Source organism: Paenibacillus sp. 1781tsa1 (assembly GCF_024159265.1).
In the GTDB taxonomy this organism is placed as follows: Bacteria; Bacillota; Bacilli; order Paenibacillales; family Paenibacillaceae; genus Paenibacillus.
This window is the reverse complement of the sequence record NZ_JAMYWY010000001.1, coordinates 2,595,212-2,710,554: the sequence shown is the minus strand read 5'-3', so window position 1 is coordinate 2,710,554 and position 115,343 is coordinate 2,595,212. Positions and strand designations below refer to the sequence as shown.

123 protein-coding genes and 1 pseudogene (2 of these 124 running past the window's edge) are annotated in these 115,343 nt (G+C 44.4%); 12 read left to right on the top strand and 112 right to left on the bottom strand.

The annotated features are described in order from the left end of the window. Together NKT06_RS12305 and NKT06_RS12300 are read right to left on the bottom strand one after the other, a co-directional pair. Positions 1-729 carry the 5' portion of an NADH-dependent flavin oxidoreductase gene (locus NKT06_RS12305; RefSeq protein WP_253434314.1) on the bottom strand. Its footprint begins 402 nt before the window's first position, so the window shows 729 of its 1,131 coding nt (coding positions 1-729); its start codon is at positions 727-729; the stop codon falls past the left edge of the window. 205 nt (positions 730-934) lie between these two features. Further along, positions 935-1,612: an SOS response-associated peptidase gene (locus NKT06_RS12300; RefSeq protein ID WP_253434311.1), complete on the bottom strand. Its 678-nt coding sequence runs from the start codon at positions 1,610-1,612 to the stop codon at positions 935-937. A 228-nt stretch (positions 1,613-1,840) separates the two neighbouring features. Here NKT06_RS12300 and NKT06_RS12295 point away from each other — a divergent pair, with 228 nt between their 5' ends. Further along, positions 1,841-2,362 (top strand): zinc metalloprotease, encoded by a 522-nt coding sequence (locus NKT06_RS12295; RefSeq protein WP_253434308.1) that lies wholly within the window; start codon positions 1,841-1,843, stop codon positions 2,360-2,362. Positions 2,363-2,406: 44 nt separating this feature from the next. Then, positions 2,407-3,078, top strand: a complete 672-nt coding sequence (locus NKT06_RS12290; RefSeq protein WP_253434305.1) for a hypothetical protein — start codon at positions 2,407-2,409, stop codon at positions 3,076-3,078. Between the two features lie 139 nt (positions 3,079-3,217). Here the strand turns inward: NKT06_RS12290 and NKT06_RS12285 are convergent, their stop codons facing one another. Beyond that, positions 3,218-4,081, bottom strand: coding sequence for a helix-turn-helix transcriptional regulator (locus NKT06_RS12285; protein ID WP_253434302.1), 864 nt, complete (start codon positions 4,079-4,081; stop codon positions 3,218-3,220). Positions 4,082-4,251: 170 nt separating this feature from the next. On the opposite strand from NKT06_RS12285, the gene NKT06_RS12280 reads away from it, so the two are divergent. Further along, a complete protein-coding gene (locus tag NKT06_RS12280; protein WP_253434299.1) occupies positions 4,252-6,246 on the top strand; it encodes a beta-galactosidase in 1,995 nt (664 codons plus the stop codon). 271 nt (positions 6,247-6,517) lie between these two features. Here NKT06_RS12280 and NKT06_RS12275 read toward each other — a convergent pair whose 3' ends face one another. The 6 genes from NKT06_RS12275 to NKT06_RS12250 all read right to left on the bottom strand — a co-directional run bounded on the left by NKT06_RS12275 (position 6,518) and on the right by NKT06_RS12250 (position 13,961). Further along, the gene (locus NKT06_RS12275; protein ID WP_253434296.1) at positions 6,518-7,558 is read right to left on the bottom strand and encodes a HAMP domain-containing sensor histidine kinase; all 1,041 of its coding nucleotides are present in this window, start codon (positions 7,556-7,558) and stop codon (positions 6,518-6,520) included. Further along, positions 7,555-8,259 carry a response regulator transcription factor gene (locus tag NKT06_RS12270; protein ID WP_253434293.1) on the bottom strand — a complete coding sequence of 235 codons (705 nt, stop codon included), beginning with the start codon at positions 8,257-8,259 and terminating at the stop codon, positions 7,555-7,557. The genes NKT06_RS12275 and NKT06_RS12270 overlap by 4 nt, the downstream gene beginning before the upstream one ends. A gap of 77 nt (positions 8,260-8,336) precedes the next feature. After that, positions 8,337-8,831 carry a stalk domain-containing protein gene (locus NKT06_RS12265; protein WP_253434290.1) on the bottom strand — a complete coding sequence of 165 codons (495 nt, stop codon included), beginning with the start codon at positions 8,829-8,831 and terminating at the stop codon, positions 8,337-8,339. A 170-nt stretch (positions 8,832-9,001) separates the two neighbouring features. Next, a complete protein-coding gene (locus tag NKT06_RS12260; RefSeq protein WP_253434287.1) occupies positions 9,002-11,545 on the bottom strand; it encodes a beta-mannosidase in 2,544 nt (847 codons plus the stop codon). A gap of 247 nt (positions 11,546-11,792) precedes the next feature. Continuing rightward, complete coding sequence (locus tag NKT06_RS12255) at positions 11,793-12,824, bottom strand: LacI family DNA-binding transcriptional regulator (RefSeq protein WP_253434283.1); 1,032 nt, start codon at positions 12,822-12,824, stop codon at positions 11,793-11,795. A gap of 189 nt (positions 12,825-13,013) precedes the next feature. Further along, complete coding sequence (locus NKT06_RS12250) at positions 13,014-13,961, bottom strand: DMT family transporter (RefSeq protein WP_253434280.1); 948 nt, start codon at positions 13,959-13,961, stop codon at positions 13,014-13,016. A gap of 165 nt (positions 13,962-14,126) precedes the next feature. Between NKT06_RS12250 and NKT06_RS12245 the strand changes: the two genes are divergently transcribed. Next, positions 14,127-15,002 carry a LysR family transcriptional regulator gene (locus tag NKT06_RS12245; protein WP_253434277.1) on the top strand — a complete coding sequence of 292 codons (876 nt, stop codon included), beginning with the start codon at positions 14,127-14,129 and terminating at the stop codon, positions 15,000-15,002. A 40-nt stretch (positions 15,003-15,042) separates the two neighbouring features. Here NKT06_RS12245 and NKT06_RS12240 read toward each other — a convergent pair whose 3' ends face one another. The 5 genes from NKT06_RS12240 to NKT06_RS12220 form a co-directional block, all read right to left on the bottom strand. Next, positions 15,043-15,249, bottom strand: a complete 207-nt coding sequence (locus tag NKT06_RS12240) for a hypothetical protein (protein ID WP_253434273.1) — start codon at positions 15,247-15,249, stop codon at positions 15,043-15,045. Positions 15,250-15,278: 29 nt separating this feature from the next. Next, on the bottom strand, positions 15,279-15,761 hold the full coding sequence (locus tag NKT06_RS12235) for a tetratricopeptide repeat protein (protein WP_253434270.1): 483 nt from the start codon (positions 15,759-15,761) through the stop codon (positions 15,279-15,281). 189 nt (positions 15,762-15,950) lie between these two features. After that, a complete protein-coding gene (cyoE, locus tag NKT06_RS12230; protein ID WP_253434267.1) occupies positions 15,951-16,808 on the bottom strand; it encodes a heme o synthase in 858 nt (285 codons plus the stop codon). A gap of 157 nt (positions 16,809-16,965) precedes the next feature. Beyond that, a complete protein-coding gene (locus tag NKT06_RS12225) occupies positions 16,966-17,532 on the bottom strand; it encodes a hypothetical protein (protein WP_253434265.1) in 567 nt (188 codons plus the stop codon). Between the two features lie 647 nt (positions 17,533-18,179). Further along, positions 18,180-18,533, bottom strand: a complete 354-nt coding sequence (locus NKT06_RS12220; RefSeq protein WP_253434262.1) for a DUF3243 domain-containing protein — start codon at positions 18,531-18,533, stop codon at positions 18,180-18,182. A 268-nt stretch (positions 18,534-18,801) separates the two neighbouring features. Between NKT06_RS12220 and NKT06_RS12215 the strand changes: the two genes are divergently transcribed. After that, positions 18,802-19,011 (top strand): hypothetical protein, encoded by a 210-nt coding sequence (locus NKT06_RS12215; protein ID WP_253434259.1) that lies wholly within the window; start codon positions 18,802-18,804, stop codon positions 19,009-19,011. 136 nt (positions 19,012-19,147) lie between these two features. Here NKT06_RS12215 and NKT06_RS12210 read toward each other — a convergent pair whose 3' ends face one another. From NKT06_RS12210 to NKT06_RS12155, 12 genes are all read right to left on the bottom strand, one after another. Then, the gene (locus tag NKT06_RS12210) at positions 19,148-20,059 is read right to left on the bottom strand and encodes an NAD(P)/FAD-dependent oxidoreductase (protein ID WP_253434256.1); all 912 of its coding nucleotides are present in this window, start codon (positions 20,057-20,059) and stop codon (positions 19,148-19,150) included. 381 nt (positions 20,060-20,440) lie between these two features. Further along, positions 20,441-22,072 carry an S-layer homology domain-containing protein gene (locus NKT06_RS12205; RefSeq protein ID WP_253434253.1) on the bottom strand — a complete coding sequence of 544 codons (1,632 nt, stop codon included), beginning with the start codon at positions 22,070-22,072 and terminating at the stop codon, positions 20,441-20,443. Positions 22,073-22,166: 94 nt separating this feature from the next. Then, positions 22,167-22,766 (bottom strand): nitroreductase family protein, encoded by a 600-nt coding sequence (locus NKT06_RS12200; RefSeq protein WP_253434250.1) that lies wholly within the window; start codon positions 22,764-22,766, stop codon positions 22,167-22,169. A gap of 152 nt (positions 22,767-22,918) precedes the next feature. Next, the gene (locus NKT06_RS12195; protein ID WP_253434247.1) at positions 22,919-23,167 is read right to left on the bottom strand and encodes a hypothetical protein; all 249 of its coding nucleotides are present in this window, start codon (positions 23,165-23,167) and stop codon (positions 22,919-22,921) included. 134 nt (positions 23,168-23,301) lie between these two features. Further along, positions 23,302-24,165 carry an AraC family transcriptional regulator gene (locus NKT06_RS12190; protein WP_253434244.1) on the bottom strand — a complete coding sequence of 288 codons (864 nt, stop codon included), beginning with the start codon at positions 24,163-24,165 and terminating at the stop codon, positions 23,302-23,304. Between the two features lie 65 nt (positions 24,166-24,230). After that, on the bottom strand, positions 24,231-24,779 hold the full coding sequence (locus tag NKT06_RS12185) for a glutathione peroxidase (protein ID WP_253434241.1): 549 nt from the start codon (positions 24,777-24,779) through the stop codon (positions 24,231-24,233). Positions 24,780-24,965: 186 nt separating this feature from the next. Then, positions 24,966-25,862, bottom strand: a complete 897-nt coding sequence (locus tag NKT06_RS12180; RefSeq protein ID WP_253434238.1) for a carbohydrate ABC transporter permease — start codon at positions 25,860-25,862, stop codon at positions 24,966-24,968. A gap of 17 nt (positions 25,863-25,879) precedes the next feature. Then, entirely contained in the window at positions 25,880-26,761 is an 882-nt protein-coding gene (locus NKT06_RS12175; RefSeq protein ID WP_253434236.1) for a carbohydrate ABC transporter permease, read from the bottom strand. A gap of 281 nt (positions 26,762-27,042) precedes the next feature. Continuing rightward, the gene (locus NKT06_RS12170; protein WP_253434233.1) at positions 27,043-28,359 is read right to left on the bottom strand and encodes an ABC transporter substrate-binding protein; all 1,317 of its coding nucleotides are present in this window, start codon (positions 28,357-28,359) and stop codon (positions 27,043-27,045) included. Positions 28,360-28,529: 170 nt separating this feature from the next. Next, positions 28,530-29,384 (bottom strand): response regulator transcription factor, encoded by an 855-nt coding sequence (locus NKT06_RS12165; protein ID WP_253434229.1) that lies wholly within the window; start codon positions 29,382-29,384, stop codon positions 28,530-28,532. A 23-nt stretch (positions 29,385-29,407) separates the two neighbouring features. After that, positions 29,408-31,228 carry a sensor histidine kinase gene (locus tag NKT06_RS12160; RefSeq protein ID WP_253434226.1) on the bottom strand — a complete coding sequence of 607 codons (1,821 nt, stop codon included), beginning with the start codon at positions 31,226-31,228 and terminating at the stop codon, positions 29,408-29,410. A 198-nt stretch (positions 31,229-31,426) separates the two neighbouring features. Then, a complete protein-coding gene (locus NKT06_RS12155; protein WP_253434223.1) occupies positions 31,427-32,194 on the bottom strand; it encodes a helix-turn-helix domain-containing protein in 768 nt (255 codons plus the stop codon). A gap of 152 nt (positions 32,195-32,346) precedes the next feature. Between NKT06_RS12155 and NKT06_RS12150 the strand changes: the two genes are divergently transcribed. Then, positions 32,347-34,623: an FAD-dependent oxidoreductase gene (locus NKT06_RS12150; RefSeq protein ID WP_253434219.1), complete on the top strand. Its 2,277-nt coding sequence runs from the start codon at positions 32,347-32,349 to the stop codon at positions 34,621-34,623. Positions 34,624-34,796: 173 nt separating this feature from the next. On the opposite strand, the gene bglB is transcribed toward NKT06_RS12150, so the two are convergent. From bglB to NKT06_RS11990, 32 genes and pseudogenes are all read right to left on the bottom strand, one after another. Then, positions 34,797-35,867 (bottom strand): beta-galactosidase BglB, encoded by a 1,071-nt coding sequence (gene bglB / locus NKT06_RS12145; RefSeq protein WP_253434216.1) that lies wholly within the window; start codon positions 35,865-35,867, stop codon positions 34,797-34,799. Between the two features lie 34 nt (positions 35,868-35,901). Next, complete coding sequence (locus NKT06_RS12140) at positions 35,902-38,457, bottom strand: hypothetical protein (protein WP_253434213.1); 2,556 nt, start codon at positions 38,455-38,457, stop codon at positions 35,902-35,904. Between the two features lie 5 nt (positions 38,458-38,462). Further along, positions 38,463-39,281 (bottom strand): carbohydrate ABC transporter permease, encoded by an 819-nt coding sequence (locus NKT06_RS12135; RefSeq protein WP_442031573.1) that lies wholly within the window; start codon positions 39,279-39,281, stop codon positions 38,463-38,465. Between the two features lie 5 nt (positions 39,282-39,286). After that, positions 39,287-40,192 (bottom strand): carbohydrate ABC transporter permease, encoded by a 906-nt coding sequence (locus NKT06_RS12130; protein ID WP_253434207.1) that lies wholly within the window; start codon positions 40,190-40,192, stop codon positions 39,287-39,289. A gap of 89 nt (positions 40,193-40,281) precedes the next feature. Further along, on the bottom strand, positions 40,282-41,553 hold the full coding sequence (locus NKT06_RS12125; protein WP_253434204.1) for an ABC transporter substrate-binding protein: 1,272 nt from the start codon (positions 41,551-41,553) through the stop codon (positions 40,282-40,284). A gap of 22 nt (positions 41,554-41,575) precedes the next feature. Then, complete coding sequence (locus NKT06_RS12120; RefSeq protein WP_253434202.1) at positions 41,576-42,457, bottom strand: AraC family transcriptional regulator; 882 nt, start codon at positions 42,455-42,457, stop codon at positions 41,576-41,578. Positions 42,458-42,760: 303 nt separating this feature from the next. After that, a complete protein-coding gene (locus tag NKT06_RS12115; protein ID WP_253434200.1) occupies positions 42,761-43,567 on the bottom strand; it encodes an aminoglycoside phosphotransferase family protein in 807 nt (268 codons plus the stop codon). Between the two features lie 11 nt (positions 43,568-43,578). Continuing rightward, on the bottom strand, positions 43,579-43,854 hold the full coding sequence (locus tag NKT06_RS12110) for a hypothetical protein (protein ID WP_253434198.1): 276 nt from the start codon (positions 43,852-43,854) through the stop codon (positions 43,579-43,581). Positions 43,855-44,031: 177 nt separating this feature from the next. Continuing rightward, positions 44,032-44,571 carry a GNAT family N-acetyltransferase gene (locus NKT06_RS12105; protein ID WP_253434196.1) on the bottom strand — a complete coding sequence of 180 codons (540 nt, stop codon included), beginning with the start codon at positions 44,569-44,571 and terminating at the stop codon, positions 44,032-44,034. Positions 44,572-44,776: 205 nt separating this feature from the next. After that, complete coding sequence (locus tag NKT06_RS12100) at positions 44,777-45,964, bottom strand: glycoside hydrolase family 5 protein (RefSeq protein WP_253434194.1); 1,188 nt, start codon at positions 45,962-45,964, stop codon at positions 44,777-44,779. Positions 45,965-46,171: 207 nt separating this feature from the next. Next, positions 46,172-46,588, bottom strand: a complete 417-nt coding sequence (locus tag NKT06_RS12095) for a hypothetical protein (RefSeq protein ID WP_253434192.1) — start codon at positions 46,586-46,588, stop codon at positions 46,172-46,174. Between the two features lie 26 nt (positions 46,589-46,614). After that, positions 46,615-47,642 (bottom strand): annotated as a pseudogene (locus NKT06_RS12090) (alpha/beta fold hydrolase). 49 nt (positions 47,643-47,691) lie between these two features. Continuing rightward, positions 47,692-48,330 carry a hypothetical protein gene (locus NKT06_RS12085; RefSeq protein ID WP_253434189.1) on the bottom strand — a complete coding sequence of 213 codons (639 nt, stop codon included), beginning with the start codon at positions 48,328-48,330 and terminating at the stop codon, positions 47,692-47,694. Next, positions 48,327-48,860, bottom strand: a complete 534-nt coding sequence (locus NKT06_RS12080) for a GNAT family N-acetyltransferase (protein ID WP_253434186.1) — start codon at positions 48,858-48,860, stop codon at positions 48,327-48,329. The genes NKT06_RS12085 and NKT06_RS12080 overlap by 4 nt, the downstream gene beginning before the upstream one ends. Positions 48,861-48,911: 51 nt before the next feature. Beyond that, complete coding sequence (locus NKT06_RS12075) at positions 48,912-49,379, bottom strand: NUDIX domain-containing protein (RefSeq protein WP_253434183.1); 468 nt, start codon at positions 49,377-49,379, stop codon at positions 48,912-48,914. Positions 49,380-49,400: 21 nt separating this feature from the next. Next, a complete protein-coding gene (locus NKT06_RS12070; RefSeq protein WP_253434179.1) occupies positions 49,401-49,736 on the bottom strand; it encodes a serine hydrolase domain-containing protein in 336 nt (111 codons plus the stop codon). Positions 49,737-49,751: 15 nt separating this feature from the next. Next, positions 49,752-50,195: a GNAT family N-acetyltransferase gene (locus NKT06_RS12065; protein ID WP_253434176.1), complete on the bottom strand. Its 444-nt coding sequence runs from the start codon at positions 50,193-50,195 to the stop codon at positions 49,752-49,754. A gap of 59 nt (positions 50,196-50,254) precedes the next feature. Beyond that, positions 50,255-50,713: a GNAT family N-acetyltransferase gene (locus tag NKT06_RS12060; RefSeq protein ID WP_253434173.1), complete on the bottom strand. Its 459-nt coding sequence runs from the start codon at positions 50,711-50,713 to the stop codon at positions 50,255-50,257. Then, on the bottom strand, positions 50,704-51,279 hold the full coding sequence (locus NKT06_RS12055) for a P-loop NTPase family protein (protein WP_253434169.1): 576 nt from the start codon (positions 51,277-51,279) through the stop codon (positions 50,704-50,706). The genes NKT06_RS12060 and NKT06_RS12055 overlap by 10 nt, the downstream gene beginning before the upstream one ends. Next, positions 51,276-51,818, bottom strand: coding sequence for a GNAT family N-acetyltransferase (locus NKT06_RS12050; RefSeq protein ID WP_253434165.1), 543 nt, complete (start codon positions 51,816-51,818; stop codon positions 51,276-51,278). Before NKT06_RS12050 ends, NKT06_RS12055 begins: the two co-directional genes overlap by 4 nt. Then, a complete protein-coding gene (locus NKT06_RS12045; RefSeq protein WP_253434160.1) occupies positions 51,815-52,321 on the bottom strand; it encodes a GNAT family N-acetyltransferase in 507 nt (168 codons plus the stop codon). The genes NKT06_RS12050 and NKT06_RS12045 overlap by 4 nt, the downstream gene beginning before the upstream one ends. Positions 52,322-52,346: 25 nt before the next feature. Continuing rightward, positions 52,347-52,703, bottom strand: a complete 357-nt coding sequence (locus tag NKT06_RS12040) for an NIPSNAP family protein (RefSeq protein WP_483311619.1) — start codon at positions 52,701-52,703, stop codon at positions 52,347-52,349. A 37-nt stretch (positions 52,704-52,740) separates the two neighbouring features. Beyond that, the gene (locus NKT06_RS12035; RefSeq protein ID WP_253434154.1) at positions 52,741-53,619 is read right to left on the bottom strand and encodes a class I SAM-dependent methyltransferase; all 879 of its coding nucleotides are present in this window, start codon (positions 53,617-53,619) and stop codon (positions 52,741-52,743) included. A 488-nt stretch (positions 53,620-54,107) separates the two neighbouring features. Then, positions 54,108-54,638, bottom strand: coding sequence for a P-loop nucleotide/nucleoside kinase family protein (locus NKT06_RS12030; RefSeq protein WP_253434151.1), 531 nt, complete (start codon positions 54,636-54,638; stop codon positions 54,108-54,110). Positions 54,639-54,650: 12 nt separating this feature from the next. Then, positions 54,651-55,136: a GNAT family N-acetyltransferase gene (locus tag NKT06_RS12025; protein WP_253442512.1), complete on the bottom strand. Its 486-nt coding sequence runs from the start codon at positions 55,134-55,136 to the stop codon at positions 54,651-54,653. Positions 55,137-55,500: 364 nt separating this feature from the next. Beyond that, on the bottom strand, positions 55,501-55,728 hold the full coding sequence (locus tag NKT06_RS12020; protein ID WP_253434149.1) for a DEAD/DEAH box helicase family protein: 228 nt from the start codon (positions 55,726-55,728) through the stop codon (positions 55,501-55,503). Between the two features lie 187 nt (positions 55,729-55,915). Next, complete coding sequence (locus tag NKT06_RS12015; protein ID WP_253434146.1) at positions 55,916-56,980, bottom strand: polysaccharide deacetylase family protein; 1,065 nt, start codon at positions 56,978-56,980, stop codon at positions 55,916-55,918. A 218-nt stretch (positions 56,981-57,198) separates the two neighbouring features. Further along, entirely contained in the window at positions 57,199-58,254 is a 1,056-nt protein-coding gene (locus NKT06_RS12010) for an ABC transporter substrate-binding protein (RefSeq protein WP_253434141.1), read from the bottom strand. Positions 58,255-58,361: 107 nt separating this feature from the next. Then, on the bottom strand, positions 58,362-59,336 hold the full coding sequence (yjfF, locus tag NKT06_RS12005; RefSeq protein WP_253434138.1) for a galactofuranose ABC transporter, permease protein YjfF: 975 nt from the start codon (positions 59,334-59,336) through the stop codon (positions 58,362-58,364). Further along, positions 59,326-60,369: an ABC transporter permease gene (locus NKT06_RS12000; RefSeq protein WP_253434135.1), complete on the bottom strand. Its 1,044-nt coding sequence runs from the start codon at positions 60,367-60,369 to the stop codon at positions 59,326-59,328. The genes yjfF and NKT06_RS12000 overlap by 11 nt, the downstream gene beginning before the upstream one ends. A 4-nt stretch (positions 60,370-60,373) precedes the next feature. Beyond that, complete coding sequence (locus NKT06_RS11995; RefSeq protein ID WP_253434132.1) at positions 60,374-61,885, bottom strand: sugar ABC transporter ATP-binding protein; 1,512 nt, start codon at positions 61,883-61,885, stop codon at positions 60,374-60,376. An 85-nt stretch (positions 61,886-61,970) separates the two neighbouring features. Further along, the gene (locus tag NKT06_RS11990; RefSeq protein ID WP_253434129.1) at positions 61,971-62,993 is read right to left on the bottom strand and encodes an ABC transporter substrate-binding protein; all 1,023 of its coding nucleotides are present in this window, start codon (positions 62,991-62,993) and stop codon (positions 61,971-61,973) included. 242 nt (positions 62,994-63,235) lie between these two features. Between NKT06_RS11990 and NKT06_RS11985 the strand changes: the two genes are divergently transcribed. From NKT06_RS11985 to NKT06_RS11975, 3 genes are read left to right on the top strand one after another with little or no spacing between them, the layout of a single operon-like run. Further along, a complete protein-coding gene (locus NKT06_RS11985) occupies positions 63,236-65,047 on the top strand; it encodes a cache domain-containing sensor histidine kinase (protein WP_253434126.1) in 1,812 nt (603 codons plus the stop codon). A 5-nt stretch (positions 65,048-65,052) separates the two neighbouring features. Then, a complete protein-coding gene (locus NKT06_RS11980) occupies positions 65,053-66,642 on the top strand; it encodes a response regulator (RefSeq protein ID WP_253442510.1) in 1,590 nt (529 codons plus the stop codon). Next, positions 66,635-67,600, top strand: a complete 966-nt coding sequence (locus tag NKT06_RS11975) for a sugar ABC transporter substrate-binding protein (RefSeq protein WP_253434123.1) — start codon at positions 66,635-66,637, stop codon at positions 67,598-67,600. The genes NKT06_RS11980 and NKT06_RS11975 overlap by 8 nt, the downstream gene beginning before the upstream one ends. A 449-nt stretch (positions 67,601-68,049) precedes the next feature. Here the strand turns inward: NKT06_RS11975 and NKT06_RS11970 are convergent, their stop codons facing one another. The 7 genes from NKT06_RS11970 to NKT06_RS11940 all read right to left on the bottom strand — a co-directional run bounded on the left by NKT06_RS11970 (position 68,050) and on the right by NKT06_RS11940 (position 73,126). Further along, complete coding sequence (locus tag NKT06_RS11970; RefSeq protein WP_253434120.1) at positions 68,050-68,574, bottom strand: GNAT family N-acetyltransferase; 525 nt, start codon at positions 68,572-68,574, stop codon at positions 68,050-68,052. 61 nt (positions 68,575-68,635) lie between these two features. Next, positions 68,636-68,935: a hypothetical protein gene (locus NKT06_RS11965; RefSeq protein ID WP_253434117.1), complete on the bottom strand. Its 300-nt coding sequence runs from the start codon at positions 68,933-68,935 to the stop codon at positions 68,636-68,638. A gap of 45 nt (positions 68,936-68,980) precedes the next feature. Continuing rightward, the gene (locus NKT06_RS11960) at positions 68,981-69,427 is read right to left on the bottom strand and encodes a GNAT family N-acetyltransferase (RefSeq protein WP_253434114.1); all 447 of its coding nucleotides are present in this window, start codon (positions 69,425-69,427) and stop codon (positions 68,981-68,983) included. A 180-nt stretch (positions 69,428-69,607) separates the two neighbouring features. Next, positions 69,608-70,450, bottom strand: coding sequence for a phosphotransferase family protein (locus NKT06_RS11955; RefSeq protein ID WP_253434111.1), 843 nt, complete (start codon positions 70,448-70,450; stop codon positions 69,608-69,610). Positions 70,451-70,510: 60 nt separating this feature from the next. Next, complete coding sequence (locus NKT06_RS11950; RefSeq protein ID WP_253434108.1) at positions 70,511-71,443, bottom strand: hypothetical protein; 933 nt, start codon at positions 71,441-71,443, stop codon at positions 70,511-70,513. Positions 71,444-71,477: 34 nt separating this feature from the next. Further along, positions 71,478-72,305 (bottom strand): methyltransferase domain-containing protein, encoded by an 828-nt coding sequence (locus NKT06_RS11945; RefSeq protein WP_253434105.1) that lies wholly within the window; start codon positions 72,303-72,305, stop codon positions 71,478-71,480. 44 nt (positions 72,306-72,349) lie between these two features. Then, the gene (locus NKT06_RS11940) at positions 72,350-73,126 is read right to left on the bottom strand and encodes a class I SAM-dependent methyltransferase (RefSeq protein ID WP_253434102.1); all 777 of its coding nucleotides are present in this window, start codon (positions 73,124-73,126) and stop codon (positions 72,350-72,352) included. Between the two features lie 157 nt (positions 73,127-73,283). Between NKT06_RS11940 and NKT06_RS11935 the strand changes: the two genes are divergently transcribed. Next, positions 73,284-73,733: a DUF1569 domain-containing protein gene (locus NKT06_RS11935; RefSeq protein ID WP_253434099.1), complete on the top strand. Its 450-nt coding sequence runs from the start codon at positions 73,284-73,286 to the stop codon at positions 73,731-73,733. Positions 73,734-73,747: 14 nt separating this feature from the next. On the opposite strand, the gene NKT06_RS11930 is transcribed toward NKT06_RS11935, so the two are convergent. From NKT06_RS11930 to NKT06_RS11775, 32 genes are all read right to left on the bottom strand, one after another. Then, entirely contained in the window at positions 73,748-74,329 is a 582-nt protein-coding gene (locus NKT06_RS11930) for an HAD-IA family hydrolase (protein ID WP_253434095.1), read from the bottom strand. A 48-nt stretch (positions 74,330-74,377) separates the two neighbouring features. Beyond that, positions 74,378-75,313, bottom strand: coding sequence for an acetamidase/formamidase family protein (locus tag NKT06_RS11925; RefSeq protein ID WP_253434091.1), 936 nt, complete (start codon positions 75,311-75,313; stop codon positions 74,378-74,380). A gap of 87 nt (positions 75,314-75,400) precedes the next feature. Then, entirely contained in the window at positions 75,401-75,880 is a 480-nt protein-coding gene (locus NKT06_RS11920; protein WP_253434088.1) for a DinB family protein, read from the bottom strand. Positions 75,881-75,915: 35 nt separating this feature from the next. Further along, a complete protein-coding gene (locus NKT06_RS11915) occupies positions 75,916-76,713 on the bottom strand; it encodes an AAC(3) family N-acetyltransferase (RefSeq protein WP_253434085.1) in 798 nt (265 codons plus the stop codon). 85 nt (positions 76,714-76,798) lie between these two features. Next, complete coding sequence (locus tag NKT06_RS11910; RefSeq protein ID WP_253434082.1) at positions 76,799-77,338, bottom strand: phosphotransferase-like protein; 540 nt, start codon at positions 77,336-77,338, stop codon at positions 76,799-76,801. A gap of 54 nt (positions 77,339-77,392) precedes the next feature. Continuing rightward, positions 77,393-77,875, bottom strand: coding sequence for a DinB family protein (locus tag NKT06_RS11905; RefSeq protein ID WP_253434079.1), 483 nt, complete (start codon positions 77,873-77,875; stop codon positions 77,393-77,395). Further along, positions 77,872-78,600 carry a metallophosphoesterase gene (locus NKT06_RS11900; protein ID WP_253434075.1) on the bottom strand — a complete coding sequence of 243 codons (729 nt, stop codon included), beginning with the start codon at positions 78,598-78,600 and terminating at the stop codon, positions 77,872-77,874. Before NKT06_RS11900 ends, NKT06_RS11905 begins: the two co-directional genes overlap by 4 nt. 36 nt (positions 78,601-78,636) lie before the next feature. Continuing rightward, positions 78,637-79,290, bottom strand: a complete 654-nt coding sequence (locus tag NKT06_RS11895) for a DUF4367 domain-containing protein (protein WP_253434072.1) — start codon at positions 79,288-79,290, stop codon at positions 78,637-78,639. Positions 79,291-79,344: 54 nt separating this feature from the next. After that, positions 79,345-79,890, bottom strand: coding sequence for a helicase (locus tag NKT06_RS11890; RefSeq protein WP_253434069.1), 546 nt, complete (start codon positions 79,888-79,890; stop codon positions 79,345-79,347). 73 nt (positions 79,891-79,963) lie between these two features. Continuing rightward, complete coding sequence (locus NKT06_RS11885) at positions 79,964-80,359, bottom strand: VOC family protein (RefSeq protein WP_253434066.1); 396 nt, start codon at positions 80,357-80,359, stop codon at positions 79,964-79,966. Between the two features lie 34 nt (positions 80,360-80,393). Next, on the bottom strand, positions 80,394-80,921 hold the full coding sequence (locus NKT06_RS11880; RefSeq protein WP_253434063.1) for a YfiT family bacillithiol transferase: 528 nt from the start codon (positions 80,919-80,921) through the stop codon (positions 80,394-80,396). 297 nt (positions 80,922-81,218) lie between these two features. After that, on the bottom strand, positions 81,219-81,620 hold the full coding sequence (locus NKT06_RS11875) for an NUDIX hydrolase (RefSeq protein ID WP_301289893.1): 402 nt from the start codon (positions 81,618-81,620) through the stop codon (positions 81,219-81,221). Positions 81,621-81,740: 120 nt separating this feature from the next. Next, the gene (locus tag NKT06_RS11870) at positions 81,741-82,142 is read right to left on the bottom strand and encodes a GNAT family N-acetyltransferase (RefSeq protein WP_253434060.1); all 402 of its coding nucleotides are present in this window, start codon (positions 82,140-82,142) and stop codon (positions 81,741-81,743) included. A gap of 85 nt (positions 82,143-82,227) precedes the next feature. After that, a complete protein-coding gene (locus tag NKT06_RS11865; protein ID WP_253434058.1) occupies positions 82,228-82,728 on the bottom strand; it encodes a DUF7674 family protein in 501 nt (166 codons plus the stop codon). A 199-nt stretch (positions 82,729-82,927) separates the two neighbouring features. Beyond that, on the bottom strand, positions 82,928-83,251 hold the full coding sequence (locus NKT06_RS11860) for a hypothetical protein (RefSeq protein ID WP_253434056.1): 324 nt from the start codon (positions 83,249-83,251) through the stop codon (positions 82,928-82,930). 273 nt (positions 83,252-83,524) lie between these two features. Then, positions 83,525-84,283, bottom strand: coding sequence for a nucleotidyltransferase domain-containing protein (locus NKT06_RS11855; RefSeq protein ID WP_253434054.1), 759 nt, complete (start codon positions 84,281-84,283; stop codon positions 83,525-83,527). A gap of 213 nt (positions 84,284-84,496) precedes the next feature. Beyond that, positions 84,497-85,123 carry a Type 1 glutamine amidotransferase-like domain-containing protein gene (locus NKT06_RS11850; protein ID WP_253434052.1) on the bottom strand — a complete coding sequence of 209 codons (627 nt, stop codon included), beginning with the start codon at positions 85,121-85,123 and terminating at the stop codon, positions 84,497-84,499. A gap of 285 nt (positions 85,124-85,408) precedes the next feature. After that, positions 85,409-85,963, bottom strand: a complete 555-nt coding sequence (locus NKT06_RS11845) for a hypothetical protein (RefSeq protein WP_253434050.1) — start codon at positions 85,961-85,963, stop codon at positions 85,409-85,411. 177 nt (positions 85,964-86,140) lie between these two features. Beyond that, positions 86,141-86,740, bottom strand: a complete 600-nt coding sequence (locus NKT06_RS11840) for a GNAT family N-acetyltransferase (RefSeq protein ID WP_253434048.1) — start codon at positions 86,738-86,740, stop codon at positions 86,141-86,143. Positions 86,741-86,886: 146 nt separating this feature from the next. Further along, the gene (locus NKT06_RS11835; RefSeq protein WP_253434046.1) at positions 86,887-87,930 is read right to left on the bottom strand and encodes a serine hydrolase domain-containing protein; all 1,044 of its coding nucleotides are present in this window, start codon (positions 87,928-87,930) and stop codon (positions 86,887-86,889) included. A 156-nt stretch (positions 87,931-88,086) separates the two neighbouring features. Beyond that, entirely contained in the window at positions 88,087-88,644 is a 558-nt protein-coding gene (locus tag NKT06_RS11830) for an AAA family ATPase (protein ID WP_253442505.1), read from the bottom strand. Positions 88,645-88,726: 82 nt separating this feature from the next. After that, on the bottom strand, positions 88,727-88,870 hold the full coding sequence (locus NKT06_RS11825) for a hypothetical protein (protein WP_253434044.1): 144 nt from the start codon (positions 88,868-88,870) through the stop codon (positions 88,727-88,729). Positions 88,871-88,904: 34 nt separating this feature from the next. Continuing rightward, positions 88,905-89,312, bottom strand: coding sequence for a hypothetical protein (locus NKT06_RS11820; protein ID WP_253434040.1), 408 nt, complete (start codon positions 89,310-89,312; stop codon positions 88,905-88,907). A gap of 608 nt (positions 89,313-89,920) precedes the next feature. Continuing rightward, positions 89,921-90,361 carry a hypothetical protein gene (locus tag NKT06_RS11815; protein WP_253434037.1) on the bottom strand — a complete coding sequence of 147 codons (441 nt, stop codon included), beginning with the start codon at positions 90,359-90,361 and terminating at the stop codon, positions 89,921-89,923. A gap of 399 nt (positions 90,362-90,760) precedes the next feature. After that, entirely contained in the window at positions 90,761-91,072 is a 312-nt protein-coding gene (locus NKT06_RS11810) for a hypothetical protein (RefSeq protein ID WP_253434034.1), read from the bottom strand. Between the two features lie 200 nt (positions 91,073-91,272). Further along, positions 91,273-91,959 (bottom strand): hypothetical protein, encoded by a 687-nt coding sequence (locus tag NKT06_RS11805; RefSeq protein ID WP_253434031.1) that lies wholly within the window; start codon positions 91,957-91,959, stop codon positions 91,273-91,275. A 288-nt stretch (positions 91,960-92,247) separates the two neighbouring features. Beyond that, positions 92,248-93,345, bottom strand: coding sequence for a Gfo/Idh/MocA family protein (locus NKT06_RS11800; protein WP_253434029.1), 1,098 nt, complete (start codon positions 93,343-93,345; stop codon positions 92,248-92,250). A 247-nt stretch (positions 93,346-93,592) separates the two neighbouring features. Further along, the gene (locus NKT06_RS11795; RefSeq protein WP_150367624.1) at positions 93,593-94,765 is read right to left on the bottom strand and encodes a Gfo/Idh/MocA family protein; all 1,173 of its coding nucleotides are present in this window, start codon (positions 94,763-94,765) and stop codon (positions 93,593-93,595) included. Beyond that, positions 94,762-95,676: a sugar phosphate isomerase/epimerase family protein gene (locus NKT06_RS11790; protein ID WP_253442503.1), complete on the bottom strand. Its 915-nt coding sequence runs from the start codon at positions 95,674-95,676 to the stop codon at positions 94,762-94,764. The genes NKT06_RS11795 and NKT06_RS11790 overlap by 4 nt, the downstream gene beginning before the upstream one ends. Before the next feature lie 348 nt (positions 95,677-96,024). Beyond that, on the bottom strand, positions 96,025-96,522 hold the full coding sequence (locus NKT06_RS11785; protein WP_253434026.1) for a metallophosphoesterase family protein: 498 nt from the start codon (positions 96,520-96,522) through the stop codon (positions 96,025-96,027). Positions 96,523-96,558: 36 nt separating this feature from the next. Next, positions 96,559-96,993: an Rrf2 family transcriptional regulator gene (locus NKT06_RS11780; protein WP_149846528.1), complete on the bottom strand. Its 435-nt coding sequence runs from the start codon at positions 96,991-96,993 to the stop codon at positions 96,559-96,561. A 42-nt stretch (positions 96,994-97,035) separates the two neighbouring features. Then, positions 97,036-97,413, bottom strand: a complete 378-nt coding sequence (locus NKT06_RS11775; RefSeq protein ID WP_253434023.1) for a DivIVA domain-containing protein — start codon at positions 97,411-97,413, stop codon at positions 97,036-97,038. Positions 97,414-97,614: 201 nt separating this feature from the next. On the opposite strand from NKT06_RS11775, the gene NKT06_RS11770 reads away from it, so the two are divergent. Beyond that, positions 97,615-98,181, top strand: coding sequence for a TraR/DksA C4-type zinc finger protein (locus NKT06_RS11770; RefSeq protein WP_253434019.1), 567 nt, complete (start codon positions 97,615-97,617; stop codon positions 98,179-98,181). A 215-nt stretch (positions 98,182-98,396) separates the two neighbouring features. Here the strand turns inward: NKT06_RS11770 and NKT06_RS11765 are convergent, their stop codons facing one another. From NKT06_RS11765 to NKT06_RS11735, 7 genes are all read right to left on the bottom strand, one after another. Next, on the bottom strand, positions 98,397-99,095 hold the full coding sequence (locus NKT06_RS11765) for an ArsR/SmtB family transcription factor (protein WP_253434016.1): 699 nt from the start codon (positions 99,093-99,095) through the stop codon (positions 98,397-98,399). Positions 99,096-99,230: 135 nt separating this feature from the next. Then, complete coding sequence (locus NKT06_RS11760; RefSeq protein WP_253434013.1) at positions 99,231-100,520, bottom strand: MFS transporter; 1,290 nt, start codon at positions 100,518-100,520, stop codon at positions 99,231-99,233. Positions 100,521-100,769: 249 nt separating this feature from the next. Then, on the bottom strand, positions 100,770-101,045 hold the full coding sequence (locus NKT06_RS11755) for a barstar family protein (protein WP_253434011.1): 276 nt from the start codon (positions 101,043-101,045) through the stop codon (positions 100,770-100,772). 14 nt (positions 101,046-101,059) lie between these two features. Next, positions 101,060-101,500, bottom strand: a complete 441-nt coding sequence (locus tag NKT06_RS11750; RefSeq protein WP_253434009.1) for a ribonuclease — start codon at positions 101,498-101,500, stop codon at positions 101,060-101,062. Positions 101,501-101,749: 249 nt separating this feature from the next. Beyond that, complete coding sequence (locus tag NKT06_RS11745) at positions 101,750-102,772, bottom strand: Gfo/Idh/MocA family protein (protein ID WP_253434006.1); 1,023 nt, start codon at positions 102,770-102,772, stop codon at positions 101,750-101,752. Positions 102,773-102,774: 2 nt separating this feature from the next. Continuing rightward, positions 102,775-103,149, bottom strand: coding sequence for a replication termination protein (locus NKT06_RS11740; RefSeq protein WP_036609188.1), 375 nt, complete (start codon positions 103,147-103,149; stop codon positions 102,775-102,777). A 451-nt stretch (positions 103,150-103,600) separates the two neighbouring features. Continuing rightward, a complete protein-coding gene (locus NKT06_RS11735) occupies positions 103,601-104,749 on the bottom strand; it encodes an acyltransferase (RefSeq protein WP_253434003.1) in 1,149 nt (382 codons plus the stop codon). Positions 104,750-104,821: 72 nt separating this feature from the next. Here NKT06_RS11735 and NKT06_RS11730 point away from each other — a divergent pair, with 72 nt between their 5' ends. Further along, on the top strand, positions 104,822-105,214 hold the full coding sequence (locus NKT06_RS11730) for a YidH family protein (protein ID WP_253434001.1): 393 nt from the start codon (positions 104,822-104,824) through the stop codon (positions 105,212-105,214). Positions 105,215-105,387: 173 nt separating this feature from the next. Here the strand turns inward: NKT06_RS11730 and NKT06_RS11725 are convergent, their stop codons facing one another. The 8 genes from NKT06_RS11725 to NKT06_RS11690 all read right to left on the bottom strand — a co-directional run. Beyond that, complete coding sequence (locus NKT06_RS11725) at positions 105,388-105,990, bottom strand: general stress protein (protein WP_253433998.1); 603 nt, start codon at positions 105,988-105,990, stop codon at positions 105,388-105,390. A gap of 983 nt (positions 105,991-106,973) precedes the next feature. Then, positions 106,974-109,493, bottom strand: a complete 2,520-nt coding sequence (gene hrpB / locus NKT06_RS11720; RefSeq protein WP_253433995.1) for an ATP-dependent helicase HrpB — start codon at positions 109,491-109,493, stop codon at positions 106,974-106,976. 153 nt (positions 109,494-109,646) lie between these two features. Beyond that, positions 109,647-110,453, bottom strand: a complete 807-nt coding sequence (locus NKT06_RS11715; protein ID WP_253433993.1) for an SDR family oxidoreductase — start codon at positions 110,451-110,453, stop codon at positions 109,647-109,649. Positions 110,454-110,639: 186 nt separating this feature from the next. Then, positions 110,640-111,482: a hypothetical protein gene (locus tag NKT06_RS11710; RefSeq protein ID WP_253433991.1), complete on the bottom strand. Its 843-nt coding sequence runs from the start codon at positions 111,480-111,482 to the stop codon at positions 110,640-110,642. 10 nt (positions 111,483-111,492) lie between these two features. Further along, on the bottom strand, positions 111,493-112,245 hold the full coding sequence (locus tag NKT06_RS11705; protein WP_076330724.1) for a vWA domain-containing protein: 753 nt from the start codon (positions 112,243-112,245) through the stop codon (positions 111,493-111,495). 35 nt (positions 112,246-112,280) lie between these two features. Further along, positions 112,281-114,356: a protein kinase family protein gene (locus NKT06_RS11700; RefSeq protein WP_253433989.1), complete on the bottom strand. Its 2,076-nt coding sequence runs from the start codon at positions 114,354-114,356 to the stop codon at positions 112,281-112,283. 158 nt (positions 114,357-114,514) lie between these two features. Beyond that, the gene (locus NKT06_RS11695) at positions 114,515-114,790 is read right to left on the bottom strand and encodes a WXG100 family type VII secretion target (protein WP_017689071.1); all 276 of its coding nucleotides are present in this window, start codon (positions 114,788-114,790) and stop codon (positions 114,515-114,517) included. A 186-nt stretch (positions 114,791-114,976) separates the two neighbouring features. Beyond that, positions 114,977-115,343, bottom strand: partial view of a WXG100 family type VII secretion target gene (locus tag NKT06_RS11690; RefSeq protein WP_017689072.1) — the 3' portion only. The gene runs 182 nt beyond the window's last position; 367 of the gene's 549 nt are visible here — the last part of the coding sequence; the start codon falls outside the window, past its right edge; the stop codon is at positions 114,977-114,979.

Genomic DNA, 115,343 nt, shown 5'->3' with positions numbered 1-115,343 from the left:
ATCTTCCATTGTGAGTCCCGGTGTTTCCGGTTCTTCCGGAGAGAAACGGTAACCAATGATAAACGGCAGTTTGGTATGTTCAGCAACCACTTTCTGAATCTCATCCACGACAGCAAGCGGGAATGTCAGACGTTTCTGTGTACTTCCACCCCAACGGTCTTCACGTCGGTTGGAATGCGGGGAGAAGAATTGCTGGATCAGATAACCATTAGCACCGTGAATCTCAACACCATCAAATCCGGCTTCGATTGCACGACGTGTCGCTTCACCAAAGTCTTTGATAATGGAAGTAATCTCGGCATCCGTCAATTCTCTTGGTTCAGGCGATCCTGGACGCTCACTCGCAACCGCACTAGGAGCAACCACTTGACCCGCAGGTACAGCTTGTTCAGGCGTCAGACGGCCCGCATGGAAAATTTGCAATATGGCAACGGAGCCCTGTTGTTTCATGGTCTCAGCCAATTTTTTCAGACCAGGAATGAAGCGATCATCATAGACACCAAATTGAGCGGGGAAACCAATGCCATACTCGGTTACATGCCCTACAGCCGTAATCGACATGCCAGCCCCACCGGTGCGTCGTGCATAATAAGCGAGTTCAGCGTCGGATATGGTACCATCCGCATTCGAGGACATATGAGTCATGGGAGCGAGCACGATACGGTTTTTGAGTGTAATACCAGTCGGCAGTGAAACTTGTTCAAACATCTGGTTAAACTTTGGATTCATTCGTGGTTCCCTCCTGATTATAAATATCTCTTTTAATAGATATATGAATATATGCGTTCACTTACTGTAATGATTATAGTTACGTTTCTTTGCAATTGCAACTCTTCATTTTCAGAAAGGAAAAAAAGAGCAGAGTGTCTCCAGACTCTCAGCCCCTTCATCTTCTTCATTCTATCCCAAGTCCTTCATTCTATCCAATGGATGTTCAGAAACTCCGAACGTAGGCCAGCTTCTGATCCATCTCTTCTACGCACTCGTAACAGTCGTGTTCATCGTTGGCGACCATTGGGGTGACTGGATACAGATTCATCTCTGTACTATTATACGATTTCAATAGCGGTAACAATTGAGTCACCCGTGTATTGGCCGGGTCAAGCCAAGTGTTGATCTCTTCTTCGGAGAGAATGGCTGGCATTTTGCTGCCAAATTCGCGTGTAACCATGTTCGCGCCTGTCATAAGCATCGTGCAGGTCCGAAGCGGCTCTTTCCGTGTGTCTTTCCATACTTCATATAAACCAGCAATGCCAAACAAGCCACGATCTGGCATAACAACACGAACCGCATAACTTTTTTTGCCCTCTTGCCGCCAGTAATACAATCCGTTGCACGGAATAACGCAGCGCTTGGTCTCTACCAGTTTGTAATAGGAAGGATTCTCATGCACCGTCATGAGATTTGCGTTAACGGCATCACGACCCCAGAATGGAATGAACCCCCACCGGAACTCATCTAATACACGCTCACCATCCTGATGCAAAATAATCGGCGTATGCTGGGTTGGGCTGATATTGTATCGGTTTTTGTAATAATACATCACTCGCTGAATCTTGAAATGATCTCTGACTTCGTCCAAATCGGCTGCCAATGAAAAACGGTTGCACATATTCAAGCACTACCTTTCCCTGTGAGAAGTTGAACGTATTGTTTGTTATTTCAGGGAAATTATGCATGCTTATCGAACAGAAAATGACTTATTTTGACACCATTAGGGTCTGATCTAGATATATTTCATGTTTTTCACGACAAAAACAATGACCTCGGACTCATTTCAACTCAACTATTCCTTGTTACTATAATAGAGATTAAAATACATTTATTGGAGGTTTTAAGTATGAAAAGGAAGTTTTTGATGAGCATCATGTTGTTCTCGGCAATTGCGATGTTCGGCAGTACCATCTATGCAGCGACCTTTCTGACCTACGGTTATCCCAGCACGACCATCCCCATTCGCACGTATAATTACACCTCTGCATGGCAGACCCCTATGGATGCTTCCCTCGCTAACTGGAACAATGCCGGTGCCAAAGTTCAATTCACCAAAACAAGCAATTCACCTAACACCATCACCGTAGGAAACTTCAATAATACAGCATATGGTGTCAACTACGCCTCCGTATCCGGCAGTCAAGTCGTAAGCTTCCGCATCGAACTCAATGCATCCACAATCACCCCTGACGCAACCAACTTATCCAACTTCATTCAAAGCGTATTTGTCCACGAACTCGGTCACTCCATCTGGCTCGGTGACAACCCGACTACAAGCAGTCCTTCCATTATGTCTTACTCCCGCAACCGCAATTCCATGACCCAACCCCAAACTTTTGATATCAATAACGTAAGATCCAAGTACTAATCCGCTACGAACTTATCCCAAAAATCCAAGGAGGATTCCTATCCATGAACAAAAATCGAGTATTAACGCTGCTTCTCTCTTCCATTTTCATTTTATCTGCTGTTGGATGTTCTTCTGTCACACCTACCGCGTCCCCATCCGATGCACCCATGACCATTATTGCTTCTGAAGATTACCCGAGTTATGCAAGCATTGGCGACCTGTCCGAGAGAGCAAATACAATTGTGAAAGGTAGTGTTGTTGAGACTCGTGTGGAAGCTTTAAACGATATTGTACAAGTTACTGATGCTGCAAATGAAAACGAGTTAAACCCCGCGTCCGATCCGGGCGGAGAGCCGTCTTCTTTTGAGAAAATCTATACGATCCACACGATTCAGGTCGCTGAATCCTATAAAGGCGGTTACACTGCCGGGGAAAAAATTGAAGTGAAGCAACTTGGCGGACAATTGGGCAACACCGAGATTATTAATGATGACAACCTCAAGCTGATCCCTGCCAAAGACTATGTACTCTTCCTGGAAACGTATGAAGACACTCCTGCCAGCCTGCTTAACTCCGTTCAGAGTCTCTACGTGATCAAACCTGCCGGCAAGTCGAATCAACCCGGCCAGCAACAATCTCAGTCAGAAGTCATTGTGAGTGCCAACCCCGAGAATGACCTTTCACTACAACTTACGGATCTGCAAGAAATTCAGAATGAACAAAAGAACCAATAACTCCCTTATACGGCAAACACACCGCTATTTCATCTGCGTATAGGCAGCTAATCCCCTCTACTGTTCAGTCATACATAAGCATATGAGAACCGTGCTGCTCAGCATACTGGGCAGCACGGTTTTTGAGTTTAATGTGGATTCAATCCTCTGTTGATATGGAGTCTGCCTCTCCACTACTTGAGCTATAGAGCAGCCTGAATTGCTGCGGCGTCATTCCGATGTAAGTCCGAAACATGCGAATAAAATAACTGCTGTGCGTAAAACCGCATTGGGAAGCAATCTGCTTCACAGTCAGATCTGAATCTGCCAGACTTTTCTTCGCCGCCAGCACACGGCAATCCAGCAGATAACGGCCTGGGGGAACCCCCATGATGCTTTTGAACATGCGATTAAAATAATACATGCTGTATCCCGCTGTATTTGCCATGTCGGCAAGACTCAGCGGTTGCGTACAATGACGACGGATGTAATCGGCGGTTGAACGAATCGTATCCTGATGACTAAGTAAAGACGTGCCCGCCAGCGACTCGGAGTTCCTCGTAAGTTCCGCCAGTAACTCATATAGCACGGCAGACAATCTGGGTTCATGTACACTCTCATAATGTCTACCAAGCTGGCATAATTGTTCATGCAGCGCCTCGAAGCGTTCGAATCCCGAATATGTAAACAGCCAAACCTTATCGGGACTGCGGAGGTCCAGCAACCGCTCCAGGTCATAGGCTTGTAAATGAATCCATCTGACATCCCAAGGGTTGGAGGGATCAGCATAGTAATGTTGAGCCTGTCCTGGTGCATATAGAAAACCTTGCCCAGCCACCAACCGCACGTTTCCTTGTTCTGTTCTGACATATCCCTGTCCACTGAAAATCAGATGTAAATTGTATTCCCGTATCCCGTCTGGACGATGCTCCCCATGCTCTGGATCAATATATCTTCCATAGGCCAGCGGATAACAGGTGTACCCGGCGAATCCCGGCTCAGGCATAAACCAATGTGTTCGCATATGTCCAACCTCCTGTTTACGTATAGGATATGGAGATGCTGAATAGCAAGATCATGATATCCTGTCGCAACATGTTGTTATATTCCCTTGTTATTATCCAGTATACAATGAAATAGATTCGTGCAAAATTCACAAGATCATGATGCCTATACTAAAGGAGAACAACCGACATGAATACATACCGTCCCGTGCAAATGGGCGTCGATTATTATCCAGAACATTGGGACCCTTCCCTGTGGGAACAGGATGCCCGTTTAATGGCTGACAGCGGAGTGCGCATTGTGCGTGTAGGTGAGTTCGCCTGGAGCCGAATGGAGCCCACAGATGGACAATTTGAATGGGCATGGCTTGATCAAGCGATCGATACCTTACATCGTCATGGACTGCAAATTGTAATCGGTACACCCACCATGACACCGCCACGCTGGCTTACGGAAAAATGTCCTGATGTCCTGCCTGTGCTTCCAAATGGTCAACCGTATCACGAAGGCATTCGGGGTCATCGCTGTTATAACAGTCCCAGTATGCGAACGTACAGTGCAAGAATTGTGCATAAACTGACTGAGCGCTATGCCGAACATGCGGCAATCATCGGCTGGCAGACCGACAACGAATTCAGCTTCACGGATTGTCAGTGCGCCGCTTGTGCGGATGCTTTTCTCGACTGGGTTCGTGCTCGTTACCACACCCTGGATCAGATCAACAAAGCCTGGGGGACTGTGGTCTGGAGTGGTGAATATAGCGATTGGGAACAGGTTACGCCGCCGTATGGAGGCTCCTCGTTCCAGAACCCTTCATTCCTGCTGGACTACTCCCGTTTTCAATCGGATTCCATTGTAGATTTTCAACATATTCAGGTTGAGATTATTCGCCGCAATTGTCCTACGCATTTTGTCACCCATAATTTTCACAGTTATCCGCAAAAAGCGGATCAGTATAAAATCGGTCAGGAGCTGGACTTCGCTTCTTTTGATTATTATCCGAACCCTTCACCGAACAAAACAGATACCGCGCCTTACAGCGGCGCACTCTCTTTGGATCTGACACGCGGCATTAAACGCCGCAACTTCTGGATCATGGAGCAGCTGAGCGGCCCTCCGGGATGCTGGTTCCCGATGTGGCGTACACCGCAGCCCGGCTTCCTGCGTGCTTACGCTTGGCAGACGATTGCTCGTGGAGCAGATGCGGTTGTGCATTTCCGCTGGCGGAGTGCAACTGTGGGAGCAGAACAGTTCTGGCATGGGCTGATTGATCACAGCAACGTTCCAGGGAGACGTTTCAAGGAGTTTCAACAGCTATGTAACGAAGTGAACAGACTCAGTGAGCGACTGCACGGTTCAACATTGCATAATGAAGTCGCCATTCTGCATTCGCATGATCAATTGAACGCCCTTCGGATTCAGCCGCAAGCCGAAGGACTGGAATATTACGAAAATATAAAGGTCTGGCATCGCGCGTTGACCAAATTGGGCATCAGTACGGATGTTATACACACTTTGGAGCCACTGGATGGCTATAAAATCATCATTGCTCCGCACCTGTACCTGCTGGATGAGACCACAGCAGAACGTTTGCAAGCTTTTGCAGCAGCTGGGGGCATCTTGGTCTTAACCCATCGCACGGGTGTCAAGAATGACAATAATGTCTGTGTCATGGCACCGCTCCCAGGTCTGTTATCTGCCTGTAGTGGTGTGCGGGTTACCGAGTATGATCCCGTCGGCGGGGATACCGTTCAGATTCGTGACGAACAAGGCCGTCTATATAACGCTTCCCAATGGGTGGATGTACTGGAACTGGACACGGCACAGCCGGTCGCTGTGTATGCCGATCAATTTTATGCCGAAAGTGTCGCTGTCACCCGGAATCACTGGGGTAAAGGTGAGGTCTATTATGTGGCAACCCAGCCGGAAGAAGCGTACTTGAGCCAGTTATTGCGAAGCATCGCAAAACGCTGTAACCTTTCCGGAATTCAGACTTTGCCACATGGTGTACAGGTGACCACCCGCTCTGGTCCGAATGGAACGTTCCGTTTTATTCTCAATCTGAGCCCGGAACCTGCCCCCATTGAACTCCATGCTTCATATACCAGTGCATTGGACGGGAAACCGAAAGGTCCTCATCTGGAACTGGATGGTTATGCACTCGAGATCTTGGAAATTCAATAACGATAACGATAAGCTAAGGATAAGCATCACAATCCCGCTAAATAGTATTAAAAAAGAAAGGCCCGCTGGCATTTGCGATGCACTCGGGCCTTTGACTATGGACGGGAATCAATGCTATGGAGAGTTCGTGACAGGCACCCATCGGGATTAGCGGCAGAGTACATGGTGCATAAACGATAACAAACCTGCACCAAAAACACCGAAAAGGAATACCACATCACTGGTCAGGTCATTCACCACCTGAAGAAATACTACGCAGGATAAACCAAGGTTAGCGATTGACATAGATCGGAAGCGTGAACCAGAAACAGCTTCCTTCACCTTTCGTACTCTGAACCCCGATCTCGCCTCCATGGAGTTCCACAATCGATTGAGCGATGGCCAGGCCGAGCCCGGCACCTCCATTGCTTTTGCTGCGTGATTTGTCAATTCGATAAAAGCGTTCAAATATACGCGAAGTTTCCTCCGCTTCGATTCCTTCTCCTTCATCCGTAACTGAAATTCGTACAAACGGCCCCTTCTCTTCAGCAGCCAGAATGATTTTTCCTTCTATAGGAGAGTATTGAATGGCATTTTGCAGCAAATTGGAAAGGACCCGTTTCATTTGTGCAGGCATCATGAGTACGGCTGGTAATTTATCAGGCACATCAATTTCGACGTGAAGTGTTTTCTCCGCGAGATGAAACGAGAAGCTCTCTAACGTACTGAGCAACAACTCATCGACGTGACAAGGCTGAGGGTCAAACACCTCTCCTTGCGCTTCCAGGCTGGATAATTCAAACAAGTCTTGAATAAGTCCTCCCAAACGCTTCGTTTCAAGTCGTATCGTGTTCAGGTAACGTTGAAAGGTTTCTTTATCCTTAATAACATCATCTTCCAACGCTTCGACGAATGACTGAATGGATGCCAAAGGAGTCCGCAAATCATGGGAAACATTGGCGACCAACTCTCGTCTGGCGTTTTCTGAAAGATGCAGATGGTCAAAGCTTTCCTGCAACTTGGAACTCATCTCATTAAATTGCTGTGCCAGAAGCTTAAATTCCTGTGGACCGATGAGAGGGACTTCCGTATGGAAATCCCCTTCAGCAATTCTCATCGTCTTCTCTGTAATTCTCGCAATCGATTTCTCTAATGGCTTGGTCAGCAAATATTGAAGAATAAACGAAAGCAAGCCTACCCCTGCCGTTATAGCCGATAACCAGTACAGTTGTTCAATCGTAAGCAGCATTTTGGAATAACTGATAAACAAACAAATTAATAATACGCCAATGCCTGTGAGACTGGACAACACCAAGTATGTGCGAAGTTTCATGAACTGCCACCCGCAAACTTATACCCTATACCCCAAACTGTTTTAATATATTTTGGATCAGAAGGATTCTGTTCGATCTTCTCTCGTAGTCTCCGAACATGTACAGTCACCGTTGTTGTATCTCCCTCATAACTAAAATCCCAAATCTTGCTTAACATCTGGTTACGGGAGAACACCTGACCCGGGTGACTTGCCAGCAAATACAACATCTCAAACTCTGTAACGGTCAATTCAATGGCCTGCCCGCTGATGTGCACTTCACGCTTGGTGGTATCTATGGTAAGCCCTTCATAATTGATCGTATATTCAGATGTTGTAACAGGTGATGCCTGCGCAATTCGCATTCTCCGCAGAATTGCCTTCACACGTAAGACGAGTTCTCTCGGACTAAAAGGTTTGGTCAGATAATCATCCGCCCCCATCGTCAGTCCCATCAGACGGTCCTGTTCCTCACCTCGGGCCGTCAGCATTACAATGGGCACATCCTCAGTTTGCCGAATCTCGTTGCAGACTTCCCATCCATTCTTATGTGGCATCATCAGGTCGAGCACAATCAAGCTTGGCGTTTGGCTGTGCCACAGCTGAATAGCCTCCAAGCCATCCTTAGCCGTCACGACAAGATAACCTTCCCGTTCAAGATACCTGCGGCAAACGTCCGTAATATTTGTATCATCATCAGCAACAAGTACACATTCATTCAAACAAACCCACCCCATATTCCAGAAAATACATTTGAGCCAATCATATCATATGGTGATGGCGATGCTTAGCCCTTAAATTACTTCATTCCCATGGCTGGCATCATGTATTGTTGAATTACTGACTCAGCCGCATACGTATTCCCATCATGGATGACAGGCATCGATTTCAAATTAACTTGCATACCATCTACCATGATTTTCTTCGATCCAATCCACAATTTAATCGTTTTTCCCGCAGGCATCATCGTGTCTTCCATCATCATGTCATCATTCATCATTTTGTCGTCTTCCATCATTTTGTCATCTTTCATCTTCATGTCATCTTCCATCATCTTATCGTCTTTCATCATGCCGTCCATTTTGCCCATATACATCAAAGTCACAGATCTATCCTTGCCGTCCCACATAATGCTGTAATCATACATTTTCGCCGCCTGTCTCAATTGAACAAGTTCCATGCCATCCTTTTTAATCGTTTTCATATCTGCAGCACTTGCCAATCCAGAAAAGGCCATAGACATCATCAAAACCGCTGCTACCAACACTTTTTTGCTCTTATTCGTTTTCTTCATTCTGATCACTCTCCATTCGTTTATTACTTACATGGATTACAATAAGCAAGACAGCTTACGATTCTCTAAGCGAAGTATTACGAAACCATTACGATATATAAATGGAGTCAGGTTTCAATAAAAAAACGGTTGAATCTCTCTTACGAGAGAATCCAACCGTTTCTTCTAGGTTAACGAATAAAATTAATCATGGACTGCACCTTGATTGGTCCCGGATTCGATATCACATCATTAGACTGCAATCCTTCTCTGGACGTAAAGTGTACCTTTACCGGCAGGCCGGGAATCAGGTCAAAGAAGTTATCCGAGAATATACCCTCCACATCCGAAGATAGCCATACCTGTTTAGCAAGCACGTCACTTTCCAGTATCAGATGAACGCCGTTCTCATCCGTTCCCCCGCTTATACTGATGTTTGCATGCTGTAGGGTAAGATCTTTGGAAGGTACAAAATAGTGTTCCTGTACGATATTCGCCGCACCTTCCTGTCTCAGGTCCAGTCGCAGGAGCATGTTGGCTGAATCACGGCCTTCAAGCCACTCCGCGTTACGTAATGACAGCACGCGTTCTCCTGCATTTGGTGCCAAGGTCACGTCATGCATTTCATCACGGTATACCGTACCGTCGAACCCGATCAAACGAATCTGTAACTGACCTTTTACAGGTTGTAATTGATCCGAGATTACATATATATCTGTCGTATCTTCCTTGGTTCCGTCTACGGATACCAACACATCGCTGAAGCTGCGCTTTGCATAATATTGCAATGCTTTCCAACGACCAAGGTAGTCCATTCCTGCCCATGAAGCCACCGGCCAACAGTCATTCATTTGCCAGTAAAGTGTGCCCATACAGAATGGTTTGCGGCGACGGTGCGCTTCAATCGCTGTCTTCATCGCTTCCGCTTGAAGTACCTGGCTCATATACAGGAACGATGGGAAATCCTTCGATTCATGCATGTACATATCCATGTATTGTTTGATCAGACGATTGCCTGCCCCATTCTTCTGATGGGCGAGCATGACTTCCGATTCCAGTGCCAGATCCTCTTCTTCCGCGTACGTACGGACTGATTTGTACTCCGGGAAAGACTGGAATCCGTATTCGCTCATGAACCGACCCACATGCACATTGTAGTTTTCGAAAGGTTCTACATTGTGCCATACGCCCCAATAGTGAATATCACCTTCGGCTGTGGACGGGTGAGCATGCTGCTTCTCATCCCCTGACAGGGATACAAGTGGTGAAGAAGGCCAGTAATCCACACCTGGAGCATACGCTTCAACGACTTCTGGCAGCAGATCATGGAAGATGGCTTCGTAATCGGCCCAGATGCGTTCACGCTGCTCAGGAGTGAAATCCTTCTTCCAACCCCAGCCACCATTCTCAACATAGTGAGCCCAAGCCGAATCAATCTCGTTGTTCCCGCACCAGAGCGCAATACTTGGATGGTTGCGCAGACGTTTCACATTATCAATGGCTTCATGTCTCACACTGTTCAGGAACGCTTCGTCTCCCGGGTACATGCTGCATGCAAACATGAAGTCTTGCCATACCAGAATGCCGTATTCATCACACAGTTCATAGAATTCATCTTGCTCATAGATCCCGCCACCCCACACACGAAGCATATTCATATTGGACTCGGCAGCTGAGATAATCTCATGTCGATAACGTTCACGGGTAATTTCGGTGATGAAACTATCATTCGGAATATGGTTTGCCCCTTTGGCAAAGACCGCAACGCCGTTTAATTCAAAATAAAAGGATGCTCCCGCTTCATCTTTGTCACGTACCAAACGAATGGAACGAAGCCCTGTCTTCACTGTAGATTCAGCAACAGCCCGTTCACCTTGAAGCACTTCGGTAAGGAAAGTATACAGATGCGGATCACCAAGCCCACGGCTCCACCACAATTTTGGTTCATTAATGGAGATTGGAATCTCCACAGTTTGAGTTCCGGGTTGCAGCGATACTGATCGTTCCCATCTCTGACCGTCTGCACCGATACGAATGACTGTATCTACCGCTTGTGATGTCTCGACTTCCACAACAGCTGTTAATGAAGCTGAGGTAGCGCTTACTTCATTTTGCTGGACGTACACATCATTGATTCGTACTTGTGTCCAACCTTCAAGACGTGCTTCACGCCAGATTCCACTCGTTACAAAACGCGGACCCCAATCCCAACCATAGTGATACGGCGCTTTACGGGCAAAAATACTTACTCTTTTATCGCCAAGTCCGCCAACATCGGACTGATCATTGGATGCAGGCAACGCATATCCGAGCTTCTCCAGCTTCGGCAGGTCTTCCTGAATCGGAGACCGAAAACGTATTCGAAGAATATTGCCGTTCTCCTTTAATACAGCCTTTACATCTGCCTTCCATACCCGGAACATATTATCTGCGGATAATACATGCACCTCATTCACGTACACATCCGCATATGTATCCAGTCCATCAAACACCAGTTCCAGATGTTCCTGGGAGAACAACGCATCGGCCACGTCAAATTCCGTCTGATATTCCCAATCTATCTTATCAATCCATTGGACTTCCTTCTCGTTTGTTCCATAAAAAGGATCTGGAATCTTGCCCAGTTTCAGCAAATCTGTATGCACACAGCCGGGTACCTGAGCCGGCATCCACTCTTGATCTTCGCAAGCCTTGAACGTCCAATTCTGAAAAACCTGTGATTGTTTTGTGCTCATGACAGCCTCCATTGTTGTTAGAGTTGGTAATTAATATTTTGTTAGGTTTTGTTATTATAAAAACAAATAACTTACAAAACAAAATTAACACGATATGCTTCTTATAGTCAATCTGTTTTGTAATTTAATTTGTTAAACAATTGCTGCATATCAAAAAGACATGAAGCTCTAATTGCTCCATGTCTTTTAACTTAACTTATTTACCAGGATACTTGTCGTCACCATGATCCAATACGTTCCTACCATATCACTCTAAACTGGCGTTATATTCATCTCGAATAATTAATTCCGAATAGATCAACTTGCGTTCATAAGGTTCATCCGGATGCTGAATCCGCCACAACAATTGATCTACCGCTCTCGTACCCAGATTATCTTTGTTAATGTGCACCGAAGCAAGAATGGGCTCATCCGTCTGCGTATTGTCAAACCCGGTTACGGCACAGCGTTCAGGTACCTGAATGCCTCGGTTTCGAAGTGCTTCAAGCACGATAACAGCCGTATGATCATTCGCACACACAATGACTTCAGGGATGTCCTCCAGCTTCATTTCGGCAATGGATCTCCGAATCTGTTCGTACTCCGCTCCCAGCAAACCTTCTTGCTGTTCCCCTGCCAGCTGCTTCTCTTCCAGCACCGTACGATATCCAAGCCAGCGTTCTCGAAAACTTGCCGCGTCAGGCAGTTGCCCAGCAAACTGGAACCTTCTGTAGCCTTTTCCAACAAGCATGAGAACGAGTTCTTTCATGCATTTCATATTATCCGTAAAAACCGAGTCTGCGTATACGGCGGCGTCTTCATGATCTACCATGACCAGTGAAATACGTAGTCTGTAAATTTCCAGCAATACCGATGTCGAGATGGTGCCCACGGTAATGACTCCACTGATTGCTTCGGGATTAAGAACCGAGAACATTCGATCTGAAGAGGGTTCCGTCAGCGTTAAAATATCCATTCCCTTCTCATTCAACCTCTCAGAAATCCCGTCAAACACAGGCCCCCAGTACAAGGAGGATCGATTCTGAGAACGAATGTTGGGAAACAAAATCAATATGGTGCCTTGCCGCTTCGCTTCTGGCTTCATCTCCAATGACATCTGTGTCTCCAGCGCATAACGCTTCGGTTCGGTTCTAAAATATCCAAGCTGTCCCGCCGTTCTGACAATCATCTCGCGTGTATGCTCACTCACACCAGGCTTGCCCGTCAGTGCACGGGAAACTGCGAATTTGGACACCCCCGCAGCATCCGCAATTTGCTGCATGGTAACTCTTTTGGCCATCCTACTCACCCGTTTTCCCTGATTTTCCATTCAGTGTAGCATAAAAAACAAAAATCAACAAAACAAGGTTATGTTATTCTGATTTTGTTAGGTAGTCGATTATCTCTGTTACACTAGCTGTACGACATAACCAAAAAAGGCCCTTTCCCCACCTTCCATAGAAGATGACGAAAGGGCCTTGTCCCCTGATTATACGCCTGGTGCTCCCTGATCGCCGAGTTCCGACTGTAAAACAGGGCGTTTTCTGCGCCAGAAAATAGGCTGTGGAAGTTTGATCTCTGTGATCAGAACACCGACCAACATCAGCGCTGCTCCTGCATATCCTTGCACCGTTAGCGATTCCCCTTGAAAGGTAAATGCAAAGGCCGCTGCAAACAGTGGTTCGAGTGAAAAAATCAGACTTGTTCTTGTGGGAGAAGCATGCCGCTGTGCGAGCGTCTGCAAAATGTACCCCAAGCCACTACATAATACACCTAAGCCAAGAATCGCCGCCCAGGATTCAGCCGTATCGGGCATACGTGGCGTCTCCAGCATGAATGCAGCTGCAATTCCCCACATCGCTGCAACGCCCAATTGGACGGTTCCCAACGTTAACGGATCATGCTTCGGTGTGTACTTGCCAGCAATCATAATATAGATGGCATACACCAGTGCTGCAAGTATACACAGAATATCTCCCGTGTGCAGACTCAGCTCATGTTGAAGCGTCAGCAAGCCAAGCCCGGTAACTGCCACGAGGATGCTGAGCGTCAATCGTTTGTCCGGCATACGGCGATGCTGGATCGTTGTCAGAATAGGCACAAAAATAACCGCCAAACTAATGAGGAATCCCGCTTGGGATGTCGTTGTACGTTGTACACCATAGGTGATAAATACAAATGCAGCGAATAACGCTGTCCCCATAACGGCCCCTGCCACAAGTGTGCCACGATTCATATTATACAACCGCCGATGAAACAGAAGCCCTGCCGCAATAAAGGCAATTCCAAAACGGAATGCGACCAGATTCAGTTCTTGCATGGACTCCAGGCCCGATTTCATAAACAGATAGGATGATCCCCAAATGACCGTTGCGAGCAGCATCTGGATGTCCGCTCTTCTCGTTGCCTGACCTTGATTAACCTGTACACCATTCATCTTGCTTCAACCTTCATTCTATGTATTCTGAGCTGTGTGATCGTGCGTCAAACTAACTCGCCTTGGCAAGTATATACGATCTCTTTGCATTATAAAAATGAATATTTATAATAGATTATATGAAATAAACTCATGTATCCAAAATGGGAAGGAACGGAACTATTCATGTCACTCATCAAATATGAAATATTGAATACGGTCGTGGAATATGGCAGTCTCACCAAAGCGGCAGAAGCGCTGAATGTCACCCAATCCGCAGTCAGCCATGCCATCGCAAGTCTCGAGACTGAATGTGGTTTTTCACTCCTCCATCGCAGCCGCTCCGGCGTACGGGTTACCGCTGAAGGTGAACGCATTCTGGGATATACACGTGAGATTCTGCGCTGGACGGAACTGATGAACCAGGAGATATCCCTCATTCGCGGCGCCGAGATTGGTACTGTGCGGATCGGCACCTTCGCAAGTGTCTCCACGCAATGGTTGCCAGGCATCCTGAAACAATTTCGCCTGCGTCATCCAGGAATAGAGATCAAGCTGTGGGAGGGCGATTATGCTGAGATTGAGGGTTGGCTGGCTGGAGGTGCCATCGACCTTGGATTCCTGTCTCTCGGTGATTCATCGCCTTTTGAGACCATTCCATTACAAAAAGACAGGATGATGTGCATCCTGCCCCTGGATCATCCTCTCGCCTCAGAGGAGTCTGTTTCGTTTGATATTCTACTGAATCAGCCCTTTATATTGCCCAAATGGGGCGGAGACAATGAGATTGAACGACTGATCCGGCAGCATGCAGCCAAACTCAATGTCGTCTATGAAGTCGCCGAAGATCAAGCTATCATGGCGATGGTCCGGAATGGTCTCGGAATCAGTTTGCTGCCGGAAATGGTACTTCAAAATCATGCTGATGCACTCGCGCTCGTGCCACTAACTGGAGATCCTTATCGTACGATTGGCATGGCCTGCCCGTCTTTGGTTAATCTATCGCCAGCTACGCGGCGTTTCATTGAAGAGGTGCAACAATGGCTCGGCCCGGCTATGTAACTTTGGAGAACTCACTACCTGTCGTCATGATCGACTTTTTCTATCCGTTACTCACGTTACTCACAAATTGTATAACACCAAGAGTCAGCATCAGTACAAATATAACCGCAATCGTGATGCCAAAACCAATCAGGAAGCGCACGCCAGGTGAGCGTTTGTTCTGCTGGCTGCCTCCCAGGTTATCCAATTTCCGCTCAATTTGATCCAATCTTTCATTTACCTGTTTCAGATCTTGATTGGAGTTCATTCATCCATCTCCTTTTCTGTGTATTCGATCTATTCCCACATCCGATCCAGTTGATCTGCATAGTAACGGATTGCTCGGTTATAGTCATTGATTCTCTTATCACTGGATGTATCCGCAAGTTGCGTCAGCAATCGTTGCATCGCTTCTGCATGTTCCCCCAGATTGTAGAGCACCATCGCATAGAACACCTCAAATTCCCGGTACAATGGGAATTCTTGCAGCCCTTTTTCAAACCAAACTTTAGCCTGCCCATACTCTCCAAGCGTTCGATATGTACTGCCTAGTCCGAGTATTGCACCCGCTCTATCCTCACCAGAAAGCCCAAGACTCAGTGCCTTCTCATAATGAGGAACAGCCTCCCGCTCCAATCCAAGCGAATCATGTGCCCACGCTAACTGATACCAGACATTTGCATTCTCGGGTTCCTGGACTGTAATCTCTTGCAGAAGCTCAATCGCTTCCTGCACCTTGCCTTCTTGTCTCCATCGTACGGCCTGTTCCAAATCACTCATGCTGTCACTTCCCAACTTGCATTATAATTTCCACATATATGATTCAATTGTTTTATTATACCAAAAAAGCACACTGAAGAATATGTTTCAACAACTGAAGGTTGTCCAAACCCTATTCCATCGTGTGCTTTTTCATCCGGTGCAGGCTGTTAAAGCAGCCTCTCCCAAAATATTCTGTTCAGCACCTGATTATGACCATGTCGTATTAGCAACCATCACAATAAATACAAGCATGAGATAGTTCACCGAGATTAGAAAGTTCACTTTTGCCCACTTCTCATCATCCTGTGTCTTCAGTCCGCTAAGTGTATGCACGAACCAGATCAGTCCACCGAGCAGAGATACAATCAGAAATACCAGACCCACGTAGTCGTAGTAATACAACAGGAATACAGCAGGAAGCAGCAGAAAAACATAAGGAATCATCTGAAACTTGGTGCGTTTTACCCCTTTAACCACAGGCAACAAGGGGAACCCGGCAGCACGATATTCCTCTACCCGGCGAATACCCAATGACCAGAAATGTGGTGGTTGCCAGAGGAACAATAGCGCGAACAGCAACCAGGCTCCCGCATCAATTTCATTGGTTACAGATGTATAACCAATGACAGGCGGCATCGCTCCCGCAATTCCACCGAGCGACGTGCTCCACGTTGAACTGCGTTTCAACCACATCGTGTAAATCACGATGTAAGCGAACCATCCAAGCAATGCCATCCATCCTGATAACGGATTCACCAGGAGATACAGTACTGCTAGTCCCACAACACCAAGGATAATGCCATAGCCAAGTACAAACCCTGGCTTCAGATGGTTAATGTAATCCATCCTTTTTTTGGTGCGCTCCATCTTTTGGTCCAATTCACGGTCCCAATAATTGTTGATTACACAAGCTGAAGCAATAATTAAGGTTGATCCAATCACGACCAAGAGCAGAGTTAACCATGCGATATCCCATTTTGAAGCTACCCAGAACCCTACCGCCACCGCAAACACATTTAGCCGTAGAAGTCCGGGTTTAGTTAATGCAATCATGTCTTTAAGCATGAGGCTCCTCCTGAACTATGTAAAAACGCCATTCCAATAATGATACATGTACCTACCATTAATTACAATCGCTTTCATGAATTTGTCATAACCAAAAAGCATCCCTCACCGTTCCAATGAACCGGAGGAATGCTTGAATGATGAATTTCTTCTTATTTTATGGGATGTACTGCTGCACAATTTTGGTCACTTTTCCGTCCTGTACCGTCAGATGATATGGGAATACGGACAGGTCAAGAATACGGGTATTCTCATACAACGATTCGAACTTGGATAATGTCACAGGTTCATTCCACTGAATGTCTGCACCCTGCATCGTACCATCTCGATCATACAACTGCATCAACACTTCAGCATTGGCACTAACCTCAACCTGTTCCTGCTCTTTGCTGTCATTAACAATATAGTAACCATCTGGAGCACCGTCTATACCGGCTTCTGGATTGCGCTGTGCAAAAATCGCATCGGCTTCTTCACCCTGATACCAACCAATCTTGTCCACTGTCATAAACAATTTGCCGTCTTCCTTGTGCATACCTTCAACATAGGCTGTAAACATCTCGGAATTTGCAACCTGTGCTTCTTTGGCAGAAGGCTGTTGGGCATCCGCACTTTCTTGAGCATTCGCAGGGGTAAGCAAATATGTAGTCAGCACAATCATGCCAAGTAAAGCAACAACTGCACCGATCATTCGTAGTTTCCATTGTTTTGCCGCGTTCTTCATAGGTAACATCTCTCCTTAATATGAACGTTACTATTCCTTAACCGGAAGTCTTCCTTATCAAACGCTCAGGTGAACTATTAATTTCAACGTTCTCTCTTTTCCTATCATACTTGGAACAGCGAATATAAAAGTATCAGCCAGATTAAAAATAGTTACAATGAACGTCATTACTCCTGTCTGTCGTTTCCGTAAATGACAAGAACCCCTGAAAATCTCTCATTCAGGGGTTCTTGACTAGGATGTGTCTTTTAAACTCAGGCAAGTGATGGGTTGAAATATGGCCGTCTCCAACAATCGTGAAGGGTAAGCTGCCTATTCCTGACAAATGGTCCTGATGACTAAGGAACCGAGGACGTCTTATTCGGCCTTCTGGCGCTTCTTTTATTTTGTAAGGAACATGAGACACTTTATTATCCGAAATTTCCTGAAAATACGCTGTCAACGGCTGTTTCTAGCCATATAGCGTGTGTCAGATTCCTTAGATTGCTGCGAGACTCTCAAATCCCTGAATAAGGCGTCACAGGTTCGTTAGGCTCCCGCTCCCCGCTTCTCTCTGCCCTGCTCCAGACACGTTCACAGTTACGCTACGGTTTTTGGCAGATTTGAAGAAAAACGATAGTATTCTTTATGCTTACGCATAGAGTTAATTAATGATTGGTTGTGGAGCTCTGTGCCAAACGAACGAGCATATGAGCCAGCATGTGACGTTCATCTTCCTTGCCGACATTCCACAGTTCCTGAAGCAACTTTTCTTCACGGTTACGAGGCTCTTCGTTCGCAGCCAGATGGTCAGCTACTTTCTGGGCAATTTTAGCCATCTGCTCTTCGCTTAATCCGATTGACTCACCCATCGCAATTCGTTTACCCAGGTATTCTTTGAATGCATCAAAGTTCTGTAAAATCTGTTCTCTCTCTTCCGGTGCAATTTTCTCGATTGCATTGTCCACCTTGTCCGTTGAAACCTGACCATCTTTATGGATTACATGATTTTGTTCATTCATCTGAATAACCTCCTGTATATTAGTTGTTTATTGGTTTTAACCTTTAGACTTAATAATCAATTGGTTATCTATAATATAAACGTATTGCAGAAGTTTAATCAGCACGTTCAATTCTGTATATATCTTCTATGGTATGAGCAAGTACGCGTTTCAAAAGAACTACAGCGGTTAATCGTTTACATATGTGTAACGGTGTTTGGATATGTTAATGAACACCTTACACCTTACACCTTACACCTTATACAATACGAACCAGGAGGGATTTCCCATGCGTGATAAAACCAAACCTGAGAAGACAAAGGATGAACTTGAACCAGGCGTGAATACCGTGATCCATCCAGACAAACATAATCCCGGACCAACCGACATGATCGAAGGCGTGGTTGGCGATATCGTGGAAAATATCCGGAAGGATTTCTCCCATGACTCGAAGCACAAAAATTCTTCTTCTCATTCGTCCGAGTCATCGGATAAATGATTGTCCTTTTTCCAGAGGAAGTTAGCCCAAAAAGACCTCCCGTCATATTCATGGCTTGGGAGGTCTTTTTGGATCAACGAAAAATAGTATTCTAATTGTTCAAACTGAAATTTTATTTTGATGATGAACTCCACATTTAATCCTTTGTCATCTGCTGTAACGCCTTATGAATCCAGATCGCAGCAATGGAACCCTCACCCATCGCAACGGTTGCTTGTTCTGCGTGTAATCCCAGATCCCCGGCTATCCATACATTCGTCGCTGCCTGCAAGCTGCGCGAATCAGCCTCTACATGTTTATTATCTGCGATCACAGCTCCAAGCTGCTCTGCCAGTTCATAGTGTACCCGATTGCCTCCAAAAGCGATAAAACCTCGCTCAGACTCAAAGATCTGTCCATCTTCGGTCAGAATACCGGTGATATGGCCATCCTCAATCTGTTGCACTTCCTGAACAGCTGCTTCCAGATAACGAACGCCCGCCTCTTTCATGCTGCGGTGAAGCTCTGCAGAGATGGGGGCCTGCTCATGATTGATATATAACAGATCATTCGTACGCTGAATTAAAATCATCGCCATATTGGCACCTGCTTCGCCAGATCCCAATAGTACCGTACGTTGATCCTGAATCTCATAACCATCACAATCGGGGCAAACATAGACTGTTCGGCCAAGCGTCGGGGTTAATCCCGGAATATCTGGAACTCGATCCGTTAAACCCGTTGCCAATAACACAGTTTTGCTCCTATATTCAACTCCGGAAGTACCGAACAATTGAATCTTCTCTCCATGACGGCCTGCTTGCACAATACGGTCTTTCTCAAAAGATACACCCGTCCGCTCTGCCTGCATCCTGCCTCGGGCTCGGAGCTCTTCACCGGATACCCCATCGGGGAACCCGAGGATATTATGATACGTCCGGCACAGGGTTGATCTGCCTTCTCCCGCGTCGATGACCAACACCTGATGAGCTGAATAACGCCCAAGCTGAATGGCTGCCTGAAGCCCTGCGAGCCCTCCACCTACAATTATGCAATCAACCTCTCGCATGCTCCTTCTCCTCCTAAACTATAATATCGAACTAACAAGTATTTACACTGGTCACTCCGATGACAGAACAACCTTCCGATCGCTGTAATCCCCAGATTTTTTTTATCTTTTACAAAGGTTAAATCCGGTGATAAGCGTATGCTTTCGATACAGCTTTCTTTCAGAAAGCTTTAGGCGCACGCTTCGCTTCTTCAGCTTCGTTCTGTCCTCTCCGTTTTGTGTAAATGTTTAGTTCAATATATACTATTTGTCCTTCTATACATTAAACCGTTCAGCCAAGCTTAAACGATTCCTCATATTGCTTATCTTATACCAAAACAAACAGACCCAAACCATCCGGCTGTATCCCGGTCCGCTTGAGTCTATCCAATTCATGAATATTTAGAAGTTATACGATGCAAATCGCGAAGCATTCGAAATGGCGTTCCATACATCGGCTGTTTCGCCGCCCATATACCAGTAAGCCAGACCGGCAATCTGCCGTTGCTCACTCATCAACACTTTGGCCGATAACGAACGACTGTCCTCTGCCCATATATATCTTGTCATACCGTTACTGTTGTACCCAATCATATATTGAACCAGATTTGCATCCCATCGTCTTACAGATCCTGTGGCATGCGCGCGCGTTCCCTGTTCTGACAATGTAATGTCCCAAGAACTACTTGCCGGATTCACTGAAGACCAGTCTCGTGTATACAACGGAAGGGCCAAAATGGTTTTGGCACGTACCACCTCGGAGAGCATAGTATCCAATGCCCTTTCCACCCATGGAAGAGACGCCACGGATCCCGCTATCGGATCACCGTTCCAGTGTTCCTCGTATCCCATCAGCACCATATAATCCGACACAGCGCCCAGTTTGGCATAATCAAATGCATCCGTCCAATCTGTACCCAGGTCTGGTGATACATCCACAGACACAACTGCACCCAGTGCGTGCAATGTAGCCGTCAAGGAGGTCACAAATGCCGTTAACCCTTCACGATCCGCAGGATCAACATTCTCGAAGTCCACATTAATGCCGTCCAGTTTATAGGTTTTGACATAAGCGGCTACCTGTGAGATCACTGCCGCTCGGTTCGTTGAGCTGGATAACATCTGATGCGTAAGTGCCGAATCGGAACGATTCCCAAGCAATGGCCATAACTGCCTATCTGTGGCGGATGCCCAGGAGATCAGTGCCGGGTCCGCGTGATCCGTTACTTTCATACTGCTGTTCAGGAAAAACCAGCGTGGGACGAGCGTATTCACTTCAGACTGTTCCACCTGCTTCTTGAATTCAGCTGTCGTGGAATTATATTGCCAGCCCAATTGAACGCCGAGTTCATCTCCACGTTGTAACTGTTCAGACCATGTTTTCTTTTGTAAAATGGCATCAAGCATGACGGCTGCTTCTTCTCGCGTTACCTGATCATGCGGTCGGAACATGCCTCCGCTTCCCCGCATTAGTCCAAGCTGGTATACCGTCTGCACATAAGGACGTGCCCAAGCCGATATATCTGCTGCATCGAAATACGTTGAAGACAAAAGTGCTGTCTCTGCCGGTTGCTGTTTCAACATCCGAACAAGCAGCGCTGCCGCTTCTTCACGCGTAATGGACGCATTCGGCTGGAATGTTCCCTGACCCTTGCCTTCCAGAATGAAAAGATTCGTCATGGCCGCAACGTTGCCGTAATACCAGGCATTCATGCTGATATCCTGATAAGGATTGATATTATTTTTTACTGGCTTCAAACCTAGCAATCTCACCGCAAATGTCGCAAATTCTGCACGAGTGACGGCTTTCTTCGGTTCAAATGTAGTCTCTGACGTACCGGCAGCAATGCCTTTGTTCACCAAATGTGTAATGGCATCCTTGGCATAACTGGTACGGGTATCCTGAAACTGTTGCTGCACAGTGGCAGCCTTAACGGTTGTACTATAACCACACATCGATCCAAGTACTACTAGCCCGCATAAAGCCACTTTCCACACATGTTGGCTCGTAATATCTTTTAATCTATTATTCACATCAAAAAGCCTCGCTTCATTGGATTACGATCAACTATCATCGTATCAAATTGAAGCGAGGCCGTATGTGGTTAAATGTTGGGAAATGCGAAGCTTACTTGTGTACTTTTACGCGCTCTTCAATCGGTTGGAATTCTTTCTCACCCGGTGTTGCCGTTGGTTTACCAAATGGCATCTGAGCGATCAATCTCCAGTTCTCTGGAATGTTCCATTCTTGTTTCACTTTTTCGTCAATCAATGGATTGTAGTGCTGCAAAGATGCACCCAGACCTTCTTGTTCCAGAGCCGTCCAGATTACCAGTTGCAACATACCGTTGGATTGGTTAGCCCAGATCGGGAAATTATCTGCATAAGCTGCAAAGTTCTGTTGAAGCTGTGCGATTGCATTGTTATCTTCAAAGAAGAGAACCGTACCGTATCCACTACGGAATCCGGCCATTTTTTCAGCTGTGGATTTAAATGCTTCTTCATTACCTACCACTTCACGCAAAATTTCTTCTGTGTGATTCCATAATTTATCATGTTGTTCGCCGAGCAGTACTACAGCACGGGATGTTTGTGAGTTAAAGGAAGTCGGTGTATATTTCACCGCTTCTTCTACGATTTCCTGGATTTTAGCATCCGAAATTGTAGATTCCTTGCTGATTCCGTAATAAGATCTTCTGTTTTTCAACGCATCAAAAAAAGTAGTCATTCTTATTCGCCTCCCAAATTTTTTTCATTTGCCAACATAGTAACTATAATATAGTAACATACATTAGTCAACAAACTAATTTATTTTCACTAAATATACATTCACCGAAAATACTTCATCATTTCTCCTCAAACAGCCATTAACGTAATCCTTCACTCGCCTTTTTTGCGATAATCCGCCCGGTATTTCTCTTCGGTAGACGAGTTGCTTTTTGTTTGATCCTTGTTCTTCTCTTCCTTAGCCTCCATATTCAGATCTTCCATCGGAATTGGATCTACAGTCTGTTCTTCTTCATAACGGTCAAGCAGACTTTCGTGCTCTGTCTTATATTGTTCAGGATTGTCATGGGATTGTTCCTGACGGGTATCGTTGTTATTCTGATCCGGTGTGCGCTGTTTCATTCATATTCGCCTCCTCTGGTTTCATTACCTTTCTTTACCTGTTCTGCGTGTGCTCTAAACACAGTAATACGCATTCTCCGAACGAAAATCAACAAAAAAAGCCAACCAGACAAGCTGGTCAGCTTATAAGACTTCTATGATTGGCGATGCAATTGAGTACGGTACAGATCAGGCGAACATCCCACACTTTGTTTGAACATCCGACTAAAATGTGAAAGGCGTTTGAAACCGGACAATCGACTTGCCTCTGTCACCGTGATCTCTGGTTGGAACTGAAACAAAAGCTTGGCCTGATTGATACGACGGTCATACAGGTATTTGAATATCGTCAAACCTGTCATTTCCTTAAACATGCCTGCCAGATATGGCTTGGAGAGATGTAATTCCAGTGCCAAATCATCCAGACCAATATCCTTCATATAATGGGTATCCACATAACGAATAATATGCTGGACATGGCGCTCCTTCTCCGATGAGGGAAGTTGTTCTTCGACATCACCCTGGCAGATCTCTGCTACAAAATATAACAGATCACACAGTCTGACATTCATGCGCTCTTGTCTGAAATGGCTCTGACTCTGAGATAGACGATGAAGATCATGCAATAGAGCTTCAAATTCAGAGCGGCAATCCCCCGTCAGATTGACCCGGCAATTTCTGAGTTCTTCAAATGGCCTCAGGACCTCAACTATACGGTCAGCATGCAGGCTGCTGCGTATGGCAGACGGATCAAAATGCAATGTGCTTCGCTCATAAGTACTGCCAGGCTTCGGATGTGGCCGATGAAGAGTCAAGCCATGCATTAACACCAGATCACCCGGCTTCAGATTGTATACCCGGTCTCCTATAATATAAGTACATTCTCCATCATGAAAATAATAAATCTCATAATGTGGATGTGAATGGAATCCATCTGACTTGCCCGGGTTATATACAGTAGTGGAACGGTAACTATACTCTAGTGAAGCACTAAATTGCATCATGCTCGGCACATTCATGCACCTCCTGTTCGGAAGAGGGAAACGATTTGTGTCATGCCCCTGTAGGATATATGAAAGTGAAATTATAGAAGCTGTTTAATACTCTCTTGAATCTCGTCGATGGAGTCGATCGGTTCGAAACGTCTAACCACACGACCTTCTGCATCAATCAGGAATTTGGTGAAATTCCATTTGATTGCATCGCCGTGTAACCATTCTGGTGCTTTATCGGACACCATCAATTTCAATAGTTTGGCCTGTATATCGGTTTCATCAAAGCCGGCAAAAGGCCCTGATCTTTTCAAAAAGTCGTAGAGCGGGTGCGCCGCTTCTCCATTCACATCCAATTTGGAGAACATCGGAAATTTCACACCATAGTTAATCTGGCAGAAGGATTCTGCTTCCGAACTGCTTCCAGGCTCCTGCTCTGCAAACTGGTTGCACGGGAAACCAATAATCTGAAGTCCTTGATCCTTGTACTGGTCATACAGCTTCTGCATGTCATCAAACTGGTGCGTATATTTACATTTACTTGCCGTGTTTACGATGAGCACAGGTTTTCCTTCATATTGATAGAGTGGGAAACGCTCTCCACTGGTTCTGGTTACGGTAAAGTCGTAGATGGTTGGCATAAGTCTAGTGCACCTCGCGATAGTTATGTAGTCATACAGCATCATATGATTTTATATTATATACGAAGTTTGAACTATTGTATTGCGGAAAGATCGTTATTCTCCCTTTCAACAGAAAACCCTTCTGCCGCGAGTATCTCTTCGTTCAGCAAAAGGGTTATTTGATGGATTGCAGTGACAGCAGCTTCAGCCCTTCACGGCACTTCCGGCCACGCCCTGGATAATATAATGCTGCCCCACCAGGAAAACGATGATCATCGGAATAATGCCTGCCGTGGCAGCGGCCATCATGCCGTTGTAATCCACATTATTCTCCAGAATAAAGTTCTGCAGTCCGAGCGGCACGGTATACAGGTCTTTGTCGATCAGGAACACAAGGGCATTCTCATAGTCATTCCAGTGCCAGGAGAAATCAATAATAGCCAGTGTAGCCAGCGCTGGCTTCGCCAAGGGCAGAATCAGCCTGAAAAATATGCGCAGGTGACCGGCACCGTCGATGAACGCCGCTTCCGAAATCTCTGACGGCACCGACAGGAAGAATTGCCGCAGCATAAACACCCCAAAGATCGTGAACATTCCGGGCAGAATCAAGGCCCAATGGGTATTATAGATGCCGACCCATTCGAACATGAGGAACTTGGGCACAAAGAGCACCTGCGGAGGCACCATCATCATCGAGAGATAGATGAGGAACAGTGTCTCCCGTCCTTTGAATTGAATCCTTGCGAAGCCATAAGCTGCAAACGCCGAGAGAAATACAGCTCCGATCGTGCTAATTAGTGATATTTTCAACGAGTTCAGATAATACGTGGCAAAGGTATCCGCTCCGCTCCAGACTTTAATGTGATGCTCCCAGTTCAGGCTGGAGGGTATCCATTGGATGGGATAGGTGAATACGTCCGCAGGAGATTTGAACGACGTGCTAATCATCCAGATGAACGGCATAATCATCAGCAAAGCAAACCCGGACATCAGAAGTGTCAGTATGATTCTCCGAATCTGGGTCAAGGACTCCATGCGGACTTTACCTTTAGGTGCATGCGGAGCTGTGGGCTTCGCGTTCGCGGCAAGTGGTTTCTCCATAACGATCCCCTCCCTCCTTAATAGTGAACCCAACGTTTCTGTCCGATCCACTGCAATACAGTGAAGACCATGATGATGGCAAAGAGCGCCCAGCTAATGGCAGCAGCGTATCCCATCTCGTAATATCGGAAGGCATTCTGGTAGATAAAAAGCGACAACACCGTTGTACTGTTTCCCGGCCCACCCTGAGTAATCGCCTGAATAATGCCAAAGTTTTTGATCGTCATAATCAGTCCTGTAATCAGCAGCAAAAAGGTAGTTGGGCTCACAAGCGGCCAAATCACTTGACGAATGGTCTGCCAAGGGCGAGCTCCATCAATCTTAGCAGCCTCAACTAATTCCTCCGGAATCTCCTGCAGAGCTGCTAAATAAATAATCATGTTGTACCCCAGCATGAACCAAATCCAGATGATATCAATCGCATACATGGACCATTCAGTTGTCGATAACCAGCCAGGTGGGTTTGTAATACCGAGCCCTCGCAAAAAACCGTTAATCGGTCCCGAGGTTGGCTGGAACAGCAGCATCCAGACAAAGGCGATCGCAACGCCGCTAGTGATATAGGGCATGAAATAGAGGGCACGCAGTGTTTTTTGCCAGTACACCGATTTGTTCAATGCCACAGCCACGATAAATGCCAAACCCATTGATATTGGAACCGCTAACAGAAATACAAATGTATTTCGCAGCGCTACCCCAAACAGATCATCATTCATCATTCGGCGGATATTGTCCAGCCCCACAAAATGTGTCTCCGGGCTCATGAATTTGTAATCGGTGAACATGAGATAGAATGAATAGACAGCCGGTATAATAAAAAACAACAGCACACCAATCATATTGGGTCCAATAAACAAATACCCGAGCCTGCTCTGTCGTTTCATCCAGGATTTATGCATATGCTCCCCCACTCCTTAACATCTGTTCTGGAATTAAGCATAACAAGATGTCCTCCAATATTTAAGGAACATAACCCTGTACCTGATATCACAGATTTATGTATTTTGTCAGTCCCTTACGGAAGGATAACAACATGGAATTGTTCTATTTTCTTTAGGCCGGATAACCTGGCTAATGTCATATCTATAATGCTTTTTTTCGTCTATTGGTCTAATGTTTATATTAAGAAGAAAAAAACCGCCCCCTTGGGGACGGTCTTCGGACTCATTGCTTTTGCATTCTATTGATTCTGCTTCAGCCAGTCATTATGGCGTTTGACCATGTTCTGTACCGTAACTTCGGCAGTCTGGTTACCAAGGAAGAACTTTTCATACTCCTGTGCACGCAGATCGACCACCTCTTGCGCAATACTGCGGACAAACGTAGGTGTCTTGTCACCGTACAACACAAATTCCAGTGACTCTTTGTCATAAGAATCGGCATGATCACCGAGCAGATGATCAATGGCAGTCTGTTGATCAACCGCATTCGAGGAAGGCAGACGTCCACCGGCAGCCATCGGCATCATCCCTCCATCGGCGTACCATTTCAGGAACTCCCATGCGGCTTCTTTATTTTTCGACTTGGAATTGATCGCGATAAAGTCACCAAGTCCTCCGCTCTTCACCATATCTGCTTCCTGTGCAACCAGTCTCGGTACCGGAGCAAAGGCGATTTTCCAATCCCGTGGGAACTCGGTCATGTTGTTCGACGTGCGAATCAGCCACTCCCCAATGTTAATCATGGCGGACTCACCACCAAGGAACATGTTCTCCACCGGCATTTTGGAAGTTAACTGCTCACCGAGTGGAGGCGTAGTTGCATCCTCTTTCATCATTCCATTCAATGTCTCCAGCCATTTGGTAACAAGCGGATCGTCGAGATTGGAAGTTCCGTCCGCCTTAACATAGCCGTTCTTGACCAGTACAGAATCGAGCGGGTCCACATAGGAAGCGGTATGCTGCACCAAGCCGTACTTGAAACCGGTATTCTTCAGCTTGAGTGCATATTCACGGGCCTCATCCCAAGTCCAGGCCGTTGGTACGCTCAGTCCCGCTTGATCAAGCGCTTTCATATTTAAGGCGAAAAAGGCCGCATTTTTCTTGGTGGGCATACCGTAATATTTGCCGTCTACTTTCCACGAAGCCGCATCTTCTCCCATTTTCTCGTCAATGTTGTAGTCCGTGAACTCACCGAGATCCAGTGCTGTCCCGCCCTTGATGCGTTTATCGAGATTCGTCAGGGTGTAATTGACATATAAGTCAACGTTCTGTCCGGTGGACAGCGCCGTATCCAGCTTCAGGTTACCGTCGTCGTCATTCACAAACCGCACATATTCCACCTGAATGTCAGGATGATCTGCATTCCAGGTATCCACGACTTCCTGTGGACCATTCTCAGGCGGCACCGCGCCCCACATGGTAAGCTTCACTTTTCCCGCTGCTGCTCCACCACCGTTGTCCCCACCGTTCGTCTCATTTTTACCAACACAGCCGGCAAGCAAGCCCAGCATCAGCGCACCAACGATTAACCCGGTTAATCCTTTTCTGATTCTCATCTGGTCACATGACCTCCCTGAATTGAAAGTGTACCTTCCGTTACATCGTAGCAGGGACCTTGCTGGGTTCATAAGATACATATCCATGATTCGGATTGAACAAAAATACGGATTTACCCTTCCTTGTTTAAACACTCGGGTACACATATTCCTTCTACTCATCCTGTCAGTCACGAGCGGTGGCGGTACTGGCTGGGCGTGCAACCGGTCCAACGTTTGAATATTTTGATAAAATAATTATCGCTTCCGAATCCTACCCGGTAACCAATCTCCTGTACAGGAAGATCCGTCTCACGCAAGTATTCAGCTGCTTTCTCCATCCGTACCCCATGCAGGTAATGAATCAGGGTATGGCCGGTTTTCTTTTTGAACAGAGCACTCACATAATTCTCGCCCATCATCACATATCGTGACATGGATTTGACGGTAATGTCCTGATCGTAATGCTGTCCGATATACTCAATTATTTTGCTAATCTCCGGATGCTTCACCACCGGCTCACGCACAGGTGTGAATGGAAGATCCGTCTCAGACGGGGGTGCAGAAGAGACCGTAAAGGACGCAGGCGTTGATGTGAGCTCCGAGGCAGGAGGCGCCACTTCATGATGATTTGTCTCTGTCTGAGTCTCTGTCTGTGACTCAGTGGAAGCTCCCAGCTCCGCGCTTACCTTCCGTAATGTATCACGCAACGAATTCACACTCATCGACAGCTTCAGAATATAATTGGAAGCCCCGTACTCCATTGCCCGGCGTACATATTCGAACTCCCCCATACAGGTGAGCATCACAAATTTGGTTTTTAACCCGGCCTGACGCGTCTGTTTGAGTAATTCCAGACCATCCATACCCGGCATGACAATATCGGTCAGTACCAGATCCGGTGTATCCTGTATGATCATCGCCAGCGCTTCGGTCCCGTTACCGGATTCTCCGATGACCGTGAAGCCCAGCTCTTCCCAGGAAATAATCTCTCGCACCGACTCACGTACAAATACTTCATCTTCTACAAGCAATACCTTCCACATTCCAGATTCCCCTCTCCAGTCGTCTAGTCTGACCGCTTCTGTACGTAAGGTGTCGACAATAAAAAAGGAATGCTGAACCTCACTAATGTCCCCGGCTTGGTATCGATCACTTCAAGTTCACTTTGGCCTTTGAACAATAACCGCAATCGTTCCCTGAGATTGGACAGACCAATTCCCGGACGTGTGCGGGTCATCTGCTGACGCCGGGATTCCTCCATGCCAATTCCGTTGTCTGCTACCTCCAGCATCAGCATTCCTGTGTCTTGCCTATATATCCCGATGCGGATCTGCCCAAGTTGCTCCATTGGTCCCACACCATGATGAATGGCATTCTCCACAAGTGGCTGCAAGCTCAGCTTGGGTACCAGTGCATACTCCAGCTTATCGTCAAAGTCACAAGTCACCTCAAAGCTATCGCGGTAACGAATCCGCTGGATATGAAGATAGGCTTGAACCAGCTCAATCTCGTCCTTCAGGTATACCAATTCGACCTGTGAATTCAGGCTGACCTCCAGTAATTTGCCCAAGGAAACACACATCTCGGAGATCTCCTCATTCCCGCTGCGGATCGCACTCCATTTCATTGTATTCAATGTATTCAGGAGAAAGTGCGGATTCATCTGGGCCAGGAGCATATGAAAATGTACGGCTTCCTTCTGGCGTTCCTCCGCCTTGAGTCTGTTGATCATCTGATTAGCATCATCCAGCATTGTATTAAAAGTGCGTGTCAATTCCAATACTTCCCCACGGCTGCGGCCTTCGGGAATACGAATCTTGAGGTTTTTGCGGACAACCTCCTTCATCTTATTCTGTAAGTGCGACAAAGGGCGCGTGAACGTTGCCGAGATCATAAAAGCCATCACTACAAATGCGCCTGTGAAGCCAAAAAAGGTCAGAAAGTAACGCTGTTTAAGCTCGGATATCTCTGTAAACAGGATGGACAGCGGAATACGATTCACCATATACCAGTCCAGTGATTCGATGTACACGTAGTTAATCAGCGTATCCGAGGCTGGATCAGTCAGATAAGCCTGTGCCGGATGCAGAGCTATTTCACGTGTAACTTCCGGGGACAGCGCCGCTGTTTTGGATGATCTGGCGATGGTCTCTCCACTTCCTGTAATAAGGTAATACTCCTGATTAGTTTGTGAATCCTTCAACATTGTTTGAAACCAGTACGAGTAATCAATGCTGATCCGAGCCAATCCGTACCGCTTGCCGCTGCTATCTTTCATATAGGCATACAACGACAACAGATACGGGCTGGAAGATAACTCCCGCAGCACATGGTTGGTATCCCGGGCATCCCAGCGATAGAAGAGTTCTTCCGGTTGAAGCGGGTGCGAATCTGCACTGCCTTTTGGAATGGTGATTTCTCCAAGACGTTCGCGGAATTGCTCCAGATAAGGGCCATAAGCCAGTGCTGTTTTTGGCAAATACGAAGTGTAAACGCTATCATAAAAATCCAGCAAGGTGAAGTACACCGAGGGATTATATAGAAAGAAACTGTTGTTAATCATCTTGAACTTTTCTTCCACCAGCGACTTGTTCTCCAGCGGCGTACGACTGTCCGGGGAAGTTAGCACACTTCTTACCGCCGAATCCTGTTCCAGAAAAATAAGCGTTTTGAAGGCAATGCTCATCTGGTCCTCCAGAGAGCGGTACATCTGCACCAGCTGTTCATGGCTCTGTTCACTGATTTTCTGCTCAACTAGGGATTCAATCTGCTGATAATTGTAGACATTCAATGCACTGAACGGCAAGAGAATCAACACCACAAATGCACCAAACAGACGGTACCTGAGCCGCTGTGGCAACCAACGCTTCCAGTTTGGCTTCTTCATTCTTATGTGCTCGCTCCCCTGTAATTAATGACCCCATTATAGCACCTGCCTGCCATTTACAGCCGGAGTCGAATGATTTGCATGGTTTTGTGATATTCGTTGCCTGTATCCAAGTGAGATGCACAGATATGTTCTATTGGTGAAAGAAATGAATGAATCGATGGTTGGATGTATGGATGGTTGGATGGGACCCTCATCTCACACTTGATGTCTTCTCCGATATTCCGAGGGGCTGATTCCTATGGTAGACGAAAATACACGGCTCAGATAAAATCCGTTCTCATATCCGCATCTCTCGGCGATCTGCGTCAGGGTCAGACGGCTATCTGCCAGCAAGGCTTTTGCTTTTTTGAGACGAATCGCCTTCAGATAATCGGATGGTGTTTCTTGAAAGGCCTCCCGGAACCTTCGGGTGAGTTGGACTGGACTCAATGCCAAATGTTCAGCCAACGTTCGCAGACTAACCGTATCTCCTGCCCACTCCTCCAACAAAATCGCTGCTTCTGCCATCAGAGCATCTTCCGTGAATTTTCGTTCCATTAGCCTGCTCTGCCTGCGCTCCCATTGATACAGCCGCCACAATTCCATCATCAGATGGGTTTTCCATCCCGTTGCTGCCTCATCATTCTCTTCGCTTGCCTGACGCAGATAAGCATATGTTGAATTCAGCCGTTTCGTATCATTAATCAGAGATTTTCCGATTGGCGGCAGAAGGTTCTCCCCCTCTGCGGTGTTACAAGAGAACTGCATATAGTGAAACGTCAGCGGGGTTACCGTCTCTCTGCGAAAAGGAACTTGAGGTGGACACAACACCAGATCAGCAAAACCCGCTTCTCCGCTCTGCCCTCCAATTTCATACCGAAACATCCCTTCTTCAACGGCAAAAACCACCCAAGCGTCGTAGATATCTTCTGCGAGCGCAAATGCAGCTTTCTTCTTCCAGTAAATGTGGTTAAGGAGGTCCATGATACACCTGCCTTTGTTATGAAATAAAGTATATGCTCGATGATAATATAGTGTATTTGAAAAGTAAATATATAGAACTAATATGAAATTATAGATATGAGTTAAGAAATCTGAGCTTAGGCTTATCCATATTCAATGAGAGAGGTGTTTGTATGAAGCATGAACTCGTTAAACCGGATATCACCGTCATTGGTGGCGGGCTTGCTGGCGTATGCGCTGCCATATCTGCTGCCCGGTTGGGCCAACAGGTCGCTCTGGTGCAGAATCGTCCTGTACTCGGTGGTAATTCCAGCAGTGAAGTACGTGTGTGGGTCTGCGGGGCTACCGCCCACGGGATTAACCGCTACGCCCGCGAGACTGGCATCATGGGGGAACTATTTGTAGAGAATCAGTATCGTAATCCGGAGGGCAATCCTTATCTCTGGGACTTGGTCATTCTGGAAGCCGTTCGAGCCGAACCCAACATCCGTCTATATCTGAATACCGATGTACATGAAGTCGAGGCCACTGGGGATGGAGATGAACGCATGATCACCTCCGTTACCGGATGGATGATGGGTTCTGAGCGCAAAATCCGATTCGAAAGTCAGATCTATCTGGACTGTACGGGCGATGGATTGGTCGGCTTTCTGGCTGGAGCCAAGTTTGCACTCGGCCGGGAAGCCCGTAGCGAATATGGTGAAGAATGGGCACCTGAGGTCGCCGATCAAATCACGCTGGGCAGTACACTCCTCTTTTATACCAAGGATGCTGGTGCGCCTGTCCGGTATATCCCGCCTTCTTTTGCCAAGGATATTACACAGACCAGCATTCCGATTCGCCGGGTCATTCGCAGCGGGGATTCCGGTTGTCATTATTGGTGGATTGAATGGGGCGGTGAACATGACACCGTTCATGACAATGAGTTGATCCGTGATGAGCTGTGGTCCGTGATCTACGGGATCTGGGATTATATTAAAAATTCCGGGAAATTCGAAGCCGACCATATGACGTTGGAGTGGATTGGTTCTATGCCTGGCAAAAGGGAGTACCGCCGCTTCACGGGTGACTATGTGCTTACCCAGAACGATATTATCAGCCAGCGGGAGTTCCCGGATGCCGTTGCTTTTGGCGGCTGGTCCATTGACCTGCATCCCCCGCAGGGCATGTATGCCGAAGCGAGCGGCTCGAAGCATATGCATGCCGATGGCGTGTATCACGTGCCGTTCCGCTCGTTGTATTCCGCCAATGTGCGGAATATGCTCATGGCCGGACGCGACATCAGCGCATCACATGTCGCTTTCGGCACAACGCGCGTCATGGCCACATGCGCGGTCATCGGCGAAGCCGCGGGTACGGGCGCAGCGCTCTGCGCGGCCATGGGGGTGTCGCCGCGCGAGTTGTACGCGAGGTATCTGGCGGCGCTGCAGCAGACGTTGCTGCGGCAGGACGCTTCCATCATCGGGGTGCGCAGCCACGATGAGCTGGATCTGGCCCGGCGTGCCAAGGCTACAGCCTCCAGCACGCTGACGGGCATCGCTCTGGAGCAGCCTGGCGAGACGTACCCGCTGGGTACGGATGTTGCCCTGCTGCTGCCCGTGCATCCAATGCTCAGCGGCCTGGAGCTGCTGCTGGATGCTTCCAGCGATACCGCGCTGACGGTAGAGCTGTGGGATACGGGGCGTAAGGAGAATTACGTCCCCCATATGTTACAAGTTACGGCAACCGCTAAAATTACAACGGGAACCAGGCAGTGGGTGAAGCTTCCGCTTGAATGGCGACCGGAAGAACCGCAGAATGCTTTTATCATTATCCGGGCGAATGAAGACGTCACCCTCTACCATTCCACGGAAGCACACAGCGGGGTGCTGATCTTCTTCCGAACAGAAGAGAACCATGTGTCCAAAAATCTGGAGGATCATGCCACGGATCAGCCTGTCGTATTATGGTCTATGCAAGGGTTGGCGCGTCAGCCATTCTGCTGTCGTACCCTCTCTGAGACTTCGGCCTATTCATCGGACAACACGATCAACGGTTATCATCGCCCTTACGGCGGGCCACAGCAGTGGATGTCCCAACCGATTCAGTCTGGCAAGCCGGAATGGGTACAACTGACATGGGAAGAGCCGCAGACCTTGGCTGAACTGCACTTGACCTTTAATGATGATGTGAACGAGGATCTGGTTAATCTGCATCACCATCACACGACATTCCGCGTCATGCCTGAACTTGTACGTGATTATCGTGTGGAGGTATTGAGTCGGTCTGGGGAATGGATTGAGATTGTAAGTGCAGCGGAGAACCGCAAAAGGAAAGTCATTCATCGTCTGGATACACCTGTGCATTCACAGGCACTCAGAGTAAACATTGATGCTACCAATGGCAGCAAATACGCGGAGTTGATCGAGATTCGCGCCTATGGGGAGTCAACGTTGACTGGCAAGAGTTAATCGCAAAACACATTAAAATAACCCCCTGGGATTCTCATGAGTTCCAGGGGATTATTCTAGTGTGTTTAAAGTATAGAATGTTCGAGGGATTATAGAACAAAATAGGTGCTCTTTCAAACAAAGGAGGATACAGGAAACGGTATCCCCTATCCTCTGCTTATGCCCGCCTTATTTTATTCGGTGGCTGGGACCCGCAATCCCTCAATCAGGATAAACAATGTCAGTGCTTGTCCATAACCCATTGGACTTATAGATATATCTTTATAAAACTGAGCATCCTGCCCCACAGGAGTTCCGTAGGACACCTGCTGTACAACTCCGTTATCATCAATTTGCCGCAGCACTGCTTCAAGTGCTCTCGTACCCGTATCGCGATAGGACTCGTCCAGATATCCGTACCGGATTCCCTTGAGAATACCGTATCCAATCGCTGCCGTTGCGGAAGTTTCTTGGTACGAGTGCGGATCATCCAGTACGGTGTGCCACATCCCATTCTCACTCTGAAGCTTGCTCAGCGCTCTGACTTGAGCCTTCGCTGTATCCAACAGATAGGCCTTCAACCCATCTTCAATGGGGATGATATTCAGAAAATCCATAACCCCCGCCGTATACCATGCATTGCCTCTTCCCCAATGAACAGCACCATAGTTATGATTTTCGTTGAAATCCCAGCCGTGATAGAACAGCCCGGTTTGTTTATTATATAGGTATTTAATATGCACAAGGAATTGCCGCTTCGCTTCTTCTACATAGGCTGTTTTCTTAAAATACACCCCAGCTTTGGCCAGAAATAATACCGTCATAAAAAGGGTGTCAATCAGAATCTGACCATCATTGGCGTCTCCTGTGATCATATGCTGGAACGCACCGTCTCCGGTTCGTAACAGTTCGTCCATAATCCAACTGCTCCATTCTTCACAGACACGTTCATATTCCTTGTTTCCGGTTAATTCGCATAGTGATATCAACGTAAGCAGCGGAGCACAGGTATTCACATTTTTTTCCGGTAACCCTTCCAGCAGCCTTGCATTGTACCATGATTCGAGAAATTTCAGCGCCTCGGCATCCTTCGTTGCTTCATAGAACTGAAGTAGGCCATAAAGGCCGACACCTTGCGGCCATTCCCATAGGTGGATGTCGATTAGTCCAATGGGAAACTGTTCGTTGATGCTTGTATTTTTCATCGATTTCATCGCATCGGATACCCTGCTTATTTTCTCCAGAAGCACTTCTTGATTCGGCATTATGACTTTCACTCCCTAGATTTATTGCTATTCATCAACGTTTGATGTCCTGTAACTGCAACTGTCCCCTTACGCCATATCCTTCATGTACCATTTCCTCTCCTTGAATAAGAAAAGGCTTGTTCATGCCCCACTGAATGGAACCATATACCGAGTCGGTCAGGCTGAGCGTCAGAGAAGTACTGTCGAATTGCGGGCTGGAGGAACGAACTTGGTTTATAAAATGGCTAAATGATCCGAATTGCAGTTCGTTTCCTGCTCTGATGATCCAGGCGTTACGCAATCCAGGAGAAATAAGCTCACGCTCTTTTGTCACCCCATTGGTCTCCATACTCGTCCCGTTGGCTGCATATAGCGCCACATATCCTTTATTCAGGCGGGCAAAATACCAGTTCTCATGCTGCACCCATTCTGTGAAAAAGCTCGTAGGAAAATAAGCATGTGTCCAATCCGAAGTCTGATCTGCCGGAATATCAAACATCATTAGAGCGATCCCCTCATGCTGAACAACGTCAGGCAATATCCCGTTTCCAGCCCAAAAGCAAGGTCGGCCATCTCCATGCTTGTAGATTTCTGCTGGATGATTCACCCATATCTGCGCTTCAGGGGACAGAGACAGATGGTTGACATGCTCCTGATAACCTGGCTTACCTGGACGAAAGCGAATGATTGAGGAAAGAGCGTACTCGTCTGTCCGATGATGATAGAGCTTGGCGTAACCTCCCTTGCCCTGCTCATTGGCGAACACCAATTGCTGATTTTCCCCAAGCAACAGATGCTCCTGATATGCTGCTGGAGGAATGTAATTGGATAAACTCAAAGCAACATTGCTGATTGAATAGTTGTTAACATTGCCGATGCCATAACCGATCCAGCACATGGAAGTCGTTCCAGCTGCATAACTACCCAGCAGTTCCTTCTCATAGCTGCGGCCAAACGTGGTGGACATGACGCCTTGATGCATCTGAACGGTAATATAATAGAATAGCAGGTCCATTGCCTTTTTCGCTTGCTGCCTGAGCTGCTCATTATGGGCAAATTCATAGATATGCAACAGCCCCACTGCATCAATAGGAATGTATGCACTTGAATTCCATTCTGCCAATCCTTCATCCAAAAAGCGCTCAAACCATAAGCTAAGCCGCTGCTCCGCTTTTTGACGGTGAACTTCACCGGACTCACCACTATTGCTGAACGTTTCAGTCCCGAACAGTTGTCCGGCTAACAGCTCATTGGTATGGAATAACAGAGCATGGTTCTCACTGAAGAACCACATCACATCATCACCAGGTTCATCAATCCAATATCGATAGCCCAAAATACTTGCTTTTACCCGGTCCCAGAACAATTCACTGAACAGACCGCTATTTCGTTCATCTCTCCACAGACGAAACAGCCCCACCAGATAGAAGTCACTGCAATCCTTTCGTTGCTCGATCCCTTCCACACCTTCAAGCAGCATGTTCTCCGCTTCTTGCAGATTGCCATTTGTTTTTAACATGGCGATAGCCGTATGAATGTTACGACTGCCCTTCTCAGCAATACATTGCAGAGCCAGAGATTTGCGTGCTTCAATATCCGCAGCTTGCTGAGCAGCTTCATCATAACTGGTATCGTAGGATTGACAGCCGAACTTCCTCGTCAATGCTACGTTTGAAACTGAAATCGTCAGCGTGAAGTATACGTAATGATGGCCAATTTCATTGGTGTGTGCCAGAACCAGATCCGTTTCCTTTTCGGCTATGTGTATTGTCTTGTTTTCGGTGCCATCAAAGAAATTGCCATACTGGATATCAACTTCTCTAACGATGTCCGGTAAGGGAAGCGGCAGCTTGAGCTTAATCTGCTCCCCTCTAAAGAGATCCGAAGGAAAATAAGCCTGTTCAAGGGCTTGTTCTGCGGATTTCACGTTTTCCGCCAAATGAGGAGCAATAGGCAAGGAAATTTCCAATTCCTCGTCTCCCAGGTATTCCACCGCAAAAGCATACATGGTATCCCGCTCAGCGAGATCCTCCCAGCAGGCATAGATCTCATTGATTCCGGCTACAAGTTCAGCTTTGATAACAATTTCCTGCTCCTTGTTACGCATGAGTGGCGCAAAATCCGTTACCACTTCCCCATTCACCCACAATGTCAGACTGCCATAGGTCTTAATCCGCAAAGAGGCAGTATGTGTAGTCGCAGAAATCAGCCTTGTCGCGGCGTAACTGCGCAGATGTGTCGGTACAAACCAAAATCCGGATTGCTCCACCCGTGGATTATTCCAGGGAGAATACAGTGTCCACGGCATCCCGTTTTCTTCTCCAACGAAGCTGTCTCCCGGGCTAGGAAACTCGCTCCATTGGTCAAAAAATCGGTTCACAGGCTGTGTTCTCCTATGTTCTACAAATTCTTTTCTGCATGGATTCTCATGGATGGCAAAACCATCGATAAGCCAATCATTAATATCTCCCTCCATCGTTGTTGGAACAAAGGCAACAGGCTTCGTATATATGCCGCTGATTATCCAATGATTAATGACCTGATGGTGGCCTAATTTCATAGGTTTATAATTCAAGGTATCCGTCTCGTCACGGGTAATATCTGACATTCAACTCATCCTTTCATTCCTGAAGTAATCATACCGCTGACAAAATAACGCTGGAAAACCATAAAAACAATAAGTACCGGAAGCATCGTGATTACGGACATGGCCAGGAGACTGCCCCAATCTACGTTGTATTCACCAATAAAATTAGAGAGCGCAAGCTGAATCGTATATTTCGATGGATCACTAATAGCAATCAATGGCCATACAAAATCATCCCATCTCCACATGAAGGAGAAGATCGCAAGCACGGCCAGAATCGGCTTCGCTATGGGAAGAATAATGCTCCAGTAAATTTTCCATTCACCGGCTCCATCCATCCGGGCAGCTTCCAGTAGTTCGTCCGGTACGCTTAGCAAGTACTGCCGCATAAGGAACACACCTGTCGGAGTTGCTGCTGGCGGTATAATAATTGCGAGCAGGCTATTATACATCCCAAGTGCACTCAGCACCTTGAATATGGGGATCATAATGACCTCAATCGGAATCATGAGGGTTGAGATAAAAGCGATTAATATGATCGAGCTTCCGCGGAAGCGGTACTTCGCGAGTGCAAAGCCTGCCATGGAGTTGATCAGCAACAGCAGCAGCGTTGAGCTCAAAGTTACGATTGTACTATTCATAAAATACAAGCCAAAATTACCTTTTTTGAATGCCTCCTTGAAATGCTCGAAGGTGACTGGCTCCGGCCACAACTTCGGAGGAAAGCTGTACAGATCGCTATTCGTTTTCAGGGCAGAAATTACGACCCACAGAACAGGCAGGAGCCATACCACTGCGGCAACACTTAACATACTGTAAATGACGATTTTGACCATAGGTTTCATTACCATCACGTTGCCCCTCCTTTCGATAGACGGAATTGCAGAGCTGAGAATCCGCCAATGAGGATAAACAGTATCACCGACATGGCGCTGGCTAGCCCAAGCTCCTGCCTGTTAAAGCCAATCTCATAGATATATTGAACAATATACGTGGTTTCCTTGCCCGGCCCACCGCCTGTAAGCGCAAACATAAGTGGGAAGGCCTTGAACGCGTCAATCAGACATAGCATAACAACGAGTAAGCTTGTAGGCTTCAAAAGTGGGAGGGTAATATAGCGAAATACCTTTGTTCCCGTTGCGCCGTCCAAGCGGGCAGCTTCATAATAATCCGTAGGTATGGCCTGCAAGCCTGCGATAAAAATGACCATGAAAAAGCCTGCACGAGACCAAACCGTTGCGATAATCACAGCCGTATTTGCCCAAAAGGGAGAGGTCAGAAAGCCTACAGGTTCCACACCAACCACCGTTAACAGATGATTCAAGATGCCGAATGAATCTCCAAAAATCCACTTCCAGGTCAACCCTACGATAATGTAAGAAATCATGGTCGGCCAGTAAAATACGGCCCTGAAGAACCCCCGCATTCTAATCTCGCGCGCAAGCAGCAACGCAATGCCTAATGCTGCTGCATAGATTAGCGGGACAACAATTGCTGCATAAATCCCCGTTCGTCCGATGGTCGACCAAAATTCCCGATCCCCTATGATTTTGATATAATTCTCCAGTCCGTTGTACTTCATTGGGTTCAATCCATCATAGACATGGAAAGAATAATAGAGACCCAATAAAGAGGGAAATACGATAAACGTTCCAAAGATCAGGAGGTTGGGAAGTATAAACAGATAAGGAGCAATAACGAGCTTCCTGTTCTGTTTTGCCAGCGTATTACGATTTGATCGTTGTCCTTCACTCATCTGCTTACCCCTTTCTTATGCGTTACTCGAAAGGGAGCTTAACAGGAATCGATAAGCCCCCGTATAAGAATCAAGAAATGGTTTTACGCTTATTGACTGCCAATAGCCTCGTTAATCAGTTTGGCTGTTCGATCCAGTGCTTCCTGCGGAGTTGCCTTGTCTGACAGAACGTCCATAATGTTATTTTTCAAATCCGTTGAGATTTTAGATATAAGCGTTTGCTTAGACCAGTCATTCGCTGCAAGAGGTGAACTGTTCTTCAGTTCATCCGAGAAAATTTCAAACATCTCCTTGCCAAATTCATAATTCAATACGGAGCTGTCCTTCCGTGGACTCATAAACAATGATTCCTGATTATATTTGGAATTCACTTCTTTGGAGGTTAAATATTCAATGAATTCTGCTGCCTCCTGCTCATAACCACTGCCTTTGAAAGCCATGAGAAACTTCCCGCCGGGCACAGATGAACGTTGTGTTCCTTTCGGCATATAGGTGACGCCCCATTCGAAATCGGTGATATCTTTGTAATTGCTAATCATCCAGTTGCCAGCCCAGTGGGTAGCTACCGTCCCGGAACGGAACAGGTTGTTCGGGTTCTCCCCTCCGAGCCATACCGATTCAGGCATAATTCCATCTTGATGAAGTTGCTTGAACATCTCCATCGAACGGATTCCGGCTTCACTGTTAATGGCCGCCGCACTGCCATCCTCTGTTAAGATACTTCCACCATTCTGGTACAAAAGAGTGGACCATCGATGCGGAGTGACATCCCATACCATGCCATATCGTGCTCCACCTTTGTCCATAACCTCTTTTAATGCAGCGATATATTCTTCCCACGTCCATACCTGATCGGGTGAAGTAGGTACTTTGACGCCCGCTTTATCAAATAAGGTTTTGTTATAAATAAGTCCATTCGCTGTGACGTCCATAGGCGCAGCCACCAGCTTGTCATTCATAACATAGTAAGGTTTAAGAGAGTCGATAAATTGATCCTCAAATTGACTGGCATTGTCCACGTAGGGTGTAAGATCAACCGCCTGATTAGCAAATGATCCGGTATCCGTGACCCGGCTCAGAGCAGGTGGCTTTCCACCAGATAACATTGTTTTTAATTTGGTTTGCATGTCCTTGAAACCAACTTCAATCAAATTGATCTTAACTTTGGTATTCGTCTGCTCATAATCTTTAATGATTTCCTTAATGACTTCTCCTTCTTTTCCATCCGAGAACCACAGGAAATCCAGCGTTGATTGTTTCGAATTAGCATTGTTGCCTGTATCTCCGCAAGCAGTCAGTACGATGAGTAACATGACCATTACCAGGCTAGTGATGAGCTTAAACGTTGTTTTTCTTGTCATATCAACATCTCCTTGGAAGGGTTTAATGAATTTTAGCTTCGTTAAGCAATTCATTTTTGCGGAACAACTGTGGTGATACACCCACATATTGTTTAAAAGCCCTGCTAAAATATACAGGTGTGTTAAAACCTAACGTCTCAGATATGGACAAAATCGGTGCATCCGTAGACAGTAATAATTTTTTGGCCTCTGCAACCCTCTTCCGTATTACATAATTGCTTATGGTATATCCCGTTGTCTCTTTGAAAGAATGACATATATAGTATTTATTCAAATGGAGTGTTTTGGACAGATCATCCAGTGAAACATTCTCCGTGTAGTTCTGGTTTAAATAATGAAGAACCCGGCTTACGCTGGTCTGCTTCTGGGAAGAAAATAAAATAGGATCTGCGGATTGCTCACTGGTCGTTTTCCGGTAAATCCGCAGCAGCAATTGGGTAAGACTTAATTTGATCATTGTTTTATACCCTGTATTTCCTGCATCCATCTCCTCCTTGATCCCCTTAAATATACCTGTGATGTGTTCACGCTCCTCCAGGGGCCAATGTACCAGCAATCCATTGGGATGACGAAATATGGACATCAGATTCTCCAATTGACTCACAGCAAGCATGTCCAATAGCAACAATTCCGTAAAATTGACGAAACTTCGCTTGTATACGATTTCTCTTGAAGGATTGATCCGATGGGGCACACCCCCTCTGAATATAAACATATCTCCAGGCAGCGGCTTATATATTCGGTCACCGATTAAAAAGGTCGCATCTCCTTGGATAAAATAATGAATCTCATACCCATTATGCGTATGAACAGGCCATTCATCCTGAAAATTATCTGCTTCTGATCGCACGTAAACTTCATTTTCCTGCAAAGCAATATTCGTCGGGGTGTGTATGGTTAGCATCAATAAAGATCTCCCTTCCCAGAATATAAATAGCAATATAGTTTAATAATTTACAATGATAGCGCTTTACAATGAATTGTATCACAGTTATTTCAATCTAATCCGAACAATATTGCTGTATTGTTGATCACAATTGTTGAAAATGATTAGAAAGGAATTCATAGGGAACAGACGTAGACGACAAAAAAACCGCTGTCCAGCCCATAGGCTATCACGCGGTCCATTAGCTAACATATTGAAACATCTTTTAATCTTTTAATAAAACTCATCACACTAAATAACGTCTCTATGATTCGTTACTTTTCAAGCCCAATCATCCCAATGTTTGTTAAGAAAAATAACTTCTTTCTCGTAATGGGACAGATGGCCTTCTTCTACCATTTTGATAAAAGCAACTTCCCCGGCAGCCGCACGATCAGCCAATGTCTTACACATGAAATGAATGCGAGACAACACCCATTGCTTCAAATCCGGCGGTACAGCCACTCCGTATGTGCTCAGGAATAATTCAATGCGTTTCTTCCGAACGGCTGCGTGCACTTCACTGCAATAAGGGATAACCTCCCTACCACTCATCTGAGTTGGCGGTGAGAAATTCGCCAGCGGAACGCAAGTATATAATGTATAGGCAATATCCCACAGGCGCGGACCCGGGCCGACCATATCGAAATCGATAATCCCCTGTGGCACGCCATCCTTAAATACCACATTGTATAGTGCAAAATCGTTATGACACACGACCTCATATTGCTCCGTATCAGAATAGGCATTGCTGGATCGTGCGGCAGTTAGATATGAAACAGTCGCATCATGATAGGTTCTCAAAAGTCTTGCAACTCCCTTTAACGATTCATCTGACCACATGTACGCTTCAATCTCGGGATAATCATTGCCAGGAACGTGTCCGTCAAGATAGGAGAGCATTTCTCTTCCTTCCGCATCAACACCGAGATATCGTGGAGCCTGATAAAAGCCCTCTTTTTCAAGATGCACCAGCAGCTCCTGCACATAAGGATCAGGTTTGGCACTCCTGCGAACCGTCTCACCTATTCTGACAACCTGATTCACATTACCTCCCGGTAACACTTCCTCCTGTTCGGCCACTTTCATCCCTCCTAATACTATCTTTCTTGGGTATGGTTGTGATTACGACTCTTCTTATAACTCCCTGGAAATCCCGCGACTAATAGTATAAAACCAACCAAAAACATAAAGTATACGAGTAATCCTATTGTATTTTCATTCGTCTGAGCGAATGGAGGCACAGTAGTCCCCCCTGAAGCGTATCCTGCTTCTACTATAGCGACAGAGACTCGTATTGAAATTCTCTCCATCGTCGAAATAAACACACTGCCAAGCATGAGGATTACACCCAGAATCTTATTGATATTGTTCATTTCATGCCTCCTAATATGATCCGTACACCATGTTACATCAGTACGATCTACTTCATGTCTTTCGATTCTCCATTCCATATTCCTGCATTTTATATTCAAATGTTTTCCAATTACACTCTCATCATAACAAATAGCGCCGTCATCACTGACGCCGCTGTTGTAAACTCACTGAATATGTTACGTAGCCACCACATGATGCAGATCCATACGATGTTCGAGAAAAGTCGTTCGTTCCACATGATACAGATCATAGATCTGTTCCTTCGCATTAATGAATTGATATACATCGGGATACACATCATTGGCTAGTTTCACATAAGGCAGTTTTTCTACCGCTTTTCTGGATCTTATATTTTGCTTTCGAATTTTCATAAATACCGTTTCAATCGCATGTTCCAGAAACAGTTCAACAAAAAAGGCTGATTTCGCTCTTTGGCTGTATCCATTACCAAAATACGGGGATCCAATCCATGTGGCCAAGAAACCCGTTTGCTGCTCGATATGATAGAGATCAATGGTACCAATCGGCTGCCCTGCTTCATTCAAAATCGTTCGGGTGATTACCTTCTTTTGTTCTTCTTCGACCATTAATTGTCTAGTCAGGAATAGGTACTCTTCATACGATTGACATAGATAACGAACGTAAGGAGAAACGGCGGGGTCCATCATCAAACTGTACAATGAATGGCATTCCTGCAAATCACGTTTTTTTAACATTCTGTCTACCACCTAGTCCTTTGAGTTCGCTATATCGAGCAAATTAAGTATATAAAAGCTATTGTGGGATTTGATGAATTCTGTATATGGCTTATGTAAAATGCATTGGGAAATATTGTGGATATCACCTCCCGCAACAAAAAAACGGCATGTCCCTTTTTCAGGAACTCGCCGTTTGCTTGCATGGATTAAGCTAGTTCGTCTATTATTGCATACCTTGCATGATCGCATTAATGATATTTTGCTGAGTCACGGTATTGTTCGAACGGTTAAACAATGCGAATCCATGTTGACCGTTATGCCCGTTGTCCCAATAAACAGGAACCATTTTGTATTTTTTAGCTTTTGCTGTAACTGCTTTGGCATATGCTGCACGATATACATTGTTGGTTGAATCATACGATGTTTTATCAATTGAACCGAATTCACCAATCACTACAGGATAGCCTTGAGTGACAAATTTATCGTACATGGACTTGAACTGTGATTCCAAGTAATCCTCTTGTCCCCAAGTAGATTTCTTCGCAGGATTCGTAGCCGTTGCACCCCACTGCGTGATATTACCGTTTTCCTCCCCTGCGAAATCCCATGGAGAGTAGTAGTGTGCCGAGATCATAATTCTTTTCTGCGAACTAGGAATGGCCGAGGATCTGAAATTATCTGTCGGGAGCACAAAGCCATAATTACCAACGGTGAAGTCAATATTGGTATTCCAGCCTGGAATCAGCAACCATCTCGCATTATTGTTACCTCCGGTCTGCCGTACCGTGTCCACAAAAATTTGATTGTATGCGTTCAGATTAGCGTAATACGCCGAATTCGGATTACCATAGTTGCCATCGAACACTTCGTTCATGGATTCGAAAATAAGACGATCATTGTAGTTGCTAAACTTGGTCGCAATCTGTTGCCATACCTTTTTATACTTTTCCTTAATGGCAGTCTGATTGCCACCATTTACGAGCAGCCATCCACCCTGGACGGAATTGTACCCATCGCCATGAATATTGATTATGACATACATACCTTCATTGTACGCATAGTCCACAACTTGCTGAATTCGATTCAACCATGCCGCATTAATTGTATAATTGGGAGCGCTTCCAATGTTATTCAAATAGGAGATGGGAATACGAATAGACTTGAAGCCCGCAGCTTTCACTTTTTGGATCAGCGCCGGAGTCACCGTAGGATTGCCCCAAGCTGTCTCACTCGGTGTGCCATTTATCGCTGCTTCCAGCTGATTACCCAGATTCCAACCTGCACCCATCTCAGCCACCACTTGCGAAGCGTCTGCTGCTGCTGCTTTAGGGCTCCATCCGGTAAAAGCCACGGCAGCCACTAACACAAGCGCCAAGCTGCTGATGCTGAATTTCTTCCATTTTTTGAACATAACCATACCTCCGCTTATTCTATTATTTTTAACAAGCAGTGCAGTTAATCTATTGATTCAGATTGAATGATTCGAGAATTCGCGCCTCCTTTCCTATCGATCAAACAAATGAAAATTTCGTCTGGCACCAACATAATAACACATATATGGAAAATAAAGATATATCTTTATTGCTCTTTTTTGACGATTTACTACAAAATAATCCATCTAACCGTTTAATTTAATTGCTTGAATGTGTTCTCTATCAAAATCAATCATCATGATGTGATCGTGCAGGATATTATCTCCGCAAGATATGGTTGCGCCGTAGTCGGCTATACTGTTAAATGTGATATCCACGCGATAGACTTCAATCTCATTAAACCAATTCTGATGTACCTTTTCATGAAGTTCATTTTCATAATATTCTCGAAAGACAGTCTCACAAGTTGAAAACCACTTGATGTAGTCTTCTATTTTAATGACAATTGAATTTAAAGATGTATTTGTGGACACATATATTCGGACGTCATTTAAATCCTCATCCTGTATGCAATGTTTAAAGATTTGCACAGTATTTGACAGAGTGTAACACCGGTAACTCTCATCACTCTCTTCTTCAAGCTCAATGAATTCACTTAACAATATGATCTTGCCCCTTTCCATACATCTTAAAATAGCTCAATTAACCAATTTAAGAATTTATCTTTCTCTTCAAACTGTGGGTAATGCGCCGATTCGTTAAATACAACGAAATCTTTGATCGGTGCATCGAGTACTTTGAAATAATCACGTGCTGCATTCGCAGTGGTCATATAATCATATTTACCCATCACAAAATAACTAGGAATCTCCAGATGATCCACAATATCGGGTAAATTTTGATCAAATGCTTCCCTTAGTAAGATGTCTTGCGAACTGAACATCCCTGAATAAAAGCGAATCATATCTAATCCATTGTATTCGGGATTCAAAAGGAATCCTGAGATATAATCTCTATTCTCATTGATAAGTCTGGCAGCGCCGCCGTACTTTTGCAAAAGAATTCTAGGTGTAAGATCATTTCCTTGCTCAATCGACCCACGAACTAGCTCCAGTTTTTCAACATCCTCTTCATTACCGGCTTGTTTCGCTTGTTCTACGTGTACTCCAAACTCTCCAGTTCGCTCTGAAGCGTATCTGCCATTTGCCCAATGCCAATATACGCGAAAAACTGAGCTGGCGCCTTAGCCGCAGCTTTCATCCCGATGTATGTACCAAATGAATGACCGATTAATATAACCTTTTCTTGATTTAACTCCTTAGATACATAATCACTTAAGGCTAACAAATCATCTACTAATACATCTGTTGTCAGATTCGAATAATCCTCAAAAAAGTGATAGGACTTTCCGCTCCCACGTTGATCATAATGGACTACAGTGAAGTATTGCTCAAGCTCCTGCTGATACTTCCTAACGTAAGGAATCTCCGAGCATCCCGGCCCCCCATGCACAAAAATCAGGATAGGATTACTCCGGTCAACTCCCCTAATCATGACCTCGTGACCTGCACCGTTGATTTCGACCTGCTCTAACATGCTGATGCTGTTCTCCCCTTTAATTTGGGGTGTCCATGTGGGAAATATTAAAGCTACTATAATCAATAAAATGATACTCAATAAGCTGTACTTAAGTGTTTTACGGATTTTTTTGCGCATATAATGCTCCTTAATTACGGGGTTAAACCTATTTGTACTGACGCTTTCTCTAGCGTAGCGGATACAACAATTCAATAGATTCGTTCATCAGTTCTTCTTGGAAAATGTAATTATGATCGGCTCCTATGATACAGAGGATTCGTTTCCCTGGATGAGCTTCAATTGTATTTTTGACTCTTTGAACCATAATCTGATTGCGGACCACCCAGCGGAAGTTTTGTGACTTCGGGTTAATCTGCCCTAACCATGCATATTTTTGTTTGGTTATACGATCGAACTCCTTTGAATTAAAAGGAATTCCCCCAAACCGATACGTCTCCATTTGTTTCGCAAACCAATGATCATCCTGTTGTTCGAGTTCTTTGCGCTCCTCACTCGAATAACCGTTAAATGGATCAAACGCATTCCACACATCCAGTTCAAACCAATCAATAGGGAAAAATGGGATGTTATGCTCTTCGCACAAAGGAAATACCATATCCCAAAACTCACTTGCCGGTTCTCCCCAGTATCCTCTATCATGTTTGTCCTTCTGATATCTCAACCAACTCTGTGGATGAACTTCACCACAAATGAGATCTGGCTTAAACTCAGTTATCACATTCTTGTAAAGAGAAAGAGAACAATGATATCGCTCCCTGAGTTCTGGATTATGAATGGTGCCAAGTATGCCTACTGTTGTTGTCATGTGCCCAGCTCCTTTATCATGTGTATATCTTTCGGCTCTTTGTCATAAAGTTCCTGATCCATTTCACTAGTAATCTGGCTGCCCTGGCTTCTGTAAAAGGATACCGCTGATCTCGTTTCTGTGGAGGAGATATACAGATACTGTGCGCCACGTTTCTTAGCCTCTTCACTTAATTGGTTTAGAATACGTTTTCCAATGCCTTGTCTTCTGTACCCGCGTGAGACATACATCAAGTCAACTTGTAATTGATTACGTTCCCTGCCTCTGTATTGATGTGCAAGCACTCCGAATCCAATTAATCGCTCCTCAGCAAATGCGCCATATGCCATTCCGCCTTGTTCAATTTCATACACATATCGATTTTGAATTTCCTCCAAAAGCTTCTCATCCCAGTTGGAGCACTCATGATTTTGTTTTAGCTCTACTAATTCGTTCTCTCTCATTTCATAGATGAGATCAATATGTTCCGAACGGTCTATTTCCTGCAACTGATTCACATCTTCAAGGGTCAAAGTCCTATATGTTATCATGGTCGTTGCCATCTCTCCTTTATTTTCAAAACAGATTCCCTCCAAGTTAAATCAGCTTATTATAATTACGGGTAACTCATTCAAATGATTTATTTCGATGGTGTACTTTTCTAACTTATGGTTGTCAAGTCCATCCCATCTATCCGAGAAATGATAAAACATATCTCCGAAGTTCATCCCTTCAGGCAATACGTCCACAAGTTTTATTTCATCGATCTCCGATTCGGGTAAGCTATCAAGCCTTTTAACCTCAGCATAAGAGACCATACCGAAGCTCCCATTCCATTCATATACTCCATAAGGTGTTAATTCAAAATGCACTGCACCTGTCTCTTCATAGAGTTCTCGACTTGCCGTATGTAAAATGGTTTCCCCAATTTCTTTGTTGCCTCCTGGGATCTCCCAACCTCCTCTTTTCCTATTTTTGATAATGATGAATTTATGGTTATATTTAGCGATTATCACTGCAAATTTGATTAATTCTGGATCAAGTTCATCTAGATCAAACCATTGACTCATGCTATCCCTCCAATTACATGACTACTCTTTCAAAATATAATGGTTAAACCACTGAAGTGGTAACAAACTATCATCTGATATAATTGTTGTGAATACCGCAACCAATCCTCGCTTTTGGTTAACAAAGATATACTGCCCTCGTCCACCGCCCATCCCCATTGCATAAAACGTTTTATTTTCAGCTTCTTCTTCCTCGATGCTTTTCATTATGCGCCAGTGGTAGCTATATAAGGTGTTGGAAGTAAGAGAAGGACCTACACTTCTAGCAATCCAGTCAGAAGAGATGAGTTGTTTCGAATTCCACTCCCCATTCTGAGCGTATAACACCCCAAACTTCAGCATATCGTCGATCTTCATTCGCAGACCAAAGCCTTATAATCTTTTCTTCAAGAAATATTGAACGATTCCATCAGGATACTCATCAATTATTCCAAAGACTTTATATCCCATCTTCTTGTAGAATTCAGGAGATTGATATGAAAATGTGCTTGTGTGTACAAGCTTACATCCTAATTCAGAAGCCATGCTTTCTGCTTGCATGATTAAAGATTTTCCATATCCTTTCTTTCTGTGTTCCACATCTATCCAAAAATTATCAATATATAATGTTTCACAATATGTAGCACAGAAGATCCCACCCACTGCCTTACCTGTCTTGTCCCGTAAAAAAAGATTTATAGTTTGTCCAGGCTTGTTTAATAACCCATTTGTTTCAGAGACATTATAGTTATATAAGTTATTACAAACGGTTTTATAATCTTCTTCATGATCACCAAATACAATTTTTAATTCACCCTCCTGATTGATATTAATCAATGTTTAAGTCACCTCATTTAGAAAATCATTACATGTAATCTTTACACGATTAGAATTTTTCACCTTATTGCCAACCTGTAGATCACTTCATTATCTGAATTGGTTCTATTCTCACTAATGAAGGACATACTCTTATACAAATTTTGTGCTATTTCGTTATCACGTTCAACCGTTAATGAAATAACATTGCATAACGGATGCTGTTTCGTGATGTAATCTAGAATGACTCTTATAGCGCACTTCCCCATTCCTTTGCCTTGATAGGATTTATCGATTTGAAAACCACCAATCCAATAATTATCTGTACTATCTGGAGAATAACTCAGATAAAAGAAACCAACTACCTTCCCATCGATCTCAAGTACGTAAGGATCAAATGCTTCATCCCACGGTTTTATATAAGCATAAGCGATTCCCTCAATAACGGATGGAACTAATGAGATTTGGTGCTCATGCAAAGAGATCTTCAGCGCATCTTCCCAATTCTCTCGTGTAACGGGTTGAACTTTTATATCCACCTCTGAATCTCCTCTTTCGACAAGCTTTGATTAATTCTAAAGTTCTTTTCACTCTCACCTAAAATCACTTCCAAATGATGTTCAATCAACTGTATAACTTGTTTTTTATTCTTAGTGATCATTGCTGTCTTGTTATTTTCGTTAATCACATCTATCGCTGCACCTATATTATATTGATGGTTCCACTTCACAATCATCTTGCATAAATCCTTGAAAGACTGCTTGTAATTCCACGGTCGCAAGCCCATTCTGGACAATACAAACCTCTTTATAATCCGATAATCTCTAATGAACACATTTGGGTTTAATACAAAGATTAAATCTGCTTCTTGTATGGATGGTAAAGTCCAATCTTTGTACTGTACTCCTTCCATGATCCAAGCCTCTGAACGGGCAATAGCTTGCATCGAATCATCCCTAACATGTTCAGGGTATCTCAGATTTTCGGCGCTTCGGTCCCAGATGAGATTGTCTAATTCATAGGAAGGAATACCGTATTTATCTGACAACCCCTTGGCTAATGTTGATTTCCCACTACCGCAAGATCCAATAATTCGTATTCTCATACATATTCTTTCTTCAACAATGCATAGATGACATTATCGACAAATCGATTTTTCCAATAATAGTTGTCTTTCAATATGCCTTCTTCACTGAACCCAATTTTCTCAAGCAACGTTCTTGATCCAGCATTCTCTGGCTCTACAAATGCTTCAATTCTGTTTAATTCAAGGTTCTTGAATCCATATTCAACGATTCTCTGAGTTACCTCGGTCATATAACCCTGCCGCCAGAACTCCGGTGCTAATTCATATCCCATCACAGCTTTATGATGTTGTTTCATCCAACCATGAAATCCACATGTTCCAATAATTCTACCGTCTGACTTCGAAGCAATTCCCCAGCGGATAACCTGACCGTTTTGGAATCGTTCATTCCATCTTTGGATGAGTTCTTCTGCTTGTTTCATATTCCCAAAAGTTTCTACATCGTAGAATCTAGTAACTTCATCTGAAGAGAAAATATGAAATATGTCTTGAGCATCACTCTCTTTAATCTCTCTTAACAGCAATCTTTCGGTTTCTAGTTCAGGAAAAGGAGTCATACTCTATTCACCTCAATCGAGTACACCGCTACTTTTTTCCCTATGATGTCTACGTCCTTCTCGTGTTTCATGCCATTCTTTTGCGCCACTTTCATAGAACCCACATTGCCATGTTGAATTAACGATATTAATCGTCTCTGTTTCAAGTGATCCATGCCATATACTTTCCATGCTTGTGCTTGTTCATATCCGTAACCCATACCCCAGTATTGCTCCATAACCCAGTAACCAACTTCAAGCTCATCCGCGCCTTCAATGAGTTGCGGAATCAGTCCAGAGGTTCCAATGCACTTGTTATCCTCTTTATTGAATGCAAGGAACAGCCCCTTATCGTCTTTATTCCAGTTGATGAACTTTTCCAGGCTTTGCATCGTTTCTTCCTTCGTCCAGGGTCCTCCATGTCTTATAAATCTCATCATATTTGGCTCACGTGTCATCTCGAAAAGTAAATCAAAATCATTTTTAGTATATTTCCGAAATATAAGTCGCTCTGTCTCTATCATACTCTCATCTCCTTTTTCTTATATTTCACTTCAAAATTGTTTGTTCGCGATCCACTGTCGATGTGAAAAATGCTTGCCTACTCTCTTCTCGAAATACTTCTTGATAACGATGTCTTCCGATCTGATCAAAACGCGCTTGAACTCGCTTTACGTGTTCTGTATCTGATTTTATCTTTTTCTCAATCTCTTCGTATTGTTCAAGGGTATCGTATTCCCACATCGCAAAAATCTCGCTGGTTTCATCATCGATGGGTGTGTGCCATCTCCCAATAAGTCTTGATCCATATTTTAATTGGGATGGCAGTAAAATATCATTAAATAGAGCGTTGAACTCTTCTACAAAAGAAGTCGCAATCATATAGGTTTTTCTCCTATATATCATCATCTGTACCTCCTTATGAGTAATAGAAGCGATAGACCTATCTCGTCACAATTCCCGATGTAATTTTCATGTTCGGAGCATAGGTTAACCATGAGTTCTCATTAAACTGCTTAGCAAACACACTCTCTGCTTCATACTGTCTATTCGCTTCTTCTGAATTCAGTCCTCTTTCAACCAATTGATTAACAATTTCATGCCTGGCATTGGGTTCTTGTCCCAGTCCTTCTTCTTTTAACGCATGAAAAAGCATTTTCTTATCCGAATCTGCCATGTGTTGATCTAAGAAGTTAACCTTGTCACTCACTCGGCATTCTACATTTCTCAACCCAAGTTGGCTAAGCAGGATTGGAATCTTCATACCGATATTTCCGTCTTTACCACTCCGTTTGCTATCCTCCTCGAATAATTTTTGAAGAATACCCAGCTGAATAATTTTGGATTGTTCAAGTCCATGTAATTCATAGTTTGACATATTAGCGATCCAATGGGGTTCGAAACATATCACTCTACCTTCATCAACTATACTTTCGATCATCTTCTGAAGAACGGTGATAGGCTCTTTCATATGTAATAAGAAGGCATGACTTATTGCAACATCGTATTGACGTTTCACTTTTACTGTTTCAATGTCATCTACAATAAAAGTCGTTTGATAAGAGGTCTTTGAGAAAATCTCTTTAGCCTGCTTAATCAATTCCTTACTTTTATCTAATCCGGTATAGGTTGATCCTTCGGGTAATAGAGGAAGCAGCTTCAAGCCAAGATAGCCATAACCACACCCATAGTCGATAACATCTACTGGATTTCCTATCTTCCATACACGTTGAACCAAAAATTCAAGATAATCATCGTTATAATACAGCCACCGCGTATTTCTCAGATATTCAATTTGGTCATCCCAATAGTAATCGGACAAGGTGGAATCCCTCCTTCACAGGATGTAATCGCATTCATAAACAGTCAAATACCATGGGTAAACGGACTAGCGTGTGTCTTCAAACTCAAGTAATTTTCTAAGGAACACAGGACATCTTATTCGGCCTTCAGGTCCTCTTTGAGAATTGTAAGGAACATGAGACATCTTATTTCCCAAAATCATCTGACAAAAACGCTATAAAAGACTATTTATTCTGATATAGCGTGTCTCAGATTCTTTAGATTTCGGATGGCGTTTCAAATCCCCGAATAAGACGTGTCAGGTTCGTTAGCGCTTACTGACACATTCAGGGTGCAACGCTATGTTAATGCATATCAAGGTATGGAATGTAATTTTGTCCTCTCCTTTATAGAGTTGATTCAGAACTAAATATTTCAATTAACGTCTTTGGAATCTCAAACTGTATGCCTCTGTTCAATTGTTCACCTCTTATCATTTTTACAATTCGTAGCCTAGTAAAAGCGCTGTTATCTCACCCGATACTTCTCATTGTTTATAATTTCACTGACGATTTCAGGTAGTTGATCTTCTGTAAAATGATTTGTATACAGCTTGTTATCTACTCTCAACTCCAGATGATTTACAAACTCATCCAACAGAATTACACTTCTTTCTTTCATTTGATGTTCTTCTGCTCTTAGACGATCTCTACGAATAATGGTTTGACGATCCACCAACAGTACAACATAGATTATGCGAACATGATAGTCTGCCAATTCTGTCATTAATACATCAACGTCTTCCGGAAAGGTAACATAGTCCAAAACTACATCGTATTTATAATCCAATAAATTTTTCACTAGACTAGATATATTTTTCCACGTTAAGTCGTTTGTATCCTTATCAAGCCAGGGTTTACCTCGCCCTTTAACCGGAAAGTGACTAACCGTATCTCCAGAAATGTATGCACTTTTATCTAAAGTCTGCACCAGCAGCTTGGAAGTTGTAGATTTCCCTACTCCAGGGGGGCCAGATATAATATATAGGTTTTTAACCATTTAATACTCTCCTTACAATATCTTTTGGAAACTTCCAATATCCAGTTTTCTATCAAACTTATATCCAATCTCTTTAAACAGAGCACATTGTTCATACCCATTTCTCTCAAATAATGATTTACTTCTTGTATTCTCCATGCAAATTGTCGCAATCAAGGTATGGAATCCTTGTTCTTTTGCAATCTTCTCAATAAAACGTAGTGCTCGTTTTCCCAAGCCTTTTCCTAAAAGATCAGGCTTTAAATATATGGTGACTTCTCCGCAGATGTCATAAGCCTGTTTACTCTTATATTGGGTGATCAGAACATAGCCCACCATTTGATTGTTTTCAAGAATGACGTAAGTTTTATACCGCGTATCCTTGTTCATCACAGAGGATTTAATCTGATCCAGATCTAATTCCTCTGTATGAAACGAAATCGTTGTATTCATTACGTAGTAGTTATAAATACTTCTTATTTCAGGGAGGTGCTGTTCGTTTACTTCTTCAAAGGTCACTGTCGTCAATTACCGTCCATCCTCTTCTGTTCATTATACAGATCTTCCCATATAACTTCTGCTCTTATTTTAGGACCTTCGTCAATATGAGTTCTATGATTTCATTGGTCTCCAGATGGTCGGTAACAATGTGGGTTTGAAATTGTTCATTCTTGAAAGCTTCAACACACTTGGGTGCTTGTTGATACTGCCAGCCTCCATGTTCATCTCCGCGTTTAGCCAAACGATGATATATCGTCTCTTCTGTAGCCATTAGGCAAAAATGATGAATGTCCTGATCGATCTCCTTCAACCCGTTATAGATGCAATGAAAGTTTTCCTCTTTATAGATGGTCATGGGGATGATTAAGTGTTTGTTGTATTTCTATTTAACCTCTTTCGCTGTCTTTACAGTTAGAATTCTCCATAGCTCAATATCTTGAAAATCATCCGTCCGTTCATTCTCCTCTCTATAATTCTCCGGGAGAAGTTTTCTCAGCATATAACCAATTTCTTCTGGATCATAGATCATACTGTTGGAAATTAAAGGTTGAAGTGCTTTTGCTGCCGAAGTTTTCCCCGAACCAAACGCGCCGTTAATCATAATGATCATTGGATCAATCCACTCCTAATAAACAAATGGTTTCAATACACACCAAATTTTCCCTGTCCACATTTCATCCATTATAAATGTTTCCCTTCCACTTTTGTATTACAAAATGTCCAAAAACACGATGAAATCCCATTGGCCTTCCAATGGGATTTCATCTCTGTACATTTTTCAATTAACCCTGCGATAATTAGTTTATTTCCAAGTAATCAATGTACACGTCCCATGTCCCGTCATCTGCGGTTACAACCAACTGAATCTCCTGGTTTCCGGTGCCGTGACTAACATTATTGAGCGTATACACCGCTGGGTTGTTTCCTCCGAAGTAAAAGGTCCCCTTGGTCTGTCCGCCAATCTTCAAATCCACTCTAGCCATATTGGCATTGTTTGAAGCCCCACGAAGTGAAAAATTGTGAGTGCCCGTTGCAAAATACTGCGTGTATTTAACCAAATCATTGTTAGCATACAGCACTACTCCATTGAAAGGGGAGCTTATATTCCCGGTGTACTGGCCACCTTTGGTCATATTCTCAGCTTCCACTTTTGTTGAAGTACCTGGGGGATTGGTGGTGCCGCCATCAGGCGCAACTGCCCGACCTGTCGCCGGTGAGATCATGCCGGAGCAAAGGCCACGATTCTTCAGATTTTGTGCAATCTGCGGAATGGCCTGAAGTGTCGTCTGGTACTGATCATGCATTAGAATGACATCACCACTTTTCATGGTGTTCACAGCCGCTACAATCTGGGTTGCACTGGCGCCATTCCAGTCTTGGGAATCTACGTTCCACAGCACTTCAGTGAGCCCGTTCTGGCTCACAACGGATTTCAAGGTCGCATTTGTCGCACCGTAAGGAGGTCTGAACAATTTAGGTGAACTTCCAGTAATGGACTGAATCGTCTGCTGTGTCCGTGTAATCTCTGACGACATCTGAGAACTGTTTAAAGTAGTCATATTCGGATGTGTATAGGAATGATTGCCGATCCACATGCCAGCTGCAACCTGTGCAGTAACCAGAGATTGATTATTTTGCGCATTTTGTCCAACATTGAACATCGTTGCCCGCAAACCGGCCTGTTTCAATGCGTTAAGCATATTGGTTGTATTTCCAGATGGGCCATCATCAAACGTCAAGCCTACATAACCATTTGGACAGGCTGCGTCCGCAGCATGAGCATCAGGCACTGCCGGAATGTAGAACAATGTACTGAAGAGTGCGAGTGATATTACCGCTTTTGCCAGCTTTCCTTTGAACATAATATTACCTCCTCATATTTATTCACAGCATAATACCTTGCTACACTCCCTCTCTTTATCAACGTTCAACCCTCGAAAAAAAGCGCTTTCATTTCAAGGTAAACTACTGCCTCCTTTCTCAAAGATATAACTTTAGTTCATGGTGAGTTTAGTATAAACGATAAGTATATTTAAAGTAAATTCTATTTAATCCAAAATGTTCTATTTTTTTACGTACTCTAAAATCGCCGATTGTACATCTCCCGTTTAGCACTCTCCTGTGTAAAAATGTCCTCCGGGGGCACCATGCGCTTCGGGAGTGTACGCCCTGCAATAATTTCTTTGGTAGCCTGCATAAGCTGAGGACCTAGCAGCGGGTTACATTCCACGACAGCGTTGATTTTCCCACTCGCCAGAATTTCAAGTGCTTTGCGGGAGCCGTCCACCGAGACAATGATAATGTCCTCTCCCGGCTTCAGCCCAGCTTCTTCGATCGCTTGAATGGCGCCAAAAGCCATTTCATCATTATGGGCAAAAAGAACCTGCGGCCTTTCTTCTTCCGTAACCTGAAGGAAATCTTTCATCACTTGTTTCCCGTTGGCCTCCGTAAAATCGGCAGGAGCACTTTGTGAGAAGATGATATCTGCTCTGGTGTCGAAAATGCTTCTAAATCCCTCGCCACGCTGGATGGAAGGCGTAGAACCACTTGTGCCTTGCAGTTCGGCAATTCGTATCGTACCCGGATGATTTCGCATCCGATCCTGAATGTACTTCCCCGCCTTCACACCTTCCTCATAAAAGTCCGATCCAATCGTTGTCACAAAAAGTGAAGTGTCTTGGACATCGACTGACCGGTCTACAATGATTACGGGTATGCCTGCATCCTTGGCCTCCTGAAGTATACCGTCCCAGCCCGATTCCACGACCGGTGCAATGGCAATGACATCCACCTTTTGCCTGATGAACGACCGAACAGCCTCGAACTGTTTCGTCTGAGACTGTTCTGCATTTTTTATCACAAGGGAGATTCCCGATTCAGCCGCAGCAGTGCGAATAGACGTGGAGTTGGCCAAACGCCAGGCACTCTCTCTGCCCAGTTGTGAAAAACCCAGGACAATTGGTTTCGTAGAGGTATCCCTTGCAACCGCTGATTCCATCCATTCCTCAACAGACGGGAGAGTTTCCAAGTTGTTAGACGAGATGGGAGGAGACACAGATTCAGACTCAGGTGTTGTACAACCGACAAGCAGCAGTAGCAGTATGAACAAACACACCCCGTTCACATGTCTTCTCACTCACGCATCCCCCATCTCCATGTTAGTCTCTGCTGCCAACGATGCAGAGCACATCTAGTTATATAATTGTTCGGTATTTGTGTGCATTATCATTTCATTCGATCCACTTAATGCAGTGATTTCGAGGATACTCGCCGCCCGCTAAGCAGTCGTTGGAACAAAATAAAAACAAACAGCATTAGCCCAATCACAATCTTGGTCCACCATGAGCTGAGCGTACCTTCGAAGCTAATTATAGTTTGGATAGCTCCCTGGATCAATACACCAATAAAGGTTCCCGCCACGTACCCCACACCACCTGTTAACAAGGTACCTCCGATGACAACAGCCGCAATGGTATCGAGTTCAAGACCCATGGCGTGTAATCCATAACCCGATAACATATAGAAGGTGAAGACGACACCGGCAAGCGCGGAGCACAAACCGCTGAACGTGTACACCAGGATTTTGGTACGTGCAACCGGCAATCCCATGAGCAGCGCGGATTGCTCGCTTCCGCCGAGGGCGTAAACGTTGCGCCCGAACCGGGTGTAATGTGCCAGGTAGATCGCGAGCAGTAGAATCACCAGAGCAATAATCACATTAATGGAGACAAAGCTGCCCCCTGGCAGGGAAATTTTCGCCTGTGCTACCTGTGTGTAAAATGGATTCGTAATGGTAATGGTGTCGAGACTGATGACATAACACAGCCCACGCGCCAAAAACATACCGGCCAGCGTCACAATGAAGGGCTGAATTTTAAAATAATGAATTATAGCCCCCATGACTGTGCCAAATAACGCACCCATAACAAGCACCATCGGTATAACGATGGCAGGTGACCAGCCCTGCTTCTCCACCAGACTTGCGCTAATAATGGTTGTCAGCGCTATGACAGAACCAACCGACAGGTCGATTCCTCCTGATACAATGACAAAGGTCATGCCAATTGCCGTGATAATCAGAAATGCGTTATCAATGAGAAGATTAAGCAGGACCTGTGTGGAGAAGAACCCCGTGTACCTGAAAGACCCTATGGCAAACATCACGGCCAGCAAGCCGAAAGTGACAAAGACCGGGAGATACTTACGATTAAGAAACATGGCGGTTAACCCCCTGTTCGGCTGGATATTTCCGTTTTTTCCAACGGATCACCATGGAATTGCGGAAGGAATCAGATTGAATCAAACATACGGCCAATACAACAAAAGCTTTAACAACCAAGGTAACTTCTGGCGGAACGCCAATCATATAGATCGTTGTTGTTAAGGTTTGAATAATCAGCGCTCCAACGACGGTACCCATTAGATAGAAACGTCCACCATTGAGCGAAGTACCCCCGATGACTACCGCAAGAATGGCATCGAGTTCATACCACAGACCCGCGTTATTTCCATCCGCACTGGATACATTCGAGCTGAGAATAAGCCCAGCAATACCGGCACACAGACCACAGAAGACATAAACTGTGAGAATAACCGTTTTGGAACGAATACCTGCCAGTCGGCTCGCGCTCGCGTTACTTCCGACCGATTCGATAAACAGTCCCAGTGCCGTTTTTCTCGTCAACAGAGAGGCCACAATCAGGACTGTTAATACGATGAAGATGGAAAAAGGCAATGCTGCAAGCGAACCAGCCCCGATATAGGCGTAGTTTGCATTGGATACCGTAATAATCTGTCCACTCGTAATCAATTGTGCAATCCCACGTCCGGCTACCATCAGAATAAGCGTTGCAATAATGGGCTGGATTCGGGCAATCGAAACAAGCGCCCCGTTCCACACGCCCAAGATCAGGGAGAGACCCATCGATAATCCGAGTGCCCCCAAAACAAGCCCCAAGGAACTCTGGTCTATTCCTCTGCTGATACTCATACAAGCTACGGCACCGGAGATCGCGACAATGGAGCCCACGGACAAATCGATGCCTCCGGTCGCAATGACCAGTGTCATGCCGATCGATACCAGAATCAAAGGCGCTCCAAAATTGAGAATATCAATCAAGCTGCCATACAGATTTCCTTCACGCATAACGAGGGAGAAGAAATCCGGAGAGTACAGCAAATTAAAGATTAAAAGTAAACCAAGCATACATAACGGCCAAAACAAATGATGTTTACGCATCTTGCCCGCCATCTCTTTAACCTCCTGCCATTGCTTTCATAATTTGCTGTTGATGGATCTGTTCCCCGCTGAGTTCTTTCACTTTTTTGCGGTCCCGGAGTACGGCAATCCGTTGGCTGACACGAATCACTTCTTCCAACTCGGACGAAATGAACAGCACGGCCATGCCCTGCTTCGACAGAGAGAGCACCAGCTTCTGTATTTCAGTCTTTGCACCAATATCAATGCCACGCGTAGGTTCATCGAGTATCAACAGATCCGGGTTCATCAGCAGCCACCGGGCAAGCAACACCTTTTGCTGATTACCGCCGCTCAGATTTTTAATTAAATGCTCTGGATTTTTGGGATGGATATTTAACAGGTTGATGTACTTTTCGGCGATCTCATCCTGCTTCTTGCGTGAGATCGGTTTGGACCAGCCGCGTGTCGCCTGTAAAGCCAGAATAATGTTCTCCCGAATGGTCAGATCATCGATGATGCCTTCGGTTTTACGGTTCTCGGAGCAAAAGGCAATATTCTGATCAATCGCATGACGCGGCGACTTGACCGTACTTCCTGTACCCACAACGAGCAGCTTGCCTTCGTCCGAACGATCTGCACCAAAGAAGAGGCGAGCGATCTCGGTACGACCAGATCCCAATAGCCCAGCCAAGCCCACGACTTCTCCCTTGCGAATGTCCAGATCGAACGGCTCAATGGCGCCTTTTCGTCCAAGTGCCTTGGCGGTAATTAACAGTTCTCCCGACTCCGCCTGGGCAGCATCCGTTTCCTTCGGAAGCTCCTCTAACACCTCAAGCTCCTTGCCGATCATCTTGAGCACCAGTTCCATGCGTGGAAGTTCTGCGGCTATGTACTCTCCTTCCAATTCCCCATTACGGAGCACCGTTAGACGATCCGACATTTCGTATACCTGATCAAGAAAATGAGTAACAAAAAGAATGGCGAGACCTTCACTCTTTAATTTGTGCATAATTCGAAACAGTTGCTGAACTTCGTTTTTGTCCAGACTGGATGTAGGCTCATCCAGTATGAGCACTTTGGCCGAGATGCTGAGTGCTCTTGCAATCGCAATCAGTTGTTGAATCGCGACCGAGTAATTCTGTAAAGGAGCCCTAACATCGATGGACAAATGTAATCTGTCTCGCAGCAGGTTCTCCGCATCTTGGTTCATTTGCTTCCAATTGATTTTGCCAAATCGCATCGGCTCCCGCCCGATAAAAATATTCTCAGCAACCGTTAAGTTCGGGCAGAGATTAACCTCCTGGTAAACGGTACTGATTCCCGCCTTCTGTGCTTCGAGCGGACCGGAAATGGAAAGTTCGCGATGACCCATCGTTACCGTTCCTTCGTCAATGGAATAAACACCCGTCAGAACTTTAATAAGTGTCGACTTTCCTGCTCCATTCTCACCCATCAAGGCATGAATCTCGCCCGGAAACAAACGAAAGCTGACGCTGGACAACGCTTTAACGCCGGGAAATTGTTTGGTGATACCTGTCATTTGCAAAATGGGTGCTTGCTCGGCCATATAACCCTCTCCTTTGTTATGGAAAAAAGTCATTTAGCGACAGCCTGGTCGAAAAATGACTTTTCGGTGTTATACGAATCTGCTTTTAATATTCGCGTGTTGGCAATGCTTCTTTGGCTTGCTCCGATGTGAACGTTGTCTCATCCGTTACGATTCGGGGTTCGATGTCTTTCCCGTCCACTACCGCTTGAACCGCTTCCATTAATTGAGGTCCTAACAACGGATTACATTCCACGATAAAGTTGATTTTGCCATCAGCAGCAGCCTGCATCCCATCCTTCACGGCATCAACAGAGATAATGGTGATATCTACGCCTGGTTTCAGTCCTGCCGCTTCAATGGCCTGAATTGCACCAAGTGCCATATCGTCATTATGTGCGTAGAGGACATCGATTTTTTTATGTGCTTTGAGGAAAGCTTGCATGACTTCTTTGCCTTTGGCACGTGTAAAGTCACCCGATTGTGAAGCGATTACTTTAAGCTTTGGATTGGAAGCAATCAATTCCATAAAGCCCTCTTGACGGTCATTCGCTGGTGCGGAGCCAGTTGTGCCCTGCAATTCTACGATATTGATCTCGTCTTGTGTGTCTTTATATTGGTCATTAAGCCACTGACCTGCTTTGCGTCCTTCTTCTACGAAGTCGGAGCCAATAAAGGTTTTGTAGAGGGTTTTATCCGGGGAATCCACAGCACGGTCCGTCAAAATTACGGGAATGCCTGCATCCTTCGCTTCCTTCAATACGGTATCCCAACCGGATTCCACTACAGGAGAAAAAGCAATCACCGTCACTTTCTGCTGGATGAAGGATCGCAACGCTTTAATCTGATTTTCCTGCTTCTGCTGCGCATCGGAGAATTTCAAATCATAACCCGCTTCTTTGGCTGAATCCTGAATTGACTTGGTATTTGCCGAACGCCAGCCACTCTCCGCACCAACCTGCGAAAAACCAAGCGTAATTGTTTTGGCGCTGGCAGGTGTACCGCCATTGCCACTTGTTGAAGTTTCATTATCAGAGCCTGCTCCTCCATTAGTACTGGTACATGCCGAGCTAACCAGCATCACCATAGCCAATGTTATGGCAAGTCCCCACTTTTTTTTGGTTCGCATGTTGTGATCCTCCCTTTTTCATTTCACCTTGTGGTGTGATCACATTATAGAACGCTTTCATTTCGAGCTTATATGGAGTATCTTGTTTTTTTAATGTAATAATTTAGCAATTTCAAAAACGAAGATCTAAAACGTGTAATTTCTTTGTTTAATGGTGTAGTATTTAGTGATTCTCTTAAATATTAAAAAATCATGTTATACTAATGGTACATTTTCGATCCCTTCAGATGGAGTGGAATACGTTGAAACTCATTCAGTGGATTGCTTCAAGCCTCAGGCTTAAATTACTCAGCATGTTTATCATCCTCAGTTCAGTACCACTGATCGTGGTTGGATTGATCTCTTACCACAAATCCTATACGGTTGTATCCAATCATAACAAGGCCTCGACACAACTGGTCGCCGACCAGCTTGCCAGGAACATTGATATCTTGTTTGAGGATACGGAACGGTTGCTCGAACTGGGCAAGAATCCGCAAGTGCTTCAATACCTGTATTCTCAATCGGAGTCCTACCCGGAAGCCAAAGCCATCCTTCAGACATACAACCTTTATCGGGAAACCTACAAGTATGACAAGGTACTTAATATCTCATTCGTGAATTTCTATGGAAAAGGCATAAGTGAACGAAAAGGCGTGTTCAAGCTGGAACGGAATCCGCTGCGTAACCCGTACTTCAAGTATCTGATACAGTATCCGGATGCCATTCTGCGCATCCCTCATTCTGCAGCCTATGCTGAATACAACAGGCTGGATGGATTTGCTTACCCTAAACAGAATGCGCTTTCAATTATAACCACAGTCAAAGAACGAATCACGCACGAGGTCATCGGATTTATCGTAATTGATTTGAATGATTCGTTTATTGATGATTTTTTGACGAGCACCCCCATTAAGGATTCAGGTTTTTTCTACATCAGTGATCAACACGGAAATACTCTTTTCAGGCCGAATGCCACCCCGGCATCCGTAACCATGATGGATCAGATCCGATCAATCCCCTTACATTTGCAGCATGACAGCTTTATCCTGTCCGCAGGATCCAAGCCGCAATTCGTTGTATACAGCACCTCCAAACAGACCGGATGGAAAATGATCGGGGTAGCTCCTTATCAGGAAATCATTGCAGAAGCCAATAGCATTCGCCAATTGATCATCATCACGGTTTTGTTAAGTGCCTTCTTTGCAATATCATTATATTTTTTCCTGAATAATCGACTGATTCTTCCCATCCGGATTCTGATGAACAAGATGCGTAAAGCTGCAAACGGTTACTTGGAGGCCAAAGTCACACCACACGGCTCGGACGAAATTGCTGATCTGGGCAAAAGCTTCAATGTGATGCTGGATAAGCTCAAAACATTAATCGAAAAGAGTATTCGAGAGAATGAACAGGTGAAAATAGCTGAACTACGTACGCTGCAAGCTCAGATCAACCCTCACTTCCTCTATAACACGTTGGAATCCATTCTATGGATGGCGGAAGCAGAGAAAAAAGAAAATGTAATCAAACTTGTGCAGGCCCTCTCGAAGTTCTTTCGTTTGAGTCTGAACAAAGGATTTGACTGGGTATCCATTCAAACCGAGCTTGAGCATGCGCGAAGTTACTTGGTCATTCAACAGATGAGGTACCACGATATTCTCACCTACGAGATCAGCGTTGACCGTGAGCTTCAGGATTATCCCATTTTGAAGATGACACTGCAGCCCTTGATTGAAAACGCGCTATATCATGGGATCAAGAACAAACGCGGTCAAGGGCGTATATCCATCCACGGATATATTGAGGAAAATAGCATCATTCTCACCGTACAAGACAACGGAATCGGCATGTCTGCGGATCGATTGGCTCAATTACGTGAAGAGCTGGAGAAACCGGCAGGTTCCCGTTCCCCCCAAGATGACGAGCAGGAAGGCGGATTCGGTCTGCTCAATGTACATCACCGGATTCGGCTTTATTTCGGACCAGCTTATGGCGTTGAAATGGAAAGTACGTATATGGAAGGAAGCACATTTATGATTCGTATCCCCAGAAGCAAGGAGGTTAACCGTTGAAAAAGGTGATGATCGTGGATGACGAAATTGGAATTCGGGAGAATATACGCAGCTGCATTGATTGGGAAAAGGAAGGTTTTCGCTATTGCGGGGATGCACCCGACGGCGAGCTTGCGTTACCTTTAATTCAAGAATGGGCACCGGATATTCTGATTACGGATATTAAAATGCCATTTATGAACGGACTGGAACTGACCTCCATCGTTCGCAATCAGCAACCTGATATCAAAATCATTATCATGAGCGGTCATGATGAATTCAGCTATGCCCAGGAGGCCATCCGACTCGGTGTGACCGAGTACTGTCTAAAGCCCATTAGCGCAGCAGAGCTAATCCAGATGCTTCATAAGGTCAGTAAACAAATGGATGAAGAACAACAACGCATAACAAGCCGAACGATCACCAAGGAAAAACTGCTAGCCGATCTGTGCGGGGGACTCATCGGTACAACCGATGCGATTGAATCAGCCAAACATCTCGCACTTCCTCTCTCAGCCAGGTATTACACCATTGTCATTATCGACGTTCGATTAACAGAGGATTCCCCGGATTCGGAATCCATGATGAAGAAGCTGATTCTCGTACTGGAGGAAACCCGTGATCCCCACGTAGAACTCCTTCCTTATATTCGAAGCCGGACGGAGATCGTGCTTCTGCTCAAGTATAATGACGATGAGAACATATCCGTATATCTGGAGCAGCTTCGCGGGCGGGTTCGTATGGAGCTGGAGCATATGTTCAAATGTAATATTATTCTGGGTATTGGCAGTCAACAGGAGCGGCTGCAAGGCATTCATGTCTCGTATCTGGAAGCGGAGGAGGATAAATATATTACCCGGCTCACCCTTCAGAACAGAGCTTCTCTACGTGAAATTAACCTGGATGAGCAATCGACTCTTTTTCTCGACAGGAATTCGTTTCTTGAATTCCTCAAAATCGGCAGCCCCAATCTGCGTGACCATTTTGTACAGGAGTTTGCCGCTCCATTACAGTCCTTCGACTGGAAGTCCTCATCGTATGGCTTCTATCTGTTGAATGATCTTACGCTCGAGTCGTTTCGGCTCGCGAATCAGCTGTTCCGCATGAGTGACCATTCGGATGAGAACATTACTTCCCTGCAGCAGACGATCCGGAAGATTACGTGCTGGGAGGATTGCACCCAATATCTGTGTTCCCTGCTTAACCTGTTATGGCAAAGAAGAGCAGCATGCTCCGGAAAATACAGTGATGTCATCGATCAGGTGAAAGCCTATGTATCCCGTGAATACAATAACGAACAGGTCTCGCTGAAAGTGATCTCTGCACACGTCAGAATCAGTCCAAGTCATCTAAGCAAGATTTTCAGTCAAGAAACGGGTCAAACGATAACGGAGTATCTAACCCAGATTCGAATCGGTAAAGCCAAAGAGCTGCTGAAAACGACCAGCAACAAAACCTTTGAAATTGCTTACAAAGTCGGTTACAACGATTCTCATTATTTTTCTAATATATTCAAGAAAACAACAGGTTTTACACCAAGAGAATACCGAACTCAAGGGACCGAGGAAAAGCAGGCCAGACCAGCAGATATGAGAAAAGAGCCAATGTATGAATAAAGCTAGATTTGCACTTTTACTCACACTAATACTTGTGTTCCCGATGATCATTTCATCCGGTTCGGCACACATTCGCCCACAACAGATGGCTGCAACACTTCCTGCGACTTCACCTGTAGAGAAATATGCAGCGAGCAAAACTTTCGGTATTATCTATCCAATGACGTATCCAACCTATGAAATGATCACGAAGGATGCAACGGAGTATGCAGGCAAACACAATATCACATTAATTGTAAACGCACCTGATGAAGCCAATACCGAACAACAGATCCGTATCATGGAGAATATGATCAAACAGCATGTGGACGGAATAGCTATATCTCCTGTGGATGCTGCTGCACTTACACCCGTAATTGATGCAGCCCAAGCTGCGGGTATTCCTGTCATTACATTTGAGTCAGATGTCCCATCCAGTCATCGAATCGCTTATGTGGGCGCTGATAACTATCGCACTGGCCAGCAGTTCGCGATGACGACTACAGAACTTCTGCATAATCAAGGCATGATTCTTGTCGAGAATGGTTTGGAGGAGATGCAAGGTTTGCAGCAGCGGCTTAATGGATTCATCGACTACATCCGCAGTGAAACAGACATCGAAATCTTGGAGGTTCGTTATCATCAAGGGAATGAAGATCGCGCCATGTCCGATATGGAGAACATGATTCAAGCTCACCCTCACTTCAATGCGATTATCGGACTCGATTTTGTTTCCGTCTCTGCCTCTACCCTAATCTGGAAAGCGAAAGGCCTGAACCGGCATTTGATCGCGTTCGGAGACAGTCCGACCAGTGAAAACGGGTTGCTCAACGGTCAATTGTCTGCCGTTATTTCACAGAATGAGGGAGTCTGGGGTGCCAAAATGATGGAGACCTTGTTACTCGCAAGCGACGGTTTGCCCGTGCAGGAATTTATTGATACGGGGATCATTGTAATCAATCAGGAAGGAAGTAAATAAGGTGCTGTCCTCTTGTCATGAAAATGACAGGAGGACAGCACCTTTCCATTCGTACACGTAGTTATTACATCCGTTCATCAAGTGTTCCTCAAGAAAGATGACCTCTGCCTGAGAGTTGTTCATATCTACCTATTACGTTTAAGCTTCATAATGAGCCGATCCAGGATGAACCCCACTCCGCCCCAAAAAATCAAATGGAACAAGTATATCAACGGCCTGAACAACGAATTCGTCTCTGGATTTGTATTTATTTTGGTCAACCAGTCATTCAGCAACGGATTTATAGGATTTGTTAGATAAATCAGAATATTCTTATCATCGTTTCCTGATAGATTAATGAAACATACGGTTAGCGAGAAAATAACAAACCAAAAAGTCAGCTTTTTCAGTATGTTCAGCATGACGGGGGGGTAAACCTCCTCTCAAGTATGATAAGTCCTTTTGAGAAGCTATTTCTTCCATTCGTCCTCTAATATGCTCATCTCGATAAGATTCCAGAATGTATCTTCATGTCTTCTCGCATCACGAATAAGTCCTTCTCGTACAAAGCCCGCTTTTTCATAACATCGGATGGCTGAGACATTAAAATCAAATACACCCAGACTGATCCGGTGTAACTTCTCCTCTTCAAACCCAATTCGAAGTGCCTCATCGATCATTTGCTTTCCATAGCCTTTACCTTGATAGGGCTTACCAAGAAGCACCTTACCGATACGTCCTGAACGATTATATCGATCGATACCGCCAAGAGCAATATGGCCCACAATCTCCTGAGTTGTTTCATCCATCACTTTATAAATGAACTTATTCGAAGTGTTCTTATCATTCGCACCATGCAAATAATCCGCTAGCTGTTCCTTGGAAAGTGGATAATGGAACTGAGGGCCAGCCCACTGGAGCAGAAATGCTTCATCTCCACTCCATTCGATTAGTTGATCAAAATCTTCCGGTTCAAAGTATTGGAATGTAATCATGTTGATCTGCCCTTTCTTTTTTATGTCATATCATAACTTATTTCAGTTCTCTTGTGTCATCCTAATGATGAGTTTCATCAAACTCTTTGTTTCTTTTATTCATTTCACGTATGGAGTGCTGAACCCAATTCATTCTAGTCAATAAACAGATCATTCCACCTAAAATACATATCGCGCCTATCCAATAATTCAGTTCAAAATTCACTTGATAATCACTCGGTGTATAACTACCCGCTGCTGCTGACTGGAATGCTGCATACCCTAGCTTCGGAATCACCTCTTCAATCATCTTCGAGATTGTAATAATCACAATGCCTAACATGATAAAGAGTAATGAGAAAATACTCTGTAAATGCTTCAAAGACAAACTACCTCCTCTACAATCCAAATCAGGTGTGTTTCAGCACTACTCGCATCTTAGAAGCCGAACAACTTCGCCATCAATCAACCCTTCACTTACTCGGTGAAAACCAATGGATTCATACAGATTACCGGCGATACCATTTTCCGGCCTGTGTCCAATCATAATGCGTTTGCATTTCAGCGATTCCTTCATTAGATTAATCAACTTCCTAAGCGCTTCTCTTCCATAACCTCTGCCCTGATATTTGGTATCTATCATTAGAGCAAGAAGCCAATAGTTATCCTCATGATCCGGCCGATCTGAGTACACCGCAAATCCAACTAATTTCGAATCAAAATAGATGGCCATGGGTTGAAAGTCTTCAACTACCTTGGATTCAGCAATCCAATATACAACCGGCGCGGGAAAACTATTTTTCTGCTCTTCAGATACTTCCAGTTGAGTACATGCATACCAATTATCTACCGAGACACGTTTTAAATGAATCATAGTTTGAAATTCCTCCTTGTGAAAATTACACAGTGGAATCCCTCGGAAAGCTTCCTTGATTCCTCTGTGCTAGACAAAAACACCTCTGGCAATTCCATTTCTTCTACTCAAATTCGTATTTTTTCTCATATCACATCACTCCTTTCACGTATATTTCAGCATTTCAACGAAATTTCACGATTAAGTCTTGTTAAAGCTCGCTTGCAGTGTCCATTCTAATCTGCGCAGCCACTCCCTATGTACATCTGGATGAGCATTCTTGATTCGGTTCATGATCTGTATTACATTGGATGTGGAATATGCCCGAATTAGATCATTGGTTACTTCAATATTTGTACGTTCTGTATATGCATTTAAGAAGACTTCTGACAGATCCTTTGCCATGTGAGGATAATGAAGATGCACAAACCACACCACCCATGCGATATCAAACAATGGATTGCCCCATCCTGCCCACTCCCAATCCAAAATGAACATTGAATCGTTGGATAACATGACATTATGTGGTCCGTAATCTCCGTGAATCAGAGTTTGCTCCCTATGATCGGAAATGTTCAACACTTCTTTTACCATGCTTTTGATTCCGGAGGGTACAAACTCAAGTTCCTCCACATCCATAGCGGACTTCGTTATGACTGGCAACACTGCTTCGTAATCATATCGTTTGATGGAGTGCACGTCTCTGGCGAGATATATACCAAGCTGCTCATAAATTTTCCTGCCTTGATCAAGTCCTTCTTCATCCAGCAGCATCTGTGCATTTATTCCTGGAACGTAATCCATCAAAACAAACAGCCAGTTTTCTTTTTCAAAGCAATCATGCACTCGCGGAGTCACGCCAGAATGATTTAACAAACTTAGCGTGCTTATTTCTGTCCTTGCATCTGTATTTTCTAAATGATAGATTTTAGCAATCATCTTCGGATCAGTTCCCTCAAGTAAAAGGGTCGTATTGGTATAACCACCTGTTAGTTTAACAATGTTCACATTCGGAAATCTGTTTAACAAGATGTCATGATTCACTTCATGCATTCCTTCTTTCTTAGTCCTTGAAGTTCAGTCCTCTTTTATACAACCTCAAACCTAATCTTCGATCTCTGAAAGCATAGGGCTATGTTTAATCAGTTCAGCGATTTCAAAAGTTTCATTGGCACCTAACGCTTCCCTAACAGCTTCAACCCCCTCTGACTTCCAGACCGAACAGACATATTTAGAAAAAGCATACCCATTCAAAGCATATCCACTGTCCTGCAGCCGCCTGAATAACCCTACACTTTCCTCTACCTTTTCAATATCTGTCAAAATACATGCCAGATTGTTCATCGCAATGTGAATATCTCTCTGTGAGTTATTGGATGAATTCAATTGTTCCCAACTACCTACAACTTTCTCATTTTTTATTTGATCTAATGCTGACCAGTCGATCTTGTTTATCATATTCATTGTTTCATCCAGAAGCAGATTTACTTCTCTAACGTCACTGGAATGATGCAGATAGGCCAGACGCTGTTTGTTATATGTAATCCGGGCAAAAAGAATATTGGACCATGTCTCATCTTCGTGTATGAGTTGGTTCATATTTTCAAGCACACTGTCCATTTCGCTGTACCTCTCCAAAACCCAAAGCGAACCACCCAAAGCCCGATGGCTCTCGAATCGAGCACCTCGGTTGGTATCCAGCTTAGGTGCATGATCACAAGCATATTGGTACCAATCAATCCAATGATCAAAATAGTTTCCCAAGGACAATGATAACGCTTGTGTCGAATCCGAAACGATCCAGTGTAAGTGCTCAGGGGCAAGGTTTTCTTTCCCCCATTCGAAGAATGCCCGGTGATTGGCATAAAGCGGTTCCGGCTCTCTTAACAAGGCATAACCATCTGAAACATTCCAGTAGACCCAGCCTCGTTCATGGACAGACAACTTGCTGGATTGTTCATATTCTTTCAGCAAATCAATCATACCCTGATGATCCCCTCGAACTACTAATTCCTGAAAAGAATGAACGATATTCATCCCCAGCCTCCGTCCTTAATTAGTTTCAATTCAGCTATGTCAATGGCTTCGTGCCGCAAGCTGTAATGAAATTCATCATCGCATAGGCTTCCGGCGAATGATTTATCGCTTCAGAAGCTTGTTGCAGCTGAGCAAATTCCTCCGAACTGATCACACCTTTTTCAGCAAAATGTACAAAACGATTAAGATTAAACTGCTGCTTGAAACCTTCGATGCCCAGTACATCACTATGATGAAGCACAGAATCAATGTCAACATCGATGTATCCGCTCCCAGAAAGGAGACGCGGCAGACTTCTGCCAATTAAGCGATTACCGCCGTGTTGTGCCACATAGTCCGAAATTTTCATTAATACCGTATGTAAAGCAGGAACATCAGGATTCACTGCTCCAAAAACGCCGTCATCCACATCAATAATGGCAAGACGGCCGCCAGGCTTCAGTACACGATATATCTCTTTTGCAGCTTCGTCAGGATTGTTCAAGTGAAGGAAGATAAGTCTTGCCACCACAAAATCAAAAGAATCATCCGGCAGATCCATCTGGTAGATGGAAGAATCTACAAATTGCAATCGCTTGGAAGGAATATCTTTCAGCCGTTCTTTGGCTTGTGCTTGCAGTGAACGATCAATCTCAAGCGAGGTAAGCTCGCTGTCCGGCAGACTGTTCAATAGTTGTTCTGTAATGTAACCTGGTCCGCTTCCGACCTCCAATACACGCATTCCATTTTTCAAACCATACCACTCTAGATTTCTGAATTCTTTGGACCACCCCATTACCGCCTGTATCTTTAACCTCTCTAATTCCTCTTGTAAACTTAACACTGCCGTTTGGATACTGTATGTTGAACGCGGATCACTCATATATTCTCTCCTGTTCTTCAGTAGATTAATAAAAACATATATTCTTAGACCTTTTTCTTCCCTAGAAAAAGAGCAACCTTATGTTGTTTCTCTATCGTTCCACCTGCAGCATCAATGGATTCTTTGACTCGCTCCAGAAGTGAACGTCGAACATCAATAGAAAGCTGCTGATGTTTGGAATTTGTATTTAACAGAGCTACATACTCTTCGCTGGAACAGGACTGTATCCAGTTATACTCCTTAACCGTAATATCCGCGAACAAGCCGGATCGCTCAGTGAATTCTTTACGCTGCTGAATGACTTGTGCAGGAGAAGGATATTGAGAATCATCCAGATGAGGTGCTAATGCTATGTAGTGGGAACGAATTTCATTGTGCAGCTGGTCATAGACCGGTACATGAATCGTCCAGAAAAGTCCAATGCCGCCTGTATTCTCTAGCAATTCCCATGCCCGGTGGTAACCAACTTCCGGATCAATGAAGTGAAAGGCCGTTCCTGACACAATCAATTGAAATCGCTTTCCTTCGTTATTCCAGTCCTCAAAGGAAGTATTGATTACTTGAATCGATGGATATGACTTGAATTTGTCTGCGGTGAACTGTGCCAAGTTACTGCCTAATTCAATACAGGTGATGTTTGTATAATCCTTGCTCACCAATCCGCCTGTGGCCTGCCCCGTTCCGCATCCAACCTCAAGAATGGGATCCTCTTTATTAAGATTCAGGTATGTAAAAATATCATCAAACATTTCACTCGGATATACGGGTCTATATCGTTCATATTCATGTGTTAAGAGATTAAACGTTTCCTTATTTTCCATTTCAGCAGCCCCCCATTTCAATTGTGATTTTCCCATAATACATTGACTAAACTTACCATATCTTATTATTCTTGATAGTAAGAGGATAAACCTTTCAATAAGATAATGATGATAGTGTGAGTTCAAATTATATATCCTGGAGGACTGAGGTGTTCTTGTGAAAAGTATATTTGATACGATAAATGCTGCTGAAATTACAGAGCGCATGGATCAACTTAGTGAAAATTCCATCCCTAAATGGGGCACGATGCAGGTCTCTCAAATGCTGGCTCACTGTTCAGCATTCCATGATATCCCCTTAGGAAATGCTTTTCCACCTAGAGGATTACTTGGGAGACTTATAGGACGGTTCGCAAAACCAATGTTTTATAATGACAAGCCCTTACCCCATAATATGTCTACGATCCCCACAATCATTATTGATGACCAACGACAGTTTATGGCAGAAAAAGAAAAGCTTGAGCAGCAGATTAATATCTTTCAACAAGGTGTTTCAGAAAAATTCTCCCGCCACCCCCATCCCTTCTTCGGAAAATTAACAGCCGAGCAATGGGGTAAAGGCATATACAAGCATTTAGATCATCATCTAAAGCAATTTGGAGTTTAGCGGTTATGTACCGTCTAAATTAGCAATGACTCAACTTCATTAACCCAATCTCCTTCTTCGTCAGCCAGTAAAGTCTCCCAGCCAAGTAGCTTAGCAGAATGTAAATTTTTCTCTTGATCATCTATAAATAGAACCTCTTCTCCAGCTGCCAGGAAGGTTTCGACCCGTTGGTATATCTCAATCTCAGGCTTGCATAAACCCACTTGATTAGAGATGGTTATACTTTTGGTAAATAAGCTTAAACGGCTCAGATTCGGCTCAATCCATTCCTTACAATGATTGCTGAGCAGATGGATATCGGCGGACTCACTCCATCGCTCAAGGTGTTGAGCGGCTGGTAAGGGAACAATTGAATTGTATAAGATGTCTTTCGCTCGGCTTATTGATAATTCGGGATACATCTCCTTCAACGATTGCCAGAACTCTTCTTCCCCCATCATTCCTGTCCAGAGCTTTCGTTTGATTCCTGCAAAATGTACTTTCAAAGATTCTGCGGATAGATTGGTTTCCTGAATCATATCTTTCCAACACGTCAACGACATATTACTTAACAAAACACCTGCGATATCTAAAACGATCTGTGGTCTGCCTCTCATTTTATCGACCCCCAAGTTCATTTAATACAATGTATAACAGACCTCAATTTACTTAAAAGCATCATGTGGAAGGACAGCATGCACACCTTTCACGCCATTCACAATTTGGGTGATACGCAGGTCAATTACCGCGCTTCCAAGTGCAATCGCTTCCACTCGATCTAGTCCGTACAACTCACCCATCAGATTGAGCATCCCGTCTAATGCTTGAACCGTAGCCTCATTCAGGTCTTCATGAAACCCGAAGGTAATCCAGCCAGACGGCGTATGTGCACGAGGATTGGTCAAAATCATATCATCAATCACGTTGATCGTAATATCGACAAGCTCCATTGGACATTCAATAGCCTGACAGCTGACTTCACCGTCTCCCTGCCGTGCATGACCATCACCAATCGCAAGATAACCTCCGTCTACGGGGATCGGTAAGTATAATTTACTTCCCTGCACCAGTTCCTTGCAGTCGATGTTCCCTCCACAATAACGTGGCGGCCAAGTCGTATGAATTCCTCCAGCTTCAGGTGGCATTCCCACTACTCCCATGAACGGCGAGAGAGATACCGTGAAGGTTTTCCCGTTTATTTCACAGGTTCCACTCGTCGTTTGACGATCAAGTGTCCAATTCAGCGACAGTTCTTCAACCTTTGTTAGATGTAACTTCTGGTTCTGCCAGTTCGGATATCCGCCAGCGGAAGTAAACCCGTATCTCCCGGGTACGATCTCATTGAAAATAATCTCCAACGTCTGTCCTTGCTTCACCTCTTCAATATAGATCGGACCGATTAATGCATGACCTCCATCTTTTTCACCTTGTCGATCAAAAGGTTTCATGCGTTCCGCATAACTCACACCCGTTCCCCAGCCCGCATCCAGCGTCTGAAAACGAATAGAGTCACCAGATTTCACGCTCAAAATAGGAGTCACCTCATTGGTAAATGAACCAATCAGATTTTCCTGAGTTAATTCAATCTTATGTGTACTCACTACAATCCCTCCCTGGTTTGGGATACGTATTATATTCAAAGCAAGCCACATGCTGCATTCCGTGCCGCCCCCTGCATACTAACCCCTTTACGCTTCAAGACTGGAGAGATATACCTTCAACGGTTCCATATGATGCTGGTCATGCCATATAAAATCTTTTAGGTATTGGGGAATATAAAATACGTTCCCCTCAGCGTCCAAATACGTCTGATGAATCTGCTCTTCCGATAACCCTCGAATATCATTCATAATTTTATAGCGGTACGTGATCGCCTTATTTATGATTTCAGACGTCTCTGTGCGGTTCCCGTACTCAATAGCTTTGCGATTAAACGCTTCAAATTCCAGATGTTTAAACGTAACTGGCTGCTTCAGAGCAATCTTCTCAATTGCTTCCTTGTAATAATATCGATCCCATAACATGATATGACTTACGATTGATTTTATCGTCCATTTCCCTTCTTCCATGCTGGAATTCCAGGTCTTCTCTTCAAGATGATTCATCGTCTTGACAAACAACGCCCATTCTTCAAAAGTTTGAAGCAAATGTTCAATCTCTTTGGTCATGATTACATTTCTCCCTTCTTTCTTTTTGAGATGATTCACTGCTTCATATGTTCTCTTCGGTTGCGATTCATCCATTCCAAAGCATAATCAACCATCTCTCTTTGGGGTATCAAATAACTCACAGCTTTCCCTACCATTCCTTCGGTAACAGCGTTAGTCTGGATCTTAAACTCATTAAAAATCAATTCAAAATCATCCGATTCATTGTTAATATCATCATATGTAGTCCATTGTTCAATCCCATTCACCAGCATTTTTACTCCCCAGACTTTTGGCTTAACAAATGTATTCTGCTGTTTATACTCTGCCAGGTGTAAGGAGGTGTTACTATTTGTAGGCGCACCAAGTAACAGAATGTATCCACTCAAATCATAGATTTTTCCTAACGGAGATTTCTCATTTAATGCATAATGCAAGTTGTGATCTTCCATTATCCGTTTTGCGTCTTTCCCCCAGGCAGCAAAAGACATGTGCGGATGTGAGCTTCGAAACACACCATCTTGCCTCCGAAACACCTCAGGAATGATGCCCATATACGAGGTTGGGGTTAGATCAGGATAATAAATAGGCATATTGTCTTTGATGAACTCAATTTCCTCTGAAGACAGGTTCGCGTCATGCTCTGAAGGTTCACAAAGATGTTCTGTTTGAGTGGGCATGACAATGGTTCCATTGGTTCCTACGGCTTCTTCTAGAGCTAAAATAACACTTACCGGGCCGCCTATAACCTTACCTATTGCTTTGAAGGAGGAATGAACGATTATCGTCATGCCCTCCCTTACCCCCATTGACTTTAAATCATTAACTATACTTTTTCTTGTTTGTGACTCCATTGGATTCCTCATTTCACCCTCTAGACAAAAGCGGACAAAGTTGTTTATTTGATATCGATTCCACTACAGCTTCGTAATATAATCTTTACATATTTTTCAGTGGTTCATGATGGGGCTTGAACAGCGCTGCAATAATCTTCTCTGCACATTCTTCCGGTGTGTTCATACTTGTATCAATGGAGTAGCTATAGTTGATGTTTTGGGCCATGATTTGATGCTGCTCATCCGACTGCTCTTCTCTTCGATCACCACGCTCAATGTTACGCTGACGACAGATATCGAGAGGACAGTGCAGTTCCACAATATCCAGTGGATAACCTTCAAAAATCTGTTTGACTTGTTCATAATGCGGCGCGAGCTCCGGTCTTTCCACCAGTATGCCATCGATCAGAACATGCTTGCCATGGTCTGAGAATACTTTTGCCGTATGATACATCATTACAATCGCTTCACTCAGATACTTCCAGTAATCCGTCTGAAGATGTTTATCACCGATCGTATTTTCAAAAAGATCATTAGCGACAACATAGAAAAACGGATCATCGTATGATTGCATCGCCTCTACAATTGAAGTTTTACCAGAGCTGGTTACACCGTTCAAAAATATAATTTTGCCTTTTTCCACGATAGTCATCTTCCTTTGCTTAAGAATAATTTTATAGATGTAATACAGCGTGTACTACGTGTGTTTCATTGATTTTTTAAGCAGCATGATCTGGCCAATATGATAGGCATTATGAATACATAGATTCGATACAACTCCCCACCAGGGCGCGTTGAAATAGGAAGGAATTTCACGGGTCAGCTTATGTTCTTCGCTATCTTCGAGTGCCTTGTTCCAATCACTAAAAACGGTTTTCAGTCTATGTAATGTCTTGCGCCACTCCACATCATTCAGGTTAGACGTATCTATGTCGAATGTATCCTCATTATTCACTGAATTCTGCCCGTCGACCTGTTCGGCAATATATCTCTCAAGCCACCTCTCATTCCAGAAAATAAGATGATTGACGATCGCCCAAATGGAGTGCTCCCCCTCATTCTTTACATAAGCGGCCTCCACCGCATTTAGGTCTGTCAACATATCATGAAGCGGAATAAACCAGCTCTTGTCATGATAACAGGCGTTCATTTGGTCTATGAGGATAGCTTTGTAACTCATCTTTGCACCTCACTCAGATTAAACTTTGAATCAGCAGTTATGTAAGAACCATTTTCGTGAATTAAAGCATTTAATTGCATTCCATAGGCACATCCACCATCAATGCCTATTTTATCTTCACCAAACCAAACATCCGAAGTTCCATGAATGTCTATTGTCCTTGTATGTCCAAAGACGACCTTTTGGTGTAGATTTGTGAACGTATGATCAATAAATTTATCTTTGATATACATAAAATCATGATCTGGTTGTTTCCTCCATTCCAAGTAATCTGGGTTTAATCCCGCATGAACGTAAATATGAGCTTCATCTTCATGGTAAAAAGGTAATTTACTCAAAAAATCAATATGATGACCATAATCCATTTTTATTGTCTCTCTGGCTAGGTCCAACATTTCATCAGACAATTCGTCGTCAATATGATAATAACTCTGAAGTGTTTGAATACCGCCGTGTTCAATAAACTTAGCTTTAATTAATGAACTTCCCTCATTTATAAAATCAACTAAACGTTGGTCGTGATTACCTCTTAATGCAATCGCATGATGTTCATGCACTAATTTAACCACCTTATTAACGACCTCTTTGCTGTTGGGGCCTCGATCTACGTAGTCTCCAAGCAGAATTAGTTGATCATTTTGGGGATTGTAATCGATATCATGCAATAACTGATTAAATGGATCAATGCAGCCATGAATATCGCTAATCATTATCGTCCGATTCATAGAAACTCCTTCTAGAACAGTTATAATATGAAATTATCAGTTCATTAAATTCGCAATCTTCATCACAAGATCTTCTGACATGTTTCTACCAATGATCTCGTATTGCAGCGCCTTCCCCTGCACATCCTCTTCGATCCATATCAATTGGGAAGTTTCGTTATTGACAATAAAAAATGCTTGGACGCCACGTATGGCTACTTGCTTAACCGTAATACCATCATGATCAGGCAATGCGATCCGGCTCTTTGTTGTCCCGAAAATATTAAGTTTATAACCCCCGTATTCTTGATACGTGATTCTGATGCCCACAACCCTCTTATTTGGCTTCAAATCTCGTATCACTACATTTCTGCCTGTCCTGTTACTTTCTTCAATCATTTCATCGATTTCTTGCGGAGTTAAATTATCAAATCCATAAAATACATGAATAGCATCGATATCAGAATCAATCGGAAATTTCGGTTGCCATGGAGAATAATGTTTCTGCAATTGTTCCAAACCGTCTTCCCATGGGATGGCTGCATAATTGGTCTGTTGCGTGAATTGGTTCTCTGGAGCATCTGCGTTGTATATCGCCTTCCCGTCACCAGGCTTTAAGTCAAAGACGATTCGGTCAATCGCATTATCATTGCGTAAGGATTCAATTTGAATCTTTCCAAGCACATCTCCGCTTTTGTTTTTGATATCCATTGGTCTTTCACTCCTTTTCTTTCAAAATTCCTTTCGATCTTCATACAATAGAAGCTAAGCCCTGCAGAAGATAAAGCGATCATGAGGACTCCAAATATGTAAATGGTCCGCAAGATATCCTCGTAACCATAACTTGTCGTTTATTCGTCTGAGATAAAAACCTTTTGGAAAATCAATATCCTCCGTAAGGACTTCAGATGCTATGGTAAGGGAGCCGGACGGAGCTTTTTTCTCCTCTGAAATGTTGGTAGAACCTATCTCGGGCTGATCCAAATATTGCAGTCTTAGATAAGGTCCTAACTCAACCGGACAACATTCCAACCCTAGATCATTTGCCCTTCGAAACAGTTCAAAAGTCGTAGCACCATCCGAAAATCCAAGTTGTCTGACGGTTAACTCAACCGTTTGCAAGCTTTTCTTTGTACTGGAAACTATAAATCTTTCATCATGTAACAACTGTTCTCCATATTTATTCAATGAAATAGAGTATTGGTCCAGTTTCTGAATAAGCTGTGGCTTTGTTAAGCCGCCAATGTCTACCGTTCTTATTTCAACTGAACAGTCAGGGTATATTTTCTCATCTTCAATCAACCTCCGCATCCCCCTAATCTAGTTCTGAATCCGTTTACATACAAATCCTAGGTAAATGATAGCAGTTGACCAAGGCTCCTCATTAGAAATTCAATTCACAATCATGGTGTTCCCACACATCAAATAAGTTACCGTCCAGATCTTCTAACACAAAAAACTTCCCATACTGTCCCTCATCACTAACAGCTCCTACTTTCACATTCTCTGATGTTAAATAGTTATGTAAAGAACCAATGTCATCGGTAAAAAATGTAATGACCCATCTCTTTTTCTGATGCACTTCAAATGTCGCTCGTGTTTCATGATCGCTTTGGATCAAGTCCAAAATTGGTCGATTCCCCCGAAATAAACTCAAATATCCTTCGCGTTGGTGGCGAATGTTAAATCCAAAATGTTTTACAAACCAGGTGGCTGACACATCAAGATCTCTGACTGGTATCACGTTGTAGGCAATACCCAAAATCCTTCCATTTCCCATATGTTACCTCCATACTTGAGACATGTATAAGACCCTACCACCTCTGTGATAATATACAAGATTTTATTTGAGCAATATGATGCTGCCCGTGCCATACAAATCTTTGAATCGCGATATCCAATGTAATTGTACCTAACACTTCTGTTCGGAGTTTTCGTCTAAACTGATCGGGATGTAAACTATACAACAGCGTGAGAAATCGGTTGTGTAGTATCTCCATCAGCAAAATTGAATCTTCGAGGGGCATACTCCTGTAATCATGTAATGATGCCCATAAATCCTCTCGATATGAGCTTGCCATCGGTTCATCTTCAGTTAATGCTCTCTTAAATCTGATATAAGCGTTCATGTCATTGTCCGCAAGGTGGTGCACAATCTGTGTGATTGTCCAACCGCCATCACGATAAGGAGTACAAAGTTGATCATCATTGAGATGTTGTGTAATCTCTCTTAAGGTCTTCGTAATTCCGGGAATTTGATCTATAATGTGAATTCGGTCTGCATTAGAGAAGTTAAAACTTGGCTCAAAGTGTCCTATCGGAAAGCGTACATTTTCATCCAAAGTTGACCACTTCTCCATTTCTCTACTATAGAACCAAATCATATCCAATATAACTCACAATGTTCCATTTGCGAAGTGTAAAAGCAAAAAAAGAAGCAACCTCGTTTTCGGGCTGCTCCTTATATTAAACTACTCTTATATCTGTATCCTAATAAGAAAGCTAGCGCAATTAAGCCTGAGTTACAGAGGTACAATCATATAAAAATCGCCCTAATATTGGGTAGAATGGTGTTGTCCGGAGCATCACCAACCAAGAGAGGAGCGACTATAAGAAAGAGTCTACTATAATGAGTGACCTTATTCTGAAAATTCAATCAAAAATGGATGGCTTTGCTCATCTAATGCATTCTGAATTCTTTCATAGAAATTCCCCCATGTGATCATTTGTTGAGCTTCTTCTAAAGTAAAGTAGCCCACCTCTTCACTTTCATCACTGGTAGTTAAAGCTCCACCAATCGATTTTCCAGTAAATATATTGTTGCATACGCCGCGCGTTATGTTCTGATACAAACCACAAAATTTCATTAACTCAATGTCAATCCCTGTTTCCTCTTTCACTTCTCGGACTGCTGCCTGCCTTATAGTCTCTCCTTCTTCAACACAACCTTGAGGCATTTCCCAGCCTCTTCGACCTTTCATGAGTAAAATCTCATTATGTTCATTGAGAACGATTACACTTGCAGAAACGATAAATTTCATATTAGTTCCTCCTATGTTGGTTTATATATCCACTCTTTTTCTAATTGCTATAGCTAAATCCCTAGAAGTGAAAGTGTTGTTATCTGATGATCCCAACTTCTTTGATAAACTCACAAAATGCTATACCATATCTGAAATAAACATGGCTTTAGTTCCTTTTTCTGGCTTAAATCCAAATAATCCATAGAACTTTTCTGCACTATCATAGGATATAAGCACTTTTGTTTTGATATTAGAATATCGACTAAGCACTTGTTCCATCATTCTCTTTCCAATTCCTAATGATTGGTAATCTTTGTGTACTAACATGTAATGAAAATATACTGTCATCACGCCGTCAGACAATGCATTTATTAAACCAACTAATTTGGTATCATCCCATGCAGTAATAACCGCATGCGAGTTGTTTATTGCTTGTCTAAGATCTTCTGGGAAATCTCCTGATTTCCAGTCCACCGAATGAAACAGTTCTTGAATTGCCTGTGTATCAATGTCTTTTATTTCTTTGAACATGATTGTCATTATATTGCTCCTATGCTTGTGTTTTGTTTAAGATTATTAGACAACCGTTCTTATATCCACGATGTCTCACCACGTTGATCAGCTTCTATCTAATCCTACCTAATCCTATATCAGCCTCTAATTGAAGTTGCATGGTTTTAGGTCCCATATACTCTTGTGCAGCCCGAAGAATCTTTTCGTCGTTACCCAATATTTCCAATACTGTAACTGAAAAAATGCTATTAATTAAGTGATCATCTTTGCAATTAGATACTTCTTCAAAATAATCAAAAATACTTTCTAGAAGCTTGTTATTTCTATTCTCGCTTAATAACTTAATAATCTCCGGCATGAATATTCCCTCAATTATGACAGTTTCTAATACCATACCGTGATTCTCAATTGATTTTTTATAATCAGTACTAGTGGAAGGGAAGAAATTTAACATCATCTTTAAAAATTCCTCCGATTTTTTAATCATGAATCCCCACTCCTCTGTATAAACTGTCTTTGAATTACGATGACGCAAGTCTGAATTTTTTTGTATTTGATTCTGTTCTTTAACACAGTTCTTAACAGAGGTTTTTGCTAATGTTCTTGTATTCACGACGTCCCACCGACTTTAAGAGACGAAGTCGCTGGGCGTGATGCGCTTAGTCGGTGCGGATGTGTACGGCTGATTCCGCTTCCCTGCAGCTACCAAATACTTCTCCGAATCCTCATCTTACTTTGGCCGGACCGAGCTCCGAATGACTCGAAGAGTGAGATGTATCAGACTTCTGCGAATTACTAACCATTATCCATTTTTAGAAGGCCCATCTATGCTCCTCTGGCAAACACTCATCACAAAGTAATTGCCCTTCAACAACAGCTCCGTTATTGAGTTCATCAATATGATTTGGCTTTTCTCTATCAGTTGCCCATGAATTACATTTTGCGCATCTTCCGCAATTCATTGCTTCTGGATCGAGATATACAGAGGAACTGCTCTCCCAATGTAATTTCAAATCTCTCCTTATTGTAATTTCATTTTCTAGTACAGGAGTCAAATCCCCATCGATTTCTTTATATTCTTCGTCAGTTAAGTCAATTAGATAAGCTATATTTACAAGATATGTCTTCTTATTCATTTATTTCATCCTATAAATTTTCATGGTTTATACGTTCTTCTGGCCTTTCGCATAACGTTCGTGCATTCACGACGCCTCACTGGCTTACGCGGTTAGGCCGAGTGGCTCCGCCACTTTGCCAGTGCAGGGTTGATCGCCTGACACCGCTTCCTGGTTCCTTACCTTCTGGCGACCGAAGGACAGTATAGGTACGATGGGTGAAAACAATGTTATCCGCTGTTGCCAGCATCATTGAATTACATTCTAAAACTCTTCAATATATTGTAATCCAAATTAATTTCTGGAAGTAGTCATTGTATTTAAGGCGTTCTCAAAATAGCTATATACTTCATCTGCGATTTCCAGAAAATCTTCAACAGATACATCGCTATCCAAGTAACAAGCATACAGATACTCAACTAAAGCGGAGTCAATCTCACAATAGTTTAATATGGCATTCTTCATCTTAATGATTTCATCTTCCCATACCCCTGTATCTTCTAAAACCAAAGAGTATAATGCACGAATTAATCTCTTAGAGTAACCTTTAATATATCTAGTTTTCATTGCGTGATCACTAACATTAGAAAGTGATCGATGTACACGATCTACTTCCTCCTTGGTATCTGTATTTAAGTCTAAAATGAATTCTGGAGAAATTATGATCGGGGGTACTTTTTCACCAATGTCCTCCCCATGTATGCAAACACAAATGATCTTAATCCAAAAACCCCAATCATTCGGTCTACTTAATACATCATCAATCGAGCAAATGATCGTATCCATCTTAGTGACGAATGGATATTCTTCCAAAAGCCTGTCTTTGATATTTGACAATCTTTCGTAATCAATATCTTGGGGATTTGCACATACAATAGTAAAGTCTGCATCTGACTTAAAAGGTGTAGCTGTTCCTTTTGGAATCGAGCCACACATATAAATGCTATGAATCTTATCTTTGAATTCGTTAAGGATACGATCTATATACTTATCAACCAAATCCTTATATTCACTTTGTATGGTAATTCTATTGATAACTTTTTCTAATATCATATAGACTCCTCCTAAACTAAGAATATCTTTCGGCAAACGTTGTTGTATTCACAAACCCGAGAGGATTGAAGGAGCGACCGAGTCGAAGACTTAACCTCACAGGAGTTGTCTACTGGATACTCCTTCCTCGAAATCCCTCTGGCAGACAAAGAGGCGTAGCCCCGCAGCTTGAATACGTTGTTAGCAAAACTCAGGGGCTTCTTCAAGCTACTTTCAATGTGCTTGGTTTATTAAGATTGAGATATATTCTTCATCTTTAAGCCTTGTCACCTTACAGTCCTCATTAGATTCAAATTCTGCTATTCTCTCTTCAATTGTTTTATTAGTACGATCTTTAAATATATCCTCTCGATCATAGTGAGGAAAAATAAGCTTGTCGGTTACACCTAATGCCTTAAAATCCGTTAAATTCATGGTGTTCATCTGCGGAGTAAAGAAATCCACAATGTTAATATTCGGCCCCAGTAATAACGTTCCTGCACTTACTCCAACTATTGTTACATTCTGTGCGGCCAGTGTTCTGATAATTTCATCAGCACCACTTTTCTTCGCGTAATACAATAATGTAAATGGATTTCCACCATTGATATATATAACATCTCTATGTAAGAGAATTTGTGGGTCATCAAATTCTATATCTACAAAATTGATATGTTGAAATCCCATGTCCTTAAACTCTTGTAATGCTCTTTGTGCATATCTATTAGTTTCTTTTTTAGGGGATGCTGTTGTAATAATTGAGACTTTTAATTGAGAAATATCTCCATCAAAAAACTCCAGAAATTGATTTTTAATTTCTTCAGTATAAGAACCACAAGAGGTTAGTAACAATCTACTCATAGAAATCCCCGTCCTTAAAAAATAGTTTATCTAATCTTTATAATTGGATTAAGTAATCCCTTGGTTTCTGCTAACGTTCCTGTATTCAGGACTCGGCGTATGCTGAGTGTCCGGCAAATGCCGTACAAAGGACGACTGTCCGCAGCATGAATATTATGTTAAGTGATGTCGGAGCGCTTCTTTGAGTTCTCATTTAAAATAGCCCTTAGATCCCTATCCTAATGCCTTTCCATAGCACCTTCTTGAAGTAAATCAAATTATGAATATTTTGGGTTTTATGTTCAGTCATTTGAGCTTGAGAGTAAGTTTTCCTTTATAGGTATCAAAGCTAACTGTCCCGCTCGTCCATTCTGGAGCAGAGTAATCAAAAATATCTTCTTGGGAAAGATATAAGTCATGTGGTTCTTCTATCACAACTTCCTTAGTTGTTAACTCCGTTAAGAATAAACCCCAAAACTTCGTTTGGTAGACACGATACTGTGTAATGCCTTGATCCAGCAGATTAGCTTGATGTTCAACTATAACTTCACTATAATGTCCAGGGCCAGGGATATGAAGATGTTCGTAGCTGTATGGATCAAATACTGGAGCAAATGAATGCTTAATCAAAAGAAGAGAAGAAAAAATAATCAAAATAACAAACAAAATTAGCTTTCTTCCTTTGCTTCTATACCCTAACCAAAAAAATAAAATGATGTGTAGCACGATAGGAATTACAAAGTTACTTTTTTTGAATATAGTAATATCATAATTGATGATAAATGAAAATAACCAAATTATATCTATAATCACGATTATCAAGATAAATATCTTTCGAAGTTTCAGAAGGGAATTGTTCATGTATATATATATTCCTTTCGCTTCAGTGCTTTAATGAGGCCATTTCTGATTGTAACAATGTAACCTGGAGGAAATGGGTCGGCATCATACAAAGCTAACTAAATTGATATCGCCGCTGTATCTTTACTTAATATGATGCTCTCATTTCACCTTGTTAGAAGTCATATCCACATCATTCTAGTATTCAAATTCTAGTTGAAGTGAATCACAAATTGGCATATAGCCTATCTTTCGATAAATGCTATTTGATGTGGGATTTTCTAAGTCTGTATATAAAACGCACTTAGTAAATCCTTTCTCCAATGCAAGTTGGCTAATGTGTGCCACGATCGAAGTCGCGTAGCCCTTTCCGCGCTCATAGGGAGGCGTATAGACAAACGCCACGCCGATAGCCGTTTGCATCGCCCTCGTAAATCCGGCCATGGAAACAGGCATCCCTTTGTCGTCCTCTAAAACATAGAGTTTTTTTGATGCGATCCGGTAGAGATAGGGCTCTGCCTCTTGCGGTATGAACATTTCTGTTTTACCATAACTTGACGCCGCAGAAAAAGCTTCAGCCCAGTAGGGAAAGAAGTGAAGATCCTTTTTATCCAGCAGCCGAACGGTACCGATCCTTGGAATGTCCGGGTTTACTGTTGTAAGTTCATATATACATTGGCGCATGGTTGTATGAATAGTTGTACCCTTGCTCAAAACATATTCTTCGGCAAAATACTCCGCCAATTTTTTTTCCGTCGTCACACCCGGAATTTTACGGTCATTCAGTCCGTCTATCAAAGAGCGTACAGCCTCCGGGTTAAGGATGTTAGCCAGTCAGGGTTGTCCGGTTGCTCCCAATCCCCCTGCCGGACCGAGGGCGTATGACCGATGCGTGAAAATATTGTTAGGCGATTCCGATTTGAGATACCCACACGTTCTTAAATTTACTGAAATATTAAATTAGCGATGTTATTAGTAACATCGTCTACATCTGTGGTCGAGGGATTATTCAAAACAATAATACATACTTGTTCATCCAGATACCTGGTTATTCTATTTTTAAAGCCTACAATTCCACCTCCGTGGTAAACACTCTTACTAGCTTTATTATTAAATAGTTCTTCTTTAACAAACCAACCGTATCCATAACCAAATCCATAATCAGTAAACAGACGCTGCATTCGTTTATTTGAAACTAATTGGTTTAAAGATAGTGCAATTTCCCATTTGTACAAATCTTCTGTGGTCGATAAGAGATCTCCCCCACCTGATGCAATGGACATATCAATAAAATCAGAATTAACAATGCCATTTTTATGATCGAACTCATACCCGGACGCTCTTTGTAATATAATCTCCTTATATTTATCCGGTCCTGAACAATTCATAGATAAAGGGCGGAATATATTCTCTTTCAAAAATTCTTCATAGGACTGCCCTGTTACCATTTCAATTAAGTAAGCCAACAGTAAATAACCAGAATTCGAATATTTAAATTGAGTGCCAGGCTGAAAATCTAACGGGAGTTTCATTATTAACTCTGTACTTATAAGTAACGGAGTATATTCCTTCATTATTTTTTTGAAATCTTGGAGTTGAGTAATATTAGGGATTCCTGATGTATGAGTTAAAAGATGATGGATAGTTACACTTTCACTGTAGGGACAATGAGGAAAGAACTTGGCTAGTCTATCACTCTCGCTAAGTAAACCTCTCTCAAAAAGAATCATAATGGCCATTGAAGTAAATTGTTTGGTTATCGAACCAATACGAAATCTAGTTTCGGTTGTACACTTAATTTGATGTTCTCTATTTGCTATCCCAACTCCAGCATTAAATAATATTCTGTTGTTCTTGGAAACCAGAACAGCACCGCTAAATTCTTCTCTCTGGTATTTATTCTCTAAATAATCATTTATCTCGATTGTTAATTCATTCACCAAATCACCACTTTCGGGAATAATAACGTTTCTGAAGGAAACGATCATCGAGCTTTCACCTAACGTTTTGTGTTCAAGAACTTGCGTAGCAAGTTGTCATATGAATCACTACTCTACCAATCCCCATCATTGGACCAAAACGTAGCCGATGCTTGAATATGGTGTTATACAGATGTTGGTGCCTTCTTGACTTACTCACACATACTATAAATTAAATCCATCTTTAATTAATCTTGCAACTTCATCTGCACTTAAATTTGTATTATTGATTCTCAGATAATTCTCTCTAGTAATTTCTCCATCATTTGAATTGAGTCTATGTTTTTCCATCGTTTTGATTAAGTCCATTTCAGAATGTTCAATATTTCTTTTTGTTGGTTTTTGATCAAGTCTAAACGCCGTTGTATTTCGTTTTAATCTTTCTTCTATATTTGACTCTAATTCAACAAAATAAATTTCTGCTCCTTTCGATTCAAACATGTTACATGTTTGCTTGACGAATTCCCAGTCCTCCTGAAGATCAAACCCCCAAACGTAAGTGAAAATAAGTCCATACTGGTTGCTGCTTGCGAAAGATTCAAAAAGCTCTCTTCTTACGATACTTGATAACCTCCAAGTTTCAGTACCAAAACCAAAAAAGGGATGAAACAGCTCGATAGACATGTGATTGTGAAACAATTTCAATTCCGTTATTTTCGTTAATTCATGACCAACCGTCATCTTCCCAACAGCCTGTGGGCCAAATATCAGTATGAACTTAATAGTAATCACCCCTTTTTTTAATATCTTGCGCCAATTTCTTATAACGTTCTGTATTCACGAGCCCGAGAACCTTAAGGTAGCTTCAGCTGCCGACCGCGATGCGGTTAGGTTCGCAGTGTTGTTCGCCTGAACCCCACTTCTCTGAACTCCCTCGGGTGAACAGAGGACCGTCAGGTCCGATGCGTGGATATGATGTATATGCTGCACCGACCTCTTCAACCCACATCTACATTCTCATTTCATTGCACTCTACAAAACTGTTATTTTTCCTTATAGTCATTTGCTGCCTCTTTAATTTCTTCATTTTTAGAATTAATTCCCAATTCAATTCCCCAATCTAGTAATTTTGGAATTGCCTCTGAAAGTAGCTCTAACAATCTACGATACGCCCATTCATCGTCAAGACAAATTGCCGTTTTAGCTACATCAGGAAGATGTTCTATTAGCCAATCAGAAGGAATTGTTTTAATCTTTTTCCTCGCTATTTCAATTGGGTGGGTATTTTGTGGCTGGCAAGCCCATTCAATAAGGATAGTGAGTATTTTTGTTCCAAGCCCCGTAGGGATACGTTCAATATCTTCTAGTCTAGTTGATATGTTGGGAAATATTTGATTAATTTCATAATCTATTTTCAGTTCTTGCCATGATGCCATATCACTATTCATCATCCTTCCCTCCTAATACATTCATCCTCAATTGGAACTTAGATCTCCGGGATTGCATATAACGTTGCGCATTTCTGACGTCCAAACGGCTTAAGGACCGGAGGTTCGGGTGGCTTTGCCACTTAGCCGGTTGGATGTGTCGCCTGATTCCACTTCTCCGAAATCCCTCTTGAAGACCGAGGAGCGTCAGCGACGAAGCAAAAATGTATTGTTATACGCTGCCCCTTCTTCTTCGATTCCACATCCTTTATATGTCTTGTGTGTTTTATGTATTTAATATGTCTTTACGTATTTTATCTTTTAGTTCTATCTTTTGCTCCTATCAAATCCGTTTCCGCATAGGAAACATCCCCTCATTTACTCTCGTACGCCTTCAGCAGTATCAACTTTTGTTTGTGTAGTAACTTTATCCAAAGAACGCTAGCCTTATAAGAGGCTCGTGTTCCTCGGACCGGAGATTTGCCGATGGCTTCATTCAGATTCCTGCTCACGTTGGACACCTCTGCCTTAAGCTATGGCTTACTTCTACCCTCACCATTCGGGACTTAATCCTTGATATAGAATACACGCTGAACGCACAATCCAAATTTAAGAGGATTGTTGTCCTCCCTTTAATTCGCAATAGACAAATATGTATTAATGACATGCACAATACCAAAAAGTACTGTTGGTATAATAGCCAGATAATTTTGAAGCCAAATCTCAGCTAATATAAAATATACTACCGGGAGAACGGCCATCCCCAAAAAAATAATCGAGTTTGCGTTGCCTGTAAAATACAATATCCATAGCCCATAATAAAAAATCAACATTATTGCCATACCAATTATATACGGACATCGCATTTCAGATGCTTGTTTTCTTACAACAAATATCAGAAGAAAGAAAAATATCGCCTGACTTCCGTGCTCCAAAACATCTAAAATCAAATGGCTATTTGCATTGTTTCCTGATATATCTGACGCAGGAATTAAAAAATAAAATATATTTGGTATCATTGGCAATAAAAAGATTATCAGACCCTTCCATGAAAAACCAAAATGATAATTCATTTGATCCTCTCTTTCGCAAATAGAAATATTTTTTAGTTTGCACTTTATTATGAATCCGCTTCTCTGGTATTCCTCTTGATGACCAAGGAGCATAGCTAACGATGTGGAAATTTATTGTTATATGGTACACCTTCTAATATTCCGTTCATCCTGGTTTTCAACTGCTACGTTGTAAATGTATTCTTTCACCTAGTTTTATTATTTGTCATTCTTAAGGTGTTGCGTATAACGTTCCTGTATTCACGACCCGACGTATGTCGGGTATCCGGCGAATGCCGGATCAAGGGCGTATGCCCGCAGCGTGAATATTATGTTATAGGATGTCAGCATCTTCATCGAATACGCTCACTTTTATTTATGTTTTCAGTATTAAAATGCTTTTGATACATCATCACTTATCTAAGTTTGATTCCTTTTTTCAATTCTCTTCATGTCATTTCGATAAGCTTCTATATAAGACTTGTACTCTTCGAGATAGGAGCAATCAAACCATCCGCTTTTGTTGTTGATTTCATATAGCCCTGTATATCCGTACTGCTGGATCAAGAAATCCCAACCTACATCGTATATAATCGCTTCGAGAATCTGACAAAAATCAAATAATTGTTCAACTTGCTTTGTCGTCATTAAATCATTCTGTAAATAGTTTGTTCCATGTGGCTCTGGATATATACGATAAGCCAAACAAGCGTCATCACTGATTTGCTCCATAATTTGTTTTATACCTTCTTTAAGTTTTTATTAAGGGTTCCTGCTAATTTCCTATAACGTACCTATATTCACGACGTCCGACGCATGTCGGATATGTCCGGCTGCTTCTGCTTCCTCGAAATTCTGCTGCCGGACCGAGGGCGTATGCCCGATGCGTGAATATTATGTTATCAGATGGACTATGTCCGCTTCGAAAATGCTTACCAAATTTCTTCTCTCTTTAATATTTGTTTCGAAGTTAGATCTACAGCTAGCCACGTAGAAACGTCTTCTTCTATATTTCTATTCCAAGCTATTACAAAGTGTATTTGACATGTTTCTTCAGCATCAATTGGTGTCATCGGTACTTCAATGCCCTTATCTGAACTTATAATAAAACCGTACTTCTCAAAATCAGTATTTAAACATAAAGATTTAGGGATCATATCGCCTTGATCTCTTCTTGCTATTAACAATGGTGCATCCTGAGTGCCTAAATGTAATCGATAGTTTTCATTCTCATATTCAATGGCTTCAAGATCTTCCCCTGTGTTAGATCCGTAATCTTCCCAATTGTATCCCTCTTGCCAAAAAGCAGAAAATCTACAGGTACTGATCGAATAATTTATATTGGGTTTGATTCTAAATACCGCTCCCCAGCATTCTTCTACTGCCTGTTGTGAAGCAAAATCGAGCTTCGGCTTACAGATTACTAACTCACAATCAAAGGATTCATACTGATATTGGTAGAAGAATCCACCCTGCTTGAGTCGAAAGCAGTCAGTGGGAAAATAACATTCGTTAGAGACAGAAAGTAAAAATTCAATTGTTCCAAGAGGCGTACAGATTGAAGGTTGTAAAGTATCAATTTCTTGAATTAAGGCTTCTTCTCCACGAAAAAGCTTCATTTTCTTCCTCCCTCATAGTCTTTCTGATAACATCATATCTACGAACTTCGTGAATACCTCTCTTTTCAAACAATATCCGAACTACATATAATATAACCCAGATTAATCCATCTGCGAAGTCACGAACATACTTAAAAAAGCAGCCCCAGGGCGAACTGCTCCATTCGTTAGAAAAGACTAACCTGTTGGATGCAGTTTAACATTTGGGCTGCTCTTTCTTCACTCAACAAAAGAAGATTTACGGATAACCTATAGTGATCAACCTTTGCTCTCCTTCACCTAAAACATTTATTTCGCTCCGCTACTCCACACCACGCGCTCGCTCATCGCTTTATGCTGTGCAATCAGACATAGTTCTGCCGCTTTGAATGCATGTTCTTGCGTCATGGCTGTCTCGGTGCGATCAAGGCAATCGCGAATGAGCTGGCCGAAGAACGGATAACCGACTTTGCCCTTCACACTGTACCTAAACTCGCCTTCATGGTTTACCAGATAGACCTGATCTCCTTCCGGTTCTCTCGCTACATCGATATACTTCCGCAACTCGATATAACCGTCCGTTCCCAGAATAACTGTACGCCCATCGCCCCATGTGCCAAGACCATCCGGTGTGAACCAGTCCACTCGGAAGTAACCGGACGCTCCGTTGTCCCCGATCAGAGAAGCTTCGCCGAAGTCTTCCAATTCCGGGAACTGTGGGTGATTGAAGTTATGCACACGACTGAACCCTACCTCAGCGTCCGTACATGAGGCAAACGTCAGAAATTGTTCGATCTGGTGACTCCCGATATCACAGAGAATACCTCCATACTGCTCATGCTTGAAGAACCAGTCGGGTCTTCCTCCGGCATTTAAGCGATGCGGGCCTGTACCCATAACTTGCACTACTTTGCCGATTGCCCCCTGTTCAATGAGCTGCCCCGCATAGATCGCACTTTCTACATGCAGTCGTTCACTGTAATACACCATGTACTTTTTGCCCGTTCGCTTCACTTCTTCTCGTGCAAGCTTTAATTGCTCCAGCGTGGTAAATGGGGCTTTGTCTGTAAAATAATCCTTGCCTGCGGCCAGAACTCTCATACCAAGCGGCGCACGATCTGAAGTGATCGCTGCACTTGCCACCAATAACACTTCATCATCGGCGAGCACTTCGGCTTCAGATCCAGCGACTTGAGCCTGTGGGAACTGCTTCCGAAATGCCTCTACCTTCGCCGGGTCCGGATCATATACCCACTTGAGGGTAGCTCCAGCCTCCAACAATCCCCCAACCATGCCGTAGATGTGTCCATGATCCAGCGCAACAGCAGCAATAGTGAACTCACCCGGACCACATACGACCTCTTTTGTTACACTTTTTGGTGCATAAAACATTCCGTCTTTAGCCATGTTATCCCATCCTTTTTATAAAATGTTGATTACAATGAACTCGTCTATATAAGCTGAACTAGAGATTATTCACACAGACACTACGATGACAGAATAACCTTCCAATCGCTGTTATCCCCAGATTTTTTGATTCCCTTTTCCAAAGGGGAAAATCCGGGGATAAAGGCGAACGCTTCGCTTTTCCAGGTTTTTTCTGTCCTCTCCGTTACGTGTAAATGATTAGTTCAACTTATATAACAAATCGTCTTCATTTAAACGTCTGACTCAGATCAGCAGGTTGACTGCCACTGAATGCCTTGTCTTTCTTCGTCGTGGAACCAGCAATGCGTTCCTGCAGATGCTCATAGAACAGATCCTCATCGATCGGCAGATCCACCCAGTTATCCGTCCAGGTGGACAGCAGCATAGCGTTGGATAATGTTAATCCGTGTATACCATCTTCACCGGGAGCAATGAGTGGTGCGCCTGTACGAATGGCATCTACCCAGTTACGAATCAGACCGGGATGCCCCGTTTCCACACCTGTAATAGGAACCTCACACTTCCAGCATTCTGGCTGTCCAAAACCTCCGGTAAACCGCTGATTGAATTCAGGCTCAGATTCCCGAAGTCGCCAGAACGTAAGTTTTCCGTCTTCGATCACGATTTTACCTCGGTCTCCGTTGACCTCGAATCGGTTCGTACCCGGTGCTTCGCCAGTAGTCGTTACAAAGACACCTGTTGCTCCATTTTCATACTCCACATAAGCCGTTACATCATCTTCCACTTCAATGTTCCGATACTTGCCAAACGAACAAAAAGCACGCATTCGTACCGGCATCATGCCGATGGTCCACTGCCACAGATCCAGTTGATGCGGGTCCTGGTTAATCAGTACACCGCCACCTTCTCCTGCCCAAGTTGCACGCCAGCCGCCGGAATCATAGTAACTTTGGGATCGGTACCAGTTCGTAATAATCCAATTGGTACGGCGTACCTCGCCCAGTTCTCCCGAAGCGATTAAGTCTCTCAGCTTAATGTAGAGTGGGTTGGTCCGCTGGTTGTACATCATGGAAAAAACTTTACCGCTGGCTGCGGCCGCTTCATTCATCTTGCGTACCTGTTTCGTATACACACCGGCTGGCTTCTCGATCATGACATGCAAGCCATGCTGGAAAGCCTGAATGGCCTGTTCCGGATGGTCATAGTGCGGCGTTGCAATAATGACTGCATCAATCGTACCCGAAGCCATCATCTGCTCTGCATCCTGCCAATAGGTGACCGTTGCCGGAAGGTGACTGGATACCCAGCTCTCCATCTCTCTTCTTACATCACATACGGCGACCAGCTCTGCACCGGGTACTTCTCCAGCCACCAACGTTCTGGCATGTGCTGCTCCCATGTTTCCAATACCAATCACCGCTACTCGTACGATACTCATGACTGCTCCTCCTCGTCCACACGACGCTCAATTTCGGCGAAAACGTCTGCAAAATGCTGTAACATCGCCTTGGATTCCAAGGCACCACTAAAGTCCTCTATTCCATAGTATCCGTCATACCCGACAGCACGAAGATCCCGCACCATCTGTACCCAATCGACCATGCCTTCAGTCAGAGGGGTCCATTGACATCTCCAGGCTGTATTCAGAGCCAATCCGCTGCTCTTCTCAGTTACATTAGCCTTTTGCGAATCTTTCCCTTCTGCTTCAAACCACCCGGCATTCTTCACATGCACATGAGCCAGGTAAGGGCCTAACAACTCAAGTCCCATCCGATGATTCTCATATCCTTCATGCACCATATTGCCTGGATCGTACAACACACCCACATGCTGCGGGTCGAACGATTGCACAAGCCGATAGGCCAGCGATGCCGTCGGTGCAATCGTCTGGTGATGCGTCTCTACAATTGCCTTGATGTTGTACTGTTTGGCCAAATCCTGTACTTCACTCAGGTAATCAACGGCTTTACGATACAACTCAGGATAACGGGTCTTGCGATCATATCCAGGAACACCCACACGCATCATTGAAGCTCCTAACCCAACCGCAGCCTGAAACGCCTGCTCGGTGGCAGCTATATCTCCACAGTTCAGATACGGCACAAGTGCAATGGATTTCCGACCTTGCCCTAACGCTGCTTCACGAAAAACAGGAACTTGTTCCTCCCAACGGCCCGGATCTACCGAGCATCGATTATTTCTCCAATAAGACGGCTCTTCGGACATTGCCTCTTCAGGAATTCCACGGAATCTCCACTCAATACCATCAATCCCCGCTGCTGCCGCAGCCGATGCCAATTCCTCTGCATTCAGATCAGGGGTAGCCACAGTGAATACAGACAGTTTCATCATGCTCCATCTCCTTATGTAAACGTATTCATTTTATGTCGTAAAGGCATTGTATCACTCCACTGAACGTCACCATAGGGGAAAACGCCAACAGATGAATGACAGATAACGAACAGAGCATATTCCCCATTCAGAGATAACTTCTCCAGAGAATGATAAGATCTCATATCAAAAAGACATCCCTGGAACAGAATTCAATTCTGTTCAAAGATGCCTTGTACAATAACTATATCAGGTGAAATTCTAGGAAAAGGTTCCTATCCATTATCCAATCGCAACTTCAGTAGCAGATTCCGGTTCTGTTTCTGACTTTCGTACTCGTCCAATTTACAATCCGAACAAATTTGACTAATCCCGATCAAAGAACACGTGTTCAGCCTGTATCTTACCTTGCTCTATTGTCATGATACCAAATGAGTATTGCTTCTGAAAACGTTTATCCGTAGGCGACCCCGGATTAAATACCAGCGTGTTGTCAACAGTGTGCATCACCGGGATGTGTGAGTGTCCGTAGATCACAGCATCCACATGCTGGCCTGCAAAGGTATGAATTGCATTCTGCTCCGTACCCTTTGACCCGAGATGACCGTGCACAAGACCCAGACGAAGTCCTTCCACTTCAACAATGCGGGAATACCCCAGTTTTTCAGCGATTTCGGACGGGTCCGTATTACCAGCTACCCCTTCAACAGGCGCATACTCGCTAAGCAATGGATATACGCTCCAATCCGACCAGTCACCCGCATGAAGAATGAGATCGGCACTCGCAAGTACATCAACGAGCCTAGCCGGTAACTTCCGTGATTTACGTGATAAATGCGTGTCGGAGATGACTACAATTTTCATATAACAACCCACCTTTCCTTTACCTCTGACTACAATCTACTCTGACTGCGATGGGACAGCTAACATCTGGGAACTGGAACGTTCCATATCTTCAAGGGTTATGGATGCGAAGAACTGCTCCACTTTGGACTCAGCAACCTGATACAGATTGGTCAACAGGCTGTCTATATGCAAGCCCACTTCACAATCCGGGTTACAATTGCCGTGAATCGGGAACAATGGACCTTCGTCCTTCGCAGCCTGATAGATCATGTCTAATGTGATTTCACTTGATGGCTTCGCTAAGTAGAAGCCTCTTGTTCCAGGAGAAGAGTTCACTAATCCTGCCTTTTTCAGCCCGCCCAGTATACGTCTGACGACGACAGGGTTGGTATTCACGCTACCTGCAATATGTGCAGACGTGATTCGTTCAGGCGCGCTGAGTGACAATAACAACAAACAATGCACACTGACCGAAAAATGAGTACTCATGATTAACCACCTTTATTTAATATAATCCTAGTCATGCTGGTTTTATTCAGAGAACAGATCCTTCTCGGGACGTGCTCTGATCTTGAGTTGTCGCACACTATATTCCAGTTGTTTCACAATATCATCCAGCTGTTTGCGATCAATCTTGGTTGGATCTTCCACCGGTTTCGCGGACGACTTGAGATCTCGAATCGTTAACTGCTGTTCTTGCCATTTGTCCATCAGATCTGCAATATTGGCATAAAAACGTTCGTAATCTTTGATGACCAAGTCAAGATAAGCATCTACCTCATCCGGATCATAACCACGAAGTTTATAATTGAATTGTTTTTCATGAATCGATAACGCATCTAGCTGCACTCCCAATTGTTTGAACAATTGTTTCTGTTTATCCAATCTTCGTTTCATATGTTCATCCATATTGACAACCTCCATTATAAGCCAAGCCGTGGTCCCTTTACCCAGTGAAGAACATGCGGCATTTTCTCTCTCTATTTTTTATAACACATAATTCGTCAGATATAAAACGCTACGGCCCTATTCCTCACAAAAATGATTGCTTTTCATCCATTTCGGGTAAAGACTCACTACACCCCACAACGGGAAAAGGAGCGTGTTTTTATGAGTACATTAACCAAAGATCAACACCAAGAACTGAAAAAGGCCCTTTTGGAACAACGTGAAAACTTGCAGCGTCATTTTGAATCCAGCATGGAAGACGGTGCTCCGGCTCAGTCGCTGAAAGATTCAACCGGTGAGCTGTCCTCCTATGATAATCATCCTGCGGATGCTGGTACGGAAACATTTGAACGCAGCCGTGATCTGGCGATCGACGATACATTAACAGACGAATTCAATCAAGTGAACGACGCATTGGAACGTATGGAGCAAGGTACATACGGAACCTGTGTAACGTGCGGAAAAGATATTCCCTTCGAACGACTTGAAGCTATCCCATATACCGCCTACTGTATTGATGACACGCCTAATCGGGAGATCAGCAATGATCGGCCCGTAGAAGAAGAAGTGATGACCATGCCCCCGAGTGGTGCTGGCGAAGGAAGACAGCAGAACGCCGGCAAGTTCGACAACGCAGATGCTTGGGAAGCGGTCGAAGAATACGGTACTTCCAATTCACCCGCAACCGCTGCCAAACGTGATGTAAAAGACTATGATGAGAACATGTAATGTGATATTGAACTGAAACGGTTATGCGTCGTCATTGAAATTCATGTTGGAATTAATGCAATACAATGCACAACACACGACCGTTATTCCCTCTTATCACGCATTAAAAAGCCGCCTATGGCGGCTTTTTCTTGTTATCTCCAACATGTCTAGCACCTAAGCCTTTTACTTGTATTCAAGTTATAGTTAACACTGAACACATGTATGCCGTCCGTTTATTCTTCTGATTCAAGATCAGATGATGCAGATTCCTGCCGCTTAGAAACAGATCGAGATCGGGACTTTTTCGGAGTTGATTCACCCTTACCAGACGTAGCTTTCTTTTTCTCTTTTGCATCTGTCTTAGAAGCAGGTATTTTCACTATAGGTTTAGAGAGGGCAGAGAATAACTGAAAGACCTCATCTTCCCCTCGGTGATTCTCTTTCGTTGTATAGGGTTCACAGAGTTTTATAATGTTCTTATATAATTCCTCTACCTCGTCTCGAGTAGCATACAACGTAATATCCGAGAGAAACATCCGATTTTCGGTTTCCGCCTGATGCATGAATCGCTGACGACTTTGTTCGAACATTTCATTCAATAACTTGAGCGTTTCGGACCGAAATACCTGTTTCAATGGGGAGTTTTCCTTATCTTCATCTTCATGGCGAAGATGGATCTCTCCCGTAAACGGTTCGTAATACTTTGCTATAATCCCATTAATCTCACGCGTAGAAACGATGGTCAGCAGACCGATTTTCTCCAGTTTTTTCACATGATAGTGCACTTTGGCGGGCACCTCACCCATCTGATCGGCAATCTCTTTGACAGTGGATGGTCTGCCTTGCTTGTTAAACATATTCATAATCTGTATCCGATACGGATCGGAGTAGATCTTAATTTCTTCAATTGTTGAAAGAACTTTGTGCTGCATCCCTGTAGCCTCATTTCCGGGGTACCTGTTGTCCATCGATATCTCTATTATACCGCTGCGTCAGGACTTCGGTCAAAACAAGCCGGCGATGACACGTTATCACAAAATCAGATCATGTCTCTTTCTAAATATCCTTCACATCGCACTCCGAAAGCTTTTGCTAAATAACAGCATACCTGCGGACATGGCAAGCATAATACCAAAAACGATAAACAGAACAGGCATGCTCATCCAATCTGCAAGTGCTCCCGAAACCAGGCTTCCAAGTGGTGCGACACTCACGACGAGCATACTCTGAAGAGCATACACTCTGCCTAGCATCTCGGAAGGGGTAACCTCCATCAGATACGTAGCCAGAGGGGTCGTAGCCAGTGGTATACCCATTCCCATCAGAAGACAAAAGACTGCTGCAACAGGCAGTTGGAAGGACGTCATATAAGCCGGAAGTGCCGTCATCGCATAACTGAGACCCAACATAACAACACCGCTGATGACCAGAACACTTTTACGATAATTGGCACCCCTTTGCGCCATCCACACCCCACCAAGCACCATGCCTCCTACCATCAGCCCACTGAGCAGACTTAATCCCCCGGCACCAGCATGCAACGTTTCAATGACATAGGGCGTACGAAGAACATTGAACGGCATCAGGCAGAAATTAACGAAGGCAAACAACATGGAGACGATCAATAATAAGGCATGTTTACGGAGAAAATAAAAAGCTTCCGCCATTTCGGAGAATATACTACGTTTATCGGTTGAAACAGAATCCAGTTCAGATAATGTCTTATTTCCATTGTTAGCAGATGTTGAAGCTTTAGGGTAGTCAACTCGGCTCATCATTAAAGCACTTAGCGCAAACAAACCCGCATCAATCAGGATCGTCCAGGCAATGCCTATTGAAGCAATGAGTGCACCAGCTACTGCAAGTCCTGCGAGTTCGGCCACTCGGGTTGCGGAAGAAGACATGGCATTACCCGAAAGCAGCATCGATGGGGGAAGCAGTCTAGGCACACTGGACACTTCGGCAGGAATAGTGAAGCACTCCAGCAAAGAATTTAGAATAGTAATGACAAACAGATGCCAGACTTCAAGTTGACCCAATCCAAACAGCAGCGCTGTAATCCCTACGAACAACCCCCGGCCGGTATTCGTAATCACGATTACTCTTTTGAGAGACATGCGATCTACCAAAGCCCCGGCGAACAGACCCAGAAAGATACTCGGCAAAAAATTCACTGCCAGCAATGTCCCCATCAGCACTTTGGAACCGGTCAGAATGTACACCATCCAGCTGTATGCAATTGAATCAATGGAATCACCAAATCGGGATACAACTTTACTGAGCATAAACTGCATATAAGGCCTGATTCGTATTAATTCCCCTATACCTTGCTTGCCAACTGCTGTGTTATCGTTCATGACTTTCCACTTCCTAACGTTAAAATATTTTTCATGTTAATTTTATTTTAACGTAACTTATGCAGAAATCAATACTTCCGTGAAAATAATTTTAACGTTGAGTAAGACTCGTTACTTTTTCTTAATCTCCTTCTAATGTTTTCGCAATCAACACAAGGAATTTATGAACACCTCCTAAACCACAAAAAAACAGACCACATGTGGTCTGCTCGGCTGGATTGAATGTATTTGAATGGCCTTTATTTGCTGCTACTTCTCAACACGCAATATAAATCCAGGCTGTTCCGCCTGTACCTCCAACATCAAATCGCGTACCCGTCCTGCTTCATTCCCCAGTCGGTCTTCGCTGATTCCGTAGTTGGTCCATTTTAGCTCTAGTGGAAGTTCAATCGTACCCGTCAAGCAGTCCCACAGAGCGTCGAGATTACCGCCATAAAAATCCGGCAGCTTCAGCTTATCCTTTAATTGCTGATGAAGTTCAGCGCTACTGGCAAAGTCTTCTCCATCCAGAATCACGGTGTTCATGACTGCTCCTTCCTCTATTTCATGCGTGTAAATGATGCATAGTGATCTGTCGTTTTGTAGATGAGTCCATCATTGGAGTACACAATCCGATCCGAATTACGGAAGCCGGAAGTATAGTTAATATCCGCTTCGCGCCATGTACGTCCGCTGGCCGAAGGCAGAAGCCCCTCCCGATTGCCAAATATGTCTCCTCCGATGCTTTTCCCGGGAGCCACTACAGCCAAGTTTCCTTGTGACGCTACCCAGCCGAGTCCTGTGGCCTGTGATTTGGTAATAAAGTTACATGGCAACGTTCCGTTTGCACTCAAATAGTTAGCCACACCGGTAAACGTATTGATGATAGTACATGTTGCAGCAGATGCTTTCTGCTGTGGGGCTGGGGTGAACTGTGAACCTGTGAAGAAAACAAACGTTAACAAGAATGCCAGTAAAGCGGTCGATATCAACTTTTTCATCAATCCGGCCTCCCAATCCTTCAAAGTAGATGAACGTTGTCACGATATACGTACTGTAAGCTGTAACTGTCTGGTTGTACGTTCTGCTAGATTATAGTAAACAAGTCATCTCATGACTATTTATATCACATCAATTTGGTATAAATATCAAATTAGAGTGTTTAAATTGTAAAATATTATAATTATAACATTTTGAGACAGAAAAAAGACTCTCATCCCTGAAGATGGAGTCTGCATTTTCTAGTATATTTAAAAGGACCTGACATAATCGATCAGTTGCACACGTTGACGAGTTCGAGCGGATTCCAGGCACGCATCAATCACGCGCATGTTTTGAATGGTATTTTCCGGACTGAAAGGTAGAGCTGCTCCATCAAGAACAGCCGTTGCAAATGTCTCTACCTGAAGCACATAGGAATTCGACACCGATACACGCTCCTCACGGCTGACCGAATCGGTGTGTACAATAATCTGAGGTGGAATATCACTGTTCTCCCAGCCAAACACTTTTGGCAGTTCAATCCGCCCTTCCGTCCCGAGAATCTCCATCTCCGCTCGTCCTGAAGCCCACATGCCACAGTCAAAAGTTAAGGCTACCGAATTCGGAAATTCTACCAGACCCGAAGCCATCATATCGACGCCATCATGCTCTTCCGAGAATAGAGCGTGTACGGTCACCGCTTCCGGTTCCTGTCCCAGATACATCCGGGCAGCCGAGATCGGATATACGCCTAGATCAAATAACGATCCGCCGCCCATCTCTCTTTTGAACCTTACATTCTCCTTGTCATCAGCGGTATTACACGTAAAGTTACCATGGATGGCTCTGACGATACCAATCTCCCCACTAGCTATAATCTCTTGCACACGTCTATGCTTGGGATGATATCGATACATAATCGCTTCAGCAAAAAGAACACCATGCTGCTCACACGCCTCAATCATTTCTGCTGATTCATCCGCATTCAGGGCAGCTGGTTTCTCACACAACACGTGTTTGCCAGCCTGTGCCGCTTTGATGGTCCATTCTTTGTGCATATGGTTAGGCAAAGGAATATAGACGGCTTCGATATCTGGATCAGCGATGAGCTCTTCATAACTGCCATATGATCTGGCAATGCCGAGTTCTTCGGCAAGGGTTTCCGCCTTTTCTTTGCTGCGGCTGGCAATTGCCAAAACCTCACCACGTTCGGACTGCTGGATCGCCGGAATGACTGCATTTTTGGCAATGGTTGACGTACCGAGTACCCCCCACTGTAACTGTCTGTTCATGCTCATCTTCCTTTCGTACCGTAATTGTCCTCTTCTGCCTTGTGTAACATGCCGAGACAACGATCCAGATCCGTTTTGACCTGTTTCTTGTATAACTCAGCCTTCTCCGCACCATCATCCGTGAAATGATATAGAACGATTTCCTGAAAATCGACCTTCGGATCATTGCCCTTCAGCTTCTTCGTGCGATAAAATACCCCCTGCTGTACCAATTCATGCAGTGCCCGATATACCTCGCTCTGGGGTGGAACATAACCGTAGTCTTTGAATTCCTGCTTCATCGCCTCCAGCATCTCGTAACCATATCCCCTGTGCTGTTCAACCATCGTAATTAGATACAGCTTGATAAATGCCCGCTGTGCAATCATAAAAGCCACGTTCATTCCCCTCCTGTCAGAACCTATATATCTAGTATTATAAAACTTATGTTCGGGTTCTGCCATCTTTCTCAGCTTTGTCTCCCATTTATTCATCATCATAGAGGGCGAGCAAGTAATCGTGTGGATACGCGTTAACCTGATGGAAGCACGGGAAAAGGTTTTCTATTGTGAATTTTTCATGTATTGAAATTTACTTTATACTCAAAAGTTTGTTTTATTTCAGGAACTCAGCGATTCGGTCAATCGAATTTTAATCATAAGACTGAGCAAAGGCTGTTATATCTGTACTACTGAATCCTGTATCCTGCATACACGAATCCTGAGAGGCCTGTATTAATGATTTCTGTGTTGCCTATATTACTGAGTTCTGTATTTCTACACGGAAATATACCCTGTACAATCCTGTACTGCTGCGAATCTGTTGAGAATTTTTCATATGTTGATGGATTCATTTGGTACGGACAGATTTCGGCACGGCTCCCACAATCCATTTCCCCCAGCTTACACGAGAGATGAGCCATGTCAGTACACAGGATAGTGCAAGAGCGAGCAACCAGGTAATGATCATGCGAACGACAGGGTTCCAGCCCATCGCAACATAGAACAATTCATCCGGAATATAGCTGTACCGCAGCATCAACATATGCATCAGATAACCGCCATACGATACACCACCAATCCATCCGAGCAATCGTGTAGCCCTGAGATTATGCAGTTTCCCGGCCAACTGGTACATGACCATAATGGAAGCGATCAGAAAGAGTGCCATATCAGGGCGAATCAAACTGACCGTGTAGAACGTAATTTTGATTCCCTCCGGCTTCTGAAACTCCAGCATTAATAAATATGTAAACCGAAGTCCCAGAACGATAAACACCATCCAGTATACCCAGCGCAACCGATGAATCCATTCATTCCAGTGCTGCACGGATAACCCCGCTGCTGCACCAAGCACAAAATAAATAAAGAAATAGAGGAAATTCCGGTCTGCATACGTTGTAAAAGCATCTGTCAGCACCGGGATATTCAGCCGTTCCATGAACTTGGCAATGTTTCTTAATTGGTCCGCAAGCACAAGATACACCACGCCCGAAATGAGCAGAGCCATCAGACGCCCCTTGGCTTCATATCGGTTATATACATAACGAATTGCACGCAAGAAGAGCGGAAATAACAGATAAAACTGGATCAGCATAATAATGTACCAAAAGTGTGAAGTCGTTTTGCCAGTAATCAACTTCAGGCCTAGGTCCGGAATGTCATTCCATCCAAATCCGCTCCAGCCACGCGGTGCAAGTGTAAAATAAATGAGTGACCAGATCAGATAAGGCACGATGACGTCGTTTACTCTTTTTCTCATAAACTGGCCATAATGCAGCTTGTCTCCCGTGTTATAAAACAGCACCATACCTGTTATGAATATGAATAAAGGAACTGCAAATTTGGAGAGCATCAGCAGTATGGCCAGTAACACGCCATCCTCCAGTCTCGTTTCCGGGACCAAAGAGTAATGTGCGATGGAATGCTGGAGAACCACTGCCGCAAAGGCTATCCCCCTTAAACTCTCTATTTCTGTAATTCGTTCTTTGCGAGGCATACATTCAGCCTTCCTTTCTTGGTTTTGCAATAAAAACAACGTACAATGAAGCCGTATATCTAATGAACGGGGTTGATTCACATTTCGTTAACAGACAAAGACGTAACCACTACCGATTCCAAGTATGTCCAGCAGCACCTGGCTAACGAGAGAACTTTTCTGGCCTGGGTACGCACCGGTATTGCCATGGCAGGCATCGGCTTTCTTGCAGCCGGATTCGGCTTCAATTCCTCGGCGTACGATCGACTTGCACATATTGCGGCTATGATTACCGGGATCACATCTCTGTTTGGCGGCATATCCATCATTGTGTATTCGGCAGCAGCCTATCATCGAAAGCGTACACAAATCAATGAACAAACCTTTCAGGCGTCGACCGGATTAATTCGTTTTCTCACGATAATGCTACTGGTGATTGGACTCGCTTTGGCTGTACTGCTCTATGTATTGTTATTCCCTGTCTGACTGGGTAAAAACACCACCCACCATTATTGACTCAAACATGAAACACAGGGACAAAAGCCGGCTTCCCATAAGGAAACCGGCTAATGACCATCTTGTGGATCATCTATGTCATTCCATTTTGCAGATATTAAGTCATTAGGTTCTATTTCATATCAACCAAATTCGTGGCAAGATTATAGGAATGTATTGTTACCGAATCGCGCTGCCTTGGTTTGGGCTTCCAATCTGCGTTCTTCCATATCCAGATCCGGTCGTTCAGCAGGTACTTCTGTACCGTGAACTTGAGCTCTATCCCGATTAAGTTGGCTGTTGCTGCTAAACACATCGTACACATCAGTGTCCCGATCCGTGGAGTCTACAAGCAGCAGAATTTTGCCATTCTGTACATACTCCTCATACTGTTTAGCGTCCTCTTCCGGGATACCAAGACCTACCAGGCCACCCACCAGTCCTCCAGCTCCTGCACCCACAGCTGCACCAGTAAATGCTGCTGCGATAGGGCCTGCGGCCAGAATGGGTCCTATGCCCGGTATGGCCAGTGCACCGATACCTGCGAGCAGTCCGGCTACACCACCAAGTACACCACCTGTTGCTGCACCCGCAGCCACACCTTCAGGGGCCTTTGTACCTGTCTCTTCCCGAATCGCCTTCAATTCATCCCGATCCTGGGTAACAACGGAGATTTCGTCTGAAGTGAATCCCTGTGCTTTCAGACCCTCGATAGCCTGCGATGCTTCACGTTCTGTATTAAACACACCTACGATTTTCTTTTGCATAATGAATCCCTCCTCATCTTATTGAGTGGTTCGCTATGTTATTACCCGCCTCGTTTTCTTTCAAACGCTTGCAAGGCAATATCGTATGTGTTAATAGCAATGAATGCTTGGTTATTCAACTATAGCGTGTTTCAGATTCCTTAGAGTGCTGCGAACGCTTCAAATCACTGAATAAGACGTCACAGGTTTGTTAGCGCTCCAATCCATGTTCTGGTGATACGTTGAAGAATGTCAGGGCCAAATCATATTGACGTATGGGCTGTGTATTCCTGGTGATTTTCAAGACAACTTTTTCTGGAGATTTTCTAAGGGATATTCTACAGAGATATTCTACAGAGATTTTCTAAGGAACCGAGGACGTCTTATTTAGCCTTTCGGTCCTCATTTTATTTTGTAACGAACATGAGACACGTTATTGATCAAAATCACCCGAAAAATACGCTCTAAATGACTGTTTATTCGAATATAGCGTGTTTCAGATTCCTTAGATTGCTGCAGGCACTTCAAATCGCTGAATAAGACTTCACAGATTCGTTAGCGCTCCGCTCCATGTTGTTTGGCTCTACGCACGTCCATTTATGCTCCGACTTTCCCTAGGGTTGAAGACACGCTCTGGGACGTGCCCTTAACCTCTAAAGAAGCAGATTTCGCTGAATTTTCATTCCATGCCAGAAGTTTGCCGTAAGCGAACCGAGGCACGCCAAGCGAAAATGACGCAGCAGTCGAAAATGCAAAGTGACGTATCATGGGGCTAAAAGGAAAAGTGACGTAACATAGGACAAAAGATAAAGTGAAGTAGCATTGGGCGCAAAGGCAGTAAAATATGCACTTACGCGAGTTTGGAGACACGTCCTGGTTAGATCTTGGAAGTAGAGAATGATTCGATCTGTTACAAAACAGACCGTTGTATCGCAGATTCTAACCCTGATAACGCGCCCTTTGCCAACCTAGTCGTTGATATCTGAAAAAACGAAGTCATCGAGCTATTTCCCCCGTGGTTTGGCCCGATTGGTGGCCACTGCTTCAAGTGGATTATCCGGCCAGTAATGCTTCGGATAACGTCCTTTCAGATCTTTTTTGACGTCAAAGTAGGTCTCACGCCAGAAATTGGCCAAATCTCGTGTGACCTGTACAGGTCGCTGAGCCGGCGATAACAGGTGGATGGTCACTGGGACTCGCCCACCAGCTATACGTGGTGTCTCCTGTTGTCCAAACATCTCCTGTAATCTCACCGCCAGAGCAGGAGCCTCGGGACGGCTGTAGTCCACGGGAATACGCGATCCACTGGGTACCTGTATATGCGTTGGAGCTTCATCGTCCAGTTGTTGTCGTTGCCCCCAGCTCAGACCACCAAGCAATACATCTTGCATCGACAATCTCTTGAGGTCGGCTGCCGATCGCATGCCTGTCAGATAAGGTGTAAGATGCTCAGCCAACTCTTCGGTCAGATCATCTTCGATCAGGTCGGGCCACTCAGGTAGATGGAGATGCAGAAACCGCATCCTGTCCGCAAGTTGTCTGGATGTTTTGGTCCAAGGCAGACAATCCAGCCCTTCCATCCGAATTCCGGCCAACAGTGCTTCCAGCACCTGATCTCCAGGTGGTTGTGTAATACTGCTCTCTTTCATCACAAGTGCTCCAATACGAAGTCTCTTATGGGCTCGCACGCTGCGGGTATTGGAATCCCAGGCCACTTGCACTTCATGGTGCAGCAGGTGCTGACCTGCCTGTAACAATGTCTGCTCCTGCAACGGCGCAGCCAGCAGGATGCGTGCATCTGCGCCCTGGTCGTCTGCCTCGGCTGCGACCAGATACGCTGAACGGCTCAGCGATTCTGTCGCTGTGAGCCGTACGCCGCGGCCGCTGCTCAGCAGATAGCGGCCGTCCTCCCGGCGTTGCCCGATCCGGTCCGGATAGGCGAAGGACAACAGCAATCCGCAGCTGTCTTCATCCGGCCGCACCGGATCGGCCGCCGGGCCGAGCGCCGAGCGCAGCTGGCGGCTCTCCTGGAGCATGCGCCGCACGGCCGCGCCGTCTGCGACAGCCGCTGCCGCTTGCGGCATGTCGCTGCTGTCCGCGGTCAGCAGCGCCTCTACGCGCGGGCGGAGGTCCGTGCCCGCGCCTGCACTGCCACTGCCGCGGAGGCCAGCAGGCTCCTGCAGCAGTGCCGCCAGCATGCTGGCGTAGCTGGCCAGCCCAAGCTCCGCCGCGCGGAGCAACATGCTGGCCAGTCGCGGATGCACGCCAAGCGTGTTCATCCGCCGCCCGAAGGGCGTGATGCGGCCTGCGTCATCCAGGCCGCCCAGCTGGCGCAGCAGCGCCTGTGCCTGGCCGTAGGCGGCGTCAGGCGGGGTTTCCAGCCATTGCAGCTCTGCTGGGGACTTGACACCCCAGACGGCAAGCTCCAGCGCCAGCGGCGCAAGATCCGCGGAGGTGATCTCCGGGCGAACTGCCTCAGGCAGCCCCCCATGAACCTCCTCGCTCCATAGCCGGTAACACACCCCTGGGGCAATTCGCCCTGCACGACCCCGCCGTTGATCGGCTGACGCCTTGGACACCGGGAGGGTAACAAGCCGGCTCATGCCCGTGCGTGGCGAGAATGCCGATGCACGACTCAGCCCTGCATCTACCACAATCTTCACTCCAGCGAGGGTGAGACTGGATTCCGCAATGGAGGTGGACAGTACAACTTTGCGCGTGCCCTCAGCCGCAGGACGTATGGCCTCATCCTGTTGTTCCACCGGCATACTGCCATACAGGGAATGAATTTTCACATGTCCAGGGAGAAAACTATTTGCTAACTCCCGTTCTGTACGATGTATCTCTTTTGCGCCAGGAAGAAAAACAAGCACGTCTCCCTCCTGTTCGGCTAATGCCCTCTTCACCATCTGAGCCGTGAACTGTTCCAGTGGCATGGCTGCCGGTCTTGGCACATATCGTGTTTCCACCGGAAACGTACGTCCCGGACAATGAATCGATCTTGTACCTTCGCCAAGCAATGCACAGACCGGGACAGGATCAAGGGTCGCCGACATCACCAGCAGTTTCAGATCCGGTCGTAACATCGCTCGGGATTCCAATGCCAGAGCCAAACCCAAGTCCCCGTGTAGGTGACGCTCATGGAATTCATCGAATATAATCATCGCCGTGTCCTCAAGTCCTTGATCCTGCTGCAATATCCGGGTCAATACCCCTTCCGTTACAACTTCAATACGTGTCGCCTGACTCACCCGGGTATCCATGCGTACACGATATCCTACAGTCTGTCCCGCTTTTTCCCCAAGCGTAGCTGCCAGTCTCGATGCAGCCGAACGCGCGGCGAGTCTTCGGGGTTCCAGCATGATGATTTTCCGTCCTGCAACCCACGGCTCATCCAGTAAAGCCAGCGGTACAACAGTCGTTTTACCCGCCCCCGGTTCTGCAATTAACACACCTGTATCTTGATCCCGAAATAACTGTCTTAATTCAGGAAGAATCTCTTGTATCGGTAACTCTATCTGCATATGATCGCTCCTAATGAATGTACCCTACTGCTCTTCAGTATCTCTATTCGAATGTTAGCATTATAACAAAAAAAGCCGTTCCAGAGGAACGACTATCGCAGACACACCCTAAGACACGCCTTAGTAAAAATGAAAATTATCCCGAATGCTCACTCAGCTGAGCAATGACTCGGCGCCATCAATGACGATCTCTGCTCCGGTAATATGTCTGGATTCGGACGAGGCGAGGAAGCTTACCAGATCGGCAACATGTTCCGGCTGACCCGGCCCGTCTGCAAGCGGCTGCTGTCCTTCCGGGAACTCCATCGGAATAATGATCTGTTGCAGATCATCCGTTTTGACCGTACTTTGATCGATATTCGTCGCAATCGCGCCTGGGCAGATCACGTTCACACGTATCTTGAACTTCGCCAGCTCAAGTGCAGCCATCTTGGCAAAAGCAACCTGCCCTGCCTTGGACGTGCTGTACGCCGACATGCCAAAGCTTGAGAAACGTTGATTGCCATTAATCGAACTCGTGATGATGATACTGCCGCCACCCCGTTTTTTCACGTGAGGCAATGCATATTTAATGGTGAAAAATGTACCGTTCAGGTTGGTTGTTATAATCTGCTGCCAATCTTCAACCTGGATCTCCTCAATGGGTGCCGATACACCGTTAATACCCGCATTGGCAAAAACGATATCCAAACCGCCGAATAACTCAACGGTTTCCAGTACAGCCTTTTCCACACGTGCCGGGTCGGAAATGTCTACATCAAATGCTCTTGCCGCACCCGGGTGCTGCGCATTAATCTCTGCTTCGGTTTCCGAGATCCGATCATTCACCAGATCAAACAATGCAACATGTGCACCCTCTTTAGCCAGCTTAACCGCAGTAGCCTTCCCAATACCGGAGCCTGCTCCAGTAATAATCGCAACCTTGCCTTGAAACCGTGACTTGCCGTTATGTTGTGTCATTAACCATTCCACTCCTTCATTTTAGCAATTATGTAAGAATGTACGTTCAAGCTTTCATTAGCCAATTCTTCACAAGATTACCCAAAAAGAGTGTCTTTTAAATCAACACCAACAAGTTTTTTCACGTTTGGACTTCAACAAAGTCACAGCATCATTCGGATCGATCCACAACTTGCTATCCGGCGCTCACCATTCCAGCTCAATGAAAGCGGCATCATCTTCAAGACCGCCGGTATGTGTAGCATCCAGCAGTACCTGAATGTGTTCATCGGGGACATAGGCCTGAATCGCATCCAAGTCGTTTAATCCATCCGTATATAACTGAAGACGCAATGAATCGTTTGCGGACCCTTTTGTCTCGTAGATGTGTGGCTTACCACCAACAGAGCCTTCAAGTGTAGACCAACGCTCATTTGTCTTGCAGTGAGTCTGAAAGAATTCAGAATCTTCCTGGCCATTACGCCACAGGCGAATACGGGAATCTCCTTGCCACGCAAGCCACACCCGACTTTTGCGACCGCCTCCCGTAAGCTCAATCCGTCCACACACATACATGGCCTGACTGCCCCGACTTCGCTTTTCCATCAACACTTCACGCAGCAGCAATGGTGAGCTTTCCAGTGGCTGTAATTTCTCCAATTGCTGAGATGCAGGAAGGGTTAGATCATAGAGAAGACGCTCCACGCCCTCTTCTGTCGGGTGTTGCGTCGTTTCCAACCAATCCAGCAAAGCATTCCCCAGAAAACGCGCTGCAAAATCGCCTAAGTAACTCATGCCTACCCCATCACACAATACAAAATTGCAGATATTTCCTTTCATACGTACCGCAGCAAAGTCCTGTCCGGTATCTCCCTGATGTACCGTCTCAGCCGCTCTGCCATAACCATATCTGCACTTAAATGTGCCCTGATAGCGGGTTAGTGGCTGTTCTCCCGTCTGTACACTCACATAGCGAAAGTTGCCATGCCGCTGCTCGGCATGGCCCCCCTTATCTCCAGCAGACAATGTTGCCAAACGCATTGCTCTCATGATTCCCCTCCTATCTCACAGGCGTAGCAGCGGACATCTGGAACCCGATCGATACCAATTCTGCACAGGTACCTGGCAGCATCATGAGTGCACCGGGTGCAAGCAAATAATCAGCTTCAACAAGCATTTCCCGATAACTTTCGGGCAGGACGGATGACATATTCCGCAGCTTTTCTCCATGCTCATCCTGTAGATTTGTTTCCGAAGAGATTCCCTTCCATCTTCTAGGTTCAGCAATTGGCCCTTCCAGCAGATGATCCGAAATAAAAATATTCTCCACCAGCACATTGCCATCAGGCACACTCATACCCATGATTCTTTTCGCAATGGGCTCGGGATCTTCACCTGTGGCTACCCCATCGGTCATGTGGCACACAAGTGGCGCAGGACAATCCTGCATATTCGGGATTTCGGCCTGGAGAATCTTTTCCGCCTGCAGGAAAGCCTTCGCCGAGTCCGAGAACCGTTTTGGGGTCAGGTCTGGCAAAGATCCAACTGCAGCGATCTCGTCGATTCCTTTGATACCGTTCAACAAGTCATATACATCATCGCTGTAAGCCAATATGGCTATGCGATAGCGAGGTGTCAGACGATTTCCCTTGGTGGACCGAAATACCATTTGCCGTATCGCGAGAGATAAGGCATCATAGACGACGTCAATCCGCCGCCGATTTTCCAGAACCATATTCATGGAGGCGCTAATATCAATTAAATATATAATGAGTGCAGGTGTACGCTGTGATGCTTGAATCGTGTAGTTCATCTAGGATGAGTCACCTCCGTCGTTCACGTGTTATTTTATAAGTTGGGCAACGTATAACTGGTGTTGCTCAGGAATTTGTTAATGGCACTCATTCGAGCGGCCACTTTGCCGACACCTTTAAAATAAGCAGCATCGGTATTGTATAGAGTTTTGAAATCACGGGCATACGCTTCCGCATTTTCAATTTTTCTGCCTTTTTGTGCGTTATACGTTTTATTGTAATGAGCAATCAACGTGACCACATTCTGGGCACGCTTTTTCTTAAGCGCGGCTTTCTGAGCAATCTCCTGCTGACGTTTAACTTCAGCTGCCGCTTTACGCTCCGCTTCCTGTTTTGCAAGCTTGGCATCATTCTCTTTTTTCCAGACCAGATAAGCTTCATATTTTGCCTGTTTATCGTACTTCTCCTGCTGTGCTCTCTTGGCAGCTTCTTTCTTCTGCTGCTCCTGCTTCACCAGATAAGCCTCATATTTCGCCTGTTTGTCATACTTGGCCTGTAATGCCTTGCGTTCTTCTTCTTTTTTCTTTGCTTCAGCTTCCTTCTGTTTGGCTTCAGCGAGCTTTTTCTTTTCCTCAGCATCCAGTTTTGCAGCTTCTGCGGCCTTTTGCTTCTCCTGCTCTTCCTGCTGCTTGATCGCAGCTGCCTTTGCAGCTTCAGCCTCTTCCGCAGCCTTGACCTCTGCCAGTCGTGTAGCTTCCTGCTGTTCTTTCTGCTTCACTTCTGCCTGATCGGCCAGTATTTTGACCGTTGGAACACTACCTGCCAGCAATACAATAAGCACAGCGGAAGAAATCATGAACTTCTTGGATCTGTAGAATGGCACAGGTACAGGCTTGTCTGTGTCTTCTTTTGGATTAAGCTTGGCATCCAGTTCCTTGATTGCAGCCTCCACTTCCATCTGCATCGCGCTGTTATGAGGAATGAAATGATACAGCGAACGATACACTTCCAGTGCAGCAGCTGGTTTATCTTCATCCTCCAAGGATCTTGCCTGTAAGAACAGACGGTTCACAACCGCCTCCTGATCGGGAGAGTGCGGCGTTTGGGGAATGTTCCCCGCTTGCGTATTCACTGGTTCACTTACTGGTTCTGAGCTCTCCTTCAGATTCCCATCCGCTTCGGACGGATTGCCAGCTTCTTCTTCCGATGTCGCAGCAGCCGCCGCATTGGCCTGATCCACGTCTACCGCAGCCAATGCAACATACCACTCACCAAATGTCGGACAGCTGCTCAGATCGTGACTTTCCCAAGCTCGAATGAACAGATCTGACAGTTTGGAACCCCAACGCTTCTCAAGGGACTCCCGCATCGCATAATACCGTTCACTCACCGTTTGCATTTCATGCTGGTCAAAATAACTTTCGCCCCACGCTTTCTCTACAATCACAGGGTCCGACCAGCTTAACATTTCAGCAATGATAACAGCTCCGGCAAATCGGTCAGCATATGAACTCCACAAACCGCTGTGCACTGTTCGATGGGCTGCATAACCGGGTGACCCGGCAAGCAGGGCATCCGGACGATCCATCTTGGAACCGTACATCTGCTCGACATCCACAAGTTCTACCGCAGACGCCTTCCCCAGGTTCTCCACTTCGGAAAAAAACGGAATCATTACATTGGGAGCGGACATATCGCAATGAGCCAGTCCACGTTGTTCCATGGCCGAACCCGTCCCAGCAAGCGCTCTGGCCAGCTTCAGGCTCTCCTCAGCCGTCAACTGTCTCTGATCACTGATCACATCGAACCAGGTCTGACCTTGCACCCATGGCATCAACACCGCATATAACAGATCGGGATGTTTTCCAATGAGCGCTCCGTTTCTTTCCGGAGTGAGCACATCACGCTTGCATACCTGCAAACCTGGCAGTTCACTATAAGACTCCATATGCTCAGACTGATATACCATAGCCGGAATACGGAATTTAGGAAAAAATACTTTTAGTGCTTTGGCCCCATGAAGGGAACCATTTCGGGGTAATAACTGATAAACAATCCCCTGCCTTCCGGCTTGGGCATAAGCTAGACCCGGCGCAGCCGGATGCTGCCCAATCGTATAGGCAATGTCGTTAATCACCACTTCATCCCCGGGATTCGGTTGAAAAGACATGCTTATCCCTCTCTCTGTCCTAGTGTCATAGTTGCAACAAAAACCGGGTGTTGTGACAACGCCCGGTTTTTGCTGTAGTTGTACATCTTCAGCTTGCTACCCGCCAATGATTCAGGGCGAATTCAGACTTCAAATCGGCCTGATCTATGTAAAGCAGATTAACGAGCTTGGTCAGCTGTACGGAATTTGTTAGCAATAGCTGTAAGTTCAGCGCTGATGCTGTTCAGCGTTTGAACGAACGATTGCATTTGTTTGCTAGCTTCTTGGAACTCCTGGAAGAAGCGTTGCTTTGTCATACCTTCCCATTGTCCTTCCATGCTTGTGATGGATTGAGTCAATGTTGATACGATTTGCTGACTTTGCTCACCGCTTTGTTTAAATTGGTTGGAAACCTGATCAAGCTGCTCTGGGGTAACTAAAATACGTCCTGCCATTGGTAAATTCCTCCTTGGTTTGTGCAATTAAATTTTGACTTGTTCAAATTGTACTATACCAGGATCGATCGGACAAAAGCCGAAGGACCTAATCCTATTTACCCCATTTTCAGCCCTTGAAACTTCTCCTAACAGCCTATTTACAAAAAAGATTCACTTTCTGCTGTTGCTTTTATTCACCCTGTTTCAGGAAACCACAGGCTCGGTCCCTCTTCTTCCCCGAAAGGAAGGATCTGTGAATCTCCATGCTACTGGCTCAGGCTGCATGGCCTGAACTAATGTAGCCGGGGAGCCATCAGGCGGAGCGGCATCCTGTACACGATATACAGCCGCCATTGCGGAAAGGGGATCGGATACTACAGCTACAGTTGCAGAATGTGCAGGCATGATTTCTCCTGTACGATTGTTCTGAAGAACATTCAGCATATTGACCGCATTACCATAGGCTGTGTTCACATGACTCAGCACGGAACGATACTCCATGTCTGCCTGCTGGAATAACAATGCTTTGCGTCCCAGCTGTACGCTTAAGTCCATTAATCGACGAAGCGCA

Coding starts and splice junctions, on each gene's coding strand:
- NKT06_RS12300 (WP_253434311.1), bottom strand. CDS start 1,612: ATGTGCAACCGTTTTTCATTGGCAGCCGATTTGGACGAAGTCAGAGAT.
- NKT06_RS12295 (WP_253434308.1), top strand. CDS start 1,841: ATGAAAAGGAAGTTTTTGATGAGCATCATGTTGTTCTCGGCAATTGCG.
- NKT06_RS12290 (WP_253434305.1), top strand. CDS start 2,407: ATGAACAAAAATCGAGTATTAACGCTGCTTCTCTCTTCCATTTTCATT.
- NKT06_RS12285 (WP_253434302.1), bottom strand. CDS start 4,081: ATGCGAACACATTGGTTTATGCCTGAGCCGGGATTCGCCGGGTACACC.
- NKT06_RS12280 (WP_253434299.1), top strand. CDS start 4,252: ATGAATACATACCGTCCCGTGCAAATGGGCGTCGATTATTATCCAGAA.
- NKT06_RS12275 (WP_253434296.1), bottom strand. CDS start 7,558: ATGAAACTTCGCACATACTTGGTGTTGTCCAGTCTCACAGGCATTGGC.
- NKT06_RS12265 (WP_253434290.1), bottom strand. CDS start 8,831: ATGAAGAAAACGAATAAGAGCAAAAAAGTGTTGGTAGCAGCGGTTTTG.
- NKT06_RS12260 (WP_253434287.1), bottom strand. CDS start 11,545: ATGAGCACAAAACAATCACAGGTTTTTCAGAATTGGACGTTCAAGGCT.
- NKT06_RS12255 (WP_253434283.1), bottom strand. CDS start 12,824: ATGGCCAAAAGAGTTACCATGCAGCAAATTGCGGATGCTGCGGGGGTG.
- NKT06_RS12250 (WP_253434280.1), bottom strand. CDS start 13,961: ATGAATGGTGTACAGGTTAATCAAGGTCAGGCAACGAGAAGAGCGGAC.
- NKT06_RS12245 (WP_253434277.1), top strand. CDS start 14,127: ATGTCACTCATCAAATATGAAATATTGAATACGGTCGTGGAATATGGC.
- NKT06_RS12240 (WP_253434273.1), bottom strand. CDS start 15,249: ATGAACTCCAATCAAGATCTGAAACAGGTAAATGAAAGATTGGATCAA.
- NKT06_RS12235 (WP_253434270.1), bottom strand. CDS start 15,761: ATGAGTGATTTGGAACAGGCCGTACGATGGAGACAAGAAGGCAAGGTG.
- cyoE (WP_253434267.1), bottom strand. CDS start 16,808: ATGCTTAAAGACATGATTGCATTAACTAAACCCGGACTTCTACGGCTA.
- NKT06_RS12225 (WP_253434265.1), bottom strand. CDS start 17,532: ATGAAGAACGCGGCAAAACAATGGAAACTACGAATGATCGGTGCAGTT.
- NKT06_RS12220 (WP_253434262.1), bottom strand. CDS start 18,533: ATGAATGAACAAAATCATGTAATCCATAAAGATGGTCAGGTTTCAACG.
- NKT06_RS12215 (WP_253434259.1), top strand. CDS start 18,802: ATGCGTGATAAAACCAAACCTGAGAAGACAAAGGATGAACTTGAACCA.
- NKT06_RS12210 (WP_253434256.1), bottom strand. CDS start 20,059: ATGCGAGAGGTTGATTGCATAATTGTAGGTGGAGGGCTCGCAGGGCTT.
- NKT06_RS12200 (WP_253434250.1), bottom strand. CDS start 22,766: ATGACTACTTTTTTTGATGCGTTGAAAAACAGAAGATCTTATTACGGA.
- NKT06_RS12195 (WP_253434247.1), bottom strand. CDS start 23,167: ATGAAACAGCGCACACCGGATCAGAATAACAACGATACCCGTCAGGAA.
- NKT06_RS12190 (WP_253434244.1), bottom strand. CDS start 24,165: ATGAATGTGCCGAGCATGATGCAATTTAGTGCTTCACTAGAGTATAGT.
- NKT06_RS12185 (WP_253434241.1), bottom strand. CDS start 24,779: ATGCCAACCATCTACGACTTTACCGTAACCAGAACCAGTGGAGAGCGT.
- NKT06_RS12180 (WP_253434238.1), bottom strand. CDS start 25,862: ATGGAGAAACCACTTGCCGCGAACGCGAAGCCCACAGCTCCGCATGCA.
- NKT06_RS12175 (WP_253434236.1), bottom strand. CDS start 26,761: ATGCATAAATCCTGGATGAAACGACAGAGCAGGCTCGGGTATTTGTTT.
- NKT06_RS12170 (WP_253434233.1), bottom strand. CDS start 28,359: ATGAGAATCAGAAAAGGATTAACCGGGTTAATCGTTGGTGCGCTGATG.
- NKT06_RS12165 (WP_253434229.1), bottom strand. CDS start 29,384: ATGTGGAAGGTATTGCTTGTAGAAGATGAAGTATTTGTACGTGAGTCG.
- NKT06_RS12160 (WP_253434226.1), bottom strand. CDS start 31,228: ATGAAGAAGCCAAACTGGAAGCGTTGGTTGCCACAGCGGCTCAGGTAC.
- NKT06_RS12155 (WP_253434223.1), bottom strand. CDS start 32,194: ATGGACCTCCTTAACCACATTTACTGGAAGAAGAAAGCTGCATTTGCG.
- NKT06_RS12150 (WP_253434219.1), top strand. CDS start 32,347: ATGAAGCATGAACTCGTTAAACCGGATATCACCGTCATTGGTGGCGGG.
- bglB (WP_253434216.1), bottom strand. CDS start 35,867: ATGCCGAATCAAGAAGTGCTTCTGGAGAAAATAAGCAGGGTATCCGAT.
- NKT06_RS12140 (WP_253434213.1), bottom strand. CDS start 38,457: ATGTCAGATATTACCCGTGACGAGACGGATACCTTGAATTATAAACCT.
- NKT06_RS12135 (WP_442031573.1), bottom strand. CDS start 39,281: ATGAAACCTATGGTCAAAATCGTCATTTACAGTATGTTAAGTGTTGCC.
- NKT06_RS12130 (WP_253434207.1), bottom strand. CDS start 40,192: ATGAGTGAAGGACAACGATCAAATCGTAATACGCTGGCAAAACAGAAC.
- NKT06_RS12125 (WP_253434204.1), bottom strand. CDS start 41,553: ATGACAAGAAAAACAACGTTTAAGCTCATCACTAGCCTGGTAATGGTC.
- NKT06_RS12120 (WP_253434202.1), bottom strand. CDS start 42,457: ATGCTAACCATACACACCCCGACGAATATTGCTTTGCAGGAAAATGAA.
- NKT06_RS12115 (WP_253434200.1), bottom strand. CDS start 43,567: ATGAAAGTGGCCGAACAGGAGGAAGTGTTACCGGGAGGTAATGTGAAT.
- NKT06_RS12110 (WP_253434198.1), bottom strand. CDS start 43,854: ATGAACAATATCAATAAGATTCTGGGTGTAATCCTCATGCTTGGCAGT.
- NKT06_RS12105 (WP_253434196.1), bottom strand. CDS start 44,571: ATGTTAAAAAAACGTGATTTGCAGGAATGCCATTCATTGTACAGTTTG.
- NKT06_RS12100 (WP_253434194.1), bottom strand. CDS start 45,964: ATGTTCAAAAAATGGAAGAAATTCAGCATCAGCAGCTTGGCGCTTGTG.
- NKT06_RS12085 (WP_253434189.1), bottom strand. CDS start 48,330: ATGACAACAACAGTAGGCATACTTGGCACCATTCATAATCCAGAACTC.
- NKT06_RS12080 (WP_253434186.1), bottom strand. CDS start 48,860: ATGATAACATATAGGACTTTGACCCTTGAAGATGTGAATCAGTTGCAG.
- NKT06_RS12075 (WP_253434183.1), bottom strand. CDS start 49,379: ATGAGTCAATGGTTTGATCTAGATGAACTTGATCCAGAATTAATCAAA.
- NKT06_RS12070 (WP_253434179.1), bottom strand. CDS start 49,736: ATGAAGATCGACGATATGCTGAAGTTTGGGGTGTTATACGCTCAGAAT.
- NKT06_RS12055 (WP_253434169.1), bottom strand. CDS start 51,279: ATGAGAATACGAATTATTGGATCTTGCGGTAGTGGGAAATCAACATTA.
- NKT06_RS12050 (WP_253434165.1), bottom strand. CDS start 51,818: ATGACTCCTTTTCCTGAACTAGAAACCGAAAGATTGCTGTTAAGAGAG.
- NKT06_RS12045 (WP_253434160.1), bottom strand. CDS start 52,321: ATGATAGAGACAGAGCGACTTATATTTCGGAAATATACTAAAAATGAT.
- NKT06_RS12040 (WP_483311619.1), bottom strand. CDS start 52,703: ATGATATATAGGAGAAAAACCTATATGATTGCGACTTCTTTTGTAGAA.
- NKT06_RS12030 (WP_253434151.1), bottom strand. CDS start 54,638: ATGGTTAAAAACCTATATATTATATCTGGCCCCCCTGGAGTAGGGAAA.
- NKT06_RS12020 (WP_253434149.1), bottom strand. CDS start 55,728: ATGATCATTATGATTAACGGCGCGTTTGGTTCGGGGAAAACTTCGGCA.
- NKT06_RS12015 (WP_253434146.1), bottom strand. CDS start 56,980: ATGTTCAAAGGAAAGCTGGCAAAAGCGGTAATATCACTCGCACTCTTC.
- yjfF (WP_253434138.1), bottom strand. CDS start 59,336: ATGTTTCTTAATCGTAAGTATCTCCCGGTCTTTGTCACTTTCGGCTTG.
- NKT06_RS12000 (WP_253434135.1), bottom strand. CDS start 60,369: ATGGCGGGCAAGATGCGTAAACATCATTTGTTTTGGCCGTTATGTATG.
- NKT06_RS11995 (WP_253434132.1), bottom strand. CDS start 61,885: ATGGCCGAGCAAGCACCCATTTTGCAAATGACAGGTATCACCAAACAA.
- NKT06_RS11990 (WP_253434129.1), bottom strand. CDS start 62,993: ATGCGAACCAAAAAAAAGTGGGGACTTGCCATAACATTGGCTATGGTG.
- NKT06_RS11975 (WP_253434123.1), top strand. CDS start 66,635: ATGAATAAAGCTAGATTTGCACTTTTACTCACACTAATACTTGTGTTC.
- NKT06_RS11970 (WP_253434120.1), bottom strand. CDS start 68,574: ATGATTACATTCCAATACTTTGAACCGGAAGATTTTGATCAACTAATC.
- NKT06_RS11960 (WP_253434114.1), bottom strand. CDS start 69,427: ATGATTCATTTAAAACGTGTCTCGGTAGATAATTGGTATGCATGTACT.
- NKT06_RS11950 (WP_253434108.1), bottom strand. CDS start 71,443: ATGAATATCGTTCATTCTTTTCAGGAATTAGTAGTTCGAGGGGATCAT.
- NKT06_RS11945 (WP_253434105.1), bottom strand. CDS start 72,305: ATGAGTGATCCGCGTTCAACATACAGTATCCAAACGGCAGTGTTAAGT.
- NKT06_RS11940 (WP_253434102.1), bottom strand. CDS start 73,126: ATGGAAAATAAGGAAACGTTTAATCTCTTAACACATGAATATGAACGA.
- NKT06_RS11930 (WP_253434095.1), bottom strand. CDS start 74,329: ATGAGAGGCAGACCACAGATCGTTTTAGATATCGCAGGTGTTTTGTTA.
- NKT06_RS11920 (WP_253434088.1), bottom strand. CDS start 75,880: ATGACCAAAGAGATTGAACATTTGCTTCAAACTTTTGAAGAATGGGCG.
- NKT06_RS11915 (WP_253434085.1), bottom strand. CDS start 76,713: ATGGAGTCACAAACAAGAAAAAGTATAGTTAATGATTTAAAGTCAATG.
- NKT06_RS11905 (WP_253434079.1), bottom strand. CDS start 77,875: ATGAGTTACAAAGCTATCCTCATAGACCAAATGAACGCCTGTTATCAT.
- NKT06_RS11900 (WP_253434075.1), bottom strand. CDS start 78,600: ATGAATCGGACGATAATGATTAGCGATATTCATGGCTGCATTGATCCA.
- NKT06_RS11895 (WP_253434072.1), bottom strand. CDS start 79,290: ATGGATATCAAAAACAAAAGCGGAGATGTGCTTGGAAAGATTCAAATT.
- NKT06_RS11890 (WP_253434069.1), bottom strand. CDS start 79,890: ATGCGGAGGTTGATTGAAGATGAGAAAATATACCCTGACTGTTCAGTT.
- NKT06_RS11885 (WP_253434066.1), bottom strand. CDS start 80,359: ATGGGAAATGGAAGGATTTTGGGTATTGCCTACAACGTGATACCAGTC.
- NKT06_RS11875 (WP_301289893.1), bottom strand. CDS start 81,620: ATGAAATTTATCGTTTCTGCAAGTGTAATCGTTCTCAATGAACATAAT.
- NKT06_RS11870 (WP_253434060.1), bottom strand. CDS start 82,142: ATGACAATCATGTTCAAAGAAATAAAAGACATTGATACACAGGCAATT.
- NKT06_RS11860 (WP_253434056.1), bottom strand. CDS start 83,251: ATGAATAAGAAGACATATCTTGTAAATATAGCTTATCTAATTGACTTA.
- NKT06_RS11855 (WP_253434054.1), bottom strand. CDS start 84,283: ATGATATTAGAAAAAGTTATCAATAGAATTACCATACAAAGTGAATAT.
- NKT06_RS11850 (WP_253434052.1), bottom strand. CDS start 85,123: ATGAGTAGATTGTTACTAACCTCTTGTGGTTCTTATACTGAAGAAATT.
- NKT06_RS11845 (WP_253434050.1), bottom strand. CDS start 85,963: ATGAACAATTCCCTTCTGAAACTTCGAAAGATATTTATCTTGATAATC.
- NKT06_RS11835 (WP_253434046.1), bottom strand. CDS start 87,930: ATGATCGTTTCCTTCAGAAACGTTATTATTCCCGAAAGTGGTGATTTG.
- NKT06_RS11825 (WP_253434044.1), bottom strand. CDS start 88,870: ATGTGGGTTGAAGAGGTCGGTGCAGCATATACATCATATCCACGCATC.
- NKT06_RS11820 (WP_253434040.1), bottom strand. CDS start 89,312: ATGATGAATAGTGATATGGCATCATGGCAAGAACTGAAAATAGATTAT.
- NKT06_RS11815 (WP_253434037.1), bottom strand. CDS start 90,361: ATGAATTATCATTTTGGTTTTTCATGGAAGGGTCTGATAATCTTTTTA.
- NKT06_RS11810 (WP_253434034.1), bottom strand. CDS start 91,072: ATGGAGCAAATCAGTGATGACGCTTGTTTGGCTTATCGTATATATCCA.
- NKT06_RS11805 (WP_253434031.1), bottom strand. CDS start 91,959: ATGAAGCTTTTTCGTGGAGAAGAAGCCTTAATTCAAGAAATTGATACT.
- NKT06_RS11800 (WP_253434029.1), bottom strand. CDS start 93,345: ATGGCTAAAGACGGAATGTTTTATGCACCAAAAAGTGTAACAAAAGAG.
- NKT06_RS11795 (WP_150367624.1), bottom strand. CDS start 94,765: ATGAGTATCGTACGAGTAGCGGTGATTGGTATTGGAAACATGGGAGCA.
- NKT06_RS11790 (WP_253442503.1), bottom strand. CDS start 95,676: ATGAAACTGTCTGTATTCACTGTGGCTACCCCTGATCTGAATGCAGAG.
- NKT06_RS11785 (WP_253434026.1), bottom strand. CDS start 96,522: ATGAAAATTGTAGTCATCTCCGACACGCATTTATCACGTAAATCACGG.
- NKT06_RS11780 (WP_149846528.1), bottom strand. CDS start 96,993: ATGAGTACTCATTTTTCGGTCAGTGTGCATTGTTTGTTGTTATTGTCA.
- NKT06_RS11775 (WP_253434023.1), bottom strand. CDS start 97,413: ATGGATGAACATATGAAACGAAGATTGGATAAACAGAAACAATTGTTC.
- NKT06_RS11770 (WP_253434019.1), top strand. CDS start 97,615: ATGAGTACATTAACCAAAGATCAACACCAAGAACTGAAAAAGGCCCTT.
- NKT06_RS11765 (WP_253434016.1), bottom strand. CDS start 99,095: ATGCAGCACAAAGTTCTTTCAACAATTGAAGAAATTAAGATCTACTCC.
- NKT06_RS11760 (WP_253434013.1), bottom strand. CDS start 100,520: ATGAACGATAACACAGCAGTTGGCAAGCAAGGTATAGGGGAATTAATA.
- NKT06_RS11755 (WP_253434011.1), bottom strand. CDS start 101,045: ATGAACACCGTGATTCTGGATGGAGAAGACTTTGCCAGTAGCGCTGAA.
- NKT06_RS11750 (WP_253434009.1), bottom strand. CDS start 101,500: ATGAAAAAGTTGATATCGACCGCTTTACTGGCATTCTTGTTAACGTTT.
- NKT06_RS11745 (WP_253434006.1), bottom strand. CDS start 102,772: ATGAACAGACAGTTACAGTGGGGGGTACTCGGTACGTCAACCATTGCC.
- NKT06_RS11735 (WP_253434003.1), bottom strand. CDS start 104,749: ATGCCTCGCAAAGAACGAATTACAGAAATAGAGAGTTTAAGGGGGATA.
- NKT06_RS11725 (WP_253433998.1), bottom strand. CDS start 105,990: ATGCAAAAGAAAATCGTAGGTGTGTTTAATACAGAACGTGAAGCATCG.
- hrpB (WP_253433995.1), bottom strand. CDS start 109,493: ATGCAGATAGAGTTACCGATACAAGAGATTCTTCCTGAATTAAGACAG.
- NKT06_RS11715 (WP_253433993.1), bottom strand. CDS start 110,453: ATGACACAACATAACGGCAAGTCACGGTTTCAAGGCAAGGTTGCGATT.
- NKT06_RS11710 (WP_253433991.1), bottom strand. CDS start 111,482: ATGAGAGCAATGCGTTTGGCAACATTGTCTGCTGGAGATAAGGGGGGC.
- NKT06_RS11705 (WP_076330724.1), bottom strand. CDS start 112,245: ATGAACTACACGATTCAAGCATCACAGCGTACACCTGCACTCATTATA.
- NKT06_RS11700 (WP_253433989.1), bottom strand. CDS start 114,356: ATGTCTTTTCAACCGAATCCCGGGGATGAAGTGGTGATTAACGACATT.
- NKT06_RS11695 (WP_017689071.1), bottom strand. CDS start 114,790: ATGGCAGGACGTATTTTAGTTACCCCAGAGCAGCTTGATCAGGTTTCC.